Here is a 114,836-nt window from a genome sequence, read left to right on the forward strand (position 1 = left end):
GGATTTCAGGGGGCAGGCGGCGGGGTCTTTTACAGGTTGCAATGGCGATTCCCTGTAGGGTCTCGCTTATGTAGGAGCTGGCTTGCCTGCGATAGCATCTCCCCATTTTGACTGCTACACCGAGGCGCTTGCATCGCAGGCAAGCCAGCTCCCACACAGAACGTCAGTGGGCGAGGAATTTGCTCAGGAACTGCTTGGTACGTTCTTCCCTGGGGTTGGCAAACAGCGCCTTGGCTTCGCCCTGTTCGACGATCACACCCTTGTCGAAGAAGATCACCCGGTTGGCCACATCACGGGCAAAGCTCATCTCGTGGGTGACGATGACCATGGTGCGGTTTTCTTCGGCCAGGCTGCGAATGGTCGCCAGGACTTCGCCCACCAGTTCCGGGTCGAGGGCCGAGGTGGGTTCGTCGAACAGGATCACCTCCGGCTCCATGGCCAATGCGCGGGCAATCGCCACACGCTGTTGCTGGCCGCCGGACAGCCGCCTCGGGTAAGAGGCTTCCTTGCCCGCCAGGCCGACCCTGGCCAACAGCTTGCGCCCCAGTTCGGCCGCCGCTTCCCGTGGCATCTTCTTGACCACGATGGGGCCTTCGATGACGTTTTCCAGCGCGGTGCGGTGGGGAAACAGGTTGAAGTTCTGGAACACAAAGCCCACATGCTGGCGCAGGCGCCGCACCAGGCCCTGTTGCTGGTTGAGCGGCCTGCTGCTGTCGATCTCGATGTCACCCACCTTGATACGGCCGCTGGTGGGTTCTTCGAGGAAGTTCAGGCAGCGCAGGAAGGTGGTCTTGCCGGAACCGCTGGGGCCGATGATGGCGACCACTTCGCCTTCCTTGACCTCAAGGTCGATGCCGTTGAGCACCACCTGGCCGTTGAATTGCTTGGTCAGTTTTTCAACCACGATCATGCTTCAAGACTCCAGGTCATGCCGGTTGACCCGGTCTTCCAGACGATTCTGCAGATGCGCCAGGATGCTCGCCAGGATCCAGTAGATCAGGGCTGCGGACAGATACATGGTAAAAATTTCGAAGGTACGTGCCGACACCAGTTGGGCCTGGCGGAACAGCTCGGGCACCTGGATGGTGGCGGCCAGCGCCGTGTCCTTGACCAGTGAAATAAAGCTGTTGCCCAAAGGCGGCAACGCCGTGCGCATCGCCTGGGGCAGGATGGCCCTGCGCAACGTCTGCGCACGGGTCATACCGATACTGGCAGCCGCTTCCCACTGGCCACGCTCGATGGAGGCGATGGCGGCCCGCAGGATTTCACACGCATAGGCAGCCATGTTCAGCGAAAAGCCGATCATGGCGGCCGGGATCGGGTCCAGCTCGATGCCCACTTGCGGCAAGCCGTAGTAGATCAGGAACAGCTGCACCAGTAACGGCGTGCCGCGAAAGAAAGACACGTAGACCCGGGCGGTCCAGCTCAAGAGCTTGAAGCGCGAGAGGCGCATCAAGGCCAGGCCGAAGCCCAGCAGCAGGCCGAAGAACATCCCGCCCAGGCTGAGGATTACCGTGTAGTACGCGCCCTTGAGCAGAAAGGGCGCGGAGTCCAGCGCGAGTTGGAAACCTGCTTCCATTATTGCGTGACGTCAGCGTTGAAGTACTTCTCGGACAGCGTCTTCAACGTGCCGTCGGCGCGCAGTTTGTCCAGAGCCTTGTTCACCGCATCGAGCAGCTCGGGCTCACCTTTGCGCAGGGCGATACCGGATTCCTGACGGGAGAAGGCGTCGCCGGCAGCGGCGGTGTCGGGGGCTTTCTTGGCGTATTCCAGGGCGGCCAGGCGGTCGATCAGGATGGCGTCGATACGACCGATGCGCAGGTCCTGGAACTTGGTCGGGTCGTCGTTGTAGGTCTTGATAATGGCTTTTGGTTGGTTGTCCTTGAGCCATTGTTCGTAGTTGGTGCCCAGGCCCACACCGACTTTCTTGCCGGCCAGGTCGTCGGCTTTCTTGATCGAGTCGACGTTCTTTTTCAGCACCAGCGCCTGGATGCCGGACACGGTGTAAGGCTTGGAGAAATCGTACTTTTTCTTGCGCTCTTCGGAGATGGTCACCTGGTTGACCACGGCGTCCAGGCGCTTGGATTCCAGCGCGGCGAGGATGCCGTCCCAAGGGGTGGCTTGCAGCTTGACCTTGACACCCAGCTCCTTGGCCAGCGCCTCGGACAGTTCCACTTCGAAACCGCTGAGCTTGCCGCTTTCATCGACAAAGCTGAACGGCGGGTAGGTGCCTTCCAGGCCGATCTTGATCTCGCCGGCCTTCTTGATGGTGTTCAACTGCTCGCCGGCAACCGCCTGGCCCAACCAGCCAGCGCCAAGCGCGAGGCCCAAAGTGCCAACCAACAGCGTGCGACGAAATGCAGAAATAGTCATGGAGAGCCCCTGTGTTTTTTATGGTGAGCGAAGCAGGTGACGCGGTAGTCGTATCCTGCCCTAAAGCGCGAAGCGCGTCTTCGCCTTCGGCGCGATGATAAGGTGGGTTTTTAAGTCTCGAAAATAATAAAAATACAATCTCATATTCTTTTTGGGTATATGCGTATCCAATCAGTTGAATAGTGAGTCATAGGCAAACAATGCCGGCGCGCCACCGGTATGCAGGAAAATGATCGGCCCCTCCTCAAAGCGCTGGCGCCCGATGCCGTCGAGTAAACCGGCCATGGCCTTGCCGGTATACACCGGGTCCAGCAACAGACCTTCCTGGCTGGCCAAAAGTTTGATCGCCGAGAGGGTGCCAGCGTTTGGCTCGCCATACCGCGGCCCGAAGTACTCGTCCCACAGGGTAACCTTGAAGGCGTCGGGCATAGCCACACCGAGCAACTCGGCGGTGCGTTCGGCCAGGCCCTGCACTTTCGGGAATTGCGCTTGCTCGGTGCGCGACACGGTGATGCCGATCACCGGCAACTGCGGCAATGCTTCGCTCAAGGCCAGGGCCAGGCCGCTGTGGGTACCCGCACTGCCAGAGGCGAGCACCACGGCGGCGAATTGAATGCCGCTGTCTTCAATCTGCGCGGCCAACTCCAGCCCGGCGCGCACGTAGCCCAGCGCGCCGAGTGCATTGGAGCCGCCAATAGGCACCAGGTACGGCTTCTTGCCGTTACTGCGCAGGCGGTCGGCGAGGGCGTTGAGTTGGTCGTCGGCGTTGTCGAGGTTTTCCACCAATTCCACTTTGGCGTCGAACAACTCCAGCAGCAGGCGATTGCCGTTGCCCAGGTAGTTGGGGTCGTCGGTGCCGGTAGGGTTTTCCAGCAGGGCAACACAGCCCAGGCCAAGCCTGGCGGCGAGCGCGGCGGTCTGGCGCACATGGTTGGACTGGATCGCGCCGGCGGTGACCAGGGTGTCGGCGCCCTGGGCGATGGCGTCGGCGGCCAGGTATTCGAGTTTGCGCAGCTTGTTGCCGCCCATGGCCAGCGGCGTGGTGTCATCACGTTTGACGTAGATGTCCCTGCCCAGCCAAGCCGACAGCCGCTCGAGCTTTTCCAGGGCCGTGGCACTGCCCAGTAGTTCCAGACGGTTAAAACGGTCGAGCTGTTGTTTGATCATGGTTACGCACGGTGGCTGAGTGATTGGGGGACTATAGGCAGGCACTTTTCATCGGGCAACCGTCAATCGCTTATGACGAAAGGTTCTTAGCGCCACACCATTGGTTCTTAAGAGCTGCCTGGGTGCATACCGTAAAGTGATGGCCATTTCGTCAGGAGTGAATACCGTGAGTGAGCGTTCCAGTCATTGGCAATTGCAGACCATCGTCAGCCAACTGCGCGGCGCCCGCGACCAGTGGCGAACGCGCAATGGGCGCTTGAGTGGCGAGCATGGTGGCCGTGAGTTGCCGTCCCGCGAGGCGGTGGCGCAGATTCTTGAAGCCTTGTGCGGCGCCCTGTTTCCGATGCGCCTGGGCCCGGCGGACTTGCGCGAAGAAAGCGAAGACTTCTACGTGGGCCATACCCTCGACGTCGCGCTCAACGCCTTGCTCGCCCAGGCGCGCCTGGAGTTGCGCTATGCCGCGCGCCAGAGCGGTGAGGACGACAGCGAAGTCAACGCCCACGCCATTCGCCTGATCCAGGATTTCGCCCTGGCGTTGCCATCCTTGCGCAGCCTGCTGGACACCGACGTACTGGCCGCCTACCACGGCGACCCGGCTGCGCGCAGTGTGGATGAAGTGCTGCTGTGCTACCCAGGCATCCTGGCGGTGATCCACCACCGCCTGGCCCACCACCTGTACCGTGCCGGCCTGCCGTTGCTGGCGCGGATCAGTGCGGAAATCGCCCACTCGGCCACCGGCATTGATATCCACCCCGGCGCACAGATCGGCCCGAGTTTCTTTATCGACCACGGCACAGGCGTGGTGATTGGCGAGACCGCGATCATCGGCGAGCGCGTGCGCATCTACCAGGCCGTGACACTGGGCGCCAAACGCTTTCCGGCGGATGAAGATGGGCAATTGCAGAAAGGCCACCCGCGTCACCCTATTGTTGAAGATGATGTGGTGATTTACGCCGGGGCGACGATCCTGGGGCGGATCACCATTGGCCAGGGTTCGACCATCGGCGGCAATGTGTGGCTGACCCGCAGCGTGCCGGCCGGGGCGAATATCACCCAGGCGAACTTGCAGCATGATGATGGGGCGCAGAAGTAAGACCTGAGTCAAACGCCGACCAGTGTGGGAGCTGGCTTGCCTGCGATAGCGGTGTATCAGTCAACAGATGGGTGGCTGACCCAGCGCTATCGCAGGCAAGCCAGCTCCCACATTTCGTATGTATTTCACCGTCGGGTTGCTGAACGATTCGTCTCCTCCACGCGTCATACCAATCCCTGAGCTAGTGTAGGAAACACCTACCACTCAGCCCTGCGATTAGTCCAAGACCGCCTATTCATGTTTAACTTGAACGTTCGTTCAAGTTAAACCGGTGGTTCGCTGCCCGCTCACAACAGGAGGCTTACCTTTGCTGAGTCCGTTTTTTACAGCCATATCCCGCAACCTTGAGGTGCATCGTTCATGAGTGCATCGTCCACCCCTTCCAGCGGCATGGTGCGCATGAATGCGCCCGTTTTCTACTTTGCCGCCACCGTCATCCTGCTGTTCGGCATCACGGTCATCGCTATCCCGCAACAGGCCGGCGCCTGGCTGCTGGCGGCGCAAAACTGGGCGGCCAACACGGTCGGCTGGTACTACATGCTGGCGATGACGCTGTATCTGGTCTTCGTGGTGGTCACCGCGCTATCGGGCTACGGCAAGATAAAACTCGGTGCCGACCACGACGAGCCCGAATTCAGTTACCTGTCCTGGGCCGGCATGTTGTTCGCCGCCGGGATCAGCATCACGCTGTTTTTCTTTTGCGTCTCGGAGCCGCTGACGCACTTGGTGCAGCCGCCCCAGGGCGAAGCAATGAACGCCGATGCGGCGCGCCAGGCCATGCAGGTGTTGTTCCTGCACTGGGGCCTGCATGGCTGGGGCGTGTTCGCGTTTGTCGGCATGGCCCTGGCGTATTTCGCCTACCGGCATAACCTGCCGCTGGCGTTGCGCTCGGCGCTGTACCCGCTGATCGGCAAGCGCATCAATGGCCCTATCGGTTACGCGGTGGATGGCTTTGGCATCATTGCCACGGTGTTCGGCCTGGGCGCCGACATGGGCTTTGGCGTACTGCACCTCAACTCTGGCCTGGACTACCTGTTTGGCATTGCCCATACCCAGTGGATCCAGGTGGGCCTGATCACCCTGATGATGGGCGCGGCGATCATCGTGGCCGTGGCCGGCGTCGACAAGGGCGTGCGGGTGATGTCCGACATCAACATGCTGCTGGCCTGTGCGCTGCTGCTGTTCGTGTTGTTCGCCGGGCCTACCCAGCACCTGCTCAACACCTTGATCCAGAACATCGGTGACTATCTGGGGGCGCTGCCCACCAAGAGTTTTGATGTGTACGCCTACAACAAGCCGAGCGACTGGCTGGGCGGCTGGACGGTGTTCTACTGGGCCTGGTGGATCGCATGGTCGCCGTTCGTGGGCCTGTTTATCGCGCGTATTTCCCGTGGTCGTACCATCCGCGAGTTCGTGTTTGGCGTGCTGCTGATTCCACTGGGCTTCACCCTGGCGTGGATGTCGATCTTCGGTAACAGCGCCATCGATCAGGTGCTCAACCATGGCATGGCTGCACTGGGCCAGTCGGCGATCGATGACCCATCGATGAGCCTCTACCTGCTGCTGGAAACCTACCCGTGGAGCAAGACGGTGATCGCGGTCACGGTGTTCATCAGCTTTGTGTTCTTCGTGACCTCGGCTGACTCCGGCACCGTGGTGCTGTCCACCCTGTCGTCCAAAGGCGGCAACGCGGATGAAGACGGGCCGAAGTGGCTGCGTGTGTTCTGGGGCGCGATGACCGCCCTGGTCACCAGTGCCTTGCTGTTCGCCGGCAGTATCGACTCGCTCAAGTCTGCGGTGGTACTGACCTCGCTGCCGTTCTCGCTGATCCTGCTGCTGATGATGTGGGGGCTGCACAAGGCGTTCTACCTGGAGTCGCAAAAGCAGATCGCGCAGTTGCATTCCCTGGCACCGATCTCCGCTTCGCGCAAAGGCCGAGGTGGCTGGCGCCAGCGTTTGAGCCAGGCGGTGCATTTCCCATCCCGCGATGAGGTATACCGTTTCCTCGACACCACGGTGCGCCCGGCGATTGAAGAAGTGACCGCAGTGTTTGTCGAGAAGGGCCTTACGGTGGTGACCCAGCCCGACCCGTCCAACGACAGCGTCAGCCTCGAAATCGGCCATGGTGAAGAACGTCCGTTCATCTACCAGGTGCAGATGCGTGGCTATTTCACACCGTCGTTCGCCTTGGGCGGCATTGGCAAGAAAGAGATCAACAACCGCCGCTACTATCGGGCCGAAGTGCACTTGAGTGAGGGCAGCCAGGACTATGACCTGGTGGGCTACACCAAGGAGCAGATCATCAATGACATCCTCGACCAGTACGAGCGCCATCTGCAGTTCTTGCACATGGTGCGCTGATAGCGTTCCTCTCAAGTAGGTCTTTGCTGTAAAAGGAAGAGGCAGACTTAAGCGATTCAGCTGCTTAAAAGGCCCGGGAATATGCCTATTCCCGGGCCTTATTTGCCCTAGATCAAGAGAGGATTCGATGACGTACATTGCTGCCGAAAACCGCTATGAATCTATTCCTTATCGCCGCGTAGGCCGCCGTGGATTGGTGCTGCCGGCACTGTCCCTGGGGTTGTGGCACAACTTTGGCGACAGCACCCCGATCGACACCCAGCGCGCATTGCTGCGCACGGCGTTCGACCTGGGTATCAACCACTTCGACTTGGCCAACAACTACGGCCCGCCCTACGGCAGCGCCGAGATCAACTTCGGCCGTTTGCTGCGCGAAGACTTCAAGCACTATCGCGACGAATTGATCATTTCCAGCAAAGCCGGGTGGGACATGTGGCCCGGCCCTTACGGCCAGGGTGGCGGTTCGCGTAAATACGTATTGGCGAGCCTGGACCAGAGCCTGCAACGCCTTGGCGTCGATTATGTGGATATTTTCTACTCGCACCGCTTCGACCCCGACACGCCCCTGGAAGAGACCGCCAGCGCCCTGGCCACCGCCGTGCAGCAAGGCAAGGCGTTGTACATCGGTATCTCGTCTTACTCCGGGGTTAAAACCCGCGAAATCGCAGCGTTGCTCAACGAGTGGAAAGTGCCGTTGTTGATCCACCAGCCGGCCTACAACCTGCTCAACCGTTGGGTGGAAAAAGACCTGCTGGACACCACCGAAGAACTCGGTGCTGGAGTGATCGCCTTCACGCCGCTGGCCCAGGGTTTGTTGACCGATAAATACCTCAACGGGGTACCGGCCGATGCGCGGGTCAATCGTCCGGGTGGTGGCTCGTTGCAGGCCCAGCACCTGTCCGAAGCCAACATCGCCCATGTACGCGGCCTGAATGAAATCGCCAAACGCCGTGGCCAGAGCCTGGCCCAGTTGGCGCTGGCGTGGACGTTACGTGATCCACGGGTAACCAGTGCGCTGATCGGCGCAAGCCGGCCGGAGCAGATTATCGAGAACGTCGGGGCGTTGAAGAACTTGAGCTTCAGTGCTGAAGAACTGGCGGAGATTGATCGGTTTGCGCAGGAAGGTGGGATCAACTTGTGGGAAAAACCGTCCACCGCCGAATAACCTGCCGCACTCGATAAATGTGGGAGCCGGGCTTGCCCGCGATAGCGGTTTTTCAGCCAATAGTGCAGTGGCTGAACCACCGCTATCGCAGGCAAGCCAGCTCCCACAGTTGATCTGCGCTGGATTCTAGAACGGCACATCCCCAAGAATCGTCGCCCGGTGCATCACCCGCCGCTGCGGCCGGTAGTCATCCACAGCGTAATGCTGGGTGACGCGGTTATCCCAGAACGCCACGTCATTCTCTTGCCAGCGCCAGCGGATGGTGAATTCCGGGCGGGTGGCGTGGGCGAACAGCAGCTTGAGAATGGCCTCGCTTTCGGCTGCTTCCAGTTCATTGATTCGGGTGGTGAAACCATCGCTGACGAACAGCGATTTGCGCCCACTTACCGGATGCGTGCGCACGACTGGGTGCGATAGCGGCGGGTTTTTCTTGCGAGTTGCCTCCCAGCGCACCAGGTCCTCGGCGGTGTTGCCAAAGCGCTCCAGCGGGAACGACTTGGTGAAGTCGTGTGTGGCGGTGAGGCCATCGAGCAAGCGCTTTAGCGGTTCAGACAGTGCTTCATACGCCGCAATCCCACTGGCCCACAAGGTATCGCCGCCGAACGCGGGCAACAGCTTGGCGCTGAGCACTGCGCCCAGAGCAGGCGTGGGCAGGAACGTCACGTCGGTATGCCACACCGCGTTATCACGCACATCGGTGACGGCGGTGTCGAGGATCAGCACTTCGGGCTGTTCCGGCACGTTGGGGTAGATCGGGTGGATGTGCAGGTCGCCAAAGTTTGCCGCGAACCGTGCCTGTTGCGCAGGGGTGATCGGCTGGTCACGGAAGAACAGCACCGAATAGTCGAGCAACGCCTGTTCAATGGCGTCGCGCTGTTCGGGATTCAGCGGCTGGGTGATATCGACGCCGCCGATCTGGGCGCCCAGGGCGGTGCTTAATGGGGTAACGGTCAGGCTGCTCATTGTGGGTTCTTCACTCAGTGTGCCTGGCCATGCCAGGGCACTAATTTACGCTGCAGGGCGCGCAGGCCCATTTCCATGGCGAAGGCGATCAGGGCGATGACCAGGATGCCCAGCACCACCACATCAGTGACCAGAAACTGCGCCGCCGACTGCACCATGAACCCCAGGCCGCTGGTGGCGGCAATCAACTCGGCCGCCACCAAGGTCGACCAGCCCACACCCAGGCCGATGCGCACACCGGTGAGGATATCGGGCAGGGCGCTTGGCAGGATCACATGGCGAATCAGTTGCGCGCGGGTAGCGCCCAACGACTGCGCAGCGCGTAATTTGGCCGGGTCGACGGTGCGCACCCCAGTGGCGGTGGCGATGGCAATCGGGGCGAAGATAGCGAGGTAGATCAGCAGCACCTTGGACAGCTCGCCAATGCCGCACCAGATCACGATCAACGGCAGGTAGGCCAGGGGCGGAATCGGCCGGTAGAACTCGATCAGCGGATCGAGAATGCCACGGGCGATACGGTTGGCACCGATGGCGATCCCCACCGGCACGGCGGTCAGTACTGCAAAGCCCAGGCCCAGGCCGATGCGGCTGAGGCTCGCGCCCAGGTGCTGCCACAAGGTGGAATCCATGTAGCCGGTGGTCGCCAGCAGCCAGCCTTTTTTCAACACGGCGGACGGTGGCGGCAGGAACAACGGTTCGATCAAACCGGTGGCGGTGACAGCCCACCACAGGGCAAGCAAGGCCGCCAGGGTCAGCAGGCTGATCCAGCGCGTGCTCAGGCGACGGCGCAGCGGGATCACGGCATGTGTCGCAGGCTCGGTGGCCGTGGCGGGAAGTTCGTAGCTGCTCATGCGTACACCTGCCGTTGGGAGAACACTTTGCCCAGCACATGTTCACGGGTTTCGATAAAGCTCGGGTCGGATTTGATTGCGCGGGCTGATTCACCGGCGGCGTAACGTTGGCCGAAATCCAGCTGCAGGCGTTCAACGATCTGGCCGGGGTTGGGCGCCAGCAAGATCAGGTCGGTGGCGAGAAACACCGCTTCTTCGATGTCGTGGGTAATCAGGAACACCGGCTTGGCCGTGCGCCGCCACACTTGCAGCAGCAACTCCTGCATCTGTTCACGGGTGAAGGCATCCAGGGCGCCGAAGGGTTCGTCCATCAGCAGTACACGCGGATCGGCCGCCAGCGCACGCGCCAGGCCGACGCGTTGCTTCTGGCCACCGGAGAGTTGCCAGATGCGGCGGTTGTCGAAACCGGCCAGGTCCACCAGCGCGAGCATTTCACGCGCCCGCACGTCGCGCTGCGCCTTGGGCACACCGGCCAGTTCCAGGCCGAAAGCCACATTGGCCAGCACGTCCTGCCAGGGCAGCAGGGCATCGTCCTGGAACACCACGCCGCGCTCGGCACTGGGGCCTTTGACCGGCACGCCATCGAGGGTGATACGCCCGGCAGACGGTTCGACGAAGCCGGCAATCAGGTTCAACAACGAGGTCTTGCCACTGCCGGACGGGCCCAGGGCGACCAGCAATTGCTGGGGCCCAAGCTCCAGTGAAATATCGGACAGTACCGGTTCCGGGGCGCCTGGGTACTGTGCGCTGATGCGCTCCAGTTGTAGCAAGGCCATCGCAGTGAACTCCTGGGTCAGTTGGTAATGAACTTGGCGCTGACATAAGGGGCGTAGTCGGGCAGCACGGCATCGACCTTGCCTTGTTCCTTGAGGAACGCAGCGGTGTCGGTGACGGCCTTGGTGGTCGGTGCGCCCAGCAGCGTTACCTGGTCGGCGGCCAACGGGTAGACGTTGCCTTGCAGCAGCAAGGGGATATCGCTGGCCTTGGCGCCGGAGAGTTTCACCAGCTTGTCGACGTTGCCGGTATCGGCGAGCCAGGCTTGTGGGTCTTTGCGGTAGGCGGCGTAGGCATCCAGAGTGACCTTGGCGAAGGCGGTGACGATCTCTGGGTGCTTCTCGGCGAAGTCTTTGCGCACGATCCAGGCATCGAACGTCGGCGCGCCGAACTTGGCCAGCTCCCCGGAGGTGATCAGCACCTTGCCGGTTTCCTTGGCCACGCCCAGGGCTGGGTCCCAGACATAGGTGGCATCGATATCACCGCGCTTCCAGGCGGCAATGATGGCCGGTGGGGCGAGGTTGAGAATGGTGACTTTGGCCGGGTCGATGTTCCAGTGCTTCAGCGCGGCGAGCAGGCTGTAGTGGCCGGTGGAAACGAAGGGCACGGCGATTTTTTTGCCGACCAGGTCCTGAGGGCTGTTGATCCCCGAACCGTTACGCGCCACCAGGGCTTCGGCGCCGCCGATCTGGGTGGCGACGAGGAAGGTTTGCACCGGGACTTTACGGGTTATCGCGGCGGTGAGCGGGCTGGAACCGAGGTAGCCGATCTGCACGTCGCCGGACGCGATGGCGGCGATGATGTCGGCGCCATTGTCGAATTTGCGCCAGTCGATCTTGGCGTTGGTGGCTTTTTCATAGGCGCCGTCGGCTTGGGCGACTTTGGCCGGGTCCACGGTGGTCTGGTACGCAATGGTTACGTCCGCCGCCTGGGCAAACAGGCTGGCACCGGCCAGGGACAATGCGGCCAACAGGCGCAGAGGGGTCAGCAGTTTCAAAGGGAAGCTCCTCAATCAGGCGGCCGAGGGTCGGCGTGAGAGGAGACTAAATGATCTAAGAATTCAAAAATAAATAACTTTTTCGAATTAGCTTATGAGGGGAAATGGCGACGCCTGTTTTCAGGCTGGCAGAATAATGCGGGAGCTGGTTTGCCTGCGATAGCGGTGTATCAGTCAACAGGTGGGTTGCTGACCTACCGATATCGCAGGCAAGCCAGCTCCCACACAAGCCAGCTACCACAGGGGGAGCGAGCCTTAGGTTAGTTGCTGATGGCGAGGATGCTTGCCTGGTACGAGCCGACAAACACATCGAAATCGCCCACTTCGTTCTGCTCCAGCTCTGCCTGTTGCGCCAGCGACGCACGGGCCAGTTCTTCAAAGCGCGCTTGTTCCTCAGGCGCCAAAGGTTCTTTGCGGAAGTATTCGGCATGGACTTCGCTTTGATGCAGGGAGAACTGCGCAAAGCTTTCCTTGCGCTCAGCCATGGCTGCCAACACCTGGGCCGACGGCGTCAGGGACGGGTCCTTGACCTTGGCCAACTGGGCGTCCAATGCCTCGCTGTGCTCGGTGATGCCATGGCTCTGATCGAGCAGGGCGGCCAGCGGGGCAATCTTCTCCAGCAACTCGGCCGCCCACTCCTTCATGTCCACCGGCTGGCCGTCACGCTGCAATTGCAGGCCCGGACGGCGGCCTTCCTTGACCACGCTGAGGAAGTTGGAGGTGGCGTTGCCGCACTCGTTGTTGGCGAACAGTGGGCTGTCGTTCAGCGCGCAGTACAGCAGGAATGCGTCGAGGAACCGCGACTCTGGCAGGTCGATACCCATCGGCAGGAACGGGTTGATGTCCAGGCAGCGTACTTCGATGTACTGGATGCCGCGGGCCATCAACGCCTGGATCGGCCGCTCGCCGGTGTAGGTCACGCGCTTGGGACGGATGTTGGAGTAGTACTCGTTTTCGATCTGCAGGATGTTGGTATTGAGCTGCACCCACTCGCCATCCTTGTGCGTGCCGACTTCGACATAGGGCGCGTAGGGTGTTGCCACCGCTTCGCGCAGGCTGTCGGTGTAGCTGGCCAAATCGTTGTAGCACGGCGTCAGGCCGGCCTGGGCGTTGCTCTGGTAACCCAGGTCGCTCATGCGCAGGCTGGTGGCGTAGGGCAGGTACAGCGTGTCGGCGTCGAGGACTTCAAGCTGATGCGAGCGTCCGCGCAGGAAGCCGGCATCCAGGGCTGGCGAGGCACCGAACAGGTACATCAACAGCCAGCTGTAGCGACGGAAATTACGGATCAGCGCGATGTAGGCCGTGGATTGATAGTCACGGTCGGTGCCGACAAACCCTTCTGTTTCCTTGAGCAACGGCCATAACGCTTCCGGCAGGGAAAAGTTGTAGTGGATGCCTGCGATGCACTGCATGGTCTTGCCGTAACGCAGGGCCAGGCCCTTGCGGTACACGTACTTGAGCTGGCCGATGTTGGAGGTGCCGTAGTAGGCAATCGGAATATCTTCCTCGGCCGGCAACGGGCACGGCATCGAGGGGCTCCACAGGTATTCGCTGCCCAGCTTGGTGTAGGCAAAGCGATGGATCTTGTCCAGGCTGCTCAGGGTATCGGCCGGGTTCGGCAGGGCAGGGGTGATGAACTCCAGCAGCGATTCCGAGTAGTCGGTGGTGATCTGTTCATTGGTCAGCGCGGCGCCCAGGGCTTCGGGGTGCGGCGTTTGCGCCAGTCGACCTTCGTTGGTGACGCGCAGGCATTCGCGCTCGATGCCGTGCAAGCATTGCTCTAGCAGGGAGAGGTGTTCGCGCTTGCCGAGCAGGGCCAGGCGGCGGTTGAGAAGTTCGCTCAAGTTGGATTCCTTCACGCGTCAGTCGCCCCAATATGGGGGTGGGCAGGACGGTCTACAAGGGTGAAGTTGAAACTGGCGTGATCGCCTGGTTTTGAGTCGATTTGACCCGCTCTGAATTTGCCGACTTCACTCCATGAATTGGGCTACAGCGCAGCGAGAAAATTCCGACGCTGTTATCGCAGCGCCGAAATTAACTCAAATCGGGGGTGGGGAGCTATAGGACAGCGAACGTGCCCTGTGCTTTTGCGACAAGTCTTTCGCCCTGATACACGTCGGCCTCGACCACCAGGGTGCGGCGACCGGCGTGGATCACCCGGCTGGTGCACAGCACCTCACCGTCTTCCACGGCGCGGATATAGTTGATCTTGCATTCGATGGTGGCGCTCTGCTGGTCGAAACCATGGGCGCTGGAACAGGCCAGGCCCATGGTTATATCCACCAGGCTGAAAATCGCCCCGCCATGGAGCTTGCCCGCGCGGTTGCGCAGGTGCGGCTCCAGGGTCAGGGCCACCTCGGCAACGCCCTCTTCCAGGCGTTGCAGGCGGCAGCCGATCAGTTCGCTGAATGCGCTCTGGGTCAAACCGGCCGGAATTTCCATCAGCGCTTCTTCAACTGTTTAGCGTTGGCAAACAGCGACGCCATGGCGTTGTTGCTTGGCGCGGCGGTGGTGGTTTCCTTGCGCGGGGCGTTGTTCTGCGACTGGCGCGGCGCCGAACCGGGGCGAGCGCCACGGGCACCGTCGATTTTCTCGCCGGGGGTATCGCTCATGCGCATCGACAGGCCGACGCGTTTGCGCGGGATGTCGACTTCCATGACCTTGACCTTGACCACGTCACCGGCTTTCACCGCTTCACGTGGGTCCTTGATGAACTTCTCCGAAAGCGCGGAGATATGCACCAAACCGTCCTGATGCACGCCGATGTCCACGAACGCGCCGAAGTTGGTCACGTTGGTCACCACGCCTTCGAGGATCATGCCCGGTTGCAGGTCCTTGAGGTCTTCTACGCCGTCCTGGAACTCGGCGGTCTTGAACTCGGGACGTGGGTCGCGGCCAGGCTTTTCCAGCTCTTGCAGAATGTCGGTGATGGTCGGCACACCGAAGGTTTCGTCGGTGTACTTCTTTGGATCCAGACGCTTGAGGAACGCAGCGTCGCCGATCAGCGAACGGATATCACGGTCGGTCTCGGCGGCAATGCGTTGCACCAGCGGGTAGGCCTCCGGGTGAACTGCCGAGGCGTCCAGGGGGTTATCGCCGTTCATGACGCGCAGGAAGCCGGCCGCTTGTTCAAAGGTTTTTTCACCCAGGCGTGCGACTTTTTTCAGCGCAGCACGGGTTTTGAACGCGCCATTTTCGTCGCGATGGCTGACGATGTTCTGCGCCAGGGTGGCGTTGAGGCCAGAGATTCGCGCCAGCAGGGCCACGGATGCGGTGTTCACATCCACGCCCACGGCGTTTACGCAGTCTTCCACCACCGCATCCAGGCCGCGTGCCAGCTTCAGTTGCGACACGTCGTGCTGGTACTGGCCGACGCCGATGGATTTAGGGTCGATCTTCACCAGTTCGGCCAGCGGGTCTTGCAGGCGACGAGCGATGGACACCGCGCCACGGATCGACACGTCGAGGTCCGGAAATTCCTTGGAGGCCAGCTCCGAGGCCGAGTACACCGAAGCGCCTGCTTCGGAGACCATGACCTTGGTCATCTTCATGGCTGGGTATTTTTTGATCAGCTCGGCGGCCAGCTTGTCGGTTTCGCGGCTGGCGGTGCCGTTGCCGATGGCGATCAGGTCCACCGCGTGCTTGGCGCACAAGGCGGCCAGGATCGCCAGGGTCTGGTCCCACTTGTTGTGCGGTACGTGTGGGTACACGGTGGCGTGGTCCAGCAGCTTGCCGGTGGCGTCGACCACCGCGACCTTGCAACCGGTGCGCAGGCCCGGGTCGAGGCCCAGGGTGGCACGCGGGCCAGCCGGTGCGGCCAACAGCAGGTCGTGCAGGTTATGGGCGAACACGTTGATCGCTTCGGTTTCGGCGCCGTCGCGCAACTCGCCCAGCAGGTCGGTTTCCAGGTGAGTGTAGAGCTTGACCTTCCAGGTCCAGCGCACCACTTCGCCGAGCCACTTGTCTGCCGGGCGGTTCTGGTTCTGGATGCCGAATTGTTGACCGATCATGCCTTCGCACGGGTGCATGGTGCCCGGCAGCTCATCACCGACTTTCAGTGCGGAGCTGAGAATGCCTTCGTTACGGCCGCGGAAAATCGCCAGGGCGCGGTGGGACGGCATGCTTTTGAGCGGCTCGTCGTGTTCGAAGTAGTCGCGGAACTTGGCGCCTTCTTCCTCTTTGCCGGCGATGACGCGGGCGCTGAGGATGGCTTCCTGCTTGAGGTAGGTACGCAGTTTTTCCAGGAGGCTGGCGTTTTCTGCGAAGCGCTCCATCAGGATGTACTTGGCGCCTTCGAGCGCGGCCTTCACGTCGGCGACGCCTTTTTCAGCATCGATAAAACGGGCGGCTTCGGCTTCTGGCGTCAGCGTAGGGTCGTTGAACAGGCCATCGGCCAAGTCACCCAGGCCGGCTTCCAGGGCGATCTGGCCCTTTGTACGACGTTTCTGTTTGTACGGCAGGTAAAGGTCTTCGAGGCGGGTTTTGGTGTCGGCGAGCTTGATGTCGCGTTCCAGTTGCGGGGTCAACTTGCCCTGTTCCTCGATGCTGGCGAGGATGCTTATACGCCGTTCGTCGAGTTCTCGCAGGTAGCGCAGGCGCTCTTCCAGGTGCCGCAGTTGGGTGTCGTCGAGGCTGCCGGTCACTTCTTTTCGGTAACGGGCGATGAAGGGCACCGTGGAGCCTTCATCCAGTAGAGCGACGGCCGCTTCGACCTGTTGTGGGCGTACGCCGAGTTCCTCGGCGATGCGGCTGTTGATGCTGTCCATAAAACCACCTGAAATTCTTAAAATCAGCGCGCAGGCCCGTAGAAAAAGGCCGGCGAGGCTGGTTGAGCGGCCCGACTGGCGCCGCTGCCTGGGTCAAGAGGCTGGCTATTGACCCTCGAAATCGAAAAATTCACGACAAGCGGGTAAAAAAAGCCTGGCAGTAAAGGGTAACGATCTGACGTTGCCCTGCACGGAGGCGCCGCATTATAACCAGCGTTCTGCCGTTGAGGGGTACTGCGCCGGCGGTTGTAGGGCGCGGGTTCGCTGGCAGTAGATGAAAAATCTGCTAACAATGCACACGGTGCGTATAACGGCAGCTACGCCATAATGCGCGCCGAGATAAGAGGAGCATCCAATGAGCAGCACCGCACAAACTGCTGAAGGCGAAAAAATTCTCATCGTTGATGACGATCCGGGGCTGAGCAGCCTGCTGGAGCGTTTTTTCAACTCCAAGGGCTATCGTGCCCGCGCGGTGCCGAACACCGAACAGATGGATCGTCTGTTAGGGCGTGAAGTTTTCAACCTGGTCGTACTTGACCTGATGTTGCCCGGTGAAGACGGCCTCACCGCCTGCAAGCGCCTGCGCGGTGCGAACAACCAGATCCCGATCATCATGCTCACCGCCAAGGGCGATGAACTGAGCCGCATCAAGGGCCTGGAGCTGGGCGCAGATGACTACCTGGCCAAGCCGTTCAACCCCGATGAGCTGATGGCGCGGGTCAAGGCCGTGTTGCGTCGCCAGGCACCGGCGGTACCGGGAGCACCGGGCAGCGAAGACGAAAGCGTCACCTTTGGCGATTACGAATTGTCGCTGGCCACCCGTGAGCTCAAGCGCGGTGAAGAAGTGCACATGCTCACCACCGGCGAATTCGCAGTGCTCAAGGCCCTGGTGATGAACGCTCGCCAGCCGCTGACCCGTGACAAGCTGATGAACCTGGCCCGTGGCCGGGAATGGGACGCCCTCGAGCGCTCCATCGACGTGCAGATTTCCCGATTGCGCCGGATGATCGAGCCAGACCCGTCCAAGCCGCGGTATATCCAGACGGTGTGGGGTGTGGGTTATGTGTTTGTGCCGGATGGCACCGCAACCAAGTGACCGATGATTTGCAGGGGCGGGTATCCTGGCGTTTGACTCCATGAGGGGCGACGGGGTGCCCGGCGTCTGCAATTCTGCGAGCGCCGCTCGTTCCTGCAAGGTGTGCAGCTTTCATCTATGAAAACCCCGCTGTGGTTCCCACAAAGTTTCTTCTCCCGCACCCTCTGGCTGGTGCTTATTGTCGTTCTGTTTTCCAAGGCGCTCACGCTGGTTTATCTGTTGATGAACGAAGACGTGCTGGTGGACCGGCAGTACAGCCATGGTGTCGCCCTGACGTTGCGTGGTTATTGGGCGGTAGACCCTGAGAACCGCGAAAAAGTAGCCAAGGCGTCGACGCTGACTCGGGTTGACGGCGCTGGTGTGCCTGAAGGCGAGCAGCATTGGCCTTACAGCGAGATCTACCAGCGCCAGATGCAGGCCGAGTTGGGCGCCGACACCGAGGTGCGGCTGCGTATGCATGTTTCGCCTGCGCTATGGGTGCGAGCGCCAAGCCTGGGGGATGCCTGGATCAAGGTTCCGCTTTATCCGCACCCGCTGCGGGGGCAAAAAATCTGGAACGTGTTGGGCTGGTTCCTGGCGATTGGCTTGCTCTCAACGGCGTCCGCGTGGATTTTCGTCCGCCAGCTCAACCAACCCCTCAAGCGCCTGGTGTTTGCCGCTCGCCAACTGGGCCAGGGGCGCAGTGTGCGCTTGCCGGTCAGCGACACGCCCAGTGAGATGACCGAGGTGTACGGCGCCTTCAACCAGATGGCAGAAGATGTCGAACAGGCCGGGCGCGAACGCGAGTTGATGCTGGCGGGGGTGTCCCATGACTTGCGCACGCCACTGACGCGATTACGGTTGTCCCTGGAGTTGATGGGGGACCATACCGACCTCACCGATGACATGGTGCGCGACATCGAGGACATGGACGCTATTCTGGACCAGTTCCTGGCGTTCATCCGTGACGGGCGGGATGAAGTGGTCGAGGAGGTCGACCTCACCGACCTCGTGCGTGAGGTGGTTGCGCCCTATAACCAGAATGGTGAGCAGGTGCGCACGCGCCTGGAGCCGATCCAGCCGTTCGCATTACGCCGGGTGTCGATGAAGCGCCTGCTGAACAACTTGATTGGCAACGCCTTGCACCATGCCGGTTCCGATGTGGAAGTGGCGGCGTACGTTTCTGGCGACAGTGCCGCGCCTTACGTGGTGCTGAGCGTGATGGACCGTGGCACAGGAATCGACCCGGCTGAGCTGGAGGGTATCTTCAACCCCTTCACCCGTGGCGACCGCGCCCGAGGAGGCAAGGGCACCGGGTTGGGGTTGGCGATTGTGCGGCGGATCGCGTCGATGCATGGCGGCAATGTCGAGCTGCGCAACCGTGAAGGCGGCGGGTTGGAAGCGCGAGTGCGGCTGCCGCTGGGGTTGATGCTGCCTCGAGACGCTGTCTAACAAGCAATCTGAACGCAAATGTGGGAGTTGGCTTGCCTGCGATAGCGGTAGTTCATTCAACAACGATGTTGAATGTACCGGTGTCATCGCAGGCAAGCCAGCTCCCACAGTGGTTCGCGGCGTGTGGCAGATGTGGGTATTCAGCCCTTTCCCTTGGTCCGAGTCATATTCGGCCCGCCATTCTTTTCCAGATGCTGAATGATGATCCCCGCCACATCCTTGCCGGTGGTGGTTTCGATCCCTTCCAGGCCCGGCGATGAGTTTACTTCCATCACCAGGGGGCCATGGTTGGAGCGCAGGATGTCCACACCCGCCACGCTCAGCCCCATCACCTTGGCCGCCCGCAGCGCGGTCATGCGTTCTTCCGGGGTGATCTTGATCAGGCTGGCGCTGCCGCCACGGTGCAGGTTGGAGCGGAACTCACCGGGCTTGGCCTGGCGCTTCATGGCCGCAATCACCTTGTCACCCACCACGAAGCAGCGAATGTCCGCGCCGCCCGCTTCCTTGATGTACTCCTGCACCATGATGTTCTGCTTGAGGCCCATGAACGCCTCAATCACCGACTCCGCTGCCGTTGCTGTTTCACACAGCACCACGCCGATGCCCTGGGTGCCTTCGAGCACTTTGATCACCAGCGGTGCGCCATTGACCATCTCGATCAGGTCGGGAATGTCGTCCGGAGAGTGGGCAAAACCGGTGACCGGCAGGCCGATGCCCCGGCGCGACAGCAGTTGCAGGGAGCGCAGCTTGTCCCGCGAGCGCGCAATGGCCACGGATTCATTCAGCGGAAACACTCCCATCATTTCAAACTGGCGCAATACCGCGCAGCCATAGAAAGTCACCGAAGCGCCGATACGCGGGATTACCGCATCAAAGCCTTCCAGGGGTTTGCCCCGGTAGTGGATCTGCGGCTTGTGGCTGGCAATGTTCATGTAGGCACGCAACGTGTCGATCACCACCATTTCATGGCCACGTTCAGTGCCGGCCTCGACCAGGCGACGGGTGGAATACAGACGCGGGTTTCGCGACAGCACAGCAATCTTCATGCAGCACCTGGGGCAGAAATAGTGGAGACCGGGAACACCGGCTTGTCTTGAACGTACTTGAGGCCCGGATTGACCACCAACTGGCCGTCAATCAGCGCCTTGGAGCCCAGCAGCAGGCGGTAACGCATGGCTTTGCGACAGGCGAGGGTGAACTCCACCCGCCATACCCGATCACCCAGGGCCAGGGTGGTGCTGATCACGTAGCGCACCTGTGCATGGCCGTTGGAGCTCTTGATGGTTTTCATCGTCACCAGGGGCGCTTCACAGCGGCGGTGACGTAGTTGCACCACGCTGCCCAGATGCGCGGTAAAACGCACCCACTTTTCACCGTCGCGCTCAAAAGGCTCGATATCGGTGGCGTGCAGGCTGGAGGTGCTGGCACCGGTGTCGATCTTCGCCCGCAGGCCCGCCACTCCCAAGTCGGGAAGTGCCACCCACTCACGCAGACCCACAACGGTCAAATGGTCAAATGTCTTCAATATGGTTAACCGGTCAATTCGCCCAGGCTTGAGGAGATACCTCAGCCAACGCTTTGAATGCAGGCTTGGCGAACCAGAAGCCCTGCATCAGAAATATTCCGCAGTCGGACAGGAAGTCGCGCTCGCCGGCACTTTCGATGCCCTCGGCGATGACAGTAACCCCCAACTGCTCACAGATTGTGACAATCCCCCGGACGATCACCTGACGGACACGATCCTGGTCGACATCGCGAATCAGCGCCATGTCGAGCTTGATCAAGTCAGGTTGGAAATCGGCCAGCAGGTTCAGCCCCGAATAGCCCGCGCCGAAATCGTCGATGGCGGTCTTGAAGCCGAATTCGCGGTATTCACGCAGAATATTCGTCAAATGGCGATAGTTATCTACGTGCTCGCTTTCCAGGGTCTCGAAAATCAGCCGGTCCAGCGGGAAATTGTGCGCCCGGGCGGCCTCCAGGGTGCTGCGGATACACAGTTCCGGACGATATACAGCATTGGGCATGAAGTTGATGGAAAGGTGAGTCTGCATGCCCAGGGCTGCGGCACCGGCGATGGCCTTGGTCCGGCAGCGCTGGTCGAAGCGGTAGCGATTGGTTTCGTTGACCTGAGCCAGCACCGACAGCGCGCCTTCTCCCTGGGGGCCGCGCACCAAGGCTTCGTTGGCGAAGATCGAATGGTCACGCAGATCTACGATAGGCTGGTAGGCGAACGCGAAATCGAACCCCAGAGGCTCGCTTTGTTGGCAACCCACGCACCGCTGGTTGGGCGAGGTGAGTGAGAGGGGAAAGTCGGTCACGGCGTATCCTCGCGAAAACAGGGTGCTACCTGGCGTATCTTAGGTGAGCCTTGGGGTTTATGCGTCGAAGGGTTTCAACGGTAAAGTTGCGACATTTTTCAGAGCGAGGAATTCAAGTGGCTCAAAAGCAGGAAGAGGAAGAGAAGGTCCGGTTGGACAAGTGGTTGTGGGCGGCGCGCTTCTACAAAACCCGCGCTCTGGCCAAGGCCGCTATCGAGAGCGGGAAGGTGCATCATCGCGGCGAGCGCTGCAAGCCGGGAAAGGAGCCGCGCGTCGGCGACGAGTTTCAGATTCGTACAGGGTTTGATGAAAAAACCATCGTGGTACAGGCGCTTTCCATCGTCCGCCGGGGCGCGCCGGAAGCGCAGGCACTGTATGCCGAGACCGAAGCCAGCATCGCCAAGCGCGAAAACGCTGCGGCCATGCGCAAGGCAGGGGCTTCAGGCCTGACCACTGACGGCAAGCCGAGCAAGAAGCAGCGCCGCGATCTGTTCAAGTTTCGCGGCAGCGGCAATGACGATTGATTGCACGAGTCGCCCATGCAAACTCGATCAAATCTGGGAGCGGGCTTGCCCGCGAATACGGTGGGTCAGGCACAGATGCATTGATTGTCACCCCGCATTCGCGAGCAAGCCCGCTCCCACTTTTAGTCCTGGGGGGTTACGGAGTTGTGCGCATGACACTCAACCGCCCAATAACCGGCAACTTGCTCAGTAGCCCGAAAAGCGGCGCCGTCATCCGCAACAAAGCGCCCGACACCTTCGCCGCAAACGGCGTGTAATACCCCCACCCCAGCGCCAACAGGGCCAGCAGTACGCCACCGATATAATCGTCCTGGCCCCAGTGCGCGCCGGCTACCAGCCGCGGCATCATGAACAGCAGCGCCAGGCCCCAGATCACCAGCACCTGGCCGATGCGCCGGGCGAACACGCTCATGAACATTGCCCAGATCAATAGCACCGAAGCATGGTCGCCGGGGAAGCTCTGGCTCGAGCGGTCCTTCAATTCCCAGGTTTTCTCCAACCCTGGGAAAAAGTCGCTCATTTGAATCGCGCCGCTGATGACCATCGACGGGCTACTGTGCTGCCAGCCCATGTGCGCCGCGAGTTTGGAGAACAGCATGCGGATAAACAGCAATAGCAGCAGAATGCTGAGGAAGCCAAAAAACGCCTGGCGCACCTGTACGGCCTTGAACACCCAGTCGCCGCGGATCAACAGCGCCAGCAAGATCACGCCGACCACTGCATCAAACGGCCGCAGGCTGGCCACGGCCCACACATGCAGCCAGGTCGAGTTCGTGGCCAATGGGCCATTGAGCAGATGAAACAGCCACTCGTCGAAAATCACACAGAGCATCTGGCCCGTGGGCCACAGCCAAAAACACAGCAGCCCGATAGCGAGTAGATTGCAAAGAGCCCATCGCCGGAGGTTCCAGTTGGCTTGGAACAAACCCGGATTGTTCATAAACTGTCCCTCATCGCTCTATTCAGCTCCTTGAATTCAGGAGAAATCGCACCAAGATGGTGCTAAAGCGTTTAATTTTATAAACCTTGTAATCATTTTGTCATCACTTCAGATACCCAGACCTATGACTGATCTACCGGATACCGACTTCACCCAACGCTTCATCTTCGATGAGAGCGATGCCCGCGGCGAGATGGTTTCGTTGGAGCTCAGCTATGCCGAAGTCCTTGCCAAACACGCCTATCCGGAGCCGGTCGCGCAATTGCTCGGCGAGTTGATGGCCGCCGCGGCGCTGCTGGTGGGCACCATGAAGTTCGACGGTTTGCTGATCTTGCAGGCTCGTTCCGAAGGGCCAGTGCCCATGTTGATGATCGAGTGCTCGAGCGAGCGCGAGATCCGTGGCCTGGCCCGTTACGAGGCTGACCAGATTGCCGCAGATGCCACCTTGGCCGACCTGATGCCCAACGGCGTCCTGGCACTGACTGTCGACCCGACTGAAGGCCAGCGGTACCAGGGTATTGTTGACCTCGACGGCCAGACCCTGTCGGAATGCTTCACCAACTACTTCGTTATGTCCCAGCAAGTGGGCACCAAGTTCTGGCTTAACGCCGACGGCAAGCGCGCCCGTGGTTTGCTGGTGCAACAACTGCCTGCCGATCGCATCAAGGATGAGGATGATCGTGCCGAAAGCTGGCGGCATATCATCGCGTTGGCCGACACCTTGAAGGCCGAAGAACTGCTGGGCCTGGACAACGAAACCATCCTGCACCGCCTCTACCATGAAGAGGCCGTGCGCCTGTTCGACGCACAGGGCCTGCATTTTCACTGCAGTTGCTCGCGCGAGCGTTCCGGTAACGCGCTGGTCAGCCTGGGCCTGGAAGATGCGCAAAATCTGGTGGTGGAACATGGTGGCCATATCGAGATCGACTGCCAGTTCTGCAACCAGCGCTACCTGTTCGACGCGGCTGATGTAGCGCAGTTGTTCGCCGGCGCAGGCAGCGACACCCCTTCCGACACCCGCCACTAAAACGTTTAAGCACAGGTAAATCACCTGACAAACGCCGGATTAGAGGTGTTCTGACGGGAGGGCCCTACTCTTTTTGGGCTTTTCTGGCATAATCCGGCCCACTTTTTTCGCGGTAGTAGTGCGCAACTTTCTACTACAAAACGTTTGGAGCACTCGGCCATAGGCCGACGGGGAACCTCATGACGCAAGCCAATAACGCCGTATACACCGATCTGAGTGTTGACGATCTGGTCAAAGAAGCCCTGCAGCGCGGTGAAGGCGTGCTTGCCGATACTGGCGCGCTGGTCGTAGAAACCGGTCACCGCACCGGTCGTTCGCCGGTTGACCGTTTCATCGTTGAAGAGCCGTCCACCCAGGACGCCATTGCCTGGGGCCCGATCAACCGCAAGTTCCCTGCCGACAAGTTCGATGCCCTGTGGGCTCGCGTCGAGGCGTTCAATAACGCGCAAGAGCATTTCGTTTCCCATGTTCACGTAGGGGCTGCAGAAGACCACTACCTGGCCGTGAAAATGACCACCCAGACTGCCTGGCAGAACCTGTTCGGTCGTTGCCTGTTCATCAACCCGGCCCAGTACAACCCGGCCGGTCGTGAAGAGTGGCAAGTGCTCAACGTGGCCAACTTCGAGTGCGTACCAGAGCGTGACGGCACCAACTCCGACGGTTGCGTGATCCTCAACTTCGCACAGAAAAAAGTACTGATTGCCGGCATGCGTTACGCCGGTGAAATGAAAAAAGCCATGTTCTCGGTGCAGAACTTCCTGCTGCCGGCTGCCGACGTGCTGCCGATGCACTGCGCCGCCAACATCGGCGAAGCAGGCGACGTGACCCTGTTCTTCGGCTTGTCCGGCACTGGCAAGACCACCCTGTCCGCCGACGAAAGCCGTTACCTGATCGGTGACGACGAGCACGGCTGGGGCGAAGGCGTAGTGTTCAACATCGAAGGCGGTTGCTATGCCAAGTGCATCGACCTGTCCGAGAAGAACGAGCCGGTTATCTGGAAAGCCATCAAGCATGGCGCGGTACTGGAAAACGTCGTGATCGACGAGGCCAAGCACGCCGACTACGCCGACGTCAGCCTGACCCAGAACAGCCGTGCCGCCTACCCGCTGGAGCACGTTGCCAAGCGTTCCGAGAAGAACCTGGGCGGCGAGCCAAACGCGGTGATCTTCCTGACCTGTGACCTGACCGGCGTACTGCCGCCTGTGTCGATCCTCAGCGAAGAACAAGCGGCCTACCACTTCCTGTCCGGCTACACCGCTCTGGTGGGCTCGACCGAAATGGGTTCGGGCAGCGGCATCAAGTCGACCTTCTCCACCTGCTTCGGCGCGCCGTTTTTCCCACGCCCGGCTGGCGAATACGCAGAGCTTCTGATCAAGCGTATCCGTGGTTTCGGCTCCAAGGTCTACCTGGTCAACACCGGCTGGACCGGCGGCGGCTACGGCGTCGGCAAACGCTTCAACATCCCGACCACTCGCGGCGTGATTGCAGCGATCCAGAGCGGTGCGTTGATCGGTGCGCAAACCGAACACCTGGACACCATCAACCTCGACGTGCCATTGGCCGTACCGGGTGTTGAAACCGGCCTGTTGAACCCACGCAACACCTGGGCTGACAAGGCTGCCTACGACGAAGCCGCGAAAGCGCTGGCTGGCCTGTTCATCGAAAACTTCAAGAAGTTTGAAGTCAGCGATGCGATCAAGGCGGCGGGTCCTAAGTTGTAAGATTCGCCGGTTGTAAAAAAGCCGCCTTTATACAGGCTGTGTGAAAACGCAGCCTGTCTTAGGCGGCTTTTTTATGTGCGAATTAGTCGGCGATGTGCAGTACCACTGCACCGACCAGCACCAGTACAACGCCTGCCACCTGCACCGCTGATAACCGCTCCTTGAAAAATACAAACCCCAGGATCGCCGCGATCCCTCCAGAGAGCGTACTGATCACCGTCACCACCGACACCGAGCCGGCCATCGCGCCCCACGAAAACGCCGAAAAACCGCCGAGGTTCATCAAGCTCGCACCGGTCAAAGTCGCGCAGTTTTTCAGCGGCGGGATCTTCAAGCCATCCTTGATCTTCAGCACCATTACCACCAGCACGCATAAGCCCACCAGGTAACCCAGCCACAACATGGTGATTGGCCCCAGCGCCGGTAGTGTGTAGCGACCTTGCAGCCAGAAACTGGTGCCATACAAGGTTGCGGCGGACATGGCGTAGGCAATGGACAGGCGCGGGTTGTTGTGAGGCGTACCGTTGTCCTTGTGAATGCTGGACAGCACAACGCCGATCACGCACAGGGCGATGCAGCCCAGTTGTATCAGGCTGATGTGTTCACCGCTGGCCCAGGACAGCAAGGTGGTCACGACCCCATAGGACGTCACCAATGGCGCGACGATGGCGGCTTTGCCCAAGGCAAAGGCTTTGGACAGCGCAAGGGCGCCGGACACCGTCAGCAGAGCGGCGGCGACGGCCAGGAGCCAAACGCTTAACGGTGCATCAAGGGATTTGAAAAGGAAGGCTGGGAAAATGACCAGCAGGAGGGTCATGATCAAAAAACCGAGGGCTTGGCCGAAATACACCGCGCGTTTTACGCCAACGGCTCGGGCGTTGAGGCCCACCAGAAAGTCCGTGCCGCCCCAGAGCAGGGCGGCCAGCAGGCCCATTGTTACGTCCATGTAAGGTCCTTGTTATGTATACGGCTCGCCAGGTTAGCGCAGATCCAGTGTGGGAGCGGGCTTGCTCGCGAATGCAATGTATCAGTAGCGCAAATATTGGCTGACACGCCGTATTCGCGAGCAAGCCCGCCCCCACATTTTGCGCTCAGTGTTCCTCCGGTCAGCTCAGGTTTTCCAGCGTCTGCGTGTCCCAGCGGTGGGTCTTGATCGCCAGGTAGAGCATGCCGATGGTCAGTGGGATCTTGTCACCACGGCCCTTGGCGCGACGCTTCAGGAACACGTCGAACACCGGCGGCTGGAAGTAACGATAAGCGTCGTAGTCGCCCAGGTCGACCCCGAAATCCTGTTCAAGCGCCTCCATGAATTGCTTGGCATCAGCGCCATCGCACCCGAGGTCGAAGTTCAGTGAGGTGTGCAGGTCGATGGTCTTGTGTTTTGGCAAGCCGATTTCTTCATGCAGCAATTGCAGGAGCTGCTGCATGACGGGACCTTCGGGGAAGTTGGGAGACAGGTTCATGGTGGGACCAATCATCAAAGGGTGAGTGTTGTTTACCCTGCAATAGATATTCGGGGTGCTCAGCAACCCGATGCCTGTCACAAAGGCGACTATCGGCAGACTTTCAAGCTGTGCCCCTATGATCCAAGACGTGGCATACAAAAGAAGGATTGGACCGGTTATCAATAGGCAGAGCCCGAGCCATTTTCTGAGTAGGGGCAACCTTATTGTTCTATCAATTACAGCGGCCAGTATTAAGAAGAGCAGCAGATTGATCCACTGAATGTACTCGTTCATCGCGCCAGCCACGCTGGCAATTCCGGTTTGCCAGTACCAAGGCGAATCATCGTGAAGGTGATGCCATAGTGGCTGAAGTGTTGAATCCTTTCGATGTTCACAAAGTTATGCCGAGAACGTTGGGAGAGGGGGCTAGTTTCGGCCAGGAAAAGGGCGTTTCTGTAGAGGGGCGAGACCCTGTTTGAGGCAGTTTGGGAAACGGACGACGCGCCGTTTTTTGGTTTCTTACAATGCCTTCCTGCATTTATGACGTGATACCGATTTTGCTGGCCGAACCGAGCAAATGTGGGCGCCGGGTTTGCCCTAAGGCTTTTTGTAGGAGCGAGCTTGCTCCTACAGGTTTAGCTGCGGGGTGGCTGTTTGGTCGCTGAATTGGCAGCGACGAGCCGAACCTTAAAAGTGAGGTTGTTCTCGAGCAATAAACAGATGGTTTAATCGTTCGCGGTTCGATCAGGCACTGAGAGGCCTACCGATACACCGCTCAAAAATCGCCTCCAAGCCCCGATAGTCGCACGCCACCGCATCAATATTCGCGGGTATCCAGGCCGCATGTTTTACGAGCCACCAATTCACCGAAAACCCCGCATTCACGATGATCTGTTCAAACAGGATCCGCTGCGCCCGTCCATTCCCCTCGCGGAAGGGATGAATGACATTCAGGTCGCCATAAGCTTCAGCGATTTGGCGCACAAGGTCAGCCTGGGTCGCACCGACATACCAATTGGCGTCTTGCATATGCCGGACAATTTTCGCCGCTTCCGGTGGAATACGCTCCGGGGTGCAAAACAGCGTGTCGCCTTTCTGGATGTTGACGCTGCGCAGTTCGCCGGCCCAGTCATAAATGTCCCCGAACAGGATGCGGTGAATGTGTTGCAGGCGATCAAGGTCGTAGGGCGGTGGAAAGAGTGGAAGGTTGCCTACGGCGATTTCGGATAATTCCCGCTCGGCCTGGTGCAGGCGTGCTTCATCGAGCAAATCGAGGCGGTTGCGCAGAGTGCTGCTACCGGGGTAGCAGTATGGGTCCTGGCCCACCCCGTATTTGTCGAGCATCAGCTAGAGGTGTTGCGGTACTTGGCAAGGACGTCTTCGCGTGTCGGCAGGGGTTTGTCGACGTCGGTCGGTTGGGTATCGAACCCTTCCAGGCGCAGACTGGCCAAGTAATTGGAACGCCGGATCTTGTGATAGTGATCCTGTTTTTGCTCAAACGTCAGTTCGCTCATCGCTGCGTCCTCTTGGAAAGCAAGGCTTGATTGTAGCGCAATGCGTAGCTCGGTAGGCGGGATAAAACGCCCGTCACAACTTGTATAAAAAATCTGCCAGCGAGCTCATTTCAGCGTATGTTTCACCGCAAAATCTTGTAGGGCGATTCCGCCCACTACTTAAAGGGAGTTAAGCATGGGTTTGCTTCGTGTCGCCTCGGCGATGTCTTTGTGTGCGGTGGCGTTTTCTGCCCAGGCCGAGCAGTTGCCGATTGAGGTGCTGAGCGCGGTGGTCAAGGACCAGAAAATCGCCGATGCCGAAGTGCTGCTGCAACGTAATGGCGCGCAGAACGTGGTGGGCCGTACCAACGCGCAAGGCCAGGTAACGCTGACCAGTGAAGCGGCTGACGATGCCAGCAACCTGCTGATCATCAAGAAGCCTGGCTATTCCAACCTGGTGGTGAAGTGCCCGTGCAAAGGCATGACCTATGCCATCAGCCCGGTGATGGAAAATCTCGACGGCCTGCGTGTGGTGTTGACCTGGGGCAAGGCTCCGCGCGACCTCGACTCCCATATGATCTTCCCCGGCAATAACATCTTCTTCAACAATAAAAAGGGCACCGACGCCGAACTGGACGTTGATGACACCGATAGCTATGGCCCGGAGACCATCACCCTGCAGAAAAAGCATTACGGCGAAAGCTACGTCTATGCCGTGCACGACTATTCCAACAGCGGCTCTCCCACCTCTAGCGAGTTGTCCAACAGTGAGGCCAAGGTGTTCGTGTACATGGGGCAATCCCTGGTACGCACTTACTATGTGCCGCAGAACCGCACGGGCAACCTGTGGACCGTGTTCCGCATGACCGGCAGTGGCGACTTCCAGGACATCAACACCTTCACCGGCGTGAGAGTTGGCGCCGAAGATGTACTCAACGAGGTCAAGCCGTTGCTGGATGACAGCATTGCCGTCACCGCCGTGACGGTGAGCTCGTCGGTACAGGCCGATGCGAAGAAGCTGAACCTCAAGGGCGAAGCGGCCTACCAGGCCGGTAACCTGGACCAGGCCATCGACTTCTTCCGTCAAGCCATCGAGCTGGATAACAGCTTCGGCAAGGCTTACGGCAACCTTGGCCTGGCGTATCAGAAAGCCGGCAATACCGCGGAGTCGATCTGGGCCAACCGCAAGGCTATCGCCCTGGCCACCGGTACCAATGCCGCGACTGTGCGCGCCGGTGCTTACTACAACATTGCACGCATCTACGAAGCGGCCGGGCAGTTCCCGGATGCGCTGCGTCATTACCAGTTGGCCAAGGAGCAAAAGGCCAACCCGGTGTATGACACGGCGATCGAGCGGGTGCAGAACCGCTGATTCAGCAGTAGCACGGTTGTGAAATGTGGGAGAGGGCTAGCCAGCTCCCACATTTTTATCTGCGGCGTCCTGTTACTTTCTAGGAAAAGTCCCACTTCGGCCCTGAGCCATCCCTCCCCCTGTGTATCATCCTGTCTCTTTTTTCCTTGCGACCTTTCTCGATTCGCTGAGATTCCCGGGCTATGTTTTTGAGCCAACTCAGCGGTCAATGGAGTGACAGCCTTATGCACGACACCCTCCAGCAGGTCTTTGGTTACCCACACTTTCGCTTGGGCCAGGAAGAGACGGTCAGCGCCGTGCTGGCTGGGCGATCTGCCGCCGCCATTTTCCCTACGGGGTCGGGCAAATCCTTGTGTTACCAGTTGTCGGCCGTGTTGCTGCCGCACCTGACGCTGGTGGTGTCGCCGTTGCTGGCGTTGATGCAGGACCAGTTGGGTTTCCTGCAGCGCCATGGCATTTCGGCGGGCAGTATCGACTCGGCCCAGAGCCGTGATGAGGCCAATGATGTAATGGCCCGTGCGCGATCGGGCGAGCTCAAGATTCTGATGATTTCCGTGGAGCGTTTGAAGAACGAGCGTTTCCGTAATTTCCTGAACAGCGTGCAGATCTCGTTGCTGGTGGTAGACGAGGCGCACTGTATTTCCGAATGGGGCCACAACTTTCGCCCGGATTATTTGAAGCTGCCGGACTACCAGCGCCAGTTCAACATCCCTCAGGCGCTGCTGTTGACGGCCACGGCCACGCCCAAGGTGATCGCCGACATGCAGGCCAAGTTCGCCATTGCTGCCGAAGATGTAGTGACCACGGGCTTCTATCGCCCAAACCTCAACCTGCTGGTGGAACCGGTCAGCGGCCACGACAAACGCCGCAGGCTGGTGGAGTGGATGAAAGCGCGGGCCAACCAGCCGAGTATTGTCTACGTCACCTTGCAGAAAACCGCCGAACAGATTTCCGAGCATCTGAACCGCCACGGTATTCAGGCCGAGGCTTATCACGCGGGGCTGCCCCATGAAAAGCGCGAAGGTATCCAGCAGCGTTTCATGGGCGGGCGTTCCAATTGCATTGTCGCAACTATCGCGTTTGGCATGGGCATCGACAAGAGTGACATCCGCAATGTCGTGCACTTCGACCTGCCCAAGTCAATCGAGAACTACAGCCAGGAAATCGGCCGCGCAGGGCGTGACGGGCAGCCGTCGGATTGCCTGGTGTTGGCCAACCGCGACAGCCTCAATGTGCTGGAAAACTTCGTGTACGGTGATACGCCGGAGCAGGACGGCATTTTTCGCGTACTGGAGGAATTGCAGGCCGCGCGTAGTGAAGGGCAGTGGGAGTTCCTGCTCAGGTCGCTGTCGGACCACAGCAATATTCGCGAGTTGCCGCTCAAGACGCTCCTGGTGCAGTTGGAGCTCAAGGGCGTGATCGCGCCGCGCTATGCGTTTTATGCGGAATACCGTTTTAAATACCTGATCGAACCCGAAGCCTTGCTGGCGCGTTTTTCCGGCGAGCGGCAGCAGTTTGTCGCGGCGATCATCCAGGTGTGCAAGCGCGCTAAAACCTGGGCGACGGTCGATTTCGATGCGCTTTATCAACAGCACAATGCCGAGCGTAGCCGGGTGGTGAAGGCACTGGATTATTTTCAGGAGCAGGGCCTGATCGAGCTCGAAAGCAAGCAGATGACTGAGGTCTACAGTTTGCTCGACACCCATTTCGACCCGCACGCGTTAAGCGCCGAGTTATACACAGGCTTCAAGCAGCATGAAATGACGGAGGTCGCGCGGATTCACGCCATGCTCGACCTGTTCGCCACCGACCACTGCCTGGGGCAACGTCTGGCGCACTACTTTGGTGATGATAATGCGCCCCAGCGTTGCGGGCATTGTTCGGTATGCCACGGCCAGGTCGCCCATCTGCCGGCGCCGCCGAGCCTGCCGCCGCTTGTGGATAAAAACTTCATGGGGCTGTGCGGTGATTTTATCCACAGGCATCATGAGCACACGGGGCACTTGCCGAATGCGGAGCGTTTGACGCGTTTCCTTGGCGGTATCAGCGTACCGTTGTTTACCAAGTTGAAGGCGCGGGGCATTCCCGGTTTTGCTGCGCTGGAAGACTACCCCTACGCCGAGGTGCGCGACTGGGCCCATGCTCAATTGGATCAACTTTGATGAGACTTGCCGATGCCTGACTCAACGCCTGTGCGCGACGACTACCGCCACTTCCAACCGATCACCACGCGTTGGCACGACAACGATGCCTACGGCCATGTGAATAACGTCACCTACTACAGCTTCTTCGACACAGCCGTTAATACCTACCTGATCGAACAGGGCGGGCTGGATATTCATGACGGTGAAGTGGTGGGGTTTGTGGTGAGCTCGGCCTGCGATTACTTCGCCTCGATCGCTTTTCCCGAGTGCATTGAGGTTGGTCTGCGGGTGGGCAAGCTGGGCAATAGCTCGGTGCAGTATGAGCTGGCGGTATTCAAGGCGGGCGAGCAGGAGGCGTGTGCGGCGGGGCGCTTTGTCCATGTGTTTGTGGACCGAGCCTCGAACCAGCCAGTGCCGATTCCGGGAATGTTGCGCGAAGCGATGCAGCGCTTGGTGGTTTGACGCACCTACAAGCAATACAGACCAAATGTGGGAGCCGGGCTTGCCCGCGATGGCGCAGTATCAGGCAGTACATCTAAACCTGATTCACTGCTATCGCGGGCAAGCCCGGCTCCCACATCGGATGTGTTCGTCAGAGCGCGGGTTAATCAGTCGCGATAACGATGCTTGTTCTTGCGATGCCCATAGGCATGGCCGCGACCTGGGTGGCCATCGCGGTAGTAGCGACGATCGTCACGGTCGCGATCGCGGTAATGGCGGCTGTCGCGATCACTTTCGTTACCCATGTAGTTGCCTAGCGCGCCGCCCGCGCCACCGCCGGCTGCGGAGCCGATCAGTGCGCCGGTGCTGCCGCCAACGCTGCGCCCTACGACGTTACCGCCGGCTGCGCCCAGTGCGCCACCAATGGCGGCTTCGCCACGGCTACGTTTGTCGGCGCCGACTGCACTACCGCCTGCGCCACCCAAGGCAGCGCCAATGGTCGAGCCGGTGTTGCCGCCCAGCTGCTGGCCGACAACGGAACCTAGTACCCCACCCAATGCGCCGCCTACACCGGCTTCGGTGGTGCCGCCTGCCATGGCTGCGCCACTGACCAGGCCAAGGGACAACAAGAGAATCGAGGAGAACTTCATTCAGGGAAACCTCAAGGGATGACGGCGCGATCCTGAGGTTGTATCGAGGCGCTGACAATCGAAATCCGACCGGCGGCAGAGGTTGTATACAATTTGCTAAGTTGCTGTTTTGTATGGGGAACTTAAGTCGTTTTTACGGGTCTTTAGCTACTTCGGAAGGGCCGCTTTTATGCAAAAGCGGCCTTTTTTTTGTGCCTGCCGAATGTGCGGTGCTTGTGCCGGCCTCTTCGCGGGCAAGCCCGCTCCCACATTAGATCGGTCCACACAGTCTCAATGGTGAACCTATCCCAGTGTGGGAGCGGGCTTGCTCGCGAAAGCGGTAGTTCAAGCAACACACATCTCGGATCAAGTCAGGCCGAGCGCGCCATGATCAACCCATTGTCACTCGCCGCTTCCAAGCGAATCGCAACAAACTTGGACGTTGGCGTATGGCTACCATCGCCAGTGCTTTCCAATGGCACCAATGGGTTAACTTCCGGGTAGTAAGCCGCCGCCTGCCCCGCCGGAATATCAAATGCCAGCAGCGTAAAGCCCTTCACGCGGCGCTCACGACCGTCTTCCCACAGCGACACGATGTCTGCCTTCTGCCCCGGCTTGAAGCCCAGGCGGATGATGTCGGCTTCGTTGACGAACAGCACGTCACGCTGGCCTTTGACCCCGCGATAACGGTCGTCCAGGCCGTAGATGGTGGTGTTGTACTGATCATGGGAGCGCATTGACTGCATGATCAGGTCCGGCACCCGGCCCGTGGCGTGGGTGCGCTCGTGGATCAGGTCTTTGGGCAAGATGTTCGGGCGGAAGTTGGCGCGACCTGATGGAGTGTTCCAGCGGCGTGCGCCGGCGGAGTTGCCCAGATAGAAACCGCCTGGATGCTTGATCTTCTCGTTGAAGTCCTTGAAGCCTGGGATGGTGTCGGCGATCAGGTCGCGGATTCGCCCGTAGTCGGCCACCAGCCAGTTCCAATCCACGGGCTTGCTGCCCAGGGTGGCGGCAGCAATGCCCGCCAGGATCGCCGGCTCGGACTTCATCAGTTTCGACAGCGGTTGCAGTTGGCCATTGGAGCCGTGGACCATGCTGAACGAGTCTTCCACCGTCACCGCTTGCGGGCCATCGGCCTGGATGTCTATGTCGGTGCGGCCCAGGCACGGCAAGATCAACGCATCTTTACCGTGCATCAGGTGGCTGCGGTTGAGCTTGGTGCTGATCTGCACGGTCAGGTCGCAATTTCGCAGCGCTTCAAAGGTACGCGTGCTGTCTGGCGTGGCTTGGGCAAAGTTGCCGCCCAGGCCGATAAAGACTTTGGAGCGGCCTTCAAGCATGGCGTGAATCGCTTCCACCACGTTATGGCCATTGTCGCGAGGCACCTGGAACTGGAAACGACGCTCCAGCGCGTCCAGAAACGCCACCGGTGGGCGTTCGTTGATGCCCATGGTGCGGTCGCCCTGTACGTTACTGTGGCCACGCACCGGGCACAGCCCGGCACCTGGGCGGCCGATATTGCCGCGCAGCAGCATCAGGTTGGCGATTTCCTGGATAGTCGGCACCGAGTGGCGGTGCTGGGTAATCCCCATCGCCCAGCACATGATTACATTCTTGCCTTTGGCGTACATGCGTGCCGCTTGCTCGATCTCCACCAGGGTCAGGCCGGACTGCTCGACGATCTCCTCCCACGAGGTGTCGTCGATCTGACCCAGGTATTCCAGGACGTTGGCAGTGTGCTCGTTGAGGAAGTCGTGGTCGAACACCGCTTCCTTGCCTTCGGCCAGGGCTTGGCGTTCCCACAGCAGCAGGAACTTGGCCATGCCACGCAAGATAGCCATATCGCCACCCAGCGCCGGGCGGAAGTAGGCGGTGTTGGTCGGCTTGTCGCCGTTGGTGAGCATTTCCAACGGATGTTGCGGGTGTTGGAAACGCTCCAGGCCGCGCTCTTTGAGCGGGTTGATACACACCACCTGAGCGCCGCGTTTCACCGCTTCGCGCAGCGGCTCGAGCATGCGTGGGTGGTTGGTACCGGGGTTCTGGCCCCAGACGAAAATGGCATCGGCATGTTCGAAGTCATCAAAGGTTACGGTACCTTTGCCCACGCCGACACTCTGCGCCAGGGCTACGCCGCTGGCTTCGTGGCACATGTTCGAGCAGTCCGGGAAGTTGTTGGTGCCAAAGGCGCGTACGAACAGCTGGTACAGGTAGGCGGCTTCGTTGCTGGCGCGGCCCGAGGTATAGAACTCGGCCATGTTCGGGCTGGGCAGCGCGTTGAGGTGCTTGCCGATCAGGTCGAACGCCGCATCCCAACTGATGGGCAGGTAGTGATCGGTCTCGGCGTCATAGCGCATTGGCTCCGTCAGGCGGCCCTGGTACTCCAGCCAGTAGTCGCTTTGCTCCAGCAACGCCGTGACGCTGTGCTTGGCGAAGAAGGCCGCATCGACGCGGCGCTTGGTGGCTTCCCAGTTGACCGCTTTGGCGCCGTTTTCGCAGAACTTGACCATGCCGCTTTCCGGCGAGTCGCCCCAGGCACAACCCGGGCAGTCGAAGCCGCCGTTCTGATTGGTCTTGAGCATCATGCGCAGGTTTTTGAGGGCGTTGTCGCTGGTCAGCCAGGCTTGCGCCACACTGATCAGGGCGCCCCAGCCACCGGCTGGGCCTTTATAGGGCTTGTAGCGTGGGGTTGGGGTCTGGTCGGCTTGGTGGTGAAGGCTCATGGCTGGTGCTCCATCGCAGGGCTATAGACCCGTGGCGCGCTTTTTTGCGGCAGGTGGATGAGATTGAGGTTGTGCCGGCGTGCCCATTGCAGGGCCAGGCCCGTGGGCGACGACAGGCTGACCAGGGTCTGGATGCCCGCGCGCAAGACTTTCTGAATCAATTCGAGGCTGCAGCGGCTGGTAACAATCGCCAGGCCGCCGTCGGTCGGAATCTTTTGACGGATCAACGCGCCAATCAATTTATCCAGGGCGTTATGCCGGCCGATGTCTTCGCGACCCATCAGCAATTCGCCCTGGCTGTTCATAAAAACCGCCGCATGCACGGCGCCGCTGTGCTGGCCCAGGGGTTGGAATGCGCTGATACGCTGGCGCAGGCCGTCGAGCCACTGCGCCGGCGGCAAGGGCGCGCCGGGCAATACCTGAAGGTCGGGCAATGCTTGCTCTACCGCTTCCACGCCACACAGGCCGCAGCCGCTGGTGCCCGCCAATTGGCGGCGTTGCTGCTTGAGGTTCCAGAACGCACGGCTGGACACCTGTACCTGGGCGTACTGGGCTGCGCCCGAACCGCTGATTTTCAGGTCATAAATGTCGTTAACGTCGGTGATAATGCCGCTGCCGAGGCTGAAACCTACAATGAAGTCTTCCAGGTCCGTAGGCGTCACCAGCATCACCGCCTGGCTGATATCGTTATAGGCAATCGCCAACGCCACTTCTTCGGCCAGCGCAGTGCTGGCGACTTCAGTGTGTTCAAGATTGCAATAGTGATAGCTCTGGCTGGCGAGGGGCGCGGTCGATTCGAGAGCGGGCGCCGCGCAGTGAGGGCGCTTGGCGTTCATGAGGCAGTACCACCGGCGGATTGATCAGTGACTAGACTAGGCGCGACAAAGGGTCGCGTCTAATCGCCTGTATTGATCTATTGATAGAGGGCGTCGATCAAGGTTCACCCGCGTTTTCGTCGGGCTTATTCCAGGCAGGGGTGATTGCGATACTTTTGAGTCTTTAGCCAGTCTGGAACCCAAGTCGGCAGGACTGGTCTAGTCTTGGGCATCTGGAAATTAAATCCCAAGGAGAGCGCACCATGAGTATTTTTAGCTTTATCAAAGAAGCCGGCGAAAAGATTGTCGACCTGTTGACGCCGGGTAATGCGAACGCCAGTGAGCAGTTGAAGGAGCATGTGAGCAAGGTGGGCCTGGGTAATCCAAACGTGCAGACCACGGTGGATGGCGACAAGGTCACAGTGACCGGTGAAGTGGCCACGCAGGAAGAGAAAGAAAAGATCCTGTTGGCGCTGGGCAACATTGCCGGCGTGGCAAGTGTGGATGACCAGATTACTGTCAGTGGTCCAGTCGTGGTGGCTTCACGCTTTGTTGTTGTGAAAAGCGGTGACACTCTCAGCGCAATCTCTAAAACGGTCTATGGCGACGCGAATAAGTACAACAAGATTTTCGAGGCTAACAAGCCACTGTTGTCGCATCCGGACAAGATCTACCCGGGCCAGACACTGCGCATCCCTGAGTAATACGCAGAACAAAATGTGGGAGGGGCTTGCTCCCTCCCACACTTGATCAAAGCCCGGCGATGAGTTCTCGATAATCCCCGACGGCCGCAAATTCTGCGGTGTCCTTTGAGCCTTTTTTGCTATCAGGTTCTTTCACTGCCAGTAAATGTCCCACGCCGAAATCCCGGGCACTGCGCAGGATCGGCAAAGTGTCATCTATAAACAGGCTACGGGCCGGGTCAAAGTGGATATCCGCTTGTAAGGCCTCCCAGAATTGCGGGTTTTCCTTGGGAAAACCGTAGTCGTGAGAGCTGATCAATCGCTCGAAATACGGCGCCAGTTCAATGCGCTCCAACTTCAATGACAGCGAATCACGATGAGCGTTGGTGATCATGATCACGCGCTTGCCGGCCTGTTTGATCGCCGCCAGGAAGGTATCGGCATCCGGACGCAGGGCAATCAGGTGGGCGGTTTCCAACTTGAGTTCGCGCACCGGGATCTTGAGCTCGGCGCTCCAGAAATCCAGGCAATACCATTGCAACTGTCCGGCGTTACGCTCGAACAGTGGCTGCAACTCCATCTCGGCCATGGCTCGGCTTACGCCGTGCAGTTCGGCATAGCGTTGCGGCAGGTGTTCCATCCAGAAGTGGTTGTCGTAATGCAGGTCGAGCAGGGTGCCGTCCATGTCCAGCAGGACGGTGTCGATGGCGTGCCAGGGCAGAGAGGACATGGTGGGGTCTCATGTAAGTAAAAATATCCGACACAGACAATCGGAAAAGCCACGGTATAGTAACCCGATCACGCCAAGGAGCCGTTTATGCGCCAGAAACCCACTGTCCTCGCCCGCGAAATAGTCGCCAATAGCCGTTTGTTCCGCGTGGAGGAAGTGCAATTGCGCTTTTCCAATGGCGTTGAGCGGACCTATGAGCGTCTTGTCGGGCGTGGCACGGGCTACGGCGCTGTGATGATTGTGGCGATGATCGATGAAGATCATGCAGTGCTGGTGGAAGAATACTGCGGCGGCACTGACGAATATGAGTTGTCGTTGCCCAAAGGCCTGATCGAGCCCGGCGAAGACGTGCTTGCAGCGGCAGACCGCGAACTCAAGGAAGAGGCCGGCTACGGTGCACGGCAGTTGGAGCACATCACCGAGCTGTCATTGTCGCCCGGCTATATGAGCCAGAAGATCCAGGTGGTGTTGGCTACCGATCTCTACGAAGAGCGTCTTGAAGGTGATGAGCCCGAACCAATGCGGGTAGACCGGGTCAACCTGCGTGAGCTGTCGGCGCTGGCGCAAAACGAGCAGTTCAGCGAAGGTCGAGCCCTGGCTGCGCTGTATCTGGTAAGAGACCTGTTGACCCAGCGTGGAGCGTTCACCGCATGAGCGAACTGTTTTTAGGCCACCCGTTTATCGCACCGGTCATTGAGCTGGCTCGGCAGGCGGGTGAAGCCATCCTGCCGTACTGGCGTGCCGAGGTAGCCGTGACGTCCAAGGCGGATGATTCTCCCGTGACGGCTGCCGACCTGGCTGCCCACCATCTCATTCTCGCAGGCCTCACCGCGCTGGACCCAAGCATTCCAGTGCTGTCTGAAGAGGACGCCGATATCGATCAGAGCGTGCGTGCCGGCTGGCAGCGCTGGTGGTTGGTTGACCCTCTGGATGGCACCAAGGAATTCATTTCTGGCAGTGAAGAGTTCACCGTCAATATTGCATTGATCGAACAAGGGCGCGTGGTGTTCGGCGTGGTGTCGATACCGACCACTGGCCGTTGCTACTTCGGCGGCGCGGGCCTGGGGGCTTGGCGTTCGGACGTCAATGCAGCGCCCAAGCAGATTCAAGTACGCCAGGCCCCAGCCTCGGGTGAGGCCTTTACGGTGGTGGCCAGCCGTCGTCATACCAGCCCTGAGCAGGAGCGCCTGCTCAATGGTCTCAGTGAAGGCTTGGGCGAGTTGAAACTGGCGAATATCGGCAGCTCGTTGAAGTTTTGCTTATTAGCCGAGGGCAGTGCCGATTGTTATCCGCGCCTGGCGCCGACCTCGCAGTGGGATACCGCAGCGGCTCAGGGTGTATTGGAAGGGGCTGGGGGTGAAGTATTGGAGTTGAATGGCAAGCCGTTCAGTTACCCGGCGCGGGAGTCGTTGCTGAACCCGTTCTTTCTGGCGTTGCCGGCCAAGGCGGCGTGGCGTGAGCGGCTGTTGACCCTGGCCAGATCTTAAGGCCACTGCAGAGCAAAATGTGGGAGCGGGCTTGCCCGCGATGGCGGAGTGTCAGTCATACAGGTATTGGCTGATCCACCGCTATCGCAGGCAAGCCCGCTCCCACAGTTGTTTTGTGTCATGGCTGCTAGCGATGCAGGACGTATTGGCCGGTAAAGACGACGGCACGCTCTGCACTGCCCTCATTCACAATCCACGTCTCCAGCGCCAACCGCGCCCGCCCATAGCGCTGATAGGTCGCCACAAAGCGCTTCCAAATCTTTTCATCCGGCGCCGCGCAAATGGCTGTCGCGTCCTGGGTCACCGGCAGCGGGTAGCTGATCTGACCTTCCTGAATCACGATGTGCCCGTCTTCAATCCCGGCTTCACGCAGCTTCAGGTGCAGCCAGCCCCAACCCGCCAGCACCGCGCCGCAGTAGAGGCTGCCGCCGAACATGGTGCTCTTGTGGTTGATATTGGCTTGCAAGGGCAGGTGCAGTTGCAGTTGATCGTGTTGCCAGTCGAGCACCCTGAGGCCCATTTCCCGGGTGAGTGGGATGTCGTGGTGAAGGATGGATTCCAGGTAACGGCTATCACTGCTCATGGCGGCCTCTTTGTAGGTGGACGATGTCATTCGTCATCGGCGCTCTGGCCGGCACTGTCGGCGAAGTTCAGGCCGTGTTTGCGCAGTTTGTCGTGCAAGGTTTTGCGCGGTACGCCCAGGGCTTCGGCGAGGCTGCGCACAGAGCTGTGGGGGCGGGTCAGTTCGGCGGCGATCAGGCTTTTTTCAAACTGTTCGACTTGCTCGCTCAGGCCTCCGGGTGTGGAGGTCAGCACACCGGCGGCGGGGTGGTCCTGGGTGTTATCCAGGGCCAACTCCAGGCCGAGGGCGAAACGCTCCGCGGCGTTTTGCAGTTCCCGCACATTGCCCGGCCAGCTGTGGCGCAGCAACAGCGCGCGCTGGCCCGGTTGCAGTTCGTGCAAGGGCAGGCCGTGGCGGCTGCTGGCCTCGTCGGCGAAGTGCTGGAAGAGCATCAGCGCGTCTTCACCCCGTTCTCGTAGCGGGGGGATGCGCAGCGGCGCCACATTGAGGCGGTAATACAAGTCGGCACGGAAGCGGCCCTGGTCGGCGGCCTGGCGCAGGTCTTCCTTGGTGGCGGCGATAATGCGGATATCCAGCGGGATCAACTGATTGCCACCCAGGCGTTCCACGACGCGCTCCTGTAAAAGGCGCAGCAACTTGACCTGTACATCCAGGCTCATGCTTTCAATTTCATCCAGAAACAGCGTGCCGCCATTGGCAAACTCGAACTTGCCGATGCGGCGCTTTTGCGCGCCGGTAAACGCGCCGGGTTCATGGCCGAACAGTTCGCTTTCTACCACCGATTCCGCCAGCGCCCCGGCGTTGATCGCCACAAACGGGCCGCTGCGTCGGCTTGAGAGGTCGTGCAGGGCGCGGGCGACGACCTCCTTGCCTGCCCCGGTTTCGCCGAGGATCAGCACATCGGCCTTGGTCGCGGCCAGTGCACCGATTTGCTCGCGCAGGCGCAACATCTGTGGCGAGTGCCCTACCAGGCGCGTACTGAGTTGCTGGCGGTCGCTGAGAGCCAGGCGCAGGCTGCGGTTGTCCAGCACCAGCCGACGCAGGGCCAGGGCGCGGCGCACGCTGTCGAGCAGCGCGTCGCTGGCGAAAGGTTTTTCCAGGAAGTCATAGGCGCCGGCACGCATGGCCTGCACCGCCAGCGGTACGTCGCCGTGGCCGGTGATCAGCAGCACCGGCAGATCGGGGTCCTGGCCGTGCAGTTCGGCCAACAGTTCCAGGCCGTCCATGCCGGGCATGCGAATGTCGCTGACCACCACGCCCGGCCAGTCGCGGGACAGGCGTGCGGTGAGCCCGGTGGCTTCTCCCAGGGGCAGGACTTTCAGGCCGGCCAGGTCAAGGGTCTGGCACAGGGCCTGACGCAGGTGTGGATCGTCGTCGATCAATACCACCTGAGTCGAGTTGTCGATACTCATACACTGCGGTCCTCGGACGGTTGCAGACTGACGCCCGGCGAGCCGGCGCGCAATTTCAAGGTTAACAGCGCGCCGCCCTCCTTGTGGTTGGCGAACAACAGTTCGCCGCCGAAGGCGCGCATCAGGGTGTCGCAGATCGCCAGGCCCAGGCCCAGGCCCTGGGTGCGCGTCTTGGTGGTGTAGAACGGCTCGCTGGCGCGGCCCAGGGCTTCCATGCAAAAGCCCGGGCCATTGTCGCGAATGTACAGGTTGACGCCCTGGGGCGTGGTTTCGGCACTCAGCCAGAGTCTGCGTGGCGGGCCTTTTTCGGTGAGGGCGTCCAGAGCATTGGCCAGCAAGTTACCCAGCACCTGGCGCAGACGGGTTTCACCGGCCTGCACCCACAAGGTCGCCTCTGGCAAGTCGCGAATCAACTCCACCTCCATCGAACGCCGACGCTTGGCCAGTAATGCCAGGGCGTCATCCAGTGCCGGTTGCAGGGCCACGCTCTCCGGCGCGTGACGGTCACGGCGGGCGAAGGCGCGCAAGTGGGCGATGATCGAGGCCATGCGCCCGGTCAATTCACTGATCAGCTTGAGGTTGCCGCGGGCATCGTTGGTGCGCTCATGGTCGAGCAGGATCTCCGCGTTTTCGGCATAGCTGCGAATCGCCGCCAGTGGCTGATTCAATTCATGGCTGATACTCGCCGACATAGTGCCCAGTGCCGAGAGCTTACCGGCCTGGACCAGATCGTCCTGGGCACGCACCAGTTCTTGCTGGGCATGCTCGCGCTCCAGCACTTCCTGTTTAAGGCGCCGGTTAAGGCCCTCCAGGTCGCTGGTACGCTCGGCCACGCGCATTTCCAACTCGCGGCGGGCCTTGGCTTCGAAGGCGATGCGTTCCAGATAGTGCCGGCGGCGCTGCATCAGCAACCCCAGCAACAGCATCAGCACCAACAACGTGGCACCGCCCACGGCGACGACCGTGCGCACCGGACGGTTGATCAGCGAGCGCGGCGCGAGGATTTCCACGTTCCAGCCGGTCTCGGCGATAGCCGTGGACTGGCGTAGCCAAGCGCTGCTGCTGAGGCTCAACGGCTGCGGGTCGCGGGTGGGGTAGGGCTGGATAGCAATGATGGCCTGGCGTTCTTCGGCGGTCAGTGGCCGAGTGGCGCGGAATCGCCATTGCGGGCGCGAAGTGAGGATCACCACGCCGTTGTGGTCGGTGACCAGCAATTGTTCCGGGGTATTGCCCCACAGGCTTTCGGTGTGGTCCAGGTCGACCTTCACCACCAGCACGCCGATGACGGTATCGCCGTCACGCACCGCGGCGGCGAAGAAGTAGCCGCGCTTGGCCGAGGTGGTGCCCAGGCCGAAGAACCGGCCGAGGCGCCCGGCCATGGCTTCGCTGAAATACGGACGGAAGGAAAAGTTACGCCCCACAAAGCTGTCTTGTTTGTCCCAGTTGGACGCGGCGAGGGTCTTGCCGGTGGTGTCCATCAGATACATCACCTCTACCCCGGCCTGGGCGGCGACGTCCTTGAGCAACTGGTTGGCATTGACCAGGTGGGTGCTGACGTGGGGCGCGCCCAATGCAGTGCGCAGGGCCGGTAAGTCCCCGAGGATCTGCGGCAGTATTTCGTAGCGGTGCAGGGTGCCCAGCAAGTTGGCGACGTAGAGGTCGAGGGTCTGGCGGTTTTGCCCGGCCAGCTCGCTGCGGTAATAGCGCTCGGCCAAATGCTCCAGCGGCCACAACAGCGGTGCCAGGCACAGAGCCAGCAGGGCGAGGCTGCGCCAGCGGGGTCTTCGCGGAAGGGGTGGGGTCATGGAAGTCGCGCCTGTGGGTACAGGCGCATTATGCCTAGTGCTGCTGTGCAAGACACTCGTGCAATGCGTCTTGCCACTGTGGCTGGCTGACGTGCCATTGCTGTTGCAGGCGGGTGCAGTCCAGGCGCGAGTTCAGCGGGCGCTTGGCGGGGGTCGGGTAGGCGCTGGAAGGGATCGGCTCCAGCTCGGCGCAGGCCTTGCCCTCGGCGCGCAGTTGCTCGCCAATGGCTTGGGCAAAGCCGAACCATGAAGTCTCACCCTGGGCAGTGAGGTGGTAAACACCCCAATCCCCTGCCTTACCGGCCTGCCACTGCTCGATCAGCACGCGGGTGCTGTTGGCGATAGTCCCGGCCCAGGTCGGCGCACCGATCTGGTCGGCCACGATGCGCATCTGCGGTTTTTCCTGCAGGAGGCGCTGCATGGTCAGCAGGAAGTTCTTGCCGTGGCTGGAATAGACCCAACTGGTGCGCAAGATCAGGTACTCGCCGCCTGCAGCCGCAATCGCCTGCTCACCCGCCAGCTTGCTCTGGCCGTAGACACCCAATGGGTTCGGCGTGTCGCTTTCGGTGTACGGGGCAGGTTTGGTGCCGTCGAACACGTAGTCGGTCGAGTAGTGAATCAGCGGGATGCCCAGGGCCTTGGCTTCTTCGGCGAGGATGCCGGGGGCGATGGCATTGATGGCGAACGCAGCGTCCGGCTCGCTCTCGGCCAGATCGACGGCGGTGTGTGCCGCCGCGTTGATGATCAGTCCAGGGCGATGGGCGCGCACTTGCTGGCGGATAAGGTCTGCGTCTGCCAGGTCAAGCTGGTCGCGGCCCAGGACGATGAGTTCGCCCAGGCCCTGGAGCCGCTGTTGCAGCTCCTGGGAGACTTGGCCGTGTTGGCCGGTGATGAGGATTTTCATGGGAACAAGTCAGCTTCCATGAGCAGTTTGCCGACCTGATCCTTGGCGGAGAGTTGCGGCGGTTCGGCCAGCTCCCAGTCGATGGCCAGCGTCGGATCATTCCAGAGAATGCTGCGCTCGGCGCTTGGCTGGTAGTAGTCGGTGGTTTTGTACAGGAACTCTGCGTACTCACTCAACACCACGAAACCATGGGCGAAGCCTTCCGGCACCCAGAGTTGGCGATGGTTCTGTGCCGACAAGCGGACACCCACCCACTGGCCAAAGTGGGGTGAGCTGCGACGGATGTCGACCGCTACGTCCAACACTTCACCGTAGGTGACACGCACCAGCTTGCCTTGAGTGTGTTCAAGCTGATAGTGCAAACCTCGCAGCACGCCTTTTTGCGAGCGTGAGTGATTGTCCTGCACGAAATTACGCTTGAGCCCGGTGGCCGTTTCAAAGGCGCGCGCATTGAAACTTTCGTAGAAGAAACCGCGTTCGTCGCCGAATACCTTTGGCTCGAGGATCAGTACGCCGGGTAGTGTGGTTTCAACTACATTCACTGGGTCTCTCCGGCAAGCGAGTAGAGGTATTGGCCGTAGCCGGTCTTGCCAAAGTACTTGGCGCGCTCCAGCAGATAATCACGATCGATCCAGCCATTTTCATAGGCGATCTCTTCCAGGCATGCCACTTTCAAGCCCTGGCGGTGCTCGATGGTCTGAACGTAGGTCGAGGCTTCCAGCAGGCTGTCATGGGTGCCGGTGTCGAGCCAGGCGAACCCACGGCCGAAGCGTTCAACGTGAAGATCGCCACGCTGAAGGTAGGCATTGTTGACGTCGGTGATCTCCAGCTCGCCGCGTGGCGAAGGCTTGACCGCCTTGGCGATCTTGATCACGTCGTTGTCGTAGAAGTACAGGCCGGTCACGGCATACGGTGACTTGGGCTTTGCCGGTTTTTCTTCGATGGAAAGGGCGCGGCCCTCTTTATCGAAATCAATCACACCGAAGCGCTCCGGGTCTTTCACCCAATAGCCGAAAACAGTAGCGCCCGAGGAGCGCTCGGCTGCGGTGCGTAACTGATCGCCAAAATGCTGGCCGTGGAAGATGTTGTCCCCCAGAATCAGGCACACCGCGTCATCACCGATGAACTCTTCGCCAATGATAAATGCTTGAGCCAGCCCGTCCGGGGAAGGCTGTTCGGCATATGTGAAACGCACGCCAAACTGGCTGCCGTCTCCCAGCAGGTTTCGGTACTGCGGTAGGTCCACCGGAGTGGAGATCACCAGAATGTCCTTGATGCCTGCGAGCATCAGCACGGATATCGGGTAGTAGATCATCGGCTTGTCATACACCGGCAACAGCTGTTTGGACACTCCCAACGTAATGGGGTGTAGGCGAGTGCCGGAGCCGCCAGCCAATACAATTCCCTTCATCATGCGATTAGATCCTTCAAGTCGGTGTTGCCCAATCGTTCTCCCTGATAACTGCCGTCCTGGACCCTGCTGCACCATTCCAGATTATCGAGGTACCACTGTACGGTTTTGCGCAGGCCGGTCTCGAAGGTTTCTTCCGGGACCCAGCCCAGTTCGCGTTCGATCTTGCTGGCGTCGATGGCGTAGCGTTGGTCGTGGCCTGGGCGATCCTTGACGAAGGTGATCAGGTCAGTGAATTTCTCCACACCGGCTGGGCGTTGCGGCGCCAGTTCTTCCAGCAGGGCGCAGATGCCACGTACCACGTCGATGTTCTTCTGTTCGTTGTGGCCGCCGATATTGTAGGTTTCGCCCACAACCCCAGTGGTGACCACTGTGAGCAGCGCACGGGCATGATCCTCAACGAACAGCCAGTCACGCACCTGCAGACCATCGCCATACACCGGCAGTGGCTTGCCCGCCAGGGCGTTGAGAATCACCAGGGGGATCAATTTTTCGGGGAAATGGAACGGCCCGTAATTGTTCGAGCAGTTGGTCAACAGCACCGGCAGGCCATAGGTGCGCTGCCAGGCGCGTACCAGGTGGTCGGACGCTGCCTTGCTCGCGGAATACGGCGAGCTCGGTGCGTAAGGCGTGGTCTCGGTGAAGAGGTCGTCCACGCCGTGCAGGTCGCCATACACCTCATCAGTGGAGATGTGGTGGAAACGGAATGCGCTTTTTGCCGGCTCTGCCAGCTTCTGCCAATAGGCTCGCGTGGCTTCCAGCAGGCTGTAGGTGCCAACGATGTTGGTCTGGATAAAATCCGACGGGCCGTCAATGGAGCGGTCGACATGGGACTCGGCCGCCAAGTGCATGATCGCATCGGGTTCGAAGCGTGCGAGCAAGGCGCTGACGGTGGCCTGGTCGATGATATCGGCCTGGACAAACTCATAGCGGCTGTTGGACGCGATGCTGGTCAGCGACTCGAGGTTGCCGGCGTAAGTCAGCTTGTCCAGGTTGAGCACCTCGTGCTCGGTGTGCTGGATCAGGTGGCGAATCAGGGCTGAGCCGATAAAGCCAGCGCCGCCAGTAACGAGAATGCGCATATCGGAGGGCCCTTTCCTTAGATAGACATTATGCGGATGAAGCATAGCTTGAGTGGTGCGAGCCGGGTGGTGCAAGCGCTGTATTACTGGGGGTTGCCTTGTGCCCCTGAACAATGGCGATATAGACGCCTGAAAAAACAAAGGTCGTCACAATGTCGTTAGCCACGTTGACCCACCGTGCCAGCTTGCCTTGCCCACAAGTAACCCCCGAGCAAGCAGCATGCCTGCTCGAGCGACACTATGGAATAACGGGCAAATTACACTCATTGGGCAGTCAGCAAGACCTCAACTATAGAATTGACAGCACACGGGGCCGCTTCGTTCTGAAAATCTGCCGGGGTGACTACGCCGCGGTTGAACTCCAGGCCCAGCACGCAGCGCTCAACAGCCTGGGCGCACATGCCAGCCTGCGTGTGCCCAAGGTCATCCAGACCTTGGCGGGTGAGGAGTTGCTAACGGTCAACGTCGATGACCAAACCCTGCACCTGCGGCTATTGGACTACATCGACGGCCAGCCCCTGACGCAGTTACCCCACCTGAGCCGCACCGTGATCGAAGGCTTTGGTGAGCTGTGCGGGCAGATGAGCCTCGCGCTGGCAGGTTTCGAGCACCCTGGCCTTGCGCGCACCCTGCAATGGGACCCGCGCCACGCGCAAGCATTGATCACCCACCTGCTGGCAACCTTGCCCGACCTGCCGCAGCGTGCTGCTTTGGAGCAGGTGGCCAGGCAGGTCGAGGCGCATGTCCAGCCGTTGGCGGCACACCTGCCTTGGCAAGCAGTGCACATGGACATCACCGACGACAACGTGATGTGGCAGCGTGATGCCCAGCGGCACTGGCGCATACAAGGCGTGATCGATTTCGGCGATCTGGTGCACACCTGGCGAATTGCCGACCTGTCGGTGACCTGCGCGGCGTTGTTGCACCATGCCGACGGTGATCCGTTTGCCCTCTTGCCGGCGATCCAGGCCTGCCACGCGGTCACGCCGTTGCAGCGCGAAGAGCTGGAGGTGTTGTGGCCGTTGATCGTCGCTCGCGCGGCGGTGTTGGTGCTCAGCAGTGAGCAGCAGCAACGCCTGGACCCGGACAACGTTTATCTAAAGAAAAACGCCGAACACGAGTGGGAAATCTTCCATATCGCCACGTCGGTGCCCTTCGAACTCATGCAAGCGGCGATTCTGCGCAGCGTCGGCAAACCATTACCGCCCGTCGCCAACCAAGACTTCGCGCCTTTATTGCCAGGCTTGGTGGGCCGCGAGTTTGCGCTGATCGACCTGGGCGTACTCAGCCCGCATTTCGAGGCTGGCAATTGGGAGACTCCCGGCATCGATCGGCGCTTGCTGGATCAAGCGGCGACGGTGCATGGGCTGGCGGCCAGTCGTTATGGGCAATACCGCTTGTCGCGCACCCGCCCCGACAGTGCGCTAGAGCCCGAGACCTTCCCCCTGCATGTCGAACTGCATCTGCCCCACGGCACGGTGCTGGAAGCACCCTTTGCGGGAATGCTGCGCGAAGGTACCGACGGCTTGCTGTGTTTGCACGACGGCGGCCTGAGCCTGCGCTTGTGGGGCGTGCGCACATCACTCAAGCCGGGCGCAACCTTGGTCAAAGGGCAGGTGCTGGGCGAGGTTCACGCGCCGTTGACTGTGCAGTTATGCCGCGCCGACCTTGAGCCACCGCTGTTCTGCACACCTTCCCGGGCGTTGGCGTGGCAGGCGTTGTGCCCGTCACCCGCAGCGCTGTTGGGCCTGGCCTGTGATGCGGAGCCGGAACTGGACCCAGAGGCCCTGCTGGCCAGGCGTGATGCCAGCTTTGCCCGCTCCCAGAAGCACTACTACGCCGACCCACCGCGTATCGAGCGCGGCTGGCGTAACCACCTGATCGATATGCAGGGCCGATCCTACCTCGACATGCTCAACAACGTGGCCGTGCTGGGCCATGGCCACCCGCGCATGGCTGAAGTGGCGGCTCGGCAGTGGTCGTTGCTCAACACCAACTCGCGGTTTCACTATGCGGCGATTGCCGAGTTCTCCGAGCGCCTGCTGGCGTTGGCGCCGGAGGGCATGGACCGGGTGTTCCTGGTCAACAGCGGCACCGAGGCCAATGACCTGGCGATTCGTTTGGCCTGGGCCTACAGCGGCGGGCGCGACATGCTCAGCGTGCTGGAGGCCTATCACGGCTGGTCGGTGGCGGCGGATGCCGTGTCCACGTCGATTGCCGATAACCCCCAGGCCTTGAGCAGCCGCCCGGATTGGGTACACCCGGTGACCGCGCCCAATACCTACCGCGGTGAATTTCGCGGGCTGGACAGCGCGCCGGACTATGTACGAAGCGTGGAGCATAACCTGGCGAAAATCGCCGCGAGCCAGCGCCAATTGGCCGGGTTCATCTGTGAGCCGGTGTACGGCAATGCCGGCGGCATCTCCCTGCCACCGGGTTACCTGCAACAGGTGTATGGCCTGGTCCGTGCCCAGGGAGGCGTGTGCATCGCCGATGAAGTGCAGGTGGGTTACGGCCGCATGGGGCATTTCTTCTGGGGGTTTGAACAGCAAGGTGTGGTGCCTGACATCATCACCATGGCCAAAGGCATGGGCAACGGCCAGCCGTTGGGTGCAGTGATCACCCGCCGAGAAATTGCCGAGGCGCTGGAAGCCGAGGGTTACTTCTTCTCCTCATCAGGAGGCAGCCCGGTCAGTTGCCGGATCGGCATGGCGGTCCTGGATGTGATGGAAGAGGAAAAGCTGTGGGAAAACGCCCAACTGGTAGGTGGGCATTTCAAGGCACGGTTGGAGGAATTGATCGATCGCCATCCACTTGTCGGTGCCGTGCACGGTTCGGGCTTCTATCTGGGCCTGGAACTGGTGCGCGATCGCCAGACCCTCGAACCTGCGACTGCAGAAACCGCCTTGTTGTGTGACCGGCTGCGGGAGCTGGGGATTTTCATGCAGCCTACCGGTGATTATCTGAATATCCTCAAAATCAAGCCGCCGATGGTGACGTCCAGACGCAGCGTGGATTTCTTTGTGGACATGCTGTCGAAGGTGCTGGATGAGCAACTGTGATTTATCGATTGTTATCGGGTATTTTTTACGATGGCAAGCACCTATCATTTTTTTAGGCTATTAAAGCCGATTTTTATCCATTATAAAGTTGCCCTTCACCCCATTCGGAGCCCTGATCGCCATGACCACCTTGCACAGCACACCTCGCGCCGATGGCTTTCACATGCCTGCCGAATGGGCGCCCCAGACCCAGACCTGGATGATCTGGCCCGAGCGCCCAGACAACTGGCGCCTGGGCGGTAAGCCTGCTCAGGCGGCCCATGTGGCGGTGGCCAAGGCCATCGCACGTTTTGAGCCGGTGACCGTCGCGGTCTCCGCCAGCCAGTACGAAAACGCCCGTGCCCGCCTGGACGTACCCAATATCCGCCTGGTGGAAATGTCCAATGACGACGCCTGGGTTCGCGACACCGGCCCCACTTTTGTGATCAACGGCAGTGGTGAAGTACGGGGTGTGAACTGGGACTTCAACGCCTGGGGTGGTTTTGACGGCGGTCTGTATGCACCGTGGAATCGCGATTCCCAGGTGGGAGGCAAGATCCTCGAGATGGAGCGCGCACCGCGTTACCGCACTGAAGGCTTCGTGCTTGAAGGCGGTTCGATTCATGTCGACGGCGAAGGCACCCTGATCACTACCGAAGAATGTCTGTTGAACCGCAACCGCAACCCGCACCTTGATCGTGCGGCCATTGAGGCGGTGCTCAGCGATAACCTGGCGGTAGACAAGATCATCTGGTTGCCGGATGGGTTGTTCAACGACGAAACCGACGGCCATGTGGATAACTTCTGCTGCTACGTGCGCCCGGGCGAAGTGCTGTTGGCCTGGACCGATGACCCGCAAGACCCGAACTACCCACGCTGCCACGCAGCCATGGACGTGCTGCAAAGCAGCACCGATGCCCAGGGCCGCTCGTTCATTGTGCATAAAATGCCGATCCCGGGTCCGCTGTATGCCACTGAGGAGGAATGCGCCGGGGTAGACCTGGTTGACGGTAGCCAGGAGCGTAATCCGACCGTGCGGTTGGCCGGTTCCTACGTCAACTTCCTGATCGTCAATGGCGGCATCATCGCGCCGAGTTTCGATGACCCGTTGGACGATCAGGCCAAGCAAATCCTGCAGAACCTGTTCCCACAACATGAAGTGGTGATGGTGCCGGGCCGCGAATTGTTACTGGGTGGGGGCAATATCCATTGCCTGACCCAACAGCAGCCAGCTCCGCAGCGAAAGTGAGTGCAGTTGTAACAGCGCCTTGATGGCTTACGAGCACCGCGCGTTTGCAGTGTTCCCCGCAAGCCCGCGACCCAGCCCGGTCGCGGGCTTTTTCATGCCTGCATGCCGGTGAACAGGGCACATTGGCATAGCTCTTGTATCGCTGTGGTTACAGTGGCCCAAGGGGGATGACCGTGCAGTTCTGTCACAAACCTTGAGTAAGTTAGCCGCTCACGCAGCAGGAGAGAGCGCTGAAATGAATGCCGATGTCCACCTGATGAACACGCGTACGTTCCACCCTTTGCGGGTCGACGCAGACGCCATCCATGCGTTGGCCCTTTGGTTGAAGGCGAACGGCTCGCCACAGGTCAGGCAATTGCCTGATTTGCGCAGCGTGATGAGTGAGCGCTACCCGGTTGGGTTGTTTACGGACGACGAAGTGCAGGCGTTGTGCGAGTTGATGAGCAACTAAAGAACACCTAAAACCAACTGTGGGAGATGGCTTGCCTGCGATGGCGGTGGTTCAGTTGAAGATTGGGCGACTGGCACACCGCTTTCGCGGGCAAGCCCACTCCCACAGGGATCTGCGCCAGGCGCTGATTTTTTGGACAATATCTAACCAGTGTGGGAGCTGGCTTGCCTGCGATGGCGGTGGCTCAGTTGAAGATTGGCTGACTGGCACACCGCTTTCGCGAGCAAGCCCGCTTCCACAGGGATCTGCGCCAGGCGCTGATTTTTTGGACAATATCTAACCAGTGTGGGAGCTGGCTTGCCTGCGATGGCGGTGGTTCAGTTGAAGATTGGGGGACTGGCACACCGCTATCGCGGGCAAGCCCGCTCCCACAGGGATCTGCGCCAGGCGCTGATTTTTTGGACAATATCTAACCAGTGTGGGAGCTGGCTTGCCTGCGATGGCGGTGGCTCAGTTGAAGATTGGCTGACTGGCACACCGCTATCGCGGGCAAGCCCGCTTCCACAGGGATCTGCGCCAGGCGCTGATTTTTTGGACAATATCTAACCAGTGTGGGAGCTGGCTTGCCTGCGATGGCGGTGGTTCAGTTGAAGATGTGGTGACTGGCACGCCGCTTTCGCGGGCAAGCCCGCTCCCACAGGGATCTGTGCCAGGCGCTGATGTTGTGGCAATGCCTAACCAGTGTGGGAGCAGGCTTTGGTTCCCATGAGGCGTGTCAGAAGCTGTAGGTACCGGTGACCACCAGGCTTCGCGGCTCACCTGGTTGAATCTGCGCCGCACTGGTCGCCGAGGCGTAGTAGTTTTTATCAGCGATATTGTTCAGTGCTGCCCGCACGTCCCATTCTTTCTGACGGAACCCGGCCAGCGCGTCCCAGCGACCATAACCAGGCAACACCACGGTGTTGAGGTTGTCGGCGTAACGATCGCCCACCAGGGTCAAACCGGTTTCCGCGTACCAGCCCATCTCCGGCTTCCAGGTGATGAACAGGCTGGCGTTGCGCTTGGCCACGTCGCTGATCCGTTTGCCCTCAAAGCCGTTGTTGTCCTTCTCGACCTTGGCGTCCTGCAGGCCTACGCCGCCGCGCACGTACCAGTTGTCGACGATCTTGCCGGTGGCGGTCAGCTCCACGCCGCGTGAGCGTTGTTCGCCGGTGAGCAGGGTAATGGTGCGGTCCAGCGGGTCGCTGGTGCGGCGGTTGTAGAGTTCCAGTTCGTACACAGCCAGGGTGGTGCTCAGGCGCTCATCGAACCAGTCGCTCTTCACGCCGATTTCTTTTTGCTTGGTCAACTCCGGGCTCAGGTCGTTGACGTTGCCGGTGGCGTTCGGCGTGATGCCGATCAGGCCGCCGCCTGCTGGGGTGAAAGTCTTGCTCCACGAGGCGTAGAACGAGTGGTGCTCCAGAGGCGTCCACACCAGGCCGACGCGCGGGCTGGTGCTGTGGCTTTTCACGTTCTGTTGGATGTCGAGCAACTTGTTGGTGGTGTCCACTTCGAAGCGGTCGTAACGCAGCCCGCCCAGCAGTTGCCACTGGTCATTCAGGCGCAGTTGGTCCTGTATGTAGAGGGCGCGGCTTTCGACTTCGGTGTGGTTGTTACTCGACAGTCGCATGCTCCCGGTGTGGCTCAGGCGGCGATTGGGTTGGTTGAGGTCCAGGCTCGGCACCGTCTTGCCATCGCGAGCGGAGTACAGCTTCGGATCACGGCGCTGGCTGCCCAGCTCAATACCGGTGAGCAGGCGGTGTTCCAGGCCAAAGGTGTCGAAACCGCCCTCCAGCTCCACGTTGTTGAACACGTTTCGGGTGGTCAGGTCCTGCTGCCAGTGTTGGCGGCTGACGGTGTTGGTTTTCGGGTCATAGCCGGTCTGGTAGGTATTGTCGAAATCGCTGTCGAGCTTGAACACGCCGAGGGTGTGGCGCAGTTGCCAGTCGGCGTTGAGCTCGTAGGCAAGTCTGGAACGCAGGGACTGGGACTTATCGTCGATGTAATCGCCGTGATCAAAGTAAGTGGTGCTGCGGCTCACATCCGCCGGGCGCCCGTTGACACCAGGAATGCCACGGTCTGGGGTGCGGTTGTACCGGCTGTATTCGTATTGCACCAGCCAGTTCAGCTCTGGAGTGAGCTGCCAGCTCATCGACGGCGCGAACAACTGGCGGTTGCCGCTGACTCCATCGCGAAAGCTGTTGTTGTCCTGGTTGCCCATGTTCAGGCGCAGGCTGATGTTATCGGTGGGGTCGGTACTCAGGTCGGCATACAGGCTGCGCAAATCGTTGCTGCCGCCTTGGGCTTCGATGCTGGACTTTTGCCCTGGGGTTGGCAGTTTGCTCACCCGGTTGACGATCCCGCCCTGGCCGCCTCGCCCGTAAAGCACGGCGGCCGGTCCCTTGAGCACTTCGATACGCTCGATGTTATGCAGGTCACGTACGTACTGGCTGTCGTCGCGAATGCCATCCAGATAGAAGTCATTGCTGGCGTCGAAACCGCGTATGCGCAGGCTGTCGAAGCGTGTATCGGCGCCGCTGCTGACGTTGGGGATACCGCTCAACGCCTGGCCCAGGTCGTTGGTGCCATAGGAACGCAGGCTTTCGGTTTTGACTGAGTCGATCGCCTGGGGCACATAGCGAACAGCCGTCGCGGTGCGTGTGGCGGTGCTGGTCTCTTTGACCCGTGGGTCGTCTTCGTCTGCTTCCACGCTGATCGAGGTTTCGGGCAGGACCGTGGCCGCACCGGCAAAACCAGCAGACAGCAGGACAGAGAGCCCAAGGGAGAGAGGCGTCAGGCGAGGGGCAGGCATGGGAGTGTATCCAAATGACATGGCAGGAAAATTGTGCGCGAATGGTAATGCTTTGCATTTGCGCGCGTTATCTATTCCCTAACGCATTGCATACGGATTTGTTACTTAATGTGTTTCCAAAGGCTGATCAAGGTGTTTTCAACGCTTTCATCCCGCCGCTTTAGCCCGCCGCTTAGACGAATATCGCCTAAATACAGACGATTCACGAAATTGACACATAGTTCAACGCCCGCATAGGATTGCGCCCAACGCCTGTGGCTAACCACCATGACTAAATCCAATAAAAAAAGGCCCGCGGCAGTTCAGTCGTCCGCGGGCCTTCTTTTTGCTGGCGAGGTCGACACCAGAAAAGCAACAGGAGCCTGGTGTCACAGCGCGTACTCAACCCGTAATAAGGAATATAAGAAAATGTTGAAGCAACGGATGAGTCTGATCGCTCTGGGGATTTTGAGCGCATCGACAGCAATGGCAAACGACCAGGAGCAATCCAAGGGTTTCGTTGAAGACAGCCACCTGAACATCGCAGCACGTAACGCCTACATCAGCCGTGACTACAAAAACGGCAAGCAGGACAAAGCTGAATGGGGCCAAGGCTTCATCGGCAAGTTCGAGTCCGGCTTCACCCAAGGCACCGTCGGTGTGGGTGTGGATGTGATTGGCCAATACGCTATCCGCCTGGATGGTGGTAAAGGTCGCAGCGGCGCTGGCGGTATCGACTTCTTCAAGCAAGGTGACAGCGGAGAAGCCGCCAACGACCTGGCCAAAGGCGGCGCAGCCGTCAAGGCGCGTATCTCCAACACCGTGATCAAATACGGTCAGCAGATGCCGGCCGTGCCGGTCCTGCAATACGACAACTCGCGCCTGCTGTCGGAAACCTACGAGGGCACCTCGATCGTTTCCAAAGAGATCGCCGGCCTGCAACTGGATGCTGGTCACTTCACCAAGGAAGCTCGCAAGAGCGCCGAGGGCAGCGATAGCGGCCGCTTGAAGAGCATCAATTACATCGGTGGTAGCTACAAATTCACCGAAAGCCTGTCGGCTGCTTTGTACGCCTCCGACATGCAGGACGTGCTGAAGAAGCAATACGTCAACGTCAACTACGTGCTGGCCCTGCCAGAACAACAGTCGCTGACATTTGACTTCAATGGCTACAAAACCAAGCTGGACCGCAGCTTCGCCCTGGAAAACCAAGGTGATGCGGACGCTCGCGACAACAAGATCTGGAGCCTGGGCGCTACCTGGGCCGTTGGCGCGCACAGCTTCACACTCGCTCACCAGCGCAGCACCGGTGACACCGGCTACCTGTACGGTGGCTACCGCAACGCTGGCGGCATTGGCGACGGTGGCAATACCATCCTGCTGGCCAACTCCTACTGGTCCGACTTCAACGGCAAGGACGAGCGCTCCTGGCAAGCAGGTTATGGCATCGACTTCGCCACCTTCGGCGTACCGGGCCTGACCTACAACATTGCCTACGTGCGCGGCACCAACATCGACGACGGCACTGGCCGTGGCGATGGCACCGAGCGTGAAATCTGGAACCAGTTCAAGTACGTGGTACAGAGCGGCCCAGCCAAAGACCTGAGCCTGCGTGCCCGTGCCTCGTGGTTGCGCGTTTCCAACAACGCCAGCAACTACAACGTAGGCGGTAACGAAATCCGTCTGTTCGCCGACTACCCGATCAACGTTTTCTAATTGATCGAATGTCGTGCCTGATGCCAGGCGATAAAAAACCCCGACTGGTTCGGGGTTTTTTATTGTCCGCTCGCGGGGGCGTCAGGCTTTGACCGGTGCGAGCTTTTTGCAGTTCTCTTTGCGCGTCGGGTACTGCTCGCATTTGCGCAGTACGCTTTGCACCTGCTGCGCATTCTGCAGTTGCTGGTTGGCCAACAGCTTCTCGGTAATAAACAGTTCTTCCGAGCCCAGGTTGCGTTCTGCCTTGTCGATCATCGCCAGTGCCGATTGCCCGTCACCGCGCTTGAGGTGGTAGCTGATCATCAAGTCATAGGTGGAAGGCCCTGCCAGGGACCAGTCCTTGATCGCCTGCAACTCTTTCACCGCTTCGCTGTTTTTGCCTTGGGCCAGGCGCACGGTATAGGCGGTGCGCCGAATGCTCGGCTGGTCTTTTACCGGCGAGGCCAGAGCCTTGCGGATGAAAGCGTCAGCCTGCGGCACCTTGTTTTTCTCCAGGGCATCAATTGCGAAGTACGCGTCTTTATAGCCCTGCAAAGCCTTCGCCACCTGAGGCGTGCTCTTCATTTTCGACCAGCTTTGCGGGTTGACCCGGGCGCGGCGTTCCTGGCGATACTCGCGTTGCAAGTACTGGCGCAGCTCGGTGTCGCGGTCCATCGCCGACATATGTGAGCGGTTGAAGTATTGGCTGGTCGCGGTGATGCCGGTGGTCAAGCCATCCTTGACCAGCACGTCCAGCTCTTTGGTGAACTGGTTGAGATTGAACTGCTGCAGCGAATCCTGCATGGCATTCTTGCGCGCCGTGAGGAACCCCGTGAGCAAGGGCTTCTGCTTGCCCTGGAAGTCATTGAGGCGCTCCAGACTATGGGTGGCGGCTCGCGGCGCGTAACCGGCACGGATCATCAAGTCGGTGCCCAGCAAGTCGGCCTGGTCTTCCTGGCTGCGGCCCCAGGCGGTGCTCCAAACCTGGTCGGAAAAGGTATTGGCCAGTGCGGTATACAGCACGGTATTACCGATGGTCTTCTGGGTGCCGGCCGGGTCCTTGCTGAACAGTTTCATCGTACCGGAGCTGCGGTCCACGCCCGTATCGGCAGCCATGGTGGCCAAGGCGACCGTGGAGGCGACGGTGGTGAACATGTCTTTCTGCTGCTGGAAAGCGGCCATGCGGTCATGGTGATGCAGCAATACGTGGCTCATTTCATGGCCCAGCATCGCGGCGATTTCGTCTTCGCTGGCGACGTTGTCCAGCATGCCCAGCGGCACGAACAGGTTGCCGTAGGGGTCTGCCGACGGCCCGAAGCCATAGCTGTCGGTGATCTTCACCTGCAGCGGCGGCAACTCCCCCGGCCAGCCCTTGGACAAGCGCGTGACGATGCCCTGCAAGTAGCCTTGCAGCATCGGGATATCCACCAGGTTCTGCTGGCGCGCTTCAGCGGCCGGTACCGCACGCCCGTCGTAGCTCAAACGCTGCTGGCTCTGGCGCTGTGGGTCGAGCTTGTAATACTGGCGTACGTCGCTGTTATCCACGTAATGGCCCTGAACCCGGGACTGGGTCGAGGGCCCCACCAGGTTCATAAACGCCTGGTCTGCGCCTTTCATGGTGGCGCAACCACTGAGCACCGAACTGGCCAACAGGCTGGCTGCTACTAGATATCCCTTCACCGCAACGCTCCTTTTATTGATTGCAGCCGGCACCAAAACCGATGGTGGAGTTGTTGCGGCTGTCCTTGGCCTGGCTTTTGGTCAGGCCCTGGCAGGGCAGGTCGACGACGTTCAGCGGGGGTTCGATGCGCAAATCCATGGTGTCCAGCCACACCTTCTGGCCTGCCAGCTCTACCTGCACCAGGTCCAGCGCCTGGTTGTACTGCAATACCGGCAGGGGCTGGGTGGGCGCGTCCTTTTTCGCCAGCTCACGTTGTTGCTTGCCCTGCTCGTCCAGCACTGTCACCGGGTCGGCGAGGAACGCCTTGATACTGTGGGTTTCTGCCCAGGCGCCCTGGGTGAAGAGGGCGGCGAGCAAGACGATGAGGCTTCTGTTCATCCTTGGTTTCCTTGAGTCAGATAGCAGAGCGGTGCACTCAGCGATCGCGGTCGAAGAAGGCTTCGATCCGCTCGCTGAACAGCACCAACGACAGCAACACAATGCCCAGCACGTTGACCGGGGTGATGTCATTGAGGCTCAGCAACACACTGACCCCCGTCAACATCGACATCACCAACAGCCACGACGGGCACGGCGAGGTAAAAAACCAGATTTCCTGGCGCCGCCAACGGCTCCAGGTGCGATGGCCCGCCAGGCGACGTGCGTGCAGCGCCTTGAGCACGGCGATCAACGCCAACAGCCCGAGCTCCAGCAGGTCTAGCCAATTGAACGGCAGGTGGGGGAAATTGGCCGGTTCATGGTCGTAGTCCATGCCCGCATTGATCAGGTTGTCCAGCGCCATGGCGTGCAGGTAAACGCCAGGGAGTTGGCCGTGTACCGGCGACTCCACCAAGTCACCGGTGGAAGCGATATTGGCGCCCACCAACACCAGGCGGTCGCGCAGTAACTCGGCGACCAATGCCTGGTCATCGGGGTCGCTGACCTCCAGGTCACTGGCCGACAACGTCAGCGTATAAGGGCATCGCGCCTGGGCCGAGTCGTCGAGCTTCCAGAACACCGCCTGAAATAACTGCGCCACCCCATCCAGCAAAAAATGCCGTGCCGGCGCGCAGTGGCGGATATCGGCAATACGTGCCTGTTCGGGCGCCAGCTTCAGCCCCCACTGCACGGCGATGGGCTGGCGCTGCGCAGCGGCTTGCACATCCACCGGCGGCTGCTTGCAGTGCTGCGTGGCACAGAACACTCGATACAGCGACAGGGCGGGAGTTTCCATCAGCCCTGCCTGTGTGCGCATCGCCAGTGGATACTTGTCATCCACCCCTTCCCATACAACCAGCGCCGGCTGGCTCACCTGCATGAACGGCGCCAGCGTATTCGCCTGGCCCGCCTCTGCCCGAGTCAACCCAGTATTGGCCAGCCACAACGGGATGCCTTGGCGTTGATAACGCTCAAACACATTCGCCAGCAACTGGCTGCCCCGCGTCGGGTCGCCAAACGAGTGGTCGTGGCTATAAAGCAAATCCACAAACACCGCCTGGGGCTTGTACGCCAGCAAGCGCTTGAACAACTTGCTCTGCTCGCCATAAGGCATAGGCCACGAACTGTTATTGCGCATCAGGTAGGCATCATCGATCAACACCACCGCCACCCGCTGCTGCCCAAGGCTCGGGTAGTGACTGGCGAACATACGATTGAGCCACTGCGCCGACGCCTTGTCGCTGGAACTGGCCAGGCCGAAAGGATCAAGAATCGCCAGCAACACGATGATGACCGCCAGCCAATAGCGGCGGTATTTGAACAGCGGGGGTTTGGACAACATCCATGTCTCGATAAAAACGCAAGCAAGGCGGGGTTTTTAACGGAGTGGGGAGGGGGTGTCAATTGGAAAAGTGGCTAAGTGCCATATCACTATGGGCGCATGGGTCGTCATTCGTAAAAAGCCCTGGCCTATCCAGGCCAGGGCTTCGCTCTGTGGGCGCCGGGCTCGCCCGCGATGAAATCAGCCCGCGCCCCGCACGAGTTCTTGCCGATGACCCGTCGCATCTCCCCTGAGCGCTCGCGGGAGTGGCACCGGGTTCTCTGACTCAGGCATGATGTGAACCTGAGCCAACGGAGAGGCGCTATGGGCAGTCACGATAACCCAGCGGTTTCACTGGCCCTTCGTTCGTATTCGGGCCAAGTCGAATTGCACGATCACGACTTTCATCAGCTCGTGCTGCCGCAGTCCGGCTCCATGGACATCGAAGTCGACGGTCGGGCCGGCAAGGTCGACTGGAGTCAGGGCGTGGTAATTCCTGCCGGTGCTCGCCATGCGTTTCTGGCGCAAAAGGCCAATACCTTTCTGGTACTCGACGTGCCGGCCACGACCTTCGGCGGGCCCAAGAATCTCGACCTGTCGACCAGACTCCAGGCCGACAAACGCTTTTTCCCAATAGGCCCGGAAATCCGCCATTTACTCGATTACGCCAGCCGCAGCGCGCCCTTGCTGACCAGTTCACCTCAGGTGGCGGAGTCTTGGAGTACTTTGCTGCTGTCTTCGCTGACGCTGCCGCCCGGAATCATCCCTGAGCATGGTCAGTTCACCCTGGCACGGGCACTCGCTTACATCGAAAGCCATCTGGACAGCCGGCTTAGCGCCACCGAGATTGCACGGGTGGCAGGCACCAGCGAGCGGCAACTCTACGTGCTGTTCGCTCGGCATTTGAATAGCACGCCTTTTGCGCATATCGCCACCTTGCGTCTCAACCGTGCCATCGACTTGCTGTGCGAAACCGCGCTGTCGATCACCGAGATCGCCCACCGCGTCGGTTATGCCGATCAAAGCGCACTCACCCACGCCCTGAAAAAGAACCGCGACCTGACCCCGGCCACGGTGCGACGAAGTTCGCGGGTAAGGTGAATCCGGCAGGCCTGAACAAATCTTCAGCAGTGCTCATCAATACCCGCCCGGCCGGACCTTTCTATGATTGCCCCACCGACAAGGATAAATCAGACGGGGCGTAGATGACCGAAGTGACGCACACTGCCAAAACACAGGCGTCTGTCAGAGCCGCAGCCTCGGCCACCGCCATCGGCGTGATCGCGGTGTTCCTGTGGTCATGCCTGGCGTTGCTGACCAGCCTCACCGAGGGCATTCCACCCTTCCAACTGCTGACCCTGAGTTTTGCCGTCGCGTTTGTAGCGAGCCTGTGCATCCTTGGCCGCAACGGCATGGCGGGGTTTCGCAGCTGGCGTCAGCCCTGGTCGGTATGGGCGGTCGGTTTTCTAGGGATATTCGCCTACCACGCGCTGTATTTTTTCGCCCTCAAGGCTGCCCCGGTTGCCGAGGCGAGCCTGATCGCCTACCTGTGGCCACTGTTGATTGTGCTGCTCTCGGCCTTCAGCGTGGGGGAACGGCTGCGCAAACGCCAGTTACTCGGCGCGCTGCTGGGGTTGGCCGGTACGGCGTTCATCATGCAACAGCGCGCCTCGGATGAAGCCGCCGCCATGCCGGTAGCCGGCTACCTGGCCGCCTTCGCCTGCGCGCTGGTCTGGTCGTCCTATTCGGTGATCAACCGCCGTTTCAGTGACGTGCCAAGCAGCATCATTGGTGGCATCTGTGGCCTCGTCGCAGTGGCCGGCCTGGCCTGCCATCTGGCGTTTGAAACCGCGGTCATTCCAAGCGCCGGGCAATGGGCGGCCATCGTCGGCCTTGGCCTGGGGCCGGTGGGCCTGGCGTTTTTCGCCTGGGACCACGCCACCAAGCACGGCAGCCTGGCGATGCTCGGCGCTCTCTCCTATCTGGCCCCCCTGATCTCGACCCTGCTGCTGGTGGCCATAGGGCAAAGCCATGCCAGCCCGATCCTGATTATTCCCACACTGCTGATTATCGTCGGCGCCGTTATCGCCACCTCGAAAACAGGCCAGCCCAAAGCCGACATCACTGTTGTAAAGGAGCTTTGAGATGGACCTGATTGCCTCTGAAGGCGCCACAAGAATTGAACGCGACCTGCCACGGTTCAGCGTGGCGCCCACTCGTCCTGCGCTCCAGCATCTGGGACTACCGTCATTGAAGTCCAGCCGCAGCGGCATTCGCCGCCGCGCAAATGGCGAAGCGCCACGTGTGTTGCTGTTCGTGCCGCCTTACACGCGGCTGATTGAGCCGGTACCGCTGGGCAGCGCATTTGCCGACATCGGCATCGACACGTTCGAAGTAATGAAACGCGCCGGCACGCCCATTGGCCTGTTGCGCATCGCCACGGTGGCCAAGCGCGCCGGCTACGACGTGCAGATCGTCGACGCGCCATTCGCCGGCTGGTCCCAGGAAAACACTCTGGTAAACGTCGATCAGGGCCATTTGGTCCGCTATGGCCTCACCGATGTGCAAATGCGCAAGATCATCGAAGATGCACAACCGGACATCGTCGGCATCCAGTGCAACTACACCGTGCAATGGGGCAACGCCCGGGCGCTGGCCGACCTGGTGAAATCCATCGATCCAAATTTGCTGCTGGTGACGGGCGGTGCCCATTCCAGCGGTGACTGGCAGAATGCCTTGCTGGACTCGCCTTTCGATTTCACCCTGATCAACGAAGCGGATCGCGCCTTCACGCTGCTGCTCGACGCGGTCACCCATGAAGGCGGCAATGTCGACGCGGTGCCGGGCATTGCCTATCGCAGCTACAGTGGCCAACTAGTTCGACCGACGCGCAAATCCAGCTACTTGAGCATTGTCCCGGCCCGGCAGGATCTGGATGAGCGCCTGGGCGTCATGCCGTTGCCGGATTTCAGTTTCCTGAACATGAACAACTACTTGCAGCCCTATCATTCCTCCGGTGCGCGGGTGCGCAAGACCGGCGCCTGGGCGCAGATCTTTTCCACCATAGGCTGCAACGTCAATTGCAACTTCTGCTATATCCCCAAAATCAACGGCCCCTGGCGGGCATTGGGGCTGGACTGGTTCGACCTGCATCTGGCGGATTTGGTCAAACAAGGCGTAACCGAAGTGTTGATCGAAGACGATCACTTGATGCATGACCCGCTGTACGCTATGGAGGTCGGCAAGCTGTTGAAGAAACACCATTTGCCGTGGGTCGAGGAAGGTGGGCTGAGCCTGTTCAATCTGGTGCTGCTGCACAAGGGCGAGCGATTTCTGGCGGAACTTGATGAGCAGGAACTCAAAAGCCCGCACTACCGCAACGTCATCGCTGCCATTCGCGGCGGTCTCACGGCGAAGACGTTTATCCGTTCAATCGCCGACAACGGTTGCTACAACATTTACCTTGCGGTGGAGAGCGCCAACGAAGAGAGCCTGGTGAACTCCAACAAGTCGCGTTTCAACGCGATTCAGCAGGCAACCTTTGAGATCATCCAGATGTTTACCGAGTGCGGAATTCAGGTGACGGGCGGCTTCATGCTCGGCTTCGTCAACCCGCCGGCCTCGGCTGCCGAACAGCCGTTCATCGAAAGCCTGGGGCAAATCGGTAATACCATTGACTATGCCGTCAGCCTTATGGGCGCAGGCATGGCCTACGCCAACCCGTTTATCGTGACCCCGATTCCGGGCACCGAGATGTGGGCATACCAACAGCAGTATGTGGTTCGTCACTACGACAATGGCTGGTCTCACGAAAAAGCCACCATGGCCACCGAGCAATGGAGTGCCGAGGACATCGAAAAAGCCCGTATGGAATTGCTGGTACGCGCCAATGGTGCTGATCGGGTGCGGGAAATGGTGCGGCGCGGAACGTGGCCAGTGGATGTCTGATTTTTTACGCAGCCCTACTCGTTCAATGACTTCGAGCGAGTAGCCAAACAACCTCACACGTCAATTGAACCACTTACACCATCAGCCTGCTTTTGACCGGTTTTTGACCTTCATCTATAGGTTGAATTTTCCTAAGCGAAGAGTGAGCAAATGCGCGGTCAGTAGCCAGTAATAGCGCGTCGATTCAGCGTGCTGGTTCACGTGACGGTTTAGAAACCATGCGAGATGCTTTCGCTGCCAGGTCCATGGATTATCTTTGTGCAAGCGATTAGAGATCTTCGCTTGAATGGTCTTTGCTTGGCGTAGGTGACGTTCGCGAATGGCATGCGACCCGGTGAGAAGATCCGCCAGGAACAGCGCCATGTCGAATGTTTTGCTCGTGCTCGATCATCGTTATAAGCCGATATCACGTCGAGACGACCATGCCCCAGTTCGTCGCTGATTTGTGTGCAGGCCTGCTGATGAAGGATGGGGCGGGCAGGGCGGATGATTGCCCGTGAAAATCGAGGTGGTTTTCGGCTGGTATCCATAAGATTTTGGCGGAATCCGACGGAACGCCAAAACGAAAAAAACCGCCAGAAGGCGGGTTTTTCGGGGGTTCCAGAGATTTTGAAAGCCTTCTCTGGAACCTTGTATGGTGCCGGCACCAGGAGTCGAACCCGGGACCTACTGATTACAAGTCAGTTGCTCTACCAACTGAGCTATACCGGCGTGTTAGGGCGACGATTATAGCGATTGGAAAGGTTCTGTAAACCCCTGAATTCTGACTATTTTTGCAAAGTCGGAGGTTTCTTGCGATTAGGCTGTCTTGGGCACGTTTTCACAGGTTGCAAGCCTGTGGAAAAACACACGCTGAAAAGCCATTAAATTGACTGTCTACCGTCCATCTAAAAAACCGAGCATAAAAACAGCAAAATAATGACACTTCAAACCCTTTGTCACAGAATGCCCACAATAAGGGCGCCTATAAAAAGACCTGCGGCAAGTGCCCGCACTTGCTGACCTTCACGTCTTTAAGCTGCGTCGTGAGGAGCAGGCTATGAGCCTAAGCAAAGAAATTCTGGCGTTGTTTGGCAAAGACGTTATCCATGATGCCGACGGCATCAATGCAAGAATGCACTTTTTCGGCAGTGTTCCTGACGAAAGTATCCACCAACAGCCCATCAATGCCCCGGAGCTGCGCCCTAAAATAGTGGCGTTGGTGTCTATCAATGGCGGTGTGGGCCGCAGCACGCTGGTCACGGCCTTGAGCAGTGGGTTGCAGCGCCTGGGCGAGTCGGTGTTGGCGTTGGACCTGGACCCGCAGAATGCCTTGCATCATCACTTTGGGGTCAGTTCCACCTTGGCCGGAATCGGCCGCACCAGTCTGGAGCATGGGCAATGGGCGCCCTTGCAGCAGTTGGGCTTTGCCGGTTGCCAGGTGATGACCTTCGGCGATATCGATATCCAACAGCAGGAAAGCCTCGAGCGCTGGCTCAAGCAGGAGCCCGGTTGGCTGGCGCAGCGTCTTGGGTGCCTGGGGCTCAGCAAGCGGCACACGGTGATCATCGATACGCCCGCGGGTAATAACGTCTATTTCCATCAAGCGTTGAGCGTTGCCGATGTGGTGCTGGTCATCGTGCAGGCGGACGCTGCTTGCCTTGGGACCCTGGATCATCTGGACCTGCTGCTCGCTCCGCACCTTGAGGGCGAGCGCCCGCCGGTTGTGCAGGTGGTGATTAACCAGGTGGATGAGAGTAACCCCTTCAGCCTGGACATGGTCGAGGCGTTCAAGCATCGCTTGGGCAAAGACCCGTTGGAAGTTCATCGCGATATGGCCATCAATGAGGCGTTGGCCTACTCGTCCGACCCGCTGGATAACGTGGCGAAACGGCTGGCCAGTGATGATATCAACGAGGTTTGCCTGTGGCTGAAGGCGCCAAAACAGACCGCATAAAGCGCCCGTTATGCGCGTGGCGCCAGATGCTTATGCACAATCGGTTGGTAACAGCTGTCACGAAACAGCCATTTTGTGCAGCAGTTCTCAGCACGCTGCAACTGCCTGTTTTGTGTGCACTTTATTTTGTGAACAAAAAATGACCAGGCCGGCTTTGGGTGTGAAGTGCCGATATCTAGGGCCTCTGCAAAGTATTCATCAACAGAGTTATCCACAGGGCGCTTGTAGGATTTTTTGCCCTTTATTCGCGCTCGGCCAGCACCATCAGGTTGCGAGGGGTCAACGATGGTTCGCAGAAGCTGCCGACCTCGACGTTGTAGCCCTGTTCCACCATGAACAGTGCCCGGTCCAATACCAACCACAGTTCCAATGGGCGTCGAAACAAGCCTCTCACTAACTCAAGGTTGCGCACCTCGGCCAGGCGTTGCCAGCCGTGGGCTTCCAGGGCCGGCCAGTTCTGCTCGCCTGTGGATAAGCCCTTGAGGCTTGCCAGTTCCTGGCAATAGTCGGCAAAGGGTTTATCCAGCCAACTGGCGGGCAGGGAAGGTGTTGGCAGGTAGTCGTCGCAGCCACGCAGTTGCCGTTGCAGTTGGTCAAAGCCCAGGCGGCGGGCCATGGAGGTGTCCCGTTGTTGGCGTACACGGTTGCCGGCGGTGACGGTTTCGCTCAGGGGCAGGCCCAGGTCATCAATCGACAGTTGCAGCAGGGAGGCACGCGCGGCGGCGGAGAGGGCTTGATAACGGTCGGCGGTGATGCGGTTGTAGCAGCAGGGCGCCAGGGCCAGTTGTTTGCAGCCGGCGGCGTTGGCCAGTTGCAGCAGGCGTACATGCAGGTCGCCGCAGGCATGCAGGGCGACCGGCGTGTGTTCTGGCTGGATCGCGACATCCGCCATCACGTCTTGCAGATGATGGGTTGCGGGCAGGTCGTGGCGATCACTCAAGGCTTGGCCGGAGGCGATCAGGGCGGGGTCGTATTCCAGGCAGGTCAGCTGTTGGCCGGGTTGCAGCAGGCGGCGGCCTAGGTGGCCTTTGCCGGCGCACCAGTCCAGCCAGTGGGCAGGCGTTTGGGTAAAGGTCAGCGCGGCGCCGAAGGCTTCGATCTGTTGCCATTTGCGCCCTGGCACGTCGACATTCAAACGATGGCGAGCGGGCTCAAGGGTGTGCGTGGGTAACTTATTCACAGTAGCGAGGCGCAGCGCGTGAGCGGCCAGCTGTGGAAAAGGTGCGGGCGCGGGCAGGTCGTGGGGTTGGTTGTGAATGGCTTCAGCTTCGGCCAACGAACGCCGACGCAGCCACTGGGATAACTCGGGATGCTCGGTTTCCCAGGGCAGCTGCAACTGAGTAAAGGGCCGTGGTCGCCACAGCCCTTGGTGTTCGGTCAGGAATGCATCCAGTGCCTGGAAGCGTGCCTCAACGTCCTTGGCATGCATCGACGCGCAGCCATTTTTCCAGCAGTTTGAAGCCGCGCACCAGCACGTAGGCCATCAGCAGGTAGAACAACCCTGCGGCGAAGAAAATCTCCACCGGCAGGTAAGTGCGGGCAATGATGGTGCGCGCCATGCCGGTCAGTTCCAGCAGGGTCACGGTACTGGCCAAGGCGCTGGCCTTGAGCATCAGGATCACTTCGTTGCTGTAGGCCGGCAGGCCGATGCGCGAGGCGCGTGGCAGGATGATGTAGAACAGCGTCTTGGGCTTGGACATGCCCAGGGCCCGCGCCGCTTCGATCTCGCCCGGCGGAATGGCCTGGATCGCACCGCGCAGGATCTCGGCAATGTAGGCGGCGGTGTGCAGGGTCATGGTGGCGGTGGCGCACCAGAACGGGTCTCGCAGGTACGGCCACATGAAGCTGTTGCGCACGGCGTCGAACTGCGCCAGGCCGTAATACACCAGGAACAACTGCACCAGCAGCGGCGTGCCACGGAAGAAGAAAATGTAGCCGTAGGGCAGGGCGCTCACGTACCAGCGGCGCGAAGAGCGGGCGATACCCAGAGGGATCGCCAGCAGCAGGCCGGCGATCACGGCGATTGCCACCAGCTCCAGGGTCAAGGTTGCGCCCTGGGCCAACTTCGGCAGCCACTTGATGATCACGGCCCAATTCAGGCCCAGGTCAAAGTGCGATAGCCAGCTGTAGTCGCCGCTCATTGGGTGCTCCTTGCAAAGCCGCGGGCGGCGCGTTTTTCCAGGAAGTGCATGCTGGTCATCGCCAGTACGGTCAGGCCCAGGTACATGAATGCGGCGACCATGAAGAAGGTGAAGGGTTGCTTGGTCACGGTCACGCCGATCTGCGCGTGGCGCATGATTTCTTCCAGGCCGATCACCGACACCAGCGCGGTGTCTTTCATCAGGATCATGAACAGGTTGCCTAGGCCCGGTAGGGCGATGCGCCACATCTGCGGCATGATCAGCCGGGTGAAAATCCGAAACTTCGACAGCCCCAACGCCACACCGGCTTCGCGGTGGCCCTTGGGAATGGCGAGGATCGCGCCGCGGAACACTTCCGTTGCGTAGGCGCCGAAGCACAGGCCCAGGGCGATGACGCCGGCGGCGAAGGCACTCAGTGACAGGTCGGGGTTGCCGAAGAACTCACCGAGCGCACGCATCAGGTTGACGGTGCCGAAGTAAATCAGCAGCACCCACAGCAGCTCGGGAATACCCCGCACGATGGTCGAATAAGCGCCGCCCAGCCATTGCAGTGGCTTGTACGGGGAGGTCTTGGCCAAGGCGCCGGCAAGGCCGAGCACCAGCCCCAGGCACAGGGCCGTGAGCGCCAGTTTGACGGTCATCAGCGCGCCGGCGGCAAGGGCCGGGCCGAATCCGTAGAGATCGAAATTCATGGTGTTTTCATATCGCGGCAGGCATTGCTAAAAGCCAGCGCGCTCGCAGGAGCGCGCCGGGCAGGCCGTTCAGATCATTCGATGCTGAACGGGAAGTACTTGTCGTTGATCTTCTTGTAGGTGCCGTCTGCCTTGATCTCTGCCAGGGCTTTGTTCAGGCGCTCGCGCAGCGGGTCGCCTTTGCGTACGGCGATACCGATCTTGTCGCTTTCTACCACCGGGTCGCCTTTGAATTCATAGGCCGAACCGTCTTTGCTCTTGAGCCATTCGTACTGCACGTACTTGTCAGCCAGGATGCCGTCGAGGCGACCGGAGGTCAGGTCGAGGTAGGCGTTTTCCTGAGTGTCGTAGAGCTTGGCTTCGGTGTCCGGCAGCTTGTCTTCCAGGTAGGTACCGGCCAGCGTTGCGCGCTGTGCACCGATCACCTTGCCTTTGAGGTAAGTGGCGTCGGTTTTGAAATCCGCAGTGGCTTTGGGCGCAATGAACTGCAGCTTGTTGGAGTAGTACGGGTCGGTGAAGTCAACCGCCTGCTTGCGCTCGTCGGTGATCGACAGCGAGGACACCAGGAAGTCGAACTTCTTGGCGTTCAGGGCAGGGATGATGCCGTCCCAGTCGGACACATACACTTCGCACTTCTCGACTTTCATCTTGGCGCACAGGGCGTCGCCGATGTCCTTGTCGAAGCCGACAACGTTGCCGCTGGCGTCTTTATTGTTGAACGGCGGGTAGGCCGCTTCGATCCCCATCTTCAAGGTTTCTGCCATGGCCGTGGCGCTGAACGCCATCGAGACGGCCGCGGCCAGAAGGAATTTCTTATAGGTCTGCATGCATGTTGCTCCGTTAGCGGTTGCTGGACATGAATTGTTTGCAGCGCGCCGAAAGCGGGTTTTCAAATACCTGCTGTGGCGATCCTTGCTCTTCGACCAGGCCCTGGTGCAAAAACACCACTTCGCTGGATACCTGGCGGGCGAAGCCCATTTCGTGGGTGACCAGCAGCATGGTGCGGCCTTCTTCGGCCAGCGCGCGGATCACATTAAGTACTTCCTGGACCATTTCCGGGTCAAGCGCCGACGTCGGTTCGTCGAACAGAATGACTTTAGGCTGCATCGCCAGGGTACGCGCAATCGCCGCGCGTTGTTGTTGGCCGCCAGAGAGTTGCGCAGGGTAGGCGTGGCGCTTGTCGGCGATACCAACCTTGGCCAGCAGGGCCTCGGCCACTTCTATCGCTTCGGCCTTGCTCTGGCCGAGCACGCGCCGAGGAGCCTCGATGATGTTGTCGAGGATGCTCATGTGCGGCCACAGGTTAAAGTTTTGAAACACAAACCCGATTTCGCTGCGCAGGCGGTTGATCTGCTTGCCGTCGGCGGCCATCAGTTCGCCGTTTTTCGCGGCCTTTAGCTTGAGTTCTTCGCCGGCCACCAGGATCTGGCCCTGGTGCGGGTTTTCCAGCAGGTTGATGCAGCGCAGGAAGGTGGACTTGCCGGAACCGGAGGAACCCAGGATCGAGATCACATCGCCGTCGCGAGCGGTCAGCGAGATACCTTTGAGTACCTCAAGCTCACCATAGCGTTTGTGCAAGTTGCGGATTTCAAGCGCGGGCGTGGCCTGAGCCATGTGCGGTCCTCATTGTGTTCGTTGCGATCTTCGCTGTTGGGCCGCCTTCCTGGCGAGGCGCCAAGCTAGCATAGCGTTTGGATGACAGCCAACAGCGCTGCGGACGGTTAACCGGTGGTCTGCGGCAGGGTGTCGCATCGGCGCAGCAGTGTGTCGCGCCATCAACAACCTACAGACGTTTGACCCGGAAAGATCCACAGGCTTCGCGTAAAAAAGGGCGCGATGGTGCCAGCTTTGGCCGGGTGTTGGAAGGGTTAACCGGGCAAACGGTCCATATCAGCCCGGTTATGGGGCGTCACGTACTTTTTGTGTGTGTTTTTGGTGCGTCGCAATGCCACGAATGTGAGTCGCACGGTAACGCTATAGCGGAATGCCATTGTTCTCAATGACTTGCGATGGGTAGTGAATTGTCCTACAGCCCGCGCCAACTGTGGTTCTGAAATATTTTGGCGCAAATCTTGCGTAAAAAATAAAGAACGCCCTGTTGGATTCTTTTCACGAGAAAGGCTGCAAGCCGGGCGAACCGTTTTCGCAATTCCTCGCAAAGGTGTGTCAATGAGTAGTACGCAAAGCTCCAATGACCTCGAACAGGGGCTCAAACCGCGTCACGTCACCATGCTGTCGATTGCCGGTGTCATCGGCGCCGGTTTGTTTGTCGGCTCCGGCCATGCGATCGCTGCTGCCGGCCCGGCTGTGCTGTTGGCCTATGCAGCCGCCGGTACGCTGGTAGTCCTGGTGATGCGCATGCTGGCCGAGATGGCCGTTGCGTCACCGGATACCGGTTCGTTCTCTACCTATGCCGACCGGGCAATCGGCCACTGGGCCGGTTTCACCATTGGCTGGCTCTACTGGTGGTTCTGGGTGCTGGTGATTCCGCTGGAAGCCAACGCGGCGGCGACCATCCTGCACGCCTGGTTCCCCGACGTGGCGATCTGGGTGTTCACCCTGGTCATTACCTTGCTGCTCACCGCAACCAACTTGTTCAGCGTGAAGAACTACGGCGAGTTCGAGTTCTGGTTTGCGCTGATCAAGGTCGTGGCGATCGTGGGCTTTGTGATCCTCGGCCTGGCCGCGATCTTCGGCTTCTTGCCCACCAGCCAGGTCAGCGGTGTTTCGCACCTGTTCGATACCCAAGGGTTCATGCCCAACGGCATGGGTGCCGTATTGGCGGCGATCCTGACCACCATGTTCTCGTTCATGGGCACCGAGATTGTCACCATCGCCGCAGCCGAATCGAAGAACCCGGGCCAGCAAATCACCAAGGCCACCAACTCGGTGATCTGGCGGATTGGTTTGTTCTACCTGTTGTCGATCTTCATCGTGGTGTCCCTGGTGCCTTGGAACGATCCGACCCTGGCTGCCGTAGGTTCCTACCAGACTGTGCTCGAGCGCATGGGTATCCCGAACGCCAAGCTGATTGTCGACCTGGTGGTGCTGGTTGCCGTGACCAGTTGCCTCAACTCGGCGCTGTACACCGCGTCGCGCATGCTGTTCTCCCTGGGCCGTCGCGGTGACGCACCGGCCGTGGCCAAGCGCACCAACAAGAGCGGCACGCCTTACTGGGCGGTGTTGCTGTCTACCGGCGCCGCGTTCCTGGCGGTATTCGCCAACTACGTCGCTCCGGCGGCGGTGTTCGAATTCCTGCTGGCCAGCTCCGGCGCCATCGCGTTACTGGTGTACCTGGTGATTGCCGTGTCGCAACTGCGCATGCGCCAGAAGCGTGCGGCAGCGGGCGAGAAGATCGTCTTCAAGATGTGGCTGTTCCCAGGCCTGACGTACGCGGTAATGGTGTTTATCGTCGGTACGTTGACCATCATGCTGTTCCAGGAAGCGCACCGGGTCGAGATCATCGCCACCGGGGTTCTGAGCTTGCTGGTGGTATTGGCGGGGTTGGTGGTGGCGAGCCGTCGCAAGGCCCAAAGAGTGGGGGCTGCGGCGCTTAACTGACGAGAGACGGTGGTAGTGCACCTCGCAACAATGTGGGAGCCGGGCTTGCCCGCGATGACGGACTGCCAGTCGATATATTCGTCGACTGACACACCGCCATCTCAAGCAAGCCCTAATGCCAGTCAGTTAAGACAGAATCGGTAACTGTGGCGAGGGAGCTTGCTCCCGCTGGGGCGCGAAGCGGCCCCAAAAATGGGACTGCTACGCAGTCCAGCGGGAGCAAGCTCCCTCGCCACAAGTCACTGGTTGTCTGCTCGAGCTCTTAACTGACTGGCATTAGGGCAAGCCCGCTCCCACATTTTTTTTGTGTCAGTCGGGGGCGTTGGCCAGCGCCTGGGACGCCGCCACGTAATCGGTCTGGAACTGCGGCGACTCAATCCACGCTAACGCCGCGGCTTCGTCATCGCTGTCCGTCGCCCACTGCCGATACTCGATCAGCGCCGCCAGGATAAAGTCGGTCGCTTCTTCTTCGCCTTCCTGCTCCAGCACCAACGCCAGCAACGGGTGCGCAAGGAACACCGCACACAGCGCCTGCTGGCTGATCTCGCCTGCGGCACGCATCGCGACGAACAGTTCAGTCAAATCCACCGACTCAAGGTCGATGCGGCTGTCGTCGCCAGCAAAAGCATCCGGCTTGTGCGCCACGGCGCGCTGGGTGCGGTTTTGCTTGGCCTTGGCTTTTGCCCGGTGGGCGCGTTTTTGCTGCTTGTTTGGCGAGGCCATGGGCTCGACGTCCTTGGGGTCTGGGTCTAGAAGGTGTATTGAAGCGCAGGTTGGGGTAAATCCCAAGGGTTTCTCGGGCGGCAATGATTGCTGTAGTGCTCGACCTTATCTGCGCGGGTACTTAGGCTGACAGTCTAATGATCCACCAGAGCCCGCCCATGACCCGTGACACCCTGGAACACCATCAGGTCCCGATCTACTTTGTTGCCGTCTTTGTGGCCGTCACGTTTGGCCTGTTCTGGCCCTTATCCGCTCAGGGCTTCAGCCTTTGGGTGACACCTGCCATCGCCGTGCTGATGTATGCGATGTTTTTGCAGATCCCCTTTCTTGAGCTGCGCCAAGGCTTGGGCAACAAGCGATTCATGGCGGCCTTGCTGCTGGCCAATTTCATCTTGGTGCCTTTGCTGGTGTGGGGCTTGACCCGTGGCCTGGTGGAGCGCCCGGCGTTGCTGGTGGGCGCTCTGCTGGTGTTGCTGACGCCCTGTATCGACTACGTGGTGGTATTTACCCATATCGGCAAGGGCGATTCGCGATCGATGCTGGCGGCAACACCGCTGCTGCTGTTGCTGCAACTGCTGCTGTTGCCGGTATACCTGGGGCTGATGTTGGGCGAGCAATCCAGCGTGGTGGTAGCGGCGGGGCCATTTGTAGAGGCGTTCCTGGGGCTGATTGTGGTGCCGATGCTTCTGGCTGTCCTCACCAGCGCGCTTGCGCGGCGTTCGAGCGCTATCGGTCTTTGGAGCAGCGCCTGGGCGTGGTTGCCGGTGCCGGCGATGGCGCTGGTGTTGTTTGTCGTGCTCGCTTCGCACATCACTGCGGTGGTGCGAGATATCAACTTGTTGTTGCCGGTCATTCCAATCTACGTGGCGTTTGTACTATTGGCGCCGTTGATGGGCATTGGTGCTGCGCGGCTGTTCGCACTACCAGCGGTGACGGCGCGGGCGGTGACGTTCAGTGCGTCGACGCGTAATTCGCTGGTGGTTTTGCCATTGGCGCTGGCCCTGCCGGAGGAGGTGCGCGGTTTGGCCGCAACGGTGGTGATCCTGCAGACCCTGATCGAGCTGGTTGCCGAGTTGGCCTACGTTCGCCTGATCCCGGCAGTGGTGTGGCCCACCAGTCGGTAACCGCGTGAATGTTCAGGTCTGTTCAGGCGCCATTCAGGGGCGCGTTCGGCACCATACGCCAGCGCTTCCCACCTGACAGGTCACCCGATGGATCACCGCAACCGTTTTCGCCTGGAGTCACTGGGTATTTTTCTGGTCGCTCTCTTGTTGTTCACAGTAGGCATCTGGGATCAGCAGCCCCAGGGTTTTGACGGGCGTTGGGCGCTGTTCATGCAGGAAATGTATCGCCATGGCGCGAGTCTTTTCCCCACCACCTACGGCCAGCCCTATGCGGATTACCCAGGCACCGCGACCTTCTTCAGTTATCTATTCGCCCGCTTGTTTGACGCGCCGAACCACTTGGCGAATGTGCTACCCACGGCGCTCGCGTCGGCGGGGGTGATCGCGCTGATGTATCGCCTGCTGGCACCCTACAGCCGTGCCTGGTCGCTGCTGACGGTGCTGCTCACGCTGCTCACCGCCCAGTTGCTCGAAAAGTCGCGCTCGGTGTGCCTGGACCAGATGGTTGCACTGTTATGCGTGGGCAGTTTCTACCTGCTGCACACCGGCGAACGCCTCGGGTCACGGCTGAGGCAACTGGCGGTGTTCCCGCTGTTCATCCTGGGTTTCGCCATACGTGGGCCGCTGGGGTTGATTGAAGTCTGCGCGGTGGTATGTGTGTATTGGGCGTTGGGCAGGCCGGGGGAGCGTGTCCGACAGGTGCTGATCCACGGCGTTGCCGGCCTGGTGCTGCTCGCAGCGTGCTGGTGGCTGCTGATGAAGCTTGCGCGGTTCAGTGGTGGCGCTGCGTTTGCCGATGAGGTGTTCAAGATGCAAGTCGGCGGGCGCCTGGATGAGTCGGGTGAGCCGTTTTACTTTTACTTCCAACTGAGCTTGTACCGCTACTTCCCGGTGGTGCCGCTGGCGTTCGCGACCCTGTTTGCGTTGCGCCATCGCTGGCCCGAGCGTTGGGCCAATCAGCACCTGCAATTGCTGGTGCGGTTCGGGGGCTGCGGCTTGATGATTCTGCTCGGCCTGTCGGTACCGCATTTCAAGCGCGCTTATTACATTTTGCCGATGGTGCCGATGTTTGCGGCTGTCGCTGCCTATGGGCTGCTTCACGCGCAAGGCTGGCTGGTGGGCGTGCGCCGTTTCTATGAATGGCTGGTCGCGGCGCTGCCGGCGTTGTGCGTGGTTGTGTTGTTTGTGTGTCGACACGCCTGGCACAAGCAGGGCTACTGGCCGGAGATTTCCTTGCCGTTGATGATCGGCGTGCTGGTGATGCTGCAAGTCGCGGCGTTGATAGCCTGGCAGCGAGCATGGCGGTTGGTGTGGCTCAGTCTGATCGCGCTGGTGGCGCAATGGCTGTTGCTGGTGACGGTGATAGAGCCGGCCAAGGACCTGCAATTCGACACCCGGCGGTTTGTCAGCCAGGTGGAGGCGTTGCGCCAGGCGCAGCCAGGTCCCTTGGTGTTTGTCGACCTGGCCCGAGATACCTGGGCGGTGCGCTACATGATGAACCTGGATCACGATGAACAGCCGCTGTTTGTCGGCCGTCACGAGCTTGAGAAGTTGGCGACGCTGCCCCGGCCCTCCTGGGTGATCGTGTCGCGCAAGGAGACCGCGCTGTTGAAGGGTTCGCCGGTGGAGCACCTGGCATCGAGCTATCAAGGGCGCTTGAATGACAACCCGTTGATGGTGTTTTTGCTCAAGTAAGGAGGCCCTTGAGCCAAGGGCCTGCCGAGCAGCTGATTACTTGCAACGGAAGCTTTCAGGCATCGTGACCGTGTAATTGCGCTGCACGCGGTCCTGGAAATTCAGGTTCTGCAAACCCTGCTGTACCAGGAAGGCTTCGACCTTGGCGGCTTGGCAATCGTCGTTATAGGACGACGCCCGTAGCAGGTAGACCGCGCGCCTGCTCACTTCATCACGAGCGGTGACCCGGAAGGTGGTGAGCGTGGTGTAGCCGGTGCGCTCCGAGGTCCCGACCGGGCCGTATGAGGTGTTTGGGGTGCTGGTGCAGGTCAACTGGTCGGTCTTTTTCTTGTTCTTCTTGCATTGGGTGGTGGTGCTGTTTGCCACCTGCCCGTATTCGGTGGCGGTATAGCGATACGTCACCTGCTTGCTGTCGACGTCCAGGGTGACGGTCATTTTGATTGGTGCATGGTTCTTGGGCAGCGTGGTGTCGGTGAAGACATTGCGAAAGCCCTGGTCCTGCATGGCGCGGACCATGTCACGCAGGTAGTAGCGAGCATTGAGTGAGTTTTCATCACTGCCGCCAGTGGAGGTCACCAGCACGGTTGCCTGTCGATCGAAGTGATAGTCGGGATCAGGCGTCGCGTTGATCGCTACGTCCAACTGCGTGGCACACCCACTGAGCAGGGCGGTCAGTAGTAACAGGGTGCAAAGCAAGAAGCGGGTCATGAAAAAACCTTACAACTGAGATTTGGGTAAAGGCTGAACGATTGAGTCCAGCCAAAAATAACCCTCAATCGTCCTGCTGCGACATTGTGTCCGTAAATGCGTGAGTCGCATTAAATCGCAGGCAATAAAAAACCCCAAGGAACACATTGTTCCTTGGGGTTTCTCGGTATTTTGGTGCCCAGAGACGGAATCGAACCGCCGACACGGGGATTTTCAATCCCCTGCTCTACCGACTGAGCTATCTGGGCAACGGGGCGCATTAAACGGGTTTTTCAGGGGGGCGTCAAGCAAGTTTTCAAAAAATATTTAATTATTACCGTCGCTTACGTGCAGACCCCGGTTTTTGATCAATTATTGAGCAGGTGGAACGTAGCCGTCGGCCTTGGCGTATTCCTCGCCGGAAAAGAACTTGTCCATTTCGCCCTGCAGGTATTTGCGGTCTTCGGCGTTCATCATGTTCAGGCGTTTTTCGTTGATGAGCAGGGTCTGGTGTTTTTGCCAGTCGGCCCAGGCCTGGGCGGAGACGTTATCGTAGATGTCCTGGCCTTTGGCGCCCGGAAAAGGGGCACGCTCCAGGGCTGGCAGTTCTTCTTTGTACTTGCGGCACATGATGGTGCGGGTCATGACGAAACTCCTGCGTTCAATACGTCGGCCGCGCGCTTCAGCAGTTTTTTCACCGGGGCGGCAAGGCCCAGGCGCGGCGGGGTGGCGAGGTTATACCAGAGCCAGTCGGCCTCGGCCACGTGATGGGCGGTTTCCTCGACCTGGACCAGCCAGGGTTCGATGGCCAGCTGGAAGTGGCTGAAAGTGTGGACCAGCCCGGGCAGTTCCTGATGCTTGCCCAGCGCCAGCGCGTGCTGGTTGGCGAGGTGATCCAGGTCTTGCAGGTCGTCCAGCTCCGGCAAGCTCCACAAGCCGCCCCACAAGCCCGTAGACGGGCGACGGTAAAGCAGGATCGCGCCCTCGGCGTTGGCCAGCATGGGCATCAGCGTGCGCTTTTGCGGGATGGTCTTGCGCGGCTTGGGGATCGGGTAGCGTGTTTCCAGGCCCAGCATGTGGGCTTCGCAGCCTTTTTCCAGCGGGCACAGCAGGCAACTGGGTTTGCTGCGGGTGCACAGGGTGGCGCCCATGTCCATCATGGCCTGGGTGTAGGCGTTGACGCGCTCAAAGGGCGTGAAGCGCTCTGCGGTGGCCCACAGCTGTTTGGCGACCTTGGGCTCGCCCGGGTAACCCTCTTGCGCGGTAAAGCGCGCCAGCACGCGTTTGACGTTGCCGTCGAGGATCGGCGCGCGCAGGCCCATGCTCAGGCTGGCAATCGCGCCAGCGGTGGACAGGCCGATGCCCGGCAGCTCGGTGAGCTTTTCCACGTCGCGGGGGAATTCGCCGCCGTGTTCGGCCACCACGATCCTGGCGGTCTTCTGCAGGTTGCGCGCCCGTGTGTAGTAGCCCAGGCCCGTCCACAGGTGCAGCACTTCATCTTCCGGCGCGGCGGCCAGCGCTTCGACCGTCGGCAGGGACGCCATAAACCGGTCAAAGTAATTGAGCACGGTGCTCACCTGGGTCTGTTGCAGCATGATCTCCGACACCCACACCCGGTAAGGGGTGATGCCCTGTTGCCAAGGCAGGTCGTGGCGGCCATGGCGGTCGTACCAGTCCAGCACCGCTTGTGAAAACTGCTCGGTTCTCATCGGTTGAACAAGCCCTTCAATGCGTCTTTGAGCTTGGGGTTAACCTTGTCGAGTTTCTCTTCCAGCTTCTCGTTGAGGCGGTTGCCGGCAGCCTTGAGGGCGACCTGGCCCAGGCCGTCCTTGTCCAGGCGGCAGGCCTTGGCGCCAAGCTCAAGCGGGCCTCGGCAGCGCAGTGGCACCTCAATGCCCTGGAAGTTGGCGCCGACCTGGCAGGCCGGGTCCGGCACGTCGCGCTTGTCGCCTTCGACGATGATGCCGACGCGGTAGTCCATACCCAGCACGCGTAAATCCACATCACCGTTGCCGTTGAGCGTCAGGCCAGGGATGCGTACTTTCAGGTCGGGGTTGCTGGCCACGCCGTTACGGAACGTGAGGTTGCCGCGCAGTTCCTGGAAGGGCGTGTCCTTGCCGCCTGGTGTGGCGCTCAGGGTCTTGCGGTTGAGCAGGGCGATGCCGGTGCACAGTTGCTGCTCGATGTTGGCATTGAGCAGCACACCGTTGTTGATCACGATGCTGGTGGTGCCGTTGAGGCTGTCGATCAAGGCCTTCTGGCTATTGCCACGGCCGTTGAGGTTACTGTCGAGGGTGAGTTGGCCTTTGACCGGCGGGGTTTTCCCTTGGGCCTGCAGGATGCGCTCAACGGGCACCTGCTTGATGTGGCTTTGCAGGGCCAACACTGGCGTGTCCTGGCGTACGTCGAGCGTGCCGTTGGCCTGGAACGTGCCGTTGTAGAGACCGCCGCTAAGGGTGTCGAGCTTGAGTTGCCCGTCAATGCCGGAGGCTTTGAGCACCGCGTTCTGAATGGGCAGCTGGCTCAGGGTCAGTTCGCCAAAGGCCAGGTCTGCATTCACGTCCAGGCTGCGCAGGCGCGTCAGCGGCAGCAGTTTGTCGTTGCTCCAGGCACCTTTGGTCGGCGCCTCCGGCAATGGCGTGTTGCCGCCTGCCGCCATGGCGCCGGCTTCGCTGCTCTGTACTTCGGCCTGGCGTGCGGCGGTTGCGCCTTTGGCGGCTTCGGATTTGGCCGGCAGGTAATTGTCGGCATTGAAGGTATCGCCCTTGAGCTGCACACGCAGTGACTGCTTGGCGAAATCATCCACAGCGACGCGGCCGGTGAAGGTGCTGGCATCGAGCTTCAGGTTCAAGTCTTTCAGGGCGACGCTGGTGGGCGTGCCCTTGAGGCGGCTCACCAGTTCGACCTTGCTCAGGCTGCCTGGAGCCATGGCAGGCAGTGGGTGGCCGACGCTCTCAAGAAACTTGGCCAGGTCAAACTGGGCAACCGACAGGGCGCCGCTGATCTGCGGGGTTTTGTCCAGGTCATTGGCCTTCAGTTCGCCCAGGGCGCGCAGTTGGTTGGCCGCCAGTTTCAGGTTGGTCCATTCGGCGACGTTGGCCGCCAGGTCCACCAGCAGTTGGCCCTGGGTGGAGAAGCTCACGGTCTTGCCTTGCAACGGCTCACCGGTGGCTTCGCCACTCAAGCGCATGTCTTCGAACTGATAACGCTTGAGCGCGCGCTGGATGCGCAAGTTGCCGTTCAGCTCAGTCTTGACCCGCATCAGCGGCTGGTTGCTGCCCAGGAATGCGGTGAGTTTCAGCGGGATGCTGGCGCCTTCGTGGATGGCACCGGCACTCAACTGGATACTTTCGGCACTCAATTGCTTGCCGGTCTGTTCATCGGTGTATTCGACGCGGGCGTTGTTGATGGTCAGGCTGTCGATGTCCAGGCGGATCGGCTGCGGCGGTTTTTCCGGCTTGGTTTCAGCCACCGGTTCGACCGGCGCGGGAGCGGGGGCACCGGCGGTTTCGTCGGGCAGGTTCTTGCCGATGTCTTCCCAGTTGCCGTGACCTTGTTTGTCGCGGTTCAGGCGCAGGTTCAAGCCCTCGACACGCACATCGCTCATTTGTACTTCGCGGCGCAGCAGTGGCAGTACGCGCACCGAGAGGCCGAGCATCTGCAAGTCGGCAAACGGTTGAGTCGGTGCGGTCAGGGTCGCGACACTGGCTTCATGAAGCTCCAGGCCGAGCCAGGGGAACAGGCTCCAGCCGATATCGCCATTGAGCGTCAGCTCGATGTGGGCCTTGTCGCGGGCTATCTGGCGAATTTCTTCTTTGTAGTCGTTGGGATCGAAAAGGTGGGTCAGGGCAAAGCCGAGCGCCACAATGATCAGCAACAGCCCGAGAAGTACCAGACCCAGGATTTTGCCGAACGCTTTCATGGGCGAGTCCTTGTATGTCGATTTCAAAATTTAGCCGCAGAGTATAACGCCCGAAGGCCGGCGTCAGTTCACGGATCGTTACATTGTATCCACCGGTGCGGAAATGGGATTTTGACGTCAAGAAAATACAGATAATCGAAAAAAGGTAGTGGCAGTTTGATTTTTCCGTCATCCACTGGTGCTAATCTCTGCACGTTCGTCCGCCTTCTGCGACTTAACGTCGCGCCTAAAAGGGAGCTTCACTCAACAAAACGGCCACGCTTTGCGTGCAAGGCCGAGGGAGAGAGCGCCTGACGGACGCATACCAATAACTGGGGGAAACACCATGAGCACTAGCACTGTGGCCGGCAATGCCGCCGCACAGCCTGCGTTCCTGTCCAAGGAACGCATCATCGCCAAGCCGGGCTTCAACCGCTGGCTGGTTCCACCGGCCGCACTGGCCATCCACTTGTGCATCGGCATGGCCTACGGCTTCTCGGTGTTCTGGCTGCCCTTGTCCAAGGCGCTGGGTATCACCGCGCCGGTGGCCTGCGCGCCGGACATGAGCTTTATCGCCCAAGTCTTTTCGTCCCAATGCGACTGGCCCATCTCCATGTTGGGCTGGATCTACACCCTGTTCTTCATCTTCCTGGGCTGCTCCGCAGCGATCTGGGGCGGTTGGCTGGAACACGCCGGGCCGCGTAAGGCTGGTGTTGTCTCAGCGCTGTGCTGGTGTGGTGGCCTGCTGATTTCGGCCTTGGGTATTTATACCCACCAGATCTGGCTGATGTGGATCGGCTCCGGGGTCATTGGCGGTATTGGCCTGGGCCTGGGCTATATCTCGCCCGTCTCGACCTTGATCAAGTGGTTCCCGGACAAGCGCGGCATGGCCACTGGCATGGCGATCATGGGCTTTGGCGGCGGCGCGATGGTGGGTGCACCTTTGGCCGCGGCGCTGATGGGCCATTTCTCTTCACCGACCAGCGTCGGTGTATGGCAGAGCTTTGTGGTCATGGCGGCGATTTACTTCGTGTTCATGATCGGTGGCGCACTGCTGTATCGCGTGCCGCCAACCGGCTGGAAGCCTGAGGGTTGGACTGCTCCGGCGAAAAAAGCCAGCAATGCGATGATCACTCACCGCCATGTGCATGTGAATGTCGCGTGGAAAACCCCGCAGTTCCGCCTGGTATGGCTGGTGCTGTGCCTGAACGTGTCGGCCGGTATCGGTATTCTGGGCATGGCTTCGCCGCTGCTACAGGAAGTATTTGGCGGCAAACTCCTGGGCGTCGATGTGCCATTTGGTCAATTGGATGCGGGCCAGTTGGCCTCCATTGCAGCCATTGCCGCTGGTTTTACCGGCCTGTTGAGCCTGTTCAACATCGGTGGACGGTTCTTCTGGGCGTCGTTCTCCGACTACCTGGGGCGTAAAAACACCTATTTTGTGTTCTTCGCACTGGGCTTTGCCCTTTATGCGTTGATCCCGAACCTGGGGCACCTGGGTAACGTGGCGCTGTTCGTGGCTGCGTTCTGCATCATCCTGTCGATGTACGGCGGTGGTTTTGCCACGGTTCCGGCCTACCTGGCGGACCTGTTCGGCACTCAGATGGTTGGCGCGATCCACGGTCGCCTGTTGACCGCCTGGGCCGCTGCGGGCGTGTTGGGCCCGGTGTTGGTGAACTACCTGCGTGAATACCAGTTGAGCATCGGCGTTGAACGCGCCGCGGCCTACGACATCACCTTGTACATCCTGGCCGGCCTGCTGGTGCTGGGCTTCATCTGCAACCTGCTGGTGCGCCCGGTGGCCGACAAGTACTTCATGACCGACGCGGAACTTGCCGCCGAACAGGCGCTGGGCCATGACAAAGGTGCTGATGCGAGCACCGTGCTGGAATGGAAGGCCTCCGCCGCCAGCAAGCCGCTGGCGATTGCCGCGTGGCTGGTAGTGGGTATTCCGTTGGCGTGGGGTGTGTGGGTGACCTTGCAGAAGACGGCGGTACTGTTCCACTGACACCGCAATAAGGGTGGGCCCGGCTCCTGTGGGGCCGGGCTTGTGTGGGAGCTGGCTTGCCTGCGATAGCATCACTGCGGGGCAACTGGTACACCGAGGTGCCTGTATCGCAGGCAAGCCAGCTCCCACACAAGCCAGCTCCCACATAAGCCCATGCTCACATGTATGCACATGTCTATCCCCGACATTCCTCGCTCCAACTCGTCAGTCTTATCCCCTTCGTTGTTTCTGTTTAGCGCCTGCGCCCCTATAATGGCTGCCTTTTTCGCCCAATGATTTTGCGGAGCTGGTGATGGCCGAACGTAAGGCATCTGTCGAGCGCGACACTCTGGAAACCCAGATCAAAGCCTCGATCAACCTGGATGGCACCGGAAAGGCCCGATTTGATATCGGTGTACCTTTTCTTGAGCACATGCTGGACCAGATCGCCCGTCACGGGCTGATCGACCTGGATATCGTCGGCAAAGGCGACCTGCATATCGACGACCACCACATGGTGGAAGACGTGGGCATCACCCTCGGCCAGGCGTTTGCCAAGGCCATCGGCGACAAAAAAGGCATCCGTCGCTACGGCCATGCCTATGTCCCGTTGGATGAAGCGCTGTCCCGTGTGGTCATCGACTTCTCCGGTCGCCCGGGTTTGCAGATGCACGTGCCGTACACCCGCGCTAACGTGGGCCGTGGCTTTGACGTCGACCTGTTCCAGGAATTCTTCCAGGGCTTTGTCAACCACGCACTGGTCAGCCTGCACATCGACAACCTGCGCGGCACCAACACTCACCACCAGATCGAAACCGTGTTCAAGGCTTTCGGCCGCGCACTGCGCATGGCCGTGGAAGTCGATGAGCGCATGGGCGGGCAAATGCCGTCGACCAAGGGCGTCCTGTAATGCAGACGGTCGCGGTTATCGATTACGGCATGGGTAACCTGCACTCGGTGGCCAAGGCCCTTGAGCATGTAGGCGCTGGCAAGGTGCTGATCACCAGCGATGCCAACGTGATTCGCGAAGCCGACCGTGTGGTGTTCCCCGGCGTCGGTGCGATTCGCGATTGCATGGCCGAGATCCGTCGCCTGGGCTTTGATAGCCTGGTGCGCGAAGTCAGCCAGGACCGCCCCTTCCTCGGTATCTGCGTGGGGATGCAAGCCTTGCTCGACAGCAGTGAAGAGAACGGCGGTGTCGACTGCATTGGCCTGTTTCCAGGGCAGGTGAAGTTCTTCGGCAAAGACCTGCATGAAGATGGCGAGCACCTCAAAGTCCCGCACATGGGCTGGAACGAAGTGCGCCGCACCGTCGACCACCCGCTGTGGCACGACATCCCGGACATGGCGCGTTTCTACTTCGTGCACAGCTACTATATCGCCGCCGGTAACCCGCGCCAGGTGGTGGGTGGCGGGCATTACGGCGTCGATTTTGCCGCCGCGCTGGCCGATGGTTCGCGCTTTGCCGTGCAGTTTCACCCGGAGAAGAGCCATACCCATGGCCTGCAATTGCTGCAGAACTTCGCCGCGTGGGATGGTCGCTGGTAAATGGCCAGGAAACCGAAGCAGCCGATCTTGAACCTCACGCCCGAGCAGGAGCGTGAGGCTACCGACAAGATCAAGCGTTTCATGGAGGACCGCTTCGAGCTCAAGCTGGGCTCGTTCGAGGTCGCCGAAATTCTTGAGCTGTTCACCACCGAAGTGGCGCCGCATTATTACAACAGGGCGATTTTCGACACGCAGACGCTCCTTAAAGAAAGGTTCGAAAGCATCGAAAGCGACTTGTGGTCGCTTGAGAAACCCTGATTTCCCAAGCATTGCTGAATATCGAATAAGGTTTGCCAGATGCTGATTATCCCCGCTATCGATCTCAAGGACGGCGCTTGTGTCCGCCTGCGCCAAGGCCGCATGGAAGATTCCACCGTGTTCTCCGATGACCCGGTGAGCATGGCTGCCAAATGGGTAGAAGGGGGCTGCCGTCGTCTGCATCTGGTGGACCTGAACGGCGCCTTCGAAGGCCAGCCGGTCAATGGCGAGGTGGTCACCGCCATCGCCAAGCGCTACCCGACCCTGCCGATCCAGATCGGCGGCGGTATCCGCTCCCTGGAAACCATCGAGCACTACGTGAAAGCGGGCGTGAGCTACGTGATCATCGGCACCAAGGCCGTGAAAGACCCAGCCTTCGTCGCCGAAGCCTGCCGCGCGTTCCCTGGCAAGGTGATCGTCGGCCTGGATGCCAAGGACGGCTTCGTCGCCACCGACGGCTGGGCTGAAATCAGCACCGTGCAAGTGATCGACCTGGCCAAGCAGTTCGAAGCCGACGGCGTGTCCGCCATCGTTTATACCGACATCGCCAAAGACGGCATGATGCAGGGCTGCAACGTACCTTTCACCGCAGCCCTGGCAGCGGCCACCAAGATTCCGGTGATCGCTTCCGGCGGCATCCACAACCTGGGCGACATCAAGTCGCTGCTGGACGCCAAGGCGCCTGGGATCATCGGCGCCATCACCGGCCGTGCGATCTATGAAGGCACTCTGGACGTCGCCGAAGCCCAGGCTTACTGCGACGCCTACAACGGCTGAGGACTGACCATGGCGCTGGCCAAACGCATCATCCCTTGCCTGGACGTCGACAACGGTCGCGTGGTCAAGGGCGTCAAGTTCGAGAACATCCGTGACGCCGGCGACCCGGTGGAAATTGCCCGTCGATACGATGAGCAAGGTGCCGATGAGATTACCTTTCTCGACATCACCGCCAGCGTCGATGGCCGTGATACCACGCTGCATACCGTCGAGCGCATGGCCAGCCAGGTGTTTATCCCGCTGACCGTGGGTGGCGGCGTGCGCACCGTGCAAGACATCCGCAACCTGCTCAATGCCGGTGCGGACAAGGTCTCGATCAACACCGCCGCCGTGTTCAACCCCGAGTTTGTCGGCGAAGCCGCACAACACTTCGGCTCGCAATGTATCGTGGTGGCTATCGACGCCAAGAAGGTCTCCGGCCCGGGCGAAACCCCGCGCTGGGAGATCTTCACCCACGGCGGGCGCAAGCCTACCGGGCTGGACGCGGTGGAGTGGGCGATGAAGATGGAAGGCCTGGGCGCCGGTGAGATCCTGCTGACCAGCATGGACCAGGACGGCATGAAAAACGGCTTCGACCTGGGCGTCACCCGCGCCATCAGCGATGCCCTGGGCATTCCAGTGATCGCGTCGGGTGGGGTTGGCAACCTGCAACACCTGGCCGATGGCGTGCTTGAAGGCCACGCCAGCGCGGTGCTGGCGGCGAGTATTTTCCACTTTGGCGAATACACCGTGCCCGAGGCCAAGGCCTACATGGCGGCGCGCGGTATCGTCGTGCGCTAAACGCTGCTGGACACCATGGCAGGCTCGCGGCACTCTCTGCGCTTGCCATGGATTCCGGTAGCCTTCATGTTCAAACACCTGCTGCTCGCCCTTGCCAGTTCCTCCATGCTCATGGTGGCTACGGCACACGCCGAACAACCGTCTGACGCCTCCCTGGTGTTGCTGACGGAAAATTTTCCGCCCTACAACATGGCGAAAAACGGCAAGAACTTCGCCAAGGACGAGAACATTGAAGGCATCGCCGTGGACATCGTGCGCGAAACCTTCAAGCGCGCTGGCATTTCCTACAACCTCACTCTGCGTTTTCCTTGGGAGCGAATCTACAAGCTCGCCCTGGAACAGCCAGGTTACGGCGTGTTTGTGATGGCGCGGTTGCCAGATCGTGAAGCCTTGTTCAAATGGGTCGGCCCTATCGGCCCGGACGATTGGGTGTTGCTGGCCAAGGCAGACAGCAAGATCGAGTTGGAAAATCTGGAGCAAGCGCGCCGTTACAAGATTGGCGCCTACAAAGGCGATGCCATTGCCGAAAGCCTGGACAAGCAGGGGCTCAAGCCGATGGTCGCCCTGCGTGACCAGGATAATGCGCAAAAGCTTATGGAAGGCCAGATCGACCTGTGGGCCACTGGCGATCCTGCTGGGCGTTACCTGGCGCGGCAGGTGGGAGTGAACGGGCTCAAGACGGTATTGCGCTTCAACAGTGCGCAGCTTTACCTGGCGTTGAACAAAGACGTGCCGGATGAGCTGGTGGCCAGGCTCCAGGCCGCATTGGATGAGTTACGCAACAGCGGCCGTATAGACGAAATCATGGCGCAATATCTGTAAGTGAGCTGTTGTGGCGAGGGAGCTTGCTCCCGCTGGGCTGCGTAGCGGCCCTAAAATCGTGGGAGCGCTTCGCACTCCAGCGGGAGCAAGCTCCCTCGCCACAGTGACTGTCAGCGATAGATGCCGTTTTTGCCGTGGGCACTCATCGCCCGATTACTGCGCACGCTGATCATCAACTTGATATCGATCCACTCCACGCCCTGCGCCTTGAGCTTGGGCAACTCGCGCTCCAGCACCGCCAGCGTCTGTGGGTAAGGGTGCCCTATCATCACCGCCGAGCCCTGCTTGTGCGCCAGTTTGATCGCGGTCTGCAGTTGCGTGGTAATCGCCGCCTCGGTGCGTTCGTCATCGAGAAATACATCCCGCGACACATGGGCCAAACCGATCTTCTGCGCCTCGGCGGCGGCGACGGTTTGCGCACTGGTGCGGCTGTCGACGAAGAACTTGTGGCGCCGTTGCAGCTCACCCATCAGCCAAGTCATCGCTACCGGTTGTGCGGTCATGCGGCTGCCCATGTGGTTGTTGATACCGGCGGTGTAGGGCACGGCTTCAAATGCCGCGTCCAGGCGCTTGCCCAGTTCTTCGATGGACAGCTCCGGGTGCCAGGCGAAGGGGCCGGTGGCTGGGTCCATGGGCATGTGCAGGATCACGATCTTGCCAGCCTTGTGGGCCTCACGGGCAAATTCGGTGGCGTGGGGCGTGTCCGGCATGATGGCGGCGGTCACCGGGCCGGGTAGCGCAAGTACACGACGATCCCGAGGCAGGTTTTGCCCCAGGTCGTCGATGATAAGCGTCAGGTAGGCTTTGTGCGCTTCGCTGGCAGTGGCCGCTTGAGCGACCCCTGCCAGGCTGCACAGCACAGCGATGATCAGGGCAAGACGCATGATCAACGGCTGCGGGTGATGCTCAAGCCCTTGAGCAGGCTGAGCGCCTGGGCCAGTTGGTAGTCATCGTCCTGCGGCATCGGCTTGGCCTTGGCGCGGCTACCGGTTGGCTGGTCGGCACCGCCGTTGCCATTGCCCAGGTGGCCTTGCAGGTCGGCCTCTTTGTAGTATTCGCCATCGATCTCGTTGGTGATCTTGGCGCGGCGTACTTCGATGTCCGGCACAATGCCCTGGGCCTGGATCGAGCGGCCGTTCGGCGTGTAATACAGCGCCGTGGTGATCTTCAGTGCACGGTCGTTGTTCAGCGGCAATACGGTCTGCACCGAGCCTTTGCCGAAGCTGGTGGTGCCCATCAGCACGCCGCGCTTGAGGTCTTGCAGGGCGCCGGCGACGATTTCCGAGGCCGAGGCGCTGCCGCCGTTGATCAATACCGCCAGTGGCACGTTCTCGCTGAGGTCGTTGCCAGTGGCCGAGAAGCGCAACTCGGAGTTGGCGATACGGCCCTTGGTGTAGACGATCAGGCCCTTGGTGACGAAGTGGTCGACCACCTCGACCGCCGACTGCAACACGCCGCCTGGGTTGTTGCGCAGGTCAAGCACGATGCCGTTGAGCTTCTTGCCGTTGTCCTTGCGCAGCTTGGCCAGGGCCTTGGCCACTTCGTCGCCGGTCTTGACCTGGAACTGGGTGATACGGATGTAGCCGTAGCCCGACTCCAGCAACTGGCTTTTCACGCTCTTGACCGTGATGGTCGCACGGGCCAGGGTCACGTCAAACGGGTTGCCGCCGTCGCGTACCAGGGTCAGGGTGATCTTCTGGCCGAGCTTGCCGCGCATCTTGTCGACGGCTTCGGTCATGGTCTGGCCACGGGTCGGCTGGCCGTTGATCTTCACGATCAGGTCGCCGGCCTGGATGCCGGCCTTGGACGCCGGGGTGTCGTCAATAGGCGAGACCACTTTGATCTGGCCGTCTTCGGAGCCCACTTCGATGCCCAGGCCGCCGAACTCACCGCTGGTGCTTTCCTGCAGCTCGGCGAAATCTTCCGGGCCCAGGTAGGCGGAGTGCGGGTCGAGGTTGCTGAGCATGCCCTTGATGGCATTTTCCAGCAGGGCCTTGTCGTCTACGGGTTCGACATACGCTGCCTTGATCCGGTCCATGACCTCGGCAAAGGTGCGCAGCTCGTCCAGCGGCAATGGCGCCTTGGTCGTCGCAGCCATGGCAGGTGCAGCCGGTGCGGCCTGGTCGGCAAAAGCCAGAGGCGCGCCGATCACCAGGGCGATCGTCAGGGCCAGCGAAGTGAGGCGGGACAAATGCAGCATGTCGAACGAACTCCTAATGTAGATGCGACCCTATCCTTGGGACCGGCACCATTGTGCAGGGTCGCTCGGGCGGCCCTGCTGACGAATAGCGAAGTACAGCGCCGGGGTGTCCTGGCCGCCACTGTTACCGACAGTGGAGATGGATTCACCGGCTTTTACAACATCACCTGCCGACTTGAGTAATGTCTGATTGTGGCCGTAAAGGCTCAAATAGCCATTGCCGTGGTCAAGAATCACCAGCAAGCCGGCGCCCCGCAACCAATCGGCGAACACCACGCGCCCACCGTGCACCGCGTGGACCTGGCTGCCGGCAGAGGCGCTGATCATCACGCCATCCCACTTGGCGCGGGTGTCATCGCCACGGGTTTCCCCAAAGCGTGCCAGTAATCGACCATCAACCGGCCATGGAAGTTTGCCTCGTGCGGAAGCAAAAGGGCCGCCGAACGACTCGCCGCTGCTGGAAACCAACGGGCCAGGCGCTGCACGCGCCGGTTTGCGCGGGGCCGGAGCGTCGGTGGTGGCAGCCAGTTCGGCCTCACGCTGACGCTTTTTTTCGGCTTCCTGCTGGGCGATCAGCGCTTTTTGCCGCGCTTCTTCGGCCTCGCGTGCCTGGCGGGCCAGGGTTTCTTCAATGGTCTTGAGGACTTTGGCCAGGTCGGCCTGGTCTTGCTCGCGGGCCTGCAACTTGGCGTCGCGGGCTTTTACGTCGCTGTTGAGCTTGGCCAGGGCCTGCTGGCGTTCCTTGCGTACTTTTTCGAGCTGGTCGCGCTGGGTGTCGAGGGCGGTTTTCTGGTCGAGCAATTGCGATTGCTGGTCGGCGATTTCCTGCTCGACATTGGCCAATTGGCGCAGGGTTTCGTTAAATCCCTTCAATTGCGCCAGGCGCGCCTGGCTCAGGTAATCGTAATAGGTGAGGGTACGGGCGAATTTTTCTGGGTTCTGCTGGTTGAGCAGCAGCTTGAGGTACTCCTGGCGGCCGCTCTGGTACGCGGCACGGGCCTGGATCGCGATCAGGCGTTGCTGTTCAACGCGTGCGCTCTGGAGTTTTTTTTTCTCAGCGTCGAGTCGCTCCAGTTCCGACTCGCTCTTCTTTAGTTCTTTTTGCAGCTCCTGGACCTGCTTCTCCAGCTTGCCCATTTCGGTTTCCGTGCCGCGCAGGTCTTTCTGCACTCCGGATTTTTCTTCCTGGAGCTTGCCGAGCAGCTTTTTCAGCTCGGTAATGTCCTGACGCGTAGCGTCCAACTGTTGTTGGGTTTGTGCACGCTCATCGGCAAACGCCGGTTGGAGCAGGCAGACAAGAGCAAGGGTTATCAAGGCGCGAAGCATAGAGGCGGGCGACACCAGGGGAAAAGGACGGCCTAGTATGCCCGCCAAGCGCTGCAAAAAAAACGCCCAATTGGGGCTGGTAGGCAAGATAGGTGCCGAGTGGTGCTGGTATGGCGAAAAGACATCTATCAAACACCACAAACCAATGTGGGAGCGGGCTTGCCCGCGATTGCGGTGGGTCAGCGACATAGATGTCGACTGATTAGCCGCTATCGCGGGCAAGCCCGCTCCCACACTGTTTTGTGGCGTACTTTGGATCAGACCAGGATCGAGGTCCCGGTCATCTCCTTCGGCTGCTCCAGCCCCATCAGCTTGAGCATGGTCGGCGCCACATCCGCCAGCACGCCACCTTCACGCACTTTCAGGTCACGTTTGCCGACATAGATGAACGGTACCGGTTCGGTGGTGTGCGCGGTGTGAGCTTGGCCGGTGGATTCGTCGGACATCTGTTCGCAGTTGCCGTGGTCGGCGGTGATCAGTGCTTCGCCGCCGACTTTTTCCAGCGCGTCGACGATGCGGCCAACACATTTATCCAGGCATTCCACGGCCTTGACCGCCGCTTCCAGGTTTCCACTGTGGCCAACCATGTCGCCGTTGGCGTAGTTGACGACGATCACGTCATAACGCTGGTGATCAATGGCGTCGACGATCTTGTCGGTGACTTCCGGTGCGCTCATTTCCGGCTGCAAGTCGTAGGTAGCGACTTTTGGCGACGGGATCAGGATGCGCTCTTCGCCGGGGAACGGCTCCTCGCGGCCACCGGAGAAGAAGAACGTCACGTGGGCGTATTTCTCGGTTTCGGCGATGCGCAGTTGGGTCTTGCCGTTCTTGGCCAGGTAGTCGCCCAGCACGTTCTCCAGGCTGCCCGGGGCGAACGCCGACGGGGCCGGGATGTTGGCGGCGTATTGGGTGAGCATGACGAACTCGACCTTCGGCTGGCGCGCGCGTTCGAAGTCCTTGAAGCCTTCATCGACGAACACATGGCTCAGCTCACGGGCGCGGTCGGCGCGGAAGTTCATGAACACCACGGCGTCGCCGTCTTCGACCTTCACCGGTTCGCCGATGGTGGTGGCTTTGACGAATTCATCGCTTTCACCGCGGGCGTAGGCCGCTTCCAGGCCTTCCTGGGCGGTGGCTGCGTTGAATTCGGCCTGGCCGTCGACGATCAGGTTGTAGGCCTGGGCGACACGGTCCCAGCGGTTGTCGCGGTCCATGGCGAAGTAACGGCCCACCAGGCTGGCAATACGGCCCTTGCCCAGGGCGGCGAAGGTGGTATCCAGCAGTTCGATGGAGGATTGCGCGCTTTTAGGTGGCGTGTCGCGGCCGTCGAGGAAGGCGTGCAGATAGATTTTGTCAGCGCCGCGCTTGAACGCCAGTTCGGCCATGGCGACCAAGTGATCCTGATGGCTGTGTACGCCGCCGTCCGACAACAGGCCCATGAAGTGCACGGCCTTGCCGGCGGCAACGGCTTTATCGACCGCCGCGCAGATGGTCGGGTTTTCGAAGAACTCGCCATCGCGGATCGCCTTGGTGACACGAGTGAAGTCCTGGTACACCACTCGTCCGGCACCGAGGTTCATGTGGCCGACTTCCGAGTTGCCCATCTGGCCGTCCGGCAGGCCCACGTCCATGCCGGAACCTGAGATCAGGCCGTTGGGCACGGTGGCGGTCAGGCGGTCCAGTACCGGCTTGTTGGCCGAGTACACTGCGTTGTCGTGGTGGCTTTCACTGTGTCCGAAGCCATCGAGAATTATCAGGACCAAAGGTTTAGGCGTGGTAGTCATAGATCCTCTCGCGGCGCTAATAAAGGAAGACAATTGAAAAGGGAGTGGCAGTTTAAAGCGAAGTTCCAACCACGTCACCGCTTTACGGGGGTTGGCCCCCCCTGGCGGCTGTGTATACTTACCGCCATTTTAACGCCCTGGAACCTCCTTGATGGTTGATCACCTGATTGCATTTGCCACTGCCCACTACCTGCTTGTGGGCGCCTTCGTCATCCTGCTGGCGCTGCTGATCGCTCACGAACTGAGCCGCGGTGGTCGCAGCCTGAGCACGTCGGAGCTGACCGCGCTGGTCAACAAGGATGAGGCCGTCGTCGTCGATATTCGCCCGGCCAAGGATTATGCCGCCGGCCATATCGTTGGCGCCCTGAACATTCCCCAGGACAAGCTGATTGCGCGTCTGGGCGAACTGGAAAAGCACAAGGCCAAGACCATCATCCTGGTCGATGCCCAGGGCCAGCACTCCGGCACCCACGCCCGTGAGATGCTCAAGTCCGGCTTCACCGCCGCCAAGCTGTCGGGTGGTATCAGCAGCTGGCGTGGCGATAACCTGCCGTTGGTGAAGTGATATGAGCCAGGTTGTCGTGTATTCCAGCGATTGGTGCCCTTACTGCATGCGGGCCAAGGCCTTGCTTGAGAAAAAGGGTGTTGCCTTTGAAGAGATCAAGGTCGATGGCAAGCCCCAGGTGCGCGCCGAAATGGCCCAGAAGGCTGGCCGCACGTCGGTCCCGCAGATCTGGATCGGCACCCGGCATATCGGTGGTTGCGACGACCTGTTCGCTCTGGAGCGCGCCGGTAAACTTGATGCGCTGCTGTCCGCCTGACGTCTAAACCCTTAAGAACCCAAGATAAAGAAGGATCTGCGATGACTGATCAACAGAACACCGAAGCAGCAGAAGCTCAAGGCCCACAGTTTTCGCTGCAGCGGATCTACGTGCGTGACCTGTCGTTCGAAGCGCCAAAAAGCCCGGCCATCTTCCGTCAGGAGTGGACCCCAAGCGTTGCGCTGGACCTGAACACCCGTCAGAAATCCCTGGAAGGTGACTTCCACGAAGTCGTGCTGACCCTGTCGGTCACCGTCAAGAATGGTGAAGAAGTCGCTTTCATCGCTGAAGTGCAACAGGCCGGTATCTTCCTGATCCAAGGCCTGGACGAAGCGTCCATGAGCCACACCCTGGGTGCGTTCTGCCCGAACATCCTGTTCCCGTATGCCCGTGAGACCCTGGACAGCCTGGTTACCCGTGGTTCGTTCCCGGCCCTGATGCTGGCCCCGGTGAACTTCGATGCCCTGTACGCCCAAGAGCTGCAGCGCATGCAACAGGAAGGCGCGCCAACCGTTCAGTAATTTGCTGAGCGATGCGGTTCTAAAATGTGGGAGCGGGCTTGTGTGGGAGCTGGCTTGCCTGCGATAGCATCACTGCGGTGTGACTGACACACCGAGGTGCCTGCATCGCGGGCAAGCCCGGCTCCCACACAAGCCCGCTCCCACATTTGTTATGCGGTGTTATTTAAAGCCCAGTTGGCGCCAGCCTTCATAGACGGCAACGGCTACGGTGTTCGACAGGTTCAGGCTGCGGCAGCCTTCACGCATCGGCAAGCGCAGGCGATGGCCATCGGGCAATGCGTCAAGCACCTCGGCCGGCAGGCCTCGGCTCTCCGGGCCGAACAGGAACGCGTCGCCCTCGGCAAAGCTGGCATCATGAAACGGCCGCGAGCCCTTGGTGGTGAACGCGAACAGCCGAGGGTGGCCCAGGCTCTCCAGGCAACTGGCGAGGTCGGCATGGCGCTTGAGGGTGGCGTACTCGTGGTAGTCCAGCCCGGCACGGCGCAGGCGCTTGTCGTCCATGTCAAAGCCCAACGGCTCGATCAAATGCAGGTGGCAGCCACTGTTGGCGCACAGCCTGATAACGTTGCCGGTATTCGGCGGAATTTCTGGTTGAAAAAGGATGACGTGAAACATGCACGGCTCCGAAGGCAAAGATGCGCTGCATTCTACCCCCGAAGACGACCCGAGACCGAAGCTATTGCCGAGGGTGTTGGGCTCATTGGCGATTGTCGGCTTGATGATTGGCTTGATGATCGGTCGCTTGACCACCCCCGAGCCGCTGGAGCTGCAACAGGTAGAACCTGCGGCGGATGGTTTGGTGGTGTGGTTCAACGACGAACCCAAGCTGCACGGCGAGCATATCGACGGCACCGTGGCGTTGCTGTTTGACGCCCAGGGAAAGGCTGCAAGCGGGCAGCTCAAGGTCAATGACAAGGACGTGAATTGGCGCATACGCAAGACCGACGCTGGCCTGCTGCTGAACTTGGTGGCGGCTCGGCCGTTGCGTGGGGAGTGGAGCGGTGCAGAGGTCGATGGCCGCTGGCGGCTGGAGATCCATCTCCAAGAGCAATAAAAGAGGGAGTTCCCGGCCTGCCTGTACCAGGGCTCCCAAAACGGGGTGAAGCCCAAGGCTTCGGTGTTAAAGAGGGGATTCTCGGCCTGCCTGTACCAAGGTCCCCGAAACTGGGTAGTACTGGGGTTGTTGCAGGGGGCGTGCCAAAACTTGCAATTGCTGCTGGAAAAAAATGCCAAAAAGCGCAAAGCCCCGGAATACGGGGCTTTGTTTGTTTCTGCTACCAAGAAATTTGTAGCGAAAGCGATATGTGAGTTTTCTGGTCTGTGCTCAATGCCGGTTCATTGTGCATTGAAGCGGTGCACAGTCTGCAGGCATTGCACAAAACCAATGTGGGAGCTGGCTTGCCTGCGATGAGGGCGTGTCAGCCCTATACAGGGTGACTGACACACCGTCATCGCGGGCAAGCCCGGCTCCCACACTGGGCCTTCAGCGGTCTTGGGGTTCAGGCCTCATCACCCTCATCATCATCCCCACCATCCACCTTCATCCCCAATTCCTTGATCTTGCGCGTCAGGGTATTGCGCCCCCAACCCAGCAGCACGGCCGCATCGCGACGACGGCCGGCAGTGTGCTTCAGGGCAGTCTCGATCATGATCCGCTCGAACGCTGGCACGGCGCTGTCCAGCAGGTTCGACTGGCCGCGTGCCAAGGCCTGGTCCGCCCATTGGCGCAGCGCCTGTTCCCAGTTGGTCACGGGAGCCGAGTCCTGCGGCAGGCTCAGCAGCTCCGGCGGCAGGTCGCTGATGTGCACTTCACGCCCGGAGGCCATCACCGTGATCCAGCGGCAGGTGTTCTCCAGCTGGCGCACGTTGCCGGGCCACGGCAGGTTCTTGAGGTATTCCTCGGTCTCGCTTTTGAGCAGCTTGGGCTCGACGGCCAGCTCCAGGGCGGCGCGGCTGAGGAAGTGGCGGGCGAGGGTGGGGATATCTTCGCGACGGTCCGACATGCGCGGGATGTGGATGCGGATCACGTTGAGGCGGTGGAACAAGTCCTCACGGAATTTACCCGCATGCACCAGTGTTTCCAGGTTCTGGTGGGTGGCCGCGATGATGCGCACATCCACCTTGACCGGCGTATGCCCGCCCACACGGTAGAACTCGCCGTCCGCCAGCACGCGCAGCAAGCGAGTCTGGGTATCGGCCGGCATGTCGCCGATCTCATCGAGGAACAGCGTGCCGCCGTCCGCCTGTTCAAAGCGTCCGCGACGCAGGTTGGCCGCGCCGGTGAATGCGCCTTTCTCATGGCCGAACAACTCGGACTCCATCAGGTCCTTGGGGATCGCCGCCATGTTCAGCGCGATAAACGGCGAGGCCGCGCGTGGGCTGTGGCGGTGCAGGGCATGGGCCACCAGCTCTTTACCGGTCCCCGATTCGCCGTTGATCAGCACGGTGATGTTGGAATGGCTCAAGCGCCCGATGGCGCGAAACACTTCCTGCATCGCCGGCGCTTCCCCGATGATTTCCGGGGTACGGGTCAGGGTCGGCGGCGCTTCCTGGTTCTGTTGTTCCTGGGCGTGCTGGTTGGCGCGCTTGACCAGCGCCACCGCTTCATCCACATCGAATGGCTTGGGCAGGTATTCAAAGGCGCCGCCCTGGTAGGACGCGACAGCGCTGTCCAGGTCCGAGTGGGCAGTCATGATGATCACCGGCAGGCGCGGGTGCTGCTCGCGAATGCGCGCCAGCAAGTCCAGGCCACTGGCGCCAGGCATGCGGATATCGGAAATGATCACGTCCGGCTGCTGGCGTGCCAGGCGGCTCATCACCCCGTCGGCGCTGTCGAAGCTCTGGGTAGTCATGCCTTCCTGTTGCAAGGCTTTCTCGAGGACCCAGCGGATAGAACGGTCGTCATCGACGATCCAGACAGTTTCACTACGGCTCATGTCGTGGGGGCTCCTTGTTCCAATGGCAGGAAGATCGAGAACGTGGTGTGGCCAGGGTGGCTCTCACATTCGATCAGGCCCTGATGCTGGCTGATGATGTTCTGGGTGATGGCCAGGCCCAGCCCGGTACCGTCCGGGCGGCCGCTGACCATGGGAAAGAAGATGGTTTCCTGCAGCTCCGCAGGAATGCCGGGGCCGTTGTCGATGATCTGGACCTTGGTCACCAGGCGGTGGCGCACATGGCCGATGGTGAACTGGCGCAGGGCGCGGGTGCGCAGGCTGATGCGGCCCAGGCGTAGCTCATTCTGGCTGCTGATGGCCTGCATGGCGTTGCGCACGATGTTGAGCACCGCCTGGATCATCTGCTCGCGGTCGATCAACACGTCGGGAATACTTGGGTCGTAGTCGCGCACCAAGGTGATGCAGCCTTGGCTTTCGGCCTCGACCAATTGGCAGACCCGCTCCAGCACCTCATGCACGTTGGTCATCGCCAAGGACGGCAGCTTGTTGGAGCCGAGCATGCGGTCCACCAGGTTACGCAGACGGTCGGCTTCTTCGATGATGACGTTGGTGTAGTCCTTGAGGTGCTCGTCCGGCAGCTCACGGGACAACAACTGTGCCGCGCCGCGAATGCCGCCCAACGGGTTCTTGATCTCGTGGGCGAGGCCGCGCACCAGCATCTTGCTGGTTTCCTGCTTGGACAACTGCGCTTCCTCCTTGGTGATGCGCAGCAGGCGGTCGCGGGGGTGAACTTCGAGCAGCAGCAGGGTCGCGCCATTGCTCAGGATCGGGGTCACGGCGTAGTCGACGGTCAACGTTTGTCCGGTGAGCGCGGTGAGCATCGCTTCGCGCTTGGTGAACGGGTGTGCCTGCTCCACGGCCTGGCGCAACGAGCTCAAGGCTTCGGCCGACTCGGTGAACAATTCGCTGATGAACTGCCCATGGCTGCGCTGGCCGCTGATCGCCAGGAGCATCTCCGCCGCCGGGTTCATGTACTCAAGACGCAGGTCGGCATTGAGCAGGATGGTCGCGGTGGTCAGGTTGTCGAGTAACAAACGGTGCAGTGCATCGCTGATGGTCATCGGGACCTCTTTTGGAGCAAGGCGCGGGCTTGAGGCACACGCTGATACAAGGAAAATGCAAAAACCAAACCAAGGCTCCGAAAAGAAGCGCTAATGCCCTGAAATAAGGGGTTTAGGCGCGAAACTGTGGCGTTCTGCCAGCCTCAACGGGAAGTTTCGAACCAAAATGGGCTGGGCAATTGAGAAGGGTGCAGACTATCGCACCAATATAGTGCGGTTTTGTGAAGGTTGTTCAGCAACTGAAGATTTAAGGCAAATCGTAGTCAGCGTGGGAGCTGGCTTGCCTGCGATAGCGGTGGCGCATTCAACACCGCTATCGCAGGCAAGCCAGCTGCACACATTTTTAATTGGGTTTGCAGTCACTCGCCTTTGTAGATGCAGAGCTCGGCGGTGGCGCGGATCATCGCCAGTTGGCGCAGCGGATCATTCAGCGGTTCGTGCACGGCCTCGGCCAGCCATTGGGGGCATTTAGGGTCTGTGCGCAAGGGCGTGAAGTCAGCCAGCTGCTGCAGCAGCCTTTTTTGCAGCTCGTCCAATTGCGGGCGGATCTGCTGGACCAAGTCCGGGCGCGGGTCGTCGGGAGCTTTGCCCTGGAACTGCCAATCGGACAGGTGGGTGTATTGCACCAGTTTATTGGCTTCGATCTGTGCGGCGAAAAACTGCTCGGCAGCGGCCGGGTCCAGCTTGTAGCTCGGCGCCTGGGCAGTGACGCTGGCGATCACCTCTTGCTCGCGCTTCTTGTCCTCCACGGGCTTGTGGCTGTCCCACTTGCTCAGTGCTACCTGGTCGGCAATCTCCAGGCGTTCGGCGATGCTGTTGAGCAGGGGTTCCAGCGTAGGCGGCGCTGCGCTCGCACTGGCACTGATGAACAGCAGGGCAAATACAAGTCGATATCTCAAAGGTGATCTCCTGTGGGAGCGGGCTTGCCCGCGATGGCGGTGTGTCAGTGATACAGCAGGTGGCCGGCAGTGCGCTATCGCAGTCAAGCCAGCTCCCACACTTTGATTGGGTTTGCAGAGCTGGCGTAGCGTAACGCCCAGGCAAAAAAAAGACCTCCCGAAGGAGGTCTTTCTCATCACGCTGCCTCAAGCAGCGCTACCGGATCAGCAGCTGTAGTACAGCTCGTATTCCAGTGGGTGTACGAAGGTGCGTACTTTGATTTCTTCTTCGCTTTTCAGGGCGATGTAAGCGTCGATGAAGTCGTCGCTGAAAACGCCGCCTTTGGTCAGGAACGCACGGCCCTTGTCCAGCTCTTCCAGGGCTTCTTTCAGGCTGCCGCACACTTGTGGGATCTCTTTGGCCTCTTCAGGCGGCAGGTCGTACAAGTTTTTGTCGGCGGCGTCGCCAGGGTGGATCTTGTTCTGGATACCGTCCAGGCCGGCCATCATCAGGGCGGCGAAGGCCAGGTAAGGGTTGGCAGCCGGGTCTGGGAAGCGCGCTTCGATACGGCGGCCTTTAGGGCTGTTGACGTAAGGAATACGGATCGAGGCGGAGCGGTTGCGTGCCGAGTAGGCCAGCATCACCGGCGCTTCAAAACCTGGGACCAGACGCTTGTAGGAGTTGGTCGACGGGTTGGTGAAGCCGTTCAGGGCCTTGCCGTGCTTGATGATGCCGCCGATGAAGTACAGAGCGGTGTCGGACAGGCCGGCATAGCCTTCGCCGGCGAAGGTGTTCTTGCCGTCTTTGGAAATCGATACGTGAACGTGCATGCCCGAGCCGTTATCGCCGTACAGCGGCTTAGGCATGAAGGTAGCGGTGCGGCCGTAGGCATCGGCAACGTTGTGCACGCAGTATTTCAGGGTTTGAACTTCGTCAGCCTTCTTCACCAGCGTGTTGAATTTCACGCCGATTTCGTTCTGGCCGGCAGTCGCCACTTCGTGGTGGTGAACTTCAACGGTCTGGCCCATTTCTTCCAGTGCGTTGCACATGGAGGTACGGATTTCATGGTCGAAGTCGAACGGTGGTACTGGGAAGTAGCCGCCTTTCACGCCTGGACGGTGGCCTTTGTTGCCGCCTTCCACGTCCTGGTCGGACATCCACGAGCCTTGCTCGGAGAAAATCTTGAACATGGAGCCGGAGATGTCGGACTTGAACTTCACCGAGTCGAAGATGAAGAACTCTGGCTCAGGGCCGAAGAATGCGGTGTCGCCGATACCGGTGGACTTCAGGTATTCCTCGGCACGGTGGGCGATGGCGCGTGGGTCGCGGTCATAGCCTTGCATGGTCGAAGGTTCGATGATGTCGCACACCAGGATCAGGGTCGGCTCTTCGGTGAACGGGTCGAGTACGGCGGTGCTGTCGTCTGGCAGCAGGATCATGTCGGAGGCTTCGATGCCTTTCCAGCCGGCGATGGAGGAACCGTCGAACATCTTGCCGACTTCGAAGAAGTCATCTTCCAGCGCATCGCGAGCCGGCATGGTCACGTGGTGCTGAGTGCCTTTTGTGTCCGTGAAGCGCAGATCAATCCATTTAACGTCATGATCTTTGATGAGTTGAACCGACTTCGACATGGTGTCCTCCGGGTGGCTTCGGGCTTGGGTAGTGGAGTTAGCCCTTAGAATTTGGGTGATGCCGGCGCGGATACTCCGCCAAGGCAACCTGCCTCACAAGAGAGCAAATTGCATGCCAGTGCGCCAACATGGCCGTTTTGCCTCAAAATAGCCCCTATAACGGTGCAATCGGCAAAAACGGCATAAATCGCGCACTGCAATGTAGCGTTTATTTGTGTAAATGACCCGTTTTGGTGCATTGCGTATGCAATGCATATTAACTGGTTAAACCTTGAGCGATTTCCGCTATAATCCGCGCCCCCCTTTTTCAGCAGGCCCGGCGCGCGCTGTTTCCATGAAATTAATCGTTAAAGTCTTCCCCGAGATCACCATCAAAAGCCGACCGGTACGGACGCGTTTCATCCGTCAGTTGGCCAAGAACATCCGTGCCGTGCTCCGTGACCTGGACCCGGCTGTGGTGGTGAACGGCGTGTGGGACAACCTCGAGCTGGAAACCCGCATTACCGACGCCAAAGCCTTGAAGGACATGACCGAGCGCCTGAGCTGCATGCCGGGCATCGCGCATTTCCTGCAGGTGGATGAGTACCCTCTGGGCGACTTCGACGACATCACCGAAAAGTGCAAGCAGCACTACGGCAGTGCGCTTGAAGGCAAGATTTTTTCGGTGCGTTGCAAGCGTGCTGGCAAGCACCCGTTCAGCTCCATGGATGTCGAGAAATACGTCGGCAGCAAGCTGCGTCGTGAGTGCGGCGCCGCTGGAATTTCCCTCAAAGCGCCACAAATTGAAGTGCGCATGGAAATTCGCGACCAACGGTTGTTCGTGATCCACAGCCAGCACAACAGCATCGGCGGCTACCCGCTGGGTGCCCTGGAACAGACCCTGGTATTGATGTCCGGCGGTTTCGATTCCACGGTGGCGGCTTACCAGATCATGCGTCGCGGCCTGATGAGCCACTTCTGCTTCTTCAACCTGGGCGGGCGTGCACATGAATTGGGCGTGATGGAAGTCGCGCACTTTATCTGGAAGAAATACGGCAGCTCCCAACGCGTGCTATTTGTAAGCGTACCGTTCGAGGAAGTGCTGGGCGAAATTCTCGGCAAAGTCGATAACAGTCATATGGGCGTAGTATTGAAGCGTATGATGTTGCGCGCTGCGTCCCGAATCGCCGATCAATTGCAGATCGACGCCCTGGTGACCGGCGAAGCGATTTCCCAGGTTTCCAGCCAGACGCTGCCTAACCTGTCGATCATTGACTGCGTGACCGAGAAGCTGGTGCTACGCCCGCTGATCGCCAGCCATAAGCAGGACATCATCGACCTGGCAGAGCAAATCGGCACCGCCGACTTTGCCAAGCATATGCCTGAATACTGCGGGGTCATTTCGGTGAACCCCAAGACCCACGCCAAGCGTCACCGCGTGGAGCATGAAGAAAAAGAATTCGACATGGCGATTCTGGAGCGTGCGCTCGAGAACGCCAAGCTGGTGCCAATCGATCGAGTGATCGACGAATTGGGCCAGGATGTGCAGATCGAAGAAGTCAGCGAAGCCCTGGCCGGCCAGATCGTCGTCGACATCCGTCATCCGGATGCCGCCGAAGACGAGCCGCTGGAAATCGCTGGCATCGACGTGCAAACGCTGCCGTTCTACGCACTGAACGCGCGTTTCAAGGAACTGGATAACAGCCGTCAGTACCTGTTGTATTGCGACAAAGGCGTGATGAGTCGCCTGCATGCCCACCATTTGCTCAGTGAGGGGCATGCCAATGTGCGCGTTTATCGACCGAGCTAAGAGCCCGGGGCTGTTTGCCTGTGGCCTGCGTCACCGGCCCCCCGACTCTGCCGTCAAGCTGTAACGGCAAGGCCTGACTCTACTGTTAATCGCTGCCACGACCTGTCAGCACACCGAATCCTCTGATCGAGATACACAAGTGATCGAAAATCTACGTAACATCGCCATCATTGCTCACGTTGACCATGGTAAAACCACCCTGGTAGACAAACTCCTGCGTCAATCCGGCACCCTGGAGCGCAACGAGCTCAACGACGAGCGCGTGATGGACTCCAACGACCAGGAAAAAGAGCGCGGTATTACCATCCTGGCAAAAAACACCGCTATCAACTGGAACGGCTACCACATCAACATCGTGGATACCCCGGGCCACGCCGACTTCGGCGGCGAAGTAGAACGCGTAATGTCGATGGTTGACTCCGTTCTGCTGCTGGTTGACGCTCAAGACGGCCCTATGCCGCAAACCCGTTTCGTGACCAAGAAGGCTTTCGAAGCCGGCCTGCGTCCGATCGTGTGCATCAACAAGGTTGACCGTCCAGGCGCGCGTCCGGACTGGGTTCTGGACCAGATCTTCGATCTGTTCGATAACCTGGGTGCCACCGAAGAACAGCTGGACTTCCAGGTCATCTACGCCTCGGCCCTGAACGGTATTGCTGGTCTTGACCACACCGACATGGCTGAAGACATGACTCCGCTGTACCAGTCGATCGTCGACAACGTACCAGCACCGAAAGTCGACCGTGAAGGCCCGTTCCAGATGCAAATCTCGGCACTGGACTACAACAGCTTCCTGGGTGTTATCGGCGTTGGCCGTATCGCTCGTGGTAGCGTCAAGCCGAACACCCCGGTTGTCGCTATCGGCGCCGACGGCAAGAAGCGCAACGGTCGTATCCTGAAGCTGATGGGTCACCACGGCCTGCACCGCATCGACGTTGAAGAAGCTTTCGCTGGCGACATCGTATGCGTGAGCGGTATGGACTCGCTGTTCATCTCCGACACCCTGTGCCAGCCGGACAACGTCGAGGCGATGAAGCCTCTGACCGTTGACGAGCCAACCGTTTCCATGACCTTCCAGGTAAACGACTCGCCTTTCTGCGGTAAAGAAGGCAAGTTCGTGACCTCCCGTAACATCAAGGAGCGTCTGGACAAGGAGCTGCTGTACAACGTTGCTCTGCGCGTTGAAGAAGGCGACTCGGCTGACAAGTTCAAGGTCTCCGGCCGTGGTGAGCTGCACCTCTCGGTACTGATCGAAACCATGCGTCGCGAAGGCTTCGAAATGGGTGTTGGTCGTCCGGAAGTGATCATCCGTCAAGTTGACGGCGTGAAGCAGGAACCGTTCGAAAACGTCACCATCGACACCCCTGAAGAATCCCAGGGCAAGGTCATGGAAGAGATGGGCCTGCGTAAGGGCGACCTGACCAACATGGTGCCGGATGGCAAAGGCCGTGTGCGTCTGGAATACAACATCCCTGCTCGTGGTCTGATCGGTTTCCGTAACCAGTTCCTGACCCTGACCAACGGTGCTGGCATCCTGACCTCGATCTTCGATCGCTACGACACCATGAAGTCCGGCGACATGTCCGGCCGTCAGAACGGTGTTCTGGTATCGGTAGAAACCGGCAAGGCGCTGACCTACTCCCTGGAAACCCTCCAGGCGCGTGGCAAGCTGTTCGTTGAACACGGTCAAGAGATCTACAACGGTCAGATCGTTGGTCTGAACAGCCGCGACAACGACATGGGCGTGAACCCAACCAAAGGCAAGAAGCTCGACAACATGCGTGCTTCGGGCAAAGACGAAACCATCGCTCTGGTTCCACCTGTTCGCTTCACCCTGGAACAGGCCCTGGAATTCATCCAGGACGACGAGCTGTGCGAAGTCACGCCTAAGTCGATCCGCCTGCGTAAGAAGATCCTGGACGAAGGCGAGCGTACCCGCGCTGCCAAGAAAGCCAAGAACTGAGTTAACTCAGGCTGAATGAAAAACGCCCCCGGTCGAAAGGCCGGGGGCGTTTTTTTATGCCTGCAGAATGTGGGTTGTCTTTACTGGCCTCATCGCAGGCAAGCCAGCTCCCACAGTTTGATTTGTGAACACGTTCAAATGTGGGAGCTGGCTTGCCTGCGATGGGGCCCTCAAGAGCCCCGCAACGCTGATCAGAACTTGTCGAGGGTCTTGAAGTTAGTTTCGCGCACCACTTCCTTGGGCTTATACGCGCAATACCCCGGCCGCGGCCCGATTTTCGGGTGGTTACGGCACGTATCCGGGCGCTTGTCATAAATAGTGCAAAAGCGCGTCTTACGATCCAGGTACAGGCAGTCGTTGTTGCTCATGCGCTGCAGGGTAAAAATTTCGGACTTGTTGTTGTACCGCTCGACGATGCCTTCTTTCTGCAAACGCTTGGCGATGTTCTTCGGCGGATCGCCGCGCTCGAACTCATCGACGATGCCAATGCGGATCAGGTCCTTGATCTTCACCTCCACCGGCAGCGTGCAGCAGCTGGACACGCAGCCGCCGCACATATGGGCGGAATATTTCTGCCAGGTCTCTAGACGGTCGAGTTCCGCGGCGGCGATCAGTTGAGGCTTCATCAAGGTTCCAAGGTGGGGCGTTATCCGGGCGCGCGATCATACCGGGATTGGTGGTTTTTTGAACAATATTTTGCAGCTTTCAGCTCAAAGGTTTAGCCACGGTCTGATCGGGCACGACCCCTGCATCAAATTCAGCCCATGGCCAATGAGTTAAAAAACTGCCGAACCAGCACGTCTACCGTCTGTCAGACCGACTAGGCTCTAGCAACTCCTTCAATCTCGCCCGAGGTCGCACCGATGTCTCAGGAACCGCTTGCACGAGAAGCAGAGGTAGCCGCATTCCGCGATGCTGTCTTGACCAAACTCACCTACGCGGTGGGCAAGGACCCGGATCACGCCTTCGACCATGACTGGTTCGAAGCCATTGCCCTGGCCGCCCGCGACCAGATGGTCGATCACTGGATGGACCACACGCGGCGTATTTATCGCAAAGGCCAGAAGCGCGTTTATTACCTCTCTCTGGAATTTCTCATTGGCCGGTTGCTCTACGACAGCCTGAGCAACCTGGGTGTGCTGGAGATCGCTCGCGAAGCGCTGTCGGAGCTGGGCGTGGATCTGGAGCGCATCCGCCTGCTGGAGCCCGACGCGGCGCTCGGCAACGGTGGCCTTGGTCGGTTGGCGGCGTGCTTTATGGAAAGCATGTCGACCTTGGGGATTGCCGGTCACGGTTATGGCATCCGTTATGAGCACGGCTTGTTTCGCCAGGCCATTGTTGACGGCTGGCAGCAGGAACAGACCGAACGCTGGCTGGATTTCGGTAACCCTTGGGAATTCGAGCGCGCCGAAGTGATTTACCCGATCGGCTTTGGCGGCAGCGTCGAAACTGTCGCGGACGCCTCCGGCAAGATGATCCAGGTGTGGTCACCCAGCGAAACCGTACGTGCTGTTGCCTATGACACGCCTGTCGTCGGTTGGCGCGGCGCCAGCGTCAACACCCTGCGCCTCTGGCGTGCGCGGGCTGTAGAAGACCTGCACTTGGAGCGCTTCAACGCCGGTGACCATTTGGGCGCCGTCGCCGAAGTGGCCCGTGCCGAAAGCATCTCCCGAGTGCTTTACCCGGCCGACAGCACCGAAGCAGGGCAGGAACTGCGCCTGCGCCAGGAATATTTCTTCGTCTCCGCGTCCCTGCAGGATTTGCTGCGCCGCCACAAGAACATGCACGGTTCGGTGCTCAGCCTGGGCGAGCACGCCGCCATCCAGCTCAACGACACCCACCCGTCCATCGCCGTGGCCGAGTTGATGCGCCAACTGGTCGACCTGCACGATGTACCGTGGGAAGCCGCGTGGGATGTCACCGTCGAGACCCTTTCGTACACCAACCACACCTTGCTGCCCGAGGCCCTGGAAACCTGGCCTGTCGGTTTGATGGAGCGCATGCTGCCGCGGCACATGCAGATCATCTACCTGATCAACGCCCAGCACATCGACTCGCTGCGTGCCAAAGGCATCCACGACTTTGATGTCTTGCGCGCTGTGTCGCTGATCGAAGAAGACAACGGCCGCCGCGTGCGCATGGGCAACCTGGCATTCCTGGGCTCCCATAGCGTCAACGGCGTGTCCGGTTTGCATACCCAGCTAATGCGCAGCACGGTGTTCTCTGAACTGCACAAGCTCTACCCCGAGCGCATCAACAACAAAACCAACGGCATTACCTTCCGTCGCTGGTTGTACCAGGCCAACCCCAAGTTGACCGATATGCTGGTGGAAGCCCTGGGCCCGGATATTCTGGACCAGCCCGAGCAGCGTCTTATCGAGTTGGAACCCTTTGCCGAGAAACCGGCCTTCCGCAAAGCGTTCGCTGAACAGCGCCTGCACAGCAAGCGCGCACTGGCGCAGATCATCCATGAGCGCCTGGGCATTGCGATCAACCCGGCGGCGATGTTCGACGTGCAGGTCAAGCGCATCCATGAATACAAGCGCCAACTGCTCAACCTGCTGCACACCGTGGCGCTGTACCAGGCGATCCGTGCCGAGCCGGGCATCGATTGGGTGCCGCGGGTGAAGATCTTCGCCGGTAAGGCAGCGGCCAGTTATCACCAGGCCAAGCTGATCATCAAGCTGACCAACGACATCGCCCGCACCGTCAACAATGACCCGACCGTGCGCGGTTTGCTCAAGGTGGTGTTCCTGCCCAACTACAATGTCAGCCTGGCGGAAAGCATCATTCCGGCAGCGGATTTGTCGGAGCAGATTTCCACGGCCGGCTTTGAGGCGTCGGGTACCAGCAACATGAAGTTCGGCCTCAACGGTGCGCTGACCATCGGCACCATGGACGGCGCCAACGTGGAGATGCACGAGCGGGTCGGCGCCGAGCACATGTTTATCTTTGGCCTCAGCGCCCAGCAGGTAGAAGCCCGCAAGCACGCCGGCGAGTTCAGCGCCGGGCCGGACATCGCCGCGTCCCATCGCTTGAACGACGTGCTGCAAGCGATCCGTGGCGGGGTATTTTCGCCGGATGACCCGGGCCGCTATGTGGGCCTGATCGATGGGCTGATCGACTACGACCGCTTCCTGGTGTGTGCCGACTTTGACGCCTACTGGGACGCCCAGGCGCGGGTCGAGGCGCATTGGCACGACTCCAAGGCCTGGTGGCGCTCGGCCGTGCTCAACACAGCGCGCATGGGCTGGTTCAGCTCGGACCGCACCATCCGCGAATACGCCACAGAGATCTGGAAAGCCCTCGACTGACCGCCGCGTTTAAAAATGTGGGAGGGGGCTTGCCCCGATAGCGGTTGATCAGTCACTCATGCATTGACTGAATGACCGCAATCGGGGGTAAGCCCCCTCCCACATCAAGCCTGGTCGTGAACTCTATTGGCGTTAAATCCTCTGATTAGAGGAAATCAGCCCCGACTCGCGCTAAACTGCGCGGGTTTTTAGCCCCCCATTCTCCGGAGCCGTCCATGTCCCGCGTTACCTTGAGTCGCTATTTGATCGAGCAGACCCGCAGCAACAACACGCCTGCCGATCTGCGCTTCCTTATCGAAGTGGTGGCGCGTGCTTGCAAGGAAATCAGCCACGCCGTTTCCAAAGGCGCACTGGGCGGTGTCCTGGGCAGCATGGGCACTGAAAACGTGCAGGGCGAAGTGCAGAAGAAACTGGACGTTCTGTCCAACGAAATCCTGCTCGAAGCCAACGAATGGGGCGGCCACCTGGCCGGCATGGCGTCCGAAGAAATGGACAATGCCTACCAGATCCCAGGCAAATACCCGAAAGGCGCATACCTGCTGGTATTCGACCCACTGGACGGTTCGTCCAACATCGACATCAACGCACCGGTCGGCACCATCTTCTCGGTACTGCGTTGCCCCAACGAATACCTGAGCCAGAACGAAGCCCTGAACGAAAAGGCCTTCCTGCAACCAGGCACCGAGCAGGTTGCTGCCGGCTATGCGATCTACGGCCCACAGACCATGCTGGTGCTGACCCTGGGCGACGGCGTCAAAGGCTTCACCCTGGACCGTGAAATGGGCAGCTTCGTGCTGACCCACGAAGACATTTCGATTCCTGCCTCTACCCAGGAATTTGCCATCAACATGTCCAACCAGCGCCACTGGGAAGAACCGGTGAAGCGCTACGTCAACGAGCTGATGGAAGGCGAAGAAGGCCCGCTGAAGAAGAACTTCAACATGCGCTGGGTGGCCGCGATGGTTGCCGACGTACACCGCATCCTGACCCGTGGTGGCCTGTTCATGTATCCGCGCGACAGCCGCGAGCCGTCCAAGCCGGGCAAACTGCGCCTGATGTACGAAGCCAACCCGATGTCGTTCCTGGTTGAACAGGCAGGCGGTGCGTCTACCGACGGCCACCAGCGCATCCTCGACATTCAGCCTGAAGGCCTGCACCAGCGTGTGGCGGTGTTCCTGGGTTCGAAGGAAGAAGTTGAGCGCGTGACGGCCTATCACAAGAAGTAAGCCGTAACGAGCGGTGAGCCGCTGTATTGTGAGATGGATCACCGTTAAAGAAGCCCCGAAACGTTTCAGCGTTTTCGGGGCTTTTTTGTTTTCGCTCGTCGGGAACCAGACACCCCTTTTCCCTTCTAAGCTTCTGGCAGATACCCCAGCTGCTTTGTCTCTCCAGGAGCTTTTCCATGTCTATACGCCGTCTCGCCCTGCTGGCTTTTTGCGTGCTCTTAGCCGCTTGCAGCAAGGTCACCCAAGAAAACTACCAAAAGCTCTCAGCCGGCATGGCCAAAGCCGAGGTGGAGTCGTTGCTGGGCAAGCCAACCGATTGTTCCGGCGCACTGGGCATGTCCAGCTGCACCTGGGGCGATAAAAGCAGCTTTATCAGCGTGCAGTACGCCGGTGACAAAGTTCTGATGTTTTCCGGGCAAGGCCTGAAGTAAACCGGGGCGCGAGCCTGCGGGAGAAGAAGAATGATGCGTTTTGTTTTGTTCCTTTGCGCCAGCCTGTTTTTGGCGGGCTGCGCCAGCCATTCTGGCGATGATCTGCAACCCAAGACTGCGAGCAACGTCAACCTCAAGCGTTACCAGGGCACTTGGTATGAGTTGGCCCGGTTGCCGATGTACTTCCAGCGCAACTGTGCGCAATCCGAAGCCCGCTATACCTTGCTGCCTGATGGTGACATGTCGGTTTTCAACCGCTGCCTGACGCCTGAGTGGAAGTGGCAAGAGGCCAAAGGCACGGCTACGCCGCAGGTACCAGGCAAGACCGACAAGCTGTGGGTGGAATTCAATAACTGGTTTACATCACTGTTGCCGGGCGTTGCCAAGGGCGACTACTGGGTGCTGTATGTCAGCGATGACTACAAGACCGCCATCGTCGGTAGCCCGAGCCGTCGTTATATGTGGATCCTGTCGCGCACGCCGACGGTGAGTGCCGATACCCGCGAAGACCTGCTGAGCAGGGCGCGACAGCAAGGCTATGACACCACGCGGTTGATCTGGCGTACGTCGGATAAGCAGATGGCGAAGACGTCTCAGTAATTTGCAGCCCCCCCATCAAATGTGGGAGCTGGCTTGCCTGCGATAGCATCAACCCGGTGTAACTGAAGTACCGAGGTGTCTGTATCGCAGGCAAGCCAGCTCCCACAGTTGTTATGGGTTGGTCGTCAGTTCAGCAAGTCCTTCAGGACCTGGGTGAATGCCCGGCTGCTGTCTTCTTCGCCAGCATGATGCCCATCTCGCACCACCCATTTGCCATTGACCAGTACATCGCGTACTTGCCGATCACCACCGGCAAATAGCCAGCGGTTGAGAATTCCATCCTCACTGGCCGTCGCCAAGTACGGGTCGCTACCGTCCAGCACTATCCAGTCCGCACGCTGGCCCACTTGCAGTCGACCAATCGGCTGGCCCAGCGCTTGTGCGCCACCGTCCAGCGCAGCATCGAACAGCGTGCGACCCACCATCGGTTGGTCACTGCGATACAACCGATTACGCCGTTGATCGCGCAGGCGCTGGCCGTATTCCAGCCAACGCAATTCTTCCACCACGCTCAGTGACACATGGCTGTCGGAACCGATGCCCATGCGGCCGCCCTGAGCGAGGAAGTCCACCGCCGGAAAAATCCCATCGCCCAGGTTGGCCTCTGTGGTCAGGCACAAACCGGCAATCGCTCGGCTGTTGGCCATGCGGGTGACTTCGTCGGCATCGGCATGGGTGGCATGCACCAGGCACCAGCGATCATCCACCTGGACATTGTCATACAGCCACTGCAACGGGCGCTTACCGCTCCAGGCCAGGCAGTCGTCGACTTCTTTTTGCTGTTCGGCGATGTGGATATGCACCGGGCAGTTTTTGTCACTGGCGCCCAGCACGGTATGGATTTGTTCGGGGGTTACGGCGCGCAGGGAGTGGAAGCACAGGCCCAGTTGCTGCGCCGGTTGTGCCGCCAGAATGGGCTGCAGGCGTGCTTGCAGGTCCAGGTAGTTTTCAGTGCTATTGATAAAACGTCGCTGGCCTTCATTCGGCGCTTGGCCACCAAAGCCCGCGTGGGTGTAGAGCACCGGCAGCAAGGTCAGGCCGATCCCGCTGCTGGCGGCCGCCTGGCTGATCTGGCGGGACAGTTCCGTACGGTCGGCATAGGGCTGGCCGCTGAGATCGTGGTGCACGTAATGGAACTCGGCCACCGAGGTGTAGCCGGCCTTGAGCATTTCGATATACAGCTGGCGGGCGATGACCTGCAACTGCTCGGGGTTGATCTTGCCGACCATGCGGTACATCAAGTCGCGCCAGGTCCAGAAACTGTCATTGGGGTTGCCGGCCACTTCGGCCAAGCCCGCCATGGCGCGCTGGAAGGCATGGGAATGCAGGTTCGGCATGCCCGCCAACACTGGGCCCCTGAGCCGTTCCGCGCCTTCTGCACTGGCATTGGGCTCAACCTTTGTCAGCAGGCCATCGGTGCTGACTTCAAGACGTACATCGTTGGCCCATCCATTAGGCAGCAGTGCGCGTTCGGCAAAGAAAGCGGACATGATCAAGGCACCCCGGTCGTGTGTTTATTTGTATATACATATACAGACGTTTGCCTGCTCGGTAAACTCCGGCAATCTATGCATCTTTTTCCCCTGCAAGGATTCCCTGTGCCGACTCCGCCCGCCAACTCTTCGCTGGCTGCCCACATGGACGAAAGTCCGGCGCCCTTGTATGCCCGCGTCAAACAGATGATCAGCCAGCAGATCCTCAACGGCAACTGGCCGCCCCATTACCGCGTGCCGTCGGAAAGCGAGCTGGTCAGCGAGTTGGGCTTCAGCCGCATGACTATCAACCGCGCCCTGCGCGAGCTGACCGCCGAAGGCTTGTTGGTGCGTATGCAAGGCGTGGGTACCTTCGTGGCCGAGCCCAAGAGCCAGTCGGCGCTGTTTGAAGTGCACAACATCGCCGATGAAATCGCTTCCCGCGGGCATCGGCACACTTGCCAGGTCATCACCCTGGGCGAAGAAGCTGCTGGTTCCGAGCGCGCCGTCGCCTTGGAAATGCGCGAAGGCGGGCGGGTGTTCCACTCGTTGATCGTGCATTACGAGAACGACATTCCCGTGCAAATCGAAGACCGTTTCGTCAACGCCCTGGTCGCGCCGCTATACCTACAGCAGGACTTCACCCAGCAAACCCCGTATGCCTATTTGAACCAGGTCGCTCCGTTGACTGAGGGTGAGCATGTGGTTGAGGCGATTCTCGCCGATGCCGCCGAGTGCAAGTTGTTGCAGATCGAGCCGAGCGAGCCGTGCCTGTTGATTCGCCGACGCACCTGGTCGGGTCGTCAGCCGGTGACTGCGGCGCGGTTGATCCACCCCGGCTCCCGTCACAGCCTCGAAGGACGCTTCAGTAAATGAGTGAGATCAACGTCTGGCGCGCCGCCGACTACGTGCGCATGCCGTGGAAGAACGGCGGCGGCAGTACCGAAGAAATCAGTCGCGACGCCGGCACCGGCCTGGATGGATTTGGCTGGCGTTTGTCGATTGCCGATATCGCCGAGTCGGGTGGGTTTTCCACCTTCGCCGGTTACCAGCGCGTGATTACGGTGATCAAAGGCGCCGGCATGGTGCTGACCGTAGACGGTGAGGAGCAGCGCGGGTTGTTGCCGTTGCAGCCGTTCGCGTTCAAGGGCGAAAGCCAGGTGTCATGCCGTTTGATCACCGGGCCGATTCGCGACTTCAACCTGATCTACTCGCCACAGCGTTACCACGCACGGCTGCAGTGGGTGGATGGCGTGCAGCAGTTTTTCAGTACCGCGCAGACGGTGCTGGTGTTCAGCGTGGCGGACGAGGTGAAGGTGCTGGGTGAAAAGCTCGGCCACCACGATTGCCTGCAAGTGGACGGTAACACTGAACTGCTGGAAATATCGGTCACAGGCCGCTGCTGCATCATCGAACTGACCGCACTCGGTTAAAAACTGTGGGAGCTGGCTTGCCTGCGATAGCGGTGTATCAGCCTAGGATGTGCTGACTGACACACTGCTATCGCAGGCAAGCCAGCTCCCACATTTGTTTTTGCATTGTTCACAAAATCTGTTTCCAACCCGCGCACCCATTTGTTACCGAACGCCCCAGCGTGATGCAAAGCTTCGCTGCCGTGACAAATTCCCCTTGCTGCAAAAAACCTCCGTAAGAAATTTCATCAAGCGTTGAAGCCTTGATTTACAAGGCTCGTACGCCCCGTGCAAAAAAATCCCAACCCCTCCCGGCTAAAGTTGGCCGCTCGATTGCATATGCTTGTACATACAAGTAAAGATGTGTGCGTAAGACTTCGCACCATCCATGTTCGCGCATCGATCGCCGAGGAGTCCTAGCTGTGACCAAGCCTACAAAATACCGTGACGTCGAAATCCGCGCCGCCCGCGGTAACAAGCTCACCGCCAAAAGCTGGCTGACCGAAGCGCCGCTGCGCATGCTGATGAACAACCTCGACCCGCAAGTGGCCGAGAATCCCAAAGAATTGGTGGTGTACGGCGGTATCGGCCGTGCGGCGCGCAACTGGGAGTGCTACGACCAGATCGTCGAGAGCCTCACCAATCTGAACGACGACGAAACCCTGCTGGTGCAATCCGGTAAGCCAGTCGGCGTGTTCAAGACCCACAGCAACGCCCCGCGCGTGCTGATTGCCAACTCCAATCTGGTACCGCACTGGGCCAGTTGGGAGCATTTCAACGAACTGGATGCCAAGGGCCTGGCCATGTACGGCCAGATGACCGCCGGCAGCTGGATTTACATCGGCAGCCAGGGCATCGTTCAAGGCACCTACGAAACCTTCGTGGAAGCCGGCCGCCAACATTACAACAGCGACCTGACCGGTCGTTGGGTGCTCACCGCCGGCCTCGGCGGCATGGGCGGCGCGCAGCCATTGGCCGCGACCCTGGCCGGCGCCTGCTCGCTGAACATCGAGTGCCAGCAAGTCAGCATCGACTTCCGCCTGAACAGCCGCTACGTCGACGAGCAGGCCACCGACCTCGACGACGCCCTGGCCCGTATCGCCAAGTACACCAAGGAAGGCAAGGCCATCTCCATCGCCCTGCTGGGCAACGCCGCAGAGATCCTGCCGGAACTGGTCAAGCGTGGCGTGCGCCCGGACATGGTCACCGACCAGACCAGCGCCCACGACCCACTCAACGGCTACCTGCCGGCCGGCTGGACCTGGGACGAATACCGCGCTCGCGCCAAGACCGAGCCGGCCGCCGTGATCAAGGCCGCCAAGCAGTCGATGGCCGTCCACGTCAAAGCCATGCTCGAATTCCAGAAGCAAGGCATCCCGACCTTCGACTACGGCAACAACATCCGCCAGATGGCCCAGGAAGAGGGCGTGGAAAACGCGTTCGACTTCCCAGGTTTCGTACCGGCTTACATCCGCCCACTGTTCTGCCGTGGCATCGGCCCGTTCCGTTGGGCGGCGCTGTCCGGCGACCCGCAAGACATCTACAAGACCGACGCCAAAGTCAAAGAACTGATCCCGGACGATGCCCACCTGCACAACTGGCTGGACATGGCCCGCGAGCGCATCAGCTTCCAGGGCCTGCCGGCACGTATCTGCTGGGTCGGCCTGGGCCAGCGTGCCAAGTTGGGCCTGGCGTTCAACGAAATGGTGCGCAGCGGCGAGCTGTCCGCGCCGGTCGTGATCGGCCGTGATCACCTGGACTCCGGCTCGGTCGCCAGCCCGAACCGCGAAACCGAAGCCATGCAGGACGGCTCCGACGCTGTGTCCGACTGGCCACTGCTCAACGCCTTGCTTAACACCGCGAGCGGCGCCACCTGGGTCTCGCTGCACCATGGCGGCGGCGTGGGCATGGGCTTCTCCCAGCACTCAGGGATGGTGATTGTCTGTGACGGTACTGACGAAGCGGCCGAGCGGATTGCGCGGGTGCTGCACAACGACCCGGCGACCGGGGTAATGCGCCATGCGGATGCGGGTTACCAGATCGCTATCGACTGCGCCAAGGAACAAGGCCTGAACCTGCCGATGATCAAGTAACGGCCGGCGCAGCACCTGTGGGAGCAGGCAAGCCAGCTCCCACAGAAGAGCAAGATGCATACAAAACAATCCATCAGAGGTTGAACAACATGGCTGCAAACGACACCACCCCGTTGATCGAGAAACGTTCGATCGACTACATCCCGGAAGCGGAAAGACATGGTCGTCTATTCAGCCAATTCACCCTGTGGATGGGTGCCAACCTGCAGATCACTGCGATTGTCACCGGGGCGTTGGCCGTGGTGCTGGGCGGTGATGTGTTCTGGTCGTTGATCGGCTTGCTCATCGGTCAATTGATCGGCGGTGGCGTCATGGCGCTGCATGCGGCGCAAGGGCCCAAGCTTGGCCTGCCGCAGATGATTTCCAGCCGGGTGCAGTTCGGCGTGTATGGTGCGGCCATTCCGATCGTACTGGTGTGCTTGATGTACCTGGGCTTCACCGCCACTGGCACCGTGCTGTCGGGCCAGGCGCTGGGCCAGTTGTTCGGGGTCAGCGACAGCGTCGGCATCCTGATTTTCGCCAGTGTCATTGTGCTGGTCACGGTGCTGGGTTACCGGGTGATCCACTTCATCGGCCGTGTCGCGAGCGTCATTGGCGTGATTGCCTTTGTGTACCTGTTCAGCCGCCTGATGAGTCAGACCGACGTCGGCGCGCTCCTGCAGATCCGTCACTTCAGCTGGAGCAGCTTCCTGTTGGCCGTATCACTCGCGGCCTCCTGGCAGATCGCTTTCGGCCCCTATGTGGCCGATTATTCGCGTTACCTGCCGAGCAGTACGTCATCGGTGAAAACCTTTCTCGCTGCTGGCGCAGGTTCGGTTATCGGTGCCCAAGTGGCGATGGTCCTCGGCGTGTTTGCCGCGGCCATGTCCAACGGGCAGTTTGCCGGCCACGAGGTGGCGTACATCGTTGGCTTGAGCGGCACGGGGGCCACCGCTGCGTTGCTGTATTTCAGCATCGCGTTCGGCAAGGTCACCATCTCCACGCTCAATTCCTACGGCAGCTTCATGTGCATTGCGACGATCGTCAGCGGTTTCCGTGGTCGCCTGGAGGTCACACGTCTGCAACGCCTGGTGTTCGTACTCGCCATTGTCGGTACGGCAACCCTGATCGCCTTGCTCGGCCAGCACTCGTTCCTAGGTGCGTTCAAGTCATTCATCCTGTTCCTGCTGGCGTTCTTTACGCCCTGGAGCGCGATCAACCTGGTGGATTACTACTGCATCACCCGCGAGCGTTACGACGTGCCGGCGCTGGCCGACCCGAACGGTCGTTACGGCCGCTGGAACCTGCTGGGCATCAGCGTTTATGTGTTCGGCGTGCTGGTGCAGTTGCCGTTCATCTCCACCAAGTTCTACACCGGCCCCCTGGTGGCCGCGCTGGGTGATGTGGATATCTCCTGGATCATCGGCCTGGTACTGCCGGCGGCCCTGTATT

Annotated in this window: 101 protein-coding genes and 2 tRNA genes (1 of these 103 running past the window's edge); 46 read left to right on the forward strand and 57 right to left on the reverse strand. The window is 60.1% G+C overall.

Annotation, left to right across the window (positions count from 1 at the left end):
• Positions 1-163: 163 nt before the first annotated feature.
• The 4 genes from tcyN to GIV35_RS00020 form a co-directional block, all read right to left on the reverse strand.
• Positions 164-910 (reverse strand): L-cystine ABC transporter ATP-binding protein TcyN, encoded by a 747-nt coding sequence (tcyN, locus tag GIV35_RS00005; RefSeq protein ID WP_014716461.1) that lies wholly within the window; start codon positions 908-910, stop codon positions 164-166.
• A 3-nt stretch (positions 911-913) separates the two neighbouring features.
• Positions 914-1,579 carry a cystine ABC transporter permease gene (gene tcyL, locus GIV35_RS00010; RefSeq protein ID WP_003187646.1) on the reverse strand — a complete coding sequence of 222 codons (666 nt, stop codon included), beginning with the start codon at positions 1,577-1,579 and terminating at the stop codon, positions 914-916.
• Positions 1,579-2,373, reverse strand: a complete 795-nt coding sequence (gene tcyJ / locus GIV35_RS00015; protein ID WP_014716462.1) for a cystine ABC transporter substrate-binding protein — start codon at positions 2,371-2,373, stop codon at positions 1,579-1,581. Before tcyJ ends, tcyL begins: the two co-directional genes overlap by 1 nt.
• A 171-nt stretch (positions 2,374-2,544) precedes the next feature.
• Positions 2,545-3,540 carry a D-cysteine desulfhydrase gene (locus tag GIV35_RS00020; protein ID WP_223023501.1) on the reverse strand — a complete coding sequence of 332 codons (996 nt, stop codon included), beginning with the start codon at positions 3,538-3,540 and terminating at the stop codon, positions 2,545-2,547.
• Positions 3,541-3,706: 166 nt separating this feature from the next.
• On the opposite strand from GIV35_RS00020, the gene epsC reads away from it, so the two are divergent.
• The 3 genes from epsC to mgrA all read left to right on the forward strand — a co-directional run bounded on the left by epsC (position 3,707) and on the right by mgrA (position 8,159).
• On the forward strand, positions 3,707-4,633 hold the full coding sequence (epsC, locus tag GIV35_RS00025; protein WP_014716464.1) for a serine O-acetyltransferase EpsC: 927 nt from the start codon (positions 3,707-3,709) through the stop codon (positions 4,631-4,633).
• Between the two features lie 399 nt (positions 4,634-5,032).
• The gene (betT, locus tag GIV35_RS00030) at positions 5,033-6,994 is read left to right on the forward strand and encodes a choline transporter BetT (RefSeq protein ID WP_167514232.1); all 1,962 of its coding nucleotides are present in this window, start codon (positions 5,033-5,035) and stop codon (positions 6,992-6,994) included.
• Between the two features lie 127 nt (positions 6,995-7,121).
• A complete protein-coding gene (gene mgrA, locus GIV35_RS00035) occupies positions 7,122-8,159 on the forward strand; it encodes an L-glyceraldehyde 3-phosphate reductase (RefSeq protein WP_236265692.1) in 1,038 nt (345 codons plus the stop codon).
• A gap of 126 nt (positions 8,160-8,285) precedes the next feature.
• On the opposite strand, the gene tauD is transcribed toward mgrA, so the two are convergent.
• From tauD to GIV35_RS00070, 7 genes are all read right to left on the reverse strand, one after another.
• The gene (gene tauD, locus GIV35_RS00040) at positions 8,286-9,122 is read right to left on the reverse strand and encodes a taurine dioxygenase (protein ID WP_200648593.1); all 837 of its coding nucleotides are present in this window, start codon (positions 9,120-9,122) and stop codon (positions 8,286-8,288) included.
• A gap of 14 nt (positions 9,123-9,136) precedes the next feature.
• A complete protein-coding gene (gene tauC / locus GIV35_RS00045) occupies positions 9,137-9,973 on the reverse strand; it encodes a taurine ABC transporter permease TauC (protein ID WP_236264393.1) in 837 nt (278 codons plus the stop codon).
• Positions 9,970-10,749 (reverse strand): taurine ABC transporter ATP-binding subunit, encoded by a 780-nt coding sequence (gene tauB, locus GIV35_RS00050; RefSeq protein WP_198716328.1) that lies wholly within the window; start codon positions 10,747-10,749, stop codon positions 9,970-9,972. The genes tauC and tauB overlap by 4 nt, the downstream gene beginning before the upstream one ends.
• A gap of 17 nt (positions 10,750-10,766) precedes the next feature.
• Positions 10,767-11,744, reverse strand: a complete 978-nt coding sequence (gene tauA, locus GIV35_RS00055) for a taurine ABC transporter substrate-binding protein (RefSeq protein ID WP_213153944.1) — start codon at positions 11,742-11,744, stop codon at positions 10,767-10,769.
• Positions 11,745-12,004: 260 nt separating this feature from the next.
• Positions 12,005-13,588, reverse strand: a complete 1,584-nt coding sequence (gene gshA / locus GIV35_RS00060) for a glutamate--cysteine ligase (RefSeq protein WP_105225405.1) — start codon at positions 13,586-13,588, stop codon at positions 12,005-12,007.
• A 214-nt stretch (positions 13,589-13,802) separates the two neighbouring features.
• Positions 13,803-14,186: a PaaI family thioesterase gene (locus GIV35_RS00065; RefSeq protein WP_105225406.1), complete on the reverse strand. Its 384-nt coding sequence runs from the start codon at positions 14,184-14,186 to the stop codon at positions 13,803-13,805.
• Positions 14,186-16,510: a Tex family protein gene (locus tag GIV35_RS00070; protein ID WP_202690943.1), complete on the reverse strand. Its 2,325-nt coding sequence runs from the start codon at positions 16,508-16,510 to the stop codon at positions 14,186-14,188. The genes GIV35_RS00065 and GIV35_RS00070 overlap by 1 nt, the downstream gene beginning before the upstream one ends.
• A gap of 355 nt (positions 16,511-16,865) precedes the next feature.
• On the opposite strand from GIV35_RS00070, the gene ompR reads away from it, so the two are divergent.
• Positions 16,866-17,606, forward strand: coding sequence for an osmolarity response regulator transcription factor OmpR (gene ompR, locus GIV35_RS00075; protein ID WP_003187669.1), 741 nt, complete (start codon positions 16,866-16,868; stop codon positions 17,604-17,606).
• Positions 17,607-17,723: 117 nt separating this feature from the next.
• On the forward strand, positions 17,724-19,037 hold the full coding sequence (locus tag GIV35_RS00080; RefSeq protein WP_003187671.1) for an ATP-binding protein: 1,314 nt from the start codon (positions 17,724-17,726) through the stop codon (positions 19,035-19,037).
• A gap of 140 nt (positions 19,038-19,177) precedes the next feature.
• Here the strand turns inward: GIV35_RS00080 and rimK are convergent, their stop codons facing one another.
• Genes rimK through rimA form a run of 3 tightly spaced genes read right to left on the reverse strand, consistent with a single transcriptional unit; the run spans position 19,178 to position 21,355 of the window.
• The gene (gene rimK, locus GIV35_RS00085) at positions 19,178-20,083 is read right to left on the reverse strand and encodes a 30S ribosomal protein S6--L-glutamate ligase (RefSeq protein WP_003187674.1); all 906 of its coding nucleotides are present in this window, start codon (positions 20,081-20,083) and stop codon (positions 19,178-19,180) included.
• Complete coding sequence (rimB, locus tag GIV35_RS00090; protein WP_003187676.1) at positions 20,080-20,562, reverse strand: retropepsin-like aspartic endopeptidase RimB; 483 nt, start codon at positions 20,560-20,562, stop codon at positions 20,080-20,082. The genes rimK and rimB overlap by 4 nt, the downstream gene beginning before the upstream one ends.
• Before the next feature lie 13 nt (positions 20,563-20,575).
• Entirely contained in the window at positions 20,576-21,355 is a 780-nt protein-coding gene (gene rimA / locus GIV35_RS00095) for a S6 modification regulatory phosphodiesterase RimA (RefSeq protein WP_054896652.1), read from the reverse strand.
• Positions 21,356-21,471: 116 nt separating this feature from the next.
• On the opposite strand from rimA, the gene GIV35_RS00100 reads away from it, so the two are divergent.
• The gene (locus GIV35_RS00100; protein ID WP_003236026.1) at positions 21,472-21,879 is read left to right on the forward strand and encodes an RNA-binding S4 domain-containing protein; all 408 of its coding nucleotides are present in this window, start codon (positions 21,472-21,474) and stop codon (positions 21,877-21,879) included.
• A 136-nt stretch (positions 21,880-22,015) separates the two neighbouring features.
• Here GIV35_RS00100 and GIV35_RS00105 read toward each other — a convergent pair whose 3' ends face one another.
• Positions 22,016-22,819 carry a phosphatase PAP2 family protein gene (locus GIV35_RS00105; protein WP_223023494.1) on the reverse strand — a complete coding sequence of 268 codons (804 nt, stop codon included), beginning with the start codon at positions 22,817-22,819 and terminating at the stop codon, positions 22,016-22,018.
• Positions 22,820-22,943: 124 nt separating this feature from the next.
• Between GIV35_RS00105 and hslO the strand changes: the two genes are divergently transcribed.
• Positions 22,944-23,846, forward strand: a complete 903-nt coding sequence (gene hslO, locus GIV35_RS00110) for an Hsp33 family molecular chaperone HslO (RefSeq protein WP_054920269.1) — start codon at positions 22,944-22,946, stop codon at positions 23,844-23,846.
• A gap of 179 nt (positions 23,847-24,025) precedes the next feature.
• Positions 24,026-25,567 carry a phosphoenolpyruvate carboxykinase gene (locus GIV35_RS00115; RefSeq protein ID WP_005783824.1) on the forward strand — a complete coding sequence of 514 codons (1,542 nt, stop codon included), beginning with the start codon at positions 24,026-24,028 and terminating at the stop codon, positions 25,565-25,567.
• A gap of 82 nt (positions 25,568-25,649) precedes the next feature.
• Here GIV35_RS00115 and GIV35_RS00120 read toward each other — a convergent pair whose 3' ends face one another.
• The 4 genes from GIV35_RS00120 to GIV35_RS00135 form a co-directional block, all read right to left on the reverse strand.
• Entirely contained in the window at positions 25,650-26,513 is an 864-nt protein-coding gene (locus tag GIV35_RS00120) for an EamA family transporter (protein ID WP_232914397.1), read from the reverse strand.
• A gap of 160 nt (positions 26,514-26,673) precedes the next feature.
• Positions 26,674-27,030, reverse strand: a complete 357-nt coding sequence (locus tag GIV35_RS27325; protein WP_105225410.1) for a DUF1493 family protein — start codon at positions 27,028-27,030, stop codon at positions 26,674-26,676.
• A gap of 726 nt (positions 27,031-27,756) precedes the next feature.
• Positions 27,757-28,356 carry a Fic/DOC family protein gene (locus GIV35_RS00130; protein WP_105225411.1) on the reverse strand — a complete coding sequence of 200 codons (600 nt, stop codon included), beginning with the start codon at positions 28,354-28,356 and terminating at the stop codon, positions 27,757-27,759.
• On the reverse strand, positions 28,356-28,526 hold the full coding sequence (locus GIV35_RS00135; protein WP_105225412.1) for a YhfG family protein: 171 nt from the start codon (positions 28,524-28,526) through the stop codon (positions 28,356-28,358). The genes GIV35_RS00130 and GIV35_RS00135 overlap by 1 nt, the downstream gene beginning before the upstream one ends.
• Before the next feature lie 175 nt (positions 28,527-28,701).
• Between GIV35_RS00135 and GIV35_RS00140 the strand changes: the two genes are divergently transcribed.
• From GIV35_RS00140 to GIV35_RS00150, 3 genes are all read left to right on the forward strand, one after another.
• Positions 28,702-29,877: a tetratricopeptide repeat protein gene (locus GIV35_RS00140; protein ID WP_034125500.1), complete on the forward strand. Its 1,176-nt coding sequence runs from the start codon at positions 28,702-28,704 to the stop codon at positions 29,875-29,877.
• Between the two features lie 224 nt (positions 29,878-30,101).
• A complete protein-coding gene (locus tag GIV35_RS00145; RefSeq protein WP_105225414.1) occupies positions 30,102-32,039 on the forward strand; it encodes a RecQ family ATP-dependent DNA helicase in 1,938 nt (645 codons plus the stop codon).
• Positions 32,040-32,051: 12 nt separating this feature from the next.
• Positions 32,052-32,483, forward strand: coding sequence for an acyl-CoA thioesterase (locus tag GIV35_RS00150; RefSeq protein WP_106111062.1), 432 nt, complete (start codon positions 32,052-32,054; stop codon positions 32,481-32,483).
• Positions 32,484-32,629: 146 nt separating this feature from the next.
• Here the strand turns inward: GIV35_RS00150 and GIV35_RS00155 are convergent, their stop codons facing one another.
• The 3 genes from GIV35_RS00155 to fdhD form a co-directional block, all read right to left on the reverse strand.
• Positions 32,630-33,112 (reverse strand): glycine zipper domain-containing protein, encoded by a 483-nt coding sequence (locus GIV35_RS00155; RefSeq protein WP_034125502.1) that lies wholly within the window; start codon positions 33,110-33,112, stop codon positions 32,630-32,632.
• A 350-nt stretch (positions 33,113-33,462) separates the two neighbouring features.
• Positions 33,463-35,811, reverse strand: coding sequence for an FdhF/YdeP family oxidoreductase (locus tag GIV35_RS00160; RefSeq protein ID WP_236264395.1), 2,349 nt, complete (start codon positions 35,809-35,811; stop codon positions 33,463-33,465).
• Complete coding sequence (gene fdhD / locus GIV35_RS00165; RefSeq protein ID WP_236264396.1) at positions 35,808-36,647, reverse strand: formate dehydrogenase accessory sulfurtransferase FdhD; 840 nt, start codon at positions 36,645-36,647, stop codon at positions 35,808-35,810. The genes GIV35_RS00160 and fdhD overlap by 4 nt, the downstream gene beginning before the upstream one ends.
• A 242-nt stretch (positions 36,648-36,889) precedes the next feature.
• On the opposite strand from fdhD, the gene lysM reads away from it, so the two are divergent.
• Complete coding sequence (gene lysM, locus GIV35_RS00170) at positions 36,890-37,330, forward strand: peptidoglycan-binding protein LysM (RefSeq protein ID WP_032894105.1); 441 nt, start codon at positions 36,890-36,892, stop codon at positions 37,328-37,330.
• A 46-nt stretch (positions 37,331-37,376) separates the two neighbouring features.
• On the opposite strand, the gene yrfG is transcribed toward lysM, so the two are convergent.
• Positions 37,377-38,039: a GMP/IMP nucleotidase gene (gene yrfG / locus GIV35_RS00175; RefSeq protein WP_213153939.1), complete on the reverse strand. Its 663-nt coding sequence runs from the start codon at positions 38,037-38,039 to the stop codon at positions 37,377-37,379.
• An 87-nt stretch (positions 38,040-38,126) separates the two neighbouring features.
• Here yrfG and nudE point away from each other — a divergent pair, with 87 nt between their 5' ends.
• Together nudE and cysQ are read left to right on the forward strand one after the other, a co-directional pair.
• Positions 38,127-38,693 carry an ADP compounds hydrolase NudE gene (nudE, locus tag GIV35_RS00180; RefSeq protein ID WP_105225417.1) on the forward strand — a complete coding sequence of 189 codons (567 nt, stop codon included), beginning with the start codon at positions 38,127-38,129 and terminating at the stop codon, positions 38,691-38,693.
• The gene (gene cysQ / locus GIV35_RS00185) at positions 38,690-39,526 is read left to right on the forward strand and encodes a 3'(2'),5'-bisphosphate nucleotidase CysQ (protein ID WP_034125507.1); all 837 of its coding nucleotides are present in this window, start codon (positions 38,690-38,692) and stop codon (positions 39,524-39,526) included. Before nudE ends, cysQ begins: the two co-directional genes overlap by 4 nt.
• Positions 39,527-39,653: 127 nt before the next feature.
• Here cysQ and GIV35_RS00190 read toward each other — a convergent pair whose 3' ends face one another.
• From GIV35_RS00190 to rfbB, 7 genes are read right to left on the reverse strand one after another with little or no spacing between them, the layout of a single operon-like run.
• On the reverse strand, positions 39,654-40,109 hold the full coding sequence (locus tag GIV35_RS00190; protein WP_105225418.1) for a thioesterase domain-containing protein: 456 nt from the start codon (positions 40,107-40,109) through the stop codon (positions 39,654-39,656).
• A gap of 26 nt (positions 40,110-40,135) precedes the next feature.
• Entirely contained in the window at positions 40,136-41,521 is a 1,386-nt protein-coding gene (locus GIV35_RS00195; RefSeq protein ID WP_198715434.1) for a sigma-54-dependent transcriptional regulator, read from the reverse strand.
• Complete coding sequence (locus tag GIV35_RS00200; RefSeq protein WP_105225420.1) at positions 41,518-43,326, reverse strand: sensor histidine kinase; 1,809 nt, start codon at positions 43,324-43,326, stop codon at positions 41,518-41,520. The genes GIV35_RS00195 and GIV35_RS00200 overlap by 4 nt, the downstream gene beginning before the upstream one ends.
• 34 nt (positions 43,327-43,360) lie before the next feature.
• Positions 43,361-44,230, reverse strand: coding sequence for a dTDP-4-dehydrorhamnose reductase (gene rfbD, locus GIV35_RS00205; protein WP_236264397.1), 870 nt, complete (start codon positions 44,228-44,230; stop codon positions 43,361-43,363).
• Complete coding sequence (gene rfbC, locus GIV35_RS00210; protein WP_202690950.1) at positions 44,227-44,772, reverse strand: dTDP-4-dehydrorhamnose 3,5-epimerase; 546 nt, start codon at positions 44,770-44,772, stop codon at positions 44,227-44,229. Before rfbC ends, rfbD begins: the two co-directional genes overlap by 4 nt.
• Positions 44,769-45,644 (reverse strand): glucose-1-phosphate thymidylyltransferase RfbA, encoded by an 876-nt coding sequence (gene rfbA / locus GIV35_RS00215; RefSeq protein WP_003187717.1) that lies wholly within the window; start codon positions 45,642-45,644, stop codon positions 44,769-44,771. Before rfbA ends, rfbC begins: the two co-directional genes overlap by 4 nt.
• Complete coding sequence (gene rfbB, locus GIV35_RS00220) at positions 45,641-46,723, reverse strand: dTDP-glucose 4,6-dehydratase (RefSeq protein WP_054896641.1); 1,083 nt, start codon at positions 46,721-46,723, stop codon at positions 45,641-45,643. The genes rfbA and rfbB overlap by 4 nt, the downstream gene beginning before the upstream one ends.
• 152 nt (positions 46,724-46,875) lie before the next feature.
• Here rfbB and GIV35_RS00225 point away from each other — a divergent pair, with 152 nt between their 5' ends.
• The 3 genes from GIV35_RS00225 to GIV35_RS00235 all read left to right on the forward strand — a co-directional run bounded on the left by GIV35_RS00225 (position 46,876) and on the right by GIV35_RS00235 (position 51,464).
• The gene (locus tag GIV35_RS00225) at positions 46,876-49,785 is read left to right on the forward strand and encodes an aminotransferase (protein WP_223023488.1); all 2,910 of its coding nucleotides are present in this window, start codon (positions 46,876-46,878) and stop codon (positions 49,783-49,785) included.
• Positions 49,786-49,906: 121 nt separating this feature from the next.
• Positions 49,907-51,013 (forward strand): agmatine deiminase, encoded by a 1,107-nt coding sequence (aguA, locus tag GIV35_RS00230; RefSeq protein ID WP_034125515.1) that lies wholly within the window; start codon positions 49,907-49,909, stop codon positions 51,011-51,013.
• A 235-nt stretch (positions 51,014-51,248) separates the two neighbouring features.
• Positions 51,249-51,464 carry a hypothetical protein gene (locus GIV35_RS00235; RefSeq protein ID WP_200648606.1) on the forward strand — a complete coding sequence of 72 codons (216 nt, stop codon included), beginning with the start codon at positions 51,249-51,251 and terminating at the stop codon, positions 51,462-51,464.
• Between the two features lie 715 nt (positions 51,465-52,179).
• On the opposite strand, the gene GIV35_RS00240 is transcribed toward GIV35_RS00235, so the two are convergent.
• Entirely contained in the window at positions 52,180-54,255 is a 2,076-nt protein-coding gene (locus GIV35_RS00240; protein ID WP_213153936.1) for a TonB-dependent receptor, read from the reverse strand.
• Positions 54,256-54,663: 408 nt separating this feature from the next.
• On the opposite strand from GIV35_RS00240, the gene GIV35_RS00245 reads away from it, so the two are divergent.
• Positions 54,664-55,950: an OprD family porin gene (locus GIV35_RS00245; RefSeq protein WP_034125518.1), complete on the forward strand. Its 1,287-nt coding sequence runs from the start codon at positions 54,664-54,666 to the stop codon at positions 55,948-55,950.
• Positions 55,951-56,031: 81 nt separating this feature from the next.
• On the opposite strand, the gene GIV35_RS00250 is transcribed toward GIV35_RS00245, so the two are convergent.
• The 3 genes from GIV35_RS00250 to GIV35_RS00260 are packed head-to-tail and all read right to left on the reverse strand — an operon-like array spanning position 56,032 to position 59,369.
• A complete protein-coding gene (locus tag GIV35_RS00250) occupies positions 56,032-57,609 on the reverse strand; it encodes a M48 family metallopeptidase (protein WP_236264398.1) in 1,578 nt (525 codons plus the stop codon).
• Positions 57,610-57,622: 13 nt separating this feature from the next.
• Positions 57,623-57,988: a hypothetical protein gene (locus tag GIV35_RS00255; protein ID WP_014716500.1), complete on the reverse strand. Its 366-nt coding sequence runs from the start codon at positions 57,986-57,988 to the stop codon at positions 57,623-57,625.
• Between the two features lie 37 nt (positions 57,989-58,025).
• Positions 58,026-59,369 (reverse strand): CHASE2 domain-containing protein, encoded by a 1,344-nt coding sequence (locus GIV35_RS00260; RefSeq protein ID WP_223023706.1) that lies wholly within the window; start codon positions 59,367-59,369, stop codon positions 58,026-58,028.
• A 303-nt stretch (positions 59,370-59,672) separates the two neighbouring features.
• Here GIV35_RS00260 and GIV35_RS00265 point away from each other — a divergent pair, with 303 nt between their 5' ends.
• The 3 genes from GIV35_RS00265 to GIV35_RS00275 all read left to right on the forward strand — a co-directional run bounded on the left by GIV35_RS00265 (position 59,673) and on the right by GIV35_RS00275 (position 63,296).
• Positions 59,673-60,449: a helix-turn-helix domain-containing protein gene (locus GIV35_RS00265; protein ID WP_200648610.1), complete on the forward strand. Its 777-nt coding sequence runs from the start codon at positions 59,673-59,675 to the stop codon at positions 60,447-60,449.
• A gap of 104 nt (positions 60,450-60,553) precedes the next feature.
• On the forward strand, positions 60,554-61,492 hold the full coding sequence (yddG, locus tag GIV35_RS00270; protein WP_236264399.1) for an aromatic amino acid exporter YddG: 939 nt from the start codon (positions 60,554-60,556) through the stop codon (positions 61,490-61,492).
• 1 nt (position 61,493) lies between these two features.
• Positions 61,494-63,296 (forward strand): B12-binding domain-containing radical SAM protein, encoded by a 1,803-nt coding sequence (locus GIV35_RS00275; protein WP_186526734.1) that lies wholly within the window; start codon positions 61,494-61,496, stop codon positions 63,294-63,296.
• Positions 63,297-63,931: 635 nt separating this feature from the next.
• Here the strand turns inward: GIV35_RS00275 and GIV35_RS00285 are convergent.
• Positions 63,932-64,007: transfer RNA gene (locus GIV35_RS00285), tRNA-Thr, on the reverse strand.
• A gap of 328 nt (positions 64,008-64,335) precedes the next feature.
• On the opposite strand from GIV35_RS00285, the gene bcsQ reads away from it, so the two are divergent.
• Complete coding sequence (bcsQ, locus tag GIV35_RS00290) at positions 64,336-65,232, forward strand: cellulose biosynthesis protein BcsQ (protein WP_236264401.1); 897 nt, start codon at positions 64,336-64,338, stop codon at positions 65,230-65,232.
• A gap of 241 nt (positions 65,233-65,473) precedes the next feature.
• On the opposite strand, the gene GIV35_RS00295 is transcribed toward bcsQ, so the two are convergent.
• The 5 genes from GIV35_RS00295 to GIV35_RS00315 form a co-directional block, all read right to left on the reverse strand.
• On the reverse strand, positions 65,474-66,661 hold the full coding sequence (locus GIV35_RS00295; protein WP_236264402.1) for a methyltransferase: 1,188 nt from the start codon (positions 66,659-66,661) through the stop codon (positions 65,474-65,476).
• Complete coding sequence (locus GIV35_RS00300) at positions 66,642-67,331, reverse strand: ABC transporter permease (RefSeq protein ID WP_032803763.1); 690 nt, start codon at positions 67,329-67,331, stop codon at positions 66,642-66,644. Before GIV35_RS00300 ends, GIV35_RS00295 begins: the two co-directional genes overlap by 20 nt.
• A 38-nt stretch (positions 67,332-67,369) precedes the next feature.
• Positions 67,370-68,065 carry an ABC transporter permease gene (locus GIV35_RS00305; protein ID WP_005783890.1) on the reverse strand — a complete coding sequence of 232 codons (696 nt, stop codon included), beginning with the start codon at positions 68,063-68,065 and terminating at the stop codon, positions 67,370-67,372.
• A gap of 74 nt (positions 68,066-68,139) precedes the next feature.
• Positions 68,140-68,892, reverse strand: coding sequence for an ABC transporter substrate-binding protein (locus GIV35_RS00310; protein WP_014716503.1), 753 nt, complete (start codon positions 68,890-68,892; stop codon positions 68,140-68,142).
• A gap of 13 nt (positions 68,893-68,905) precedes the next feature.
• On the reverse strand, positions 68,906-69,679 hold the full coding sequence (locus GIV35_RS00315) for an ABC transporter ATP-binding protein (protein ID WP_003187760.1): 774 nt from the start codon (positions 69,677-69,679) through the stop codon (positions 68,906-68,908).
• A 555-nt stretch (positions 69,680-70,234) separates the two neighbouring features.
• Here GIV35_RS00315 and gabP point away from each other — a divergent pair.
• On the forward strand, positions 70,235-71,626 hold the full coding sequence (gene gabP / locus GIV35_RS00320; RefSeq protein ID WP_034125525.1) for a GABA permease: 1,392 nt from the start codon (positions 70,235-70,237) through the stop codon (positions 71,624-71,626).
• 309 nt (positions 71,627-71,935) lie between these two features.
• Here the strand turns inward: gabP and GIV35_RS00325 are convergent, their stop codons facing one another.
• A complete protein-coding gene (locus GIV35_RS00325) occupies positions 71,936-72,349 on the reverse strand; it encodes a hypothetical protein (protein WP_236264741.1) in 414 nt (137 codons plus the stop codon).
• Positions 72,350-72,507: 158 nt separating this feature from the next.
• On the opposite strand from GIV35_RS00325, the gene GIV35_RS00330 reads away from it, so the two are divergent.
• Both GIV35_RS00330 and GIV35_RS00335 read left to right on the forward strand, forming a co-directional pair.
• Positions 72,508-73,473 carry an arsenic resistance protein gene (locus tag GIV35_RS00330; RefSeq protein ID WP_198716198.1) on the forward strand — a complete coding sequence of 322 codons (966 nt, stop codon included), beginning with the start codon at positions 72,508-72,510 and terminating at the stop codon, positions 73,471-73,473.
• Positions 73,474-73,560: 87 nt separating this feature from the next.
• A complete protein-coding gene (locus GIV35_RS00335) occupies positions 73,561-75,168 on the forward strand; it encodes an ArnT family glycosyltransferase (protein WP_236264742.1) in 1,608 nt (535 codons plus the stop codon).
• A gap of 36 nt (positions 75,169-75,204) precedes the next feature.
• Here the strand turns inward: GIV35_RS00335 and GIV35_RS00340 are convergent, their stop codons facing one another.
• From GIV35_RS00340 to GIV35_RS00360, 5 genes are all read right to left on the reverse strand, one after another.
• Positions 75,205-75,876 carry a hypothetical protein gene (locus GIV35_RS00340; protein ID WP_105225438.1) on the reverse strand — a complete coding sequence of 224 codons (672 nt, stop codon included), beginning with the start codon at positions 75,874-75,876 and terminating at the stop codon, positions 75,205-75,207.
• A 172-nt stretch (positions 75,877-76,048) separates the two neighbouring features.
• Positions 76,049-76,124: transfer RNA gene (locus GIV35_RS00345), tRNA-Phe, on the reverse strand.
• Positions 76,125-76,227: 103 nt separating this feature from the next.
• A complete protein-coding gene (locus GIV35_RS00350) occupies positions 76,228-76,500 on the reverse strand; it encodes an oxidative damage protection protein (RefSeq protein WP_124375904.1) in 273 nt (90 codons plus the stop codon).
• Positions 76,497-77,564 (reverse strand): A/G-specific adenine glycosylase, encoded by a 1,068-nt coding sequence (mutY, locus tag GIV35_RS00355; RefSeq protein ID WP_054897554.1) that lies wholly within the window; start codon positions 77,562-77,564, stop codon positions 76,497-76,499. The genes GIV35_RS00350 and mutY overlap by 4 nt, the downstream gene beginning before the upstream one ends.
• Entirely contained in the window at positions 77,561-79,777 is a 2,217-nt protein-coding gene (locus GIV35_RS00360) for an AsmA family protein (protein WP_236264743.1), read from the reverse strand. The genes mutY and GIV35_RS00360 overlap by 4 nt, the downstream gene beginning before the upstream one ends.
• Positions 79,778-80,102: 325 nt before the next feature.
• Here GIV35_RS00360 and GIV35_RS00365 point away from each other — a divergent pair, with 325 nt between their 5' ends.
• The 7 genes from GIV35_RS00365 (at position 80,103) to GIV35_RS00395 (ending at position 85,928) form a co-directional block, all read left to right on the forward strand.
• Entirely contained in the window at positions 80,103-81,764 is a 1,662-nt protein-coding gene (locus GIV35_RS00365; RefSeq protein WP_054897552.1) for an OFA family MFS transporter, read from the forward strand.
• A 292-nt stretch (positions 81,765-82,056) separates the two neighbouring features.
• Positions 82,057-82,653, forward strand: coding sequence for an imidazoleglycerol-phosphate dehydratase HisB (hisB, locus tag GIV35_RS00370; protein WP_003187781.1), 597 nt, complete (start codon positions 82,057-82,059; stop codon positions 82,651-82,653).
• On the forward strand, positions 82,653-83,291 hold the full coding sequence (gene hisH, locus GIV35_RS00375; protein WP_054897551.1) for an imidazole glycerol phosphate synthase subunit HisH: 639 nt from the start codon (positions 82,653-82,655) through the stop codon (positions 83,289-83,291). Before hisB ends, hisH begins: the two co-directional genes overlap by 1 nt.
• Positions 83,292-83,549 (forward strand): DUF2164 domain-containing protein, encoded by a 258-nt coding sequence (locus GIV35_RS00380; protein WP_024072885.1) that lies wholly within the window; start codon positions 83,292-83,294, stop codon positions 83,547-83,549.
• Between the two features lie 39 nt (positions 83,550-83,588).
• Positions 83,589-84,326, forward strand: a complete 738-nt coding sequence (hisA, locus tag GIV35_RS00385; RefSeq protein ID WP_032894030.1) for a 1-(5-phosphoribosyl)-5-[(5-phosphoribosylamino)methylideneamino]imidazole-4-carboxamide isomerase — start codon at positions 83,589-83,591, stop codon at positions 84,324-84,326.
• A gap of 9 nt (positions 84,327-84,335) precedes the next feature.
• Positions 84,336-85,106, forward strand: a complete 771-nt coding sequence (gene hisF / locus GIV35_RS00390) for an imidazole glycerol phosphate synthase subunit HisF (protein WP_003187786.1) — start codon at positions 84,336-84,338, stop codon at positions 85,104-85,106.
• A gap of 66 nt (positions 85,107-85,172) precedes the next feature.
• Positions 85,173-85,928, forward strand: a complete 756-nt coding sequence (locus GIV35_RS00395; protein ID WP_236264744.1) for a substrate-binding periplasmic protein — start codon at positions 85,173-85,175, stop codon at positions 85,926-85,928.
• A 110-nt stretch (positions 85,929-86,038) separates the two neighbouring features.
• On the opposite strand, the gene GIV35_RS00400 is transcribed toward GIV35_RS00395, so the two are convergent.
• The 4 genes from GIV35_RS00400 to gpmI all read right to left on the reverse strand — a co-directional run bounded on the left by GIV35_RS00400 (position 86,039) and on the right by gpmI (position 91,238).
• A complete protein-coding gene (locus GIV35_RS00400; protein WP_105225443.1) occupies positions 86,039-86,812 on the reverse strand; it encodes a divergent polysaccharide deacetylase family protein in 774 nt (257 codons plus the stop codon).
• 2 nt (positions 86,813-86,814) lie between these two features.
• Complete coding sequence (locus GIV35_RS00405; RefSeq protein ID WP_034125537.1) at positions 86,815-88,128, reverse strand: S41 family peptidase; 1,314 nt, start codon at positions 88,126-88,128, stop codon at positions 86,815-86,817.
• Positions 88,129-88,158: 30 nt separating this feature from the next.
• Entirely contained in the window at positions 88,159-89,454 is a 1,296-nt protein-coding gene (locus GIV35_RS00410) for a murein hydrolase activator EnvC family protein (protein ID WP_236264745.1), read from the reverse strand.
• Between the two features lie 257 nt (positions 89,455-89,711).
• Positions 89,712-91,238, reverse strand: coding sequence for a 2,3-bisphosphoglycerate-independent phosphoglycerate mutase (gene gpmI / locus GIV35_RS00415; RefSeq protein WP_054897547.1), 1,527 nt, complete (start codon positions 91,236-91,238; stop codon positions 89,712-89,714).
• Positions 91,239-91,389: 151 nt separating this feature from the next.
• Here gpmI and GIV35_RS00420 point away from each other — a divergent pair, with 151 nt between their 5' ends.
• Genes GIV35_RS00420 through secB form a run of 3 tightly spaced genes read left to right on the forward strand, consistent with a single transcriptional unit; the run spans position 91,390 to position 92,580 of the window.
• Positions 91,390-91,803: a rhodanese-like domain-containing protein gene (locus GIV35_RS00420; protein ID WP_032901811.1), complete on the forward strand. Its 414-nt coding sequence runs from the start codon at positions 91,390-91,392 to the stop codon at positions 91,801-91,803.
• Position 91,804: 1 nt separating this feature from the next.
• Entirely contained in the window at positions 91,805-92,059 is a 255-nt protein-coding gene (grxC, locus tag GIV35_RS00425; RefSeq protein ID WP_003171118.1) for a glutaredoxin 3, read from the forward strand.
• 41 nt (positions 92,060-92,100) lie between these two features.
• A complete protein-coding gene (gene secB, locus GIV35_RS00430) occupies positions 92,101-92,580 on the forward strand; it encodes a protein-export chaperone SecB (protein ID WP_032894017.1) in 480 nt (159 codons plus the stop codon).
• Positions 92,581-92,739: 159 nt separating this feature from the next.
• Here secB and GIV35_RS00435 read toward each other — a convergent pair whose 3' ends face one another.
• Positions 92,740-93,195 carry a tRNA (cytidine(34)-2'-O)-methyltransferase gene (locus tag GIV35_RS00435; protein ID WP_003171120.1) on the reverse strand — a complete coding sequence of 152 codons (456 nt, stop codon included), beginning with the start codon at positions 93,193-93,195 and terminating at the stop codon, positions 92,740-92,742.
• Between GIV35_RS00435 and GIV35_RS00440 the strand changes: the two genes are divergently transcribed.
• Positions 93,194-93,634: a hypothetical protein gene (locus GIV35_RS00440; RefSeq protein WP_019819992.1), complete on the forward strand. Its 441-nt coding sequence runs from the start codon at positions 93,194-93,196 to the stop codon at positions 93,632-93,634. The two genes, GIV35_RS00435 and GIV35_RS00440, sit on opposite strands and share 2 nt — an antisense overlap.
• A gap of 445 nt (positions 93,635-94,079) precedes the next feature.
• Here the strand turns inward: GIV35_RS00440 and ntrC are convergent, their stop codons facing one another.
• The 4 genes from ntrC to glnA form a co-directional block, all read right to left on the reverse strand.
• Complete coding sequence (ntrC, locus tag GIV35_RS00445) at positions 94,080-95,516, reverse strand: nitrogen regulation protein NR(I) (RefSeq protein WP_003187806.1); 1,437 nt, start codon at positions 95,514-95,516, stop codon at positions 94,080-94,082.
• Positions 95,513-96,598, reverse strand: coding sequence for a nitrogen regulation protein NR(II) (gene glnL, locus GIV35_RS00450; protein ID WP_236264747.1), 1,086 nt, complete (start codon positions 96,596-96,598; stop codon positions 95,513-95,515). Before glnL ends, ntrC begins: the two co-directional genes overlap by 4 nt.
• A gap of 359 nt (positions 96,599-96,957) precedes the next feature.
• Positions 96,958-97,497 (reverse strand): chorismate mutase, encoded by a 540-nt coding sequence (locus GIV35_RS00455; RefSeq protein ID WP_105225446.1) that lies wholly within the window; start codon positions 97,495-97,497, stop codon positions 96,958-96,960.
• 204 nt (positions 97,498-97,701) lie between these two features.
• Positions 97,702-99,108, reverse strand: coding sequence for a type I glutamate--ammonia ligase (gene glnA / locus GIV35_RS00460; RefSeq protein WP_003187811.1), 1,407 nt, complete (start codon positions 99,106-99,108; stop codon positions 97,702-97,704).
• 334 nt (positions 99,109-99,442) lie between these two features.
• Between glnA and thiI the strand changes: the two genes are divergently transcribed.
• On the forward strand, positions 99,443-100,897 hold the full coding sequence (gene thiI / locus GIV35_RS00465; RefSeq protein WP_034125541.1) for a tRNA uracil 4-sulfurtransferase ThiI: 1,455 nt from the start codon (positions 99,443-99,445) through the stop codon (positions 100,895-100,897).
• 139 nt (positions 100,898-101,036) lie between these two features.
• A complete protein-coding gene (gene typA, locus GIV35_RS00470) occupies positions 101,037-102,857 on the forward strand; it encodes a translational GTPase TypA (protein ID WP_014716526.1) in 1,821 nt (606 codons plus the stop codon).
• Positions 102,858-103,048: 191 nt separating this feature from the next.
• On the opposite strand, the gene GIV35_RS00475 is transcribed toward typA, so the two are convergent.
• Positions 103,049-103,483: a YkgJ family cysteine cluster protein gene (locus GIV35_RS00475; RefSeq protein ID WP_003187815.1), complete on the reverse strand. Its 435-nt coding sequence runs from the start codon at positions 103,481-103,483 to the stop codon at positions 103,049-103,051.
• Between the two features lie 237 nt (positions 103,484-103,720).
• Here GIV35_RS00475 and GIV35_RS00480 point away from each other — a divergent pair, with 237 nt between their 5' ends.
• From GIV35_RS00480 to GIV35_RS00495, 4 genes are all read left to right on the forward strand, one after another.
• Positions 103,721-106,171 carry a glycogen/starch/alpha-glucan phosphorylase gene (locus GIV35_RS00480; protein ID WP_105225447.1) on the forward strand — a complete coding sequence of 817 codons (2,451 nt, stop codon included), beginning with the start codon at positions 103,721-103,723 and terminating at the stop codon, positions 106,169-106,171.
• A gap of 215 nt (positions 106,172-106,386) precedes the next feature.
• Positions 106,387-107,397: a class 1 fructose-bisphosphatase gene (locus tag GIV35_RS00485; RefSeq protein ID WP_003187818.1), complete on the forward strand. Its 1,011-nt coding sequence runs from the start codon at positions 106,387-106,389 to the stop codon at positions 107,395-107,397.
• Between the two features lie 176 nt (positions 107,398-107,573).
• Positions 107,574-107,828, forward strand: coding sequence for a lipoprotein (locus GIV35_RS00490; protein ID WP_044270662.1), 255 nt, complete (start codon positions 107,574-107,576; stop codon positions 107,826-107,828).
• Positions 107,829-107,858: 30 nt separating this feature from the next.
• Positions 107,859-108,428, forward strand: coding sequence for a lipocalin family protein (locus GIV35_RS00495; RefSeq protein WP_034117302.1), 570 nt, complete (start codon positions 107,859-107,861; stop codon positions 108,426-108,428).
• Between the two features lie 125 nt (positions 108,429-108,553).
• Here GIV35_RS00495 and GIV35_RS00500 read toward each other — a convergent pair whose 3' ends face one another.
• A complete protein-coding gene (locus tag GIV35_RS00500) occupies positions 108,554-109,918 on the reverse strand; it encodes a formimidoylglutamate deiminase (protein WP_213153917.1) in 1,365 nt (454 codons plus the stop codon).
• A 147-nt stretch (positions 109,919-110,065) separates the two neighbouring features.
• Here GIV35_RS00500 and hutC point away from each other — a divergent pair, with 147 nt between their 5' ends.
• The 4 genes from hutC to GIV35_RS00520 all read left to right on the forward strand — a co-directional run.
• On the forward strand, positions 110,066-110,776 hold the full coding sequence (gene hutC / locus GIV35_RS00505) for a histidine utilization repressor (protein ID WP_232917554.1): 711 nt from the start codon (positions 110,066-110,068) through the stop codon (positions 110,774-110,776).
• Complete coding sequence (locus GIV35_RS00510) at positions 110,773-111,333, forward strand: HutD/Ves family protein (RefSeq protein ID WP_105225450.1); 561 nt, start codon at positions 110,773-110,775, stop codon at positions 111,331-111,333. Before hutC ends, GIV35_RS00510 begins: the two co-directional genes overlap by 4 nt.
• 401 nt (positions 111,334-111,734) lie before the next feature.
• Positions 111,735-113,405: a urocanate hydratase gene (gene hutU, locus GIV35_RS00515; protein WP_014716533.1), complete on the forward strand. Its 1,671-nt coding sequence runs from the start codon at positions 111,735-111,737 to the stop codon at positions 113,403-113,405.
• Between the two features lie 89 nt (positions 113,406-113,494).
• A protein-coding gene (locus GIV35_RS00520) for a purine-cytosine permease family protein (protein ID WP_236264508.1) crosses the window boundary here: on the forward strand, positions 113,495-114,836 show its 5' portion. 104 nt of this gene lie beyond the right edge of the window; 1,342 of the gene's 1,446 nt are visible here — the first part of the coding sequence; its start codon is at positions 113,495-113,497; its stop codon lies off the right edge, out of view.

This window comes from Pseudomonas sp. PA-1-6B (assembly GCF_021609545.1).
In the GTDB taxonomy this organism is placed as follows: domain Bacteria; phylum Pseudomonadota; class Gammaproteobacteria; order Pseudomonadales; family Pseudomonadaceae; genus Aquipseudomonas; species Aquipseudomonas fluorescens_BV.

Coding starts and splice junctions, on each gene's coding strand:
- tcyN (WP_014716461.1), bottom strand. CDS start 910: ATGATCGTGGTTGAAAAACTGACCAAGCAATTCAACGGCCAGGTGGTG.
- tcyL (WP_003187646.1), bottom strand. CDS start 1,579: ATGGAAGCAGGTTTCCAACTCGCGCTGGACTCCGCGCCCTTTCTGCTC.
- tcyJ (WP_014716462.1), bottom strand. CDS start 2,373: ATGACTATTTCTGCATTTCGTCGCACGCTGTTGGTTGGCACTTTGGGC.
- GIV35_RS00020 (WP_223023501.1), bottom strand. CDS start 3,540: ATGATCAAACAACAGCTCGACCGTTTTAACCGTCTGGAACTACTGGGC.
- betT (WP_167514232.1), top strand. CDS start 5,033: ATGAATGCGCCCGTTTTCTACTTTGCCGCCACCGTCATCCTGCTGTTC.
- mgrA (WP_236265692.1), top strand. CDS start 7,122: ATGACGTACATTGCTGCCGAAAACCGCTATGAATCTATTCCTTATCGC.
- tauD (WP_200648593.1), bottom strand. CDS start 9,122: ATGAGCAGCCTGACCGTTACCCCATTAAGCACCGCCCTGGGCGCCCAG.
- tauC (WP_236264393.1), bottom strand. CDS start 9,973: ATGAGCAGCTACGAACTTCCCGCCACGGCCACCGAGCCTGCGACACAT.
- tauB (WP_198716328.1), bottom strand. CDS start 10,749: ATGGCCTTGCTACAACTGGAGCGCATCAGCGCACAGTACCCAGGCGCC.
- GIV35_RS00065 (WP_105225406.1), bottom strand. CDS start 14,186: ATGGAAATTCCGGCCGGTTTGACCCAGAGCGCATTCAGCGAACTGATC.
- GIV35_RS00070 (WP_202690943.1), bottom strand. CDS start 16,510: ATGGACAGCATCAACAGCCGCATCGCCGAGGAACTCGGCGTACGCCCA.
- ompR (WP_003187669.1), top strand. CDS start 16,866: ATGAGCAGCACCGCACAAACTGCTGAAGGCGAAAAAATTCTCATCGTT.
- GIV35_RS00080 (WP_003187671.1), top strand. CDS start 17,724: ATGAAAACCCCGCTGTGGTTCCCACAAAGTTTCTTCTCCCGCACCCTC.
- rimK (WP_003187674.1), bottom strand. CDS start 20,083: ATGAAGATTGCTGTGCTGTCGCGAAACCCGCGTCTGTATTCCACCCGT.
- GIV35_RS00105 (WP_223023494.1), bottom strand. CDS start 22,819: ATGAACAATCCGGGTTTGTTCCAAGCCAACTGGAACCTCCGGCGATGG.
- hslO (WP_054920269.1), top strand. CDS start 22,944: ATGACTGATCTACCGGATACCGACTTCACCCAACGCTTCATCTTCGAT.
- GIV35_RS00115 (WP_005783824.1), top strand. CDS start 24,026: ATGACGCAAGCCAATAACGCCGTATACACCGATCTGAGTGTTGACGAT.
- GIV35_RS00120 (WP_232914397.1), bottom strand. CDS start 26,513: ATGGACGTAACAATGGGCCTGCTGGCCGCCCTGCTCTGGGGCGGCACG.
- GIV35_RS27325 (WP_105225410.1), bottom strand. CDS start 27,030: ATGAACCTGTCTCCCAACTTCCCCGAAGGTCCCGTCATGCAGCAGCTC.
- GIV35_RS00130 (WP_105225411.1), bottom strand. CDS start 28,356: ATGCTCGACAAATACGGGGTGGGCCAGGACCCATACTGCTACCCCGGT.
- GIV35_RS00135 (WP_105225412.1), bottom strand. CDS start 28,526: ATGAGCGAACTGACGTTTGAGCAAAAACAGGATCACTATCACAAGATC.
- GIV35_RS00140 (WP_034125500.1), top strand. CDS start 28,702: ATGGGTTTGCTTCGTGTCGCCTCGGCGATGTCTTTGTGTGCGGTGGCG.
- GIV35_RS00145 (WP_105225414.1), top strand. CDS start 30,102: ATGCACGACACCCTCCAGCAGGTCTTTGGTTACCCACACTTTCGCTTG.
- GIV35_RS00150 (WP_106111062.1), top strand. CDS start 32,052: ATGCCTGACTCAACGCCTGTGCGCGACGACTACCGCCACTTCCAACCG.
- GIV35_RS00155 (WP_034125502.1), bottom strand. CDS start 33,112: ATGAAGTTCTCCTCGATTCTCTTGTTGTCCCTTGGCCTGGTCAGTGGC.
- GIV35_RS00160 (WP_236264395.1), bottom strand. CDS start 35,811: ATGAGCCTTCACCACCAAGCCGACCAGACCCCAACCCCACGCTACAAG.
- fdhD (WP_236264396.1), bottom strand. CDS start 36,647: ATGAACGCCAAGCGCCCTCACTGCGCGGCGCCCGCTCTCGAATCGACC.
- lysM (WP_032894105.1), top strand. CDS start 36,890: ATGAGTATTTTTAGCTTTATCAAAGAAGCCGGCGAAAAGATTGTCGAC.
- yrfG (WP_213153939.1), bottom strand. CDS start 38,039: ATGTCCTCTCTGCCCTGGCACGCCATCGACACCGTCCTGCTGGACATG.
- nudE (WP_105225417.1), top strand. CDS start 38,127: ATGCGCCAGAAACCCACTGTCCTCGCCCGCGAAATAGTCGCCAATAGC.
- cysQ (WP_034125507.1), top strand. CDS start 38,690: ATGAGCGAACTGTTTTTAGGCCACCCGTTTATCGCACCGGTCATTGAG.
- GIV35_RS00190 (WP_105225418.1), bottom strand. CDS start 40,109: ATGAGCAGTGATAGCCGTTACCTGGAATCCATCCTTCACCACGACATC.
- GIV35_RS00195 (WP_198715434.1), bottom strand. CDS start 41,521: ATGAGTATCGACAACTCGACTCAGGTGGTATTGATCGACGACGATCCA.
- GIV35_RS00200 (WP_105225420.1), bottom strand. CDS start 43,326: ATGACCCCACCCCTTCCGCGAAGACCCCGCTGGCGCAGCCTCGCCCTG.
- rfbD (WP_236264397.1), bottom strand. CDS start 44,230: ATGAAAATCCTCATCACCGGCCAACACGGCCAAGTCTCCCAGGAGCTG.
- rfbA (WP_003187717.1), bottom strand. CDS start 45,644: ATGATGAAGGGAATTGTATTGGCTGGCGGCTCCGGCACTCGCCTACAC.
- rfbB (WP_054896641.1), bottom strand. CDS start 46,723: ATGCGCATTCTCGTTACTGGCGGCGCTGGCTTTATCGGCTCAGCCCTG.
- GIV35_RS00225 (WP_223023488.1), top strand. CDS start 46,876: ATGTCGTTAGCCACGTTGACCCACCGTGCCAGCTTGCCTTGCCCACAA.
- aguA (WP_034125515.1), top strand. CDS start 49,907: ATGACCACCTTGCACAGCACACCTCGCGCCGATGGCTTTCACATGCCT.
- GIV35_RS00235 (WP_200648606.1), top strand. CDS start 51,249: ATGAATGCCGATGTCCACCTGATGAACACGCGTACGTTCCACCCTTTG.
- GIV35_RS00240 (WP_213153936.1), bottom strand. CDS start 54,255: ATGCCTGCCCCTCGCCTGACGCCTCTCTCCCTTGGGCTCTCTGTCCTG.
- GIV35_RS00245 (WP_034125518.1), top strand. CDS start 54,664: ATGTTGAAGCAACGGATGAGTCTGATCGCTCTGGGGATTTTGAGCGCA.
- GIV35_RS00255 (WP_014716500.1), bottom strand. CDS start 57,988: ATGAACAGAAGCCTCATCGTCTTGCTCGCCGCCCTCTTCACCCAGGGC.
- GIV35_RS00260 (WP_223023706.1), bottom strand. CDS start 59,369: ATGTTGTCCAAACCCCCGCTGTTCAAATACCGCCGCTATTGGCTGGCG.
- GIV35_RS00265 (WP_200648610.1), top strand. CDS start 59,673: ATGGGCAGTCACGATAACCCAGCGGTTTCACTGGCCCTTCGTTCGTAT.
- yddG (WP_236264399.1), top strand. CDS start 60,554: ATGACCGAAGTGACGCACACTGCCAAAACACAGGCGTCTGTCAGAGCC.
- GIV35_RS00275 (WP_186526734.1), top strand. CDS start 61,494: ATGGACCTGATTGCCTCTGAAGGCGCCACAAGAATTGAACGCGACCTG.
- bcsQ (WP_236264401.1), top strand. CDS start 64,336: ATGAGCCTAAGCAAAGAAATTCTGGCGTTGTTTGGCAAAGACGTTATC.
- GIV35_RS00295 (WP_236264402.1), bottom strand. CDS start 66,661: ATGCATGCCAAGGACGTTGAGGCACGCTTCCAGGCACTGGATGCATTC.
- GIV35_RS00305 (WP_005783890.1), bottom strand. CDS start 68,065: ATGAATTTCGATCTCTACGGATTCGGCCCGGCCCTTGCCGCCGGCGCG.
- GIV35_RS00310 (WP_014716503.1), bottom strand. CDS start 68,892: ATGCAGACCTATAAGAAATTCCTTCTGGCCGCGGCCGTCTCGATGGCG.
- GIV35_RS00315 (WP_003187760.1), bottom strand. CDS start 69,679: ATGGCTCAGGCCACGCCCGCGCTTGAAATCCGCAACTTGCACAAACGC.
- gabP (WP_034125525.1), top strand. CDS start 70,235: ATGAGTAGTACGCAAAGCTCCAATGACCTCGAACAGGGGCTCAAACCG.
- GIV35_RS00325 (WP_236264741.1), bottom strand. CDS start 72,349: ATGGCCTCGCCAAACAAGCAGCAAAAACGCGCCCACCGGGCAAAAGCC.
- GIV35_RS00330 (WP_198716198.1), top strand. CDS start 72,508: ATGACCCGTGACACCCTGGAACACCATCAGGTCCCGATCTACTTTGTT.
- GIV35_RS00335 (WP_236264742.1), top strand. CDS start 73,561: ATGGATCACCGCAACCGTTTTCGCCTGGAGTCACTGGGTATTTTTCTG.
- GIV35_RS00340 (WP_105225438.1), bottom strand. CDS start 75,876: ATGACCCGCTTCTTGCTTTGCACCCTGTTACTACTGACCGCCCTGCTC.
- GIV35_RS00350 (WP_124375904.1), bottom strand. CDS start 76,500: ATGACCCGCACCATCATGTGCCGCAAGTACAAAGAAGAACTGCCAGCC.
- mutY (WP_054897554.1), bottom strand. CDS start 77,564: ATGAGAACCGAGCAGTTTTCACAAGCGGTGCTGGACTGGTACGACCGC.
- GIV35_RS00360 (WP_236264743.1), bottom strand. CDS start 79,777: ATGAAAGCGTTCGGCAAAATCCTGGGTCTGGTACTTCTCGGGCTGTTG.
- GIV35_RS00365 (WP_054897552.1), top strand. CDS start 80,103: ATGAGCACTAGCACTGTGGCCGGCAATGCCGCCGCACAGCCTGCGTTC.
- hisB (WP_003187781.1), top strand. CDS start 82,057: ATGGCCGAACGTAAGGCATCTGTCGAGCGCGACACTCTGGAAACCCAG.
- hisH (WP_054897551.1), top strand. CDS start 82,653: ATGCAGACGGTCGCGGTTATCGATTACGGCATGGGTAACCTGCACTCG.
- GIV35_RS00380 (WP_024072885.1), top strand. CDS start 83,292: ATGGCCAGGAAACCGAAGCAGCCGATCTTGAACCTCACGCCCGAGCAG.
- hisA (WP_032894030.1), top strand. CDS start 83,589: ATGCTGATTATCCCCGCTATCGATCTCAAGGACGGCGCTTGTGTCCGC.
- hisF (WP_003187786.1), top strand. CDS start 84,336: ATGGCGCTGGCCAAACGCATCATCCCTTGCCTGGACGTCGACAACGGT.
- GIV35_RS00395 (WP_236264744.1), top strand. CDS start 85,173: ATGTTCAAACACCTGCTGCTCGCCCTTGCCAGTTCCTCCATGCTCATG.
- GIV35_RS00400 (WP_105225443.1), bottom strand. CDS start 86,812: ATGCGTCTTGCCCTGATCATCGCTGTGCTGTGCAGCCTGGCAGGGGTC.
- GIV35_RS00405 (WP_034125537.1), bottom strand. CDS start 88,128: ATGCTGCATTTGTCCCGCCTCACTTCGCTGGCCCTGACGATCGCCCTG.
- GIV35_RS00410 (WP_236264745.1), bottom strand. CDS start 89,454: ATGCTTCGCGCCTTGATAACCCTTGCTCTTGTCTGCCTGCTCCAACCG.
- gpmI (WP_054897547.1), bottom strand. CDS start 91,238: ATGACTACCACGCCTAAACCTTTGGTCCTGATAATTCTCGATGGCTTC.
- GIV35_RS00420 (WP_032901811.1), top strand. CDS start 91,390: ATGGTTGATCACCTGATTGCATTTGCCACTGCCCACTACCTGCTTGTG.
- grxC (WP_003171118.1), top strand. CDS start 91,805: ATGAGCCAGGTTGTCGTGTATTCCAGCGATTGGTGCCCTTACTGCATG.
- secB (WP_032894017.1), top strand. CDS start 92,101: ATGACTGATCAACAGAACACCGAAGCAGCAGAAGCTCAAGGCCCACAG.
- GIV35_RS00440 (WP_019819992.1), top strand. CDS start 93,194: ATGCACGGCTCCGAAGGCAAAGATGCGCTGCATTCTACCCCCGAAGAC.
- GIV35_RS00435 (WP_003171120.1), bottom strand. CDS start 93,195: ATGTTTCACGTCATCCTTTTTCAACCAGAAATTCCGCCGAATACCGGC.
- ntrC (WP_003187806.1), bottom strand. CDS start 95,516: ATGAGCCGTAGTGAAACTGTCTGGATCGTCGATGACGACCGTTCTATC.
- glnL (WP_236264747.1), bottom strand. CDS start 96,598: ATGACCATCAGCGATGCACTGCACCGTTTGTTACTCGACAACCTGACC.
- glnA (WP_003187811.1), bottom strand. CDS start 99,108: ATGTCGAAGTCGGTTCAACTCATCAAAGATCATGACGTTAAATGGATT.
- thiI (WP_034125541.1), top strand. CDS start 99,443: ATGAAATTAATCGTTAAAGTCTTCCCCGAGATCACCATCAAAAGCCGA.
- GIV35_RS00475 (WP_003187815.1), bottom strand. CDS start 103,483: ATGAAGCCTCAACTGATCGCCGCCGCGGAACTCGACCGTCTAGAGACC.
- GIV35_RS00480 (WP_105225447.1), top strand. CDS start 103,721: ATGTCTCAGGAACCGCTTGCACGAGAAGCAGAGGTAGCCGCATTCCGC.
- GIV35_RS00485 (WP_003187818.1), top strand. CDS start 106,387: ATGTCCCGCGTTACCTTGAGTCGCTATTTGATCGAGCAGACCCGCAGC.
- GIV35_RS00490 (WP_044270662.1), top strand. CDS start 107,574: ATGTCTATACGCCGTCTCGCCCTGCTGGCTTTTTGCGTGCTCTTAGCC.
- GIV35_RS00495 (WP_034117302.1), top strand. CDS start 107,859: ATGATGCGTTTTGTTTTGTTCCTTTGCGCCAGCCTGTTTTTGGCGGGC.
- GIV35_RS00500 (WP_213153917.1), bottom strand. CDS start 109,918: ATGTCCGCTTTCTTTGCCGAACGCGCACTGCTGCCTAATGGATGGGCC.
- hutC (WP_232917554.1), top strand. CDS start 110,066: ATGGACGAAAGTCCGGCGCCCTTGTATGCCCGCGTCAAACAGATGATC.
- GIV35_RS00510 (WP_105225450.1), top strand. CDS start 110,773: ATGAGTGAGATCAACGTCTGGCGCGCCGCCGACTACGTGCGCATGCCG.